Annotated in this window: 101 protein-coding genes and 2 riboswitches (1 of these 103 cut by a window edge); of the genes, 46 read left to right on the plus strand and 55 right to left on the minus strand. The window is 73.0% G+C overall.

From position 1 onward, the window contains the following. Positions 1–397: 397 nt before the first annotated feature. Positions 398–976, minus strand: a complete 579-nt coding sequence (locus O7599_RS16235; protein WP_281622863.1) for a MarR family transcriptional regulator — start codon at positions 974–976, stop codon at positions 398–400. A 136-nt stretch (positions 977–1112) separates the two neighbouring features. On the opposite strand from O7599_RS16235, the gene O7599_RS16240 reads away from it, so the two are divergent. After that, positions 1113–2423, plus strand: a complete 1311-nt coding sequence (locus O7599_RS16240; RefSeq protein ID WP_281622864.1) for an MFS transporter — start codon at positions 1113–1115, stop codon at positions 2421–2423. 78 nt (positions 2424–2501) lie between these two features. On the opposite strand, the gene O7599_RS16245 is transcribed toward O7599_RS16240, so the two are convergent. Continuing rightward, entirely contained in the window at positions 2502–4232 is a 1731-nt protein-coding gene (locus tag O7599_RS16245) for a SpoIIE family protein phosphatase (protein WP_281623405.1), read from the minus strand. An 82-nt stretch (positions 4233–4314) separates the two neighbouring features. Beyond that, positions 4315–5211, minus strand: coding sequence for an FAD-dependent oxidoreductase (locus O7599_RS16250; protein WP_281622865.1), 897 nt, complete (start codon positions 5209–5211; stop codon positions 4315–4317). A gap of 321 nt (positions 5212–5532) precedes the next feature. Here O7599_RS16250 and O7599_RS16255 point away from each other — a divergent pair, with 321 nt between their 5' ends. Both O7599_RS16255 and O7599_RS16260 read left to right on the plus strand, forming a co-directional pair. Then, positions 5533–6288 (plus strand): TetR/AcrR family transcriptional regulator, encoded by a 756-nt coding sequence (locus tag O7599_RS16255; RefSeq protein WP_281622866.1) that lies wholly within the window; start codon positions 5533–5535, stop codon positions 6286–6288. Between the two features lie 343 nt (positions 6289–6631). Then, the gene (locus tag O7599_RS16260; protein WP_281622867.1) at positions 6632–8524 is read left to right on the plus strand and encodes a sigma-70 family RNA polymerase sigma factor; all 1893 of its coding nucleotides are present in this window, start codon (positions 6632–6634) and stop codon (positions 8522–8524) included. A 48-nt stretch (positions 8525–8572) separates the two neighbouring features. On the opposite strand, the gene O7599_RS16265 is transcribed toward O7599_RS16260, so the two are convergent. Next, entirely contained in the window at positions 8573–10018 is a 1446-nt protein-coding gene (locus tag O7599_RS16265; protein ID WP_281622868.1) for an MFS transporter, read from the minus strand. Positions 10019–10759: 741 nt separating this feature from the next. Between O7599_RS16265 and O7599_RS16270 the strand changes: the two genes are divergently transcribed. The 6 genes from O7599_RS16270 (at position 10760) to O7599_RS16295 (ending at position 18963) form a co-directional block, all read left to right on the plus strand. Further along, positions 10760–12862 carry an asparagine synthase-related protein gene (locus tag O7599_RS16270; protein ID WP_281622869.1) on the plus strand — a complete coding sequence of 701 codons (2103 nt, stop codon included), beginning with the start codon at positions 10760–10762 and terminating at the stop codon, positions 12860–12862. 132 nt (positions 12863–12994) lie between these two features. Further along, positions 12995–14269: an L-2-hydroxyglutarate oxidase gene (gene lhgO, locus O7599_RS16275; RefSeq protein ID WP_281622870.1), complete on the plus strand. Its 1275-nt coding sequence runs from the start codon at positions 12995–12997 to the stop codon at positions 14267–14269. A 54-nt stretch (positions 14270–14323) separates the two neighbouring features. After that, the gene (gene trmB, locus O7599_RS16280; RefSeq protein ID WP_281622871.1) at positions 14324–15088 is read left to right on the plus strand and encodes a tRNA (guanosine(46)-N7)-methyltransferase TrmB; all 765 of its coding nucleotides are present in this window, start codon (positions 14324–14326) and stop codon (positions 15086–15088) included. Between the two features lie 40 nt (positions 15089–15128). Continuing rightward, positions 15129–16505, plus strand: coding sequence for a PrsW family intramembrane metalloprotease (locus O7599_RS16285; RefSeq protein ID WP_281622872.1), 1377 nt, complete (start codon positions 15129–15131; stop codon positions 16503–16505). Positions 16506–16967: 462 nt separating this feature from the next. Beyond that, positions 16968–17897: a YDG/SRA domain-containing protein gene (locus tag O7599_RS16290; protein ID WP_281622873.1), complete on the plus strand. Its 930-nt coding sequence runs from the start codon at positions 16968–16970 to the stop codon at positions 17895–17897. 1 nt (position 17898) lies between these two features. Beyond that, the gene (locus O7599_RS16295; RefSeq protein ID WP_281622874.1) at positions 17899–18963 is read left to right on the plus strand and encodes a DUF262 domain-containing protein; all 1065 of its coding nucleotides are present in this window, start codon (positions 17899–17901) and stop codon (positions 18961–18963) included. A gap of 659 nt (positions 18964–19622) precedes the next feature. On the opposite strand, the gene O7599_RS16300 is transcribed toward O7599_RS16295, so the two are convergent. Continuing rightward, positions 19623–20291: an ATP-binding protein gene (locus O7599_RS16300; protein ID WP_281622875.1), complete on the minus strand. Its 669-nt coding sequence runs from the start codon at positions 20289–20291 to the stop codon at positions 19623–19625. 114 nt (positions 20292–20405) lie between these two features. Here O7599_RS16300 and O7599_RS16305 point away from each other — a divergent pair, with 114 nt between their 5' ends. The 4 genes from O7599_RS16305 to O7599_RS16320 all read left to right on the plus strand — a co-directional run bounded on the left by O7599_RS16305 (position 20406) and on the right by O7599_RS16320 (position 22929). Next, positions 20406–21233 (plus strand): helix-turn-helix transcriptional regulator, encoded by an 828-nt coding sequence (locus O7599_RS16305; protein ID WP_281622876.1) that lies wholly within the window; start codon positions 20406–20408, stop codon positions 21231–21233. Next, positions 21233–21442: a DUF397 domain-containing protein gene (locus tag O7599_RS16310; protein ID WP_281622877.1), complete on the plus strand. Its 210-nt coding sequence runs from the start codon at positions 21233–21235 to the stop codon at positions 21440–21442. Before O7599_RS16305 ends, O7599_RS16310 begins: the two co-directional genes overlap by 1 nt. 258 nt (positions 21443–21700) lie before the next feature. Further along, positions 21701–22498, plus strand: a complete 798-nt coding sequence (locus O7599_RS16315) for a hypothetical protein (RefSeq protein WP_281622878.1) — start codon at positions 21701–21703, stop codon at positions 22496–22498. A 65-nt stretch (positions 22499–22563) separates the two neighbouring features. Then, positions 22564–22929, plus strand: coding sequence for a VOC family protein (locus tag O7599_RS16320; RefSeq protein WP_281622879.1), 366 nt, complete (start codon positions 22564–22566; stop codon positions 22927–22929). Positions 22930–23134: 205 nt separating this feature from the next. Here O7599_RS16320 and O7599_RS16325 read toward each other — a convergent pair whose 3' ends face one another. From O7599_RS16325 to O7599_RS16375, 11 genes are all read right to left on the minus strand, one after another. After that, positions 23135–24307 carry a M23 family metallopeptidase gene (locus O7599_RS16325; protein ID WP_281622880.1) on the minus strand — a complete coding sequence of 391 codons (1173 nt, stop codon included), beginning with the start codon at positions 24305–24307 and terminating at the stop codon, positions 23135–23137. An 11-nt stretch (positions 24308–24318) separates the two neighbouring features. Beyond that, a riboswitch (cyclic di-AMP (ydaO/yuaA leader) is annotated at positions 24319–24494 on the minus strand. Between the two features lie 223 nt (positions 24495–24717). After that, positions 24718–26070, minus strand: coding sequence for a PP2C family protein-serine/threonine phosphatase (locus O7599_RS16330; RefSeq protein WP_281622881.1), 1353 nt, complete (start codon positions 26068–26070; stop codon positions 24718–24720). 243 nt (positions 26071–26313) lie between these two features. After that, a complete protein-coding gene (locus tag O7599_RS16335; RefSeq protein WP_281622882.1) occupies positions 26314–27585 on the minus strand; it encodes a cytochrome P450 in 1272 nt (423 codons plus the stop codon). Further along, positions 27582–28772, minus strand: a complete 1191-nt coding sequence (locus O7599_RS16340) for a cytochrome P450 (RefSeq protein ID WP_281623406.1) — start codon at positions 28770–28772, stop codon at positions 27582–27584. The genes O7599_RS16335 and O7599_RS16340 overlap by 4 nt, the downstream gene beginning before the upstream one ends. A gap of 281 nt (positions 28773–29053) precedes the next feature. Then, entirely contained in the window at positions 29054–29716 is a 663-nt protein-coding gene (locus O7599_RS16345; protein WP_281622883.1) for an ATP/GTP-binding protein, read from the minus strand. Next, on the minus strand, positions 29697–30065 hold the full coding sequence (locus tag O7599_RS16350) for a DUF742 domain-containing protein (RefSeq protein ID WP_281622884.1): 369 nt from the start codon (positions 30063–30065) through the stop codon (positions 29697–29699). Before O7599_RS16350 ends, O7599_RS16345 begins: the two co-directional genes overlap by 20 nt. Next, positions 30062–30499, minus strand: a complete 438-nt coding sequence (locus O7599_RS16355) for a roadblock/LC7 domain-containing protein (RefSeq protein WP_281622885.1) — start codon at positions 30497–30499, stop codon at positions 30062–30064. The genes O7599_RS16350 and O7599_RS16355 overlap by 4 nt, the downstream gene beginning before the upstream one ends. Then, positions 30496–32214, minus strand: a complete 1719-nt coding sequence (locus tag O7599_RS16360) for an ATP-binding protein (protein WP_281622886.1) — start codon at positions 32212–32214, stop codon at positions 30496–30498. The genes O7599_RS16355 and O7599_RS16360 overlap by 4 nt, the downstream gene beginning before the upstream one ends. A gap of 233 nt (positions 32215–32447) precedes the next feature. Continuing rightward, on the minus strand, positions 32448–34598 hold the full coding sequence (locus O7599_RS16365) for a SpoIIE family protein phosphatase (protein ID WP_281622887.1): 2151 nt from the start codon (positions 34596–34598) through the stop codon (positions 32448–32450). Positions 34599–35543: 945 nt separating this feature from the next. Next, positions 35544–35747, minus strand: coding sequence for a hypothetical protein (locus O7599_RS16370; protein WP_281622888.1), 204 nt, complete (start codon positions 35745–35747; stop codon positions 35544–35546). A 93-nt stretch (positions 35748–35840) separates the two neighbouring features. After that, the gene (locus tag O7599_RS16375) at positions 35841–36359 is read right to left on the minus strand and encodes an ATP-binding protein (RefSeq protein WP_281622889.1); all 519 of its coding nucleotides are present in this window, start codon (positions 36357–36359) and stop codon (positions 35841–35843) included. Positions 36360–36512: 153 nt separating this feature from the next. Between O7599_RS16375 and O7599_RS16380 the strand changes: the two genes are divergently transcribed. The 4 genes from O7599_RS16380 to O7599_RS16395 all read left to right on the plus strand — a co-directional run bounded on the left by O7599_RS16380 (position 36513) and on the right by O7599_RS16395 (position 40019). Continuing rightward, on the plus strand, positions 36513–37364 hold the full coding sequence (locus O7599_RS16380; RefSeq protein WP_281622890.1) for a helix-turn-helix transcriptional regulator: 852 nt from the start codon (positions 36513–36515) through the stop codon (positions 37362–37364). Beyond that, positions 37345–37536 carry a DUF397 domain-containing protein gene (locus O7599_RS16385; protein ID WP_281622891.1) on the plus strand — a complete coding sequence of 64 codons (192 nt, stop codon included), beginning with the start codon at positions 37345–37347 and terminating at the stop codon, positions 37534–37536. The genes O7599_RS16380 and O7599_RS16385 overlap by 20 nt, the downstream gene beginning before the upstream one ends. A gap of 36 nt (positions 37537–37572) precedes the next feature. Then, entirely contained in the window at positions 37573–38157 is a 585-nt protein-coding gene (locus O7599_RS16390; protein WP_281622892.1) for a GNAT family N-acetyltransferase, read from the plus strand. Between the two features lie 65 nt (positions 38158–38222). Continuing rightward, complete coding sequence (locus O7599_RS16395) at positions 38223–40019, plus strand: serine/threonine-protein kinase (protein ID WP_281622893.1); 1797 nt, start codon at positions 38223–38225, stop codon at positions 40017–40019. 13 nt (positions 40020–40032) lie between these two features. Here O7599_RS16395 and O7599_RS16400 read toward each other — a convergent pair whose 3' ends face one another. After that, complete coding sequence (locus O7599_RS16400; protein WP_281623680.1) at positions 40033–40203, minus strand: hypothetical protein; 171 nt, start codon at positions 40201–40203, stop codon at positions 40033–40035. 239 nt (positions 40204–40442) lie between these two features. Next, complete coding sequence (locus O7599_RS16405; protein ID WP_281622894.1) at positions 40443–41057, minus strand: TetR/AcrR family transcriptional regulator; 615 nt, start codon at positions 41055–41057, stop codon at positions 40443–40445. Positions 41058–41162: 105 nt separating this feature from the next. On the opposite strand from O7599_RS16405, the gene O7599_RS16410 reads away from it, so the two are divergent. From O7599_RS16410 to O7599_RS16420, 3 genes are all read left to right on the plus strand, one after another. Next, entirely contained in the window at positions 41163–41585 is a 423-nt protein-coding gene (locus tag O7599_RS16410; RefSeq protein ID WP_281622895.1) for an ester cyclase, read from the plus strand. 555 nt (positions 41586–42140) lie between these two features. Next, positions 42141–42809 (plus strand): cinnamyl alcohol dehydrogenase, encoded by a 669-nt coding sequence (locus O7599_RS16415; RefSeq protein WP_281622896.1) that lies wholly within the window; start codon positions 42141–42143, stop codon positions 42807–42809. Between the two features lie 71 nt (positions 42810–42880). After that, on the plus strand, positions 42881–43390 hold the full coding sequence (locus tag O7599_RS16420) for a GNAT family N-acetyltransferase (RefSeq protein WP_281622897.1): 510 nt from the start codon (positions 42881–42883) through the stop codon (positions 43388–43390). Positions 43391–43417: 27 nt separating this feature from the next. Here the strand turns inward: O7599_RS16420 and O7599_RS16425 are convergent, their stop codons facing one another. Together O7599_RS16425 and O7599_RS16430 are read right to left on the minus strand one after the other, a co-directional pair. After that, positions 43418–43987: a dihydrofolate reductase family protein gene (locus tag O7599_RS16425; RefSeq protein WP_281622898.1), complete on the minus strand. Its 570-nt coding sequence runs from the start codon at positions 43985–43987 to the stop codon at positions 43418–43420. 271 nt (positions 43988–44258) lie between these two features. Then, complete coding sequence (locus O7599_RS16430; RefSeq protein WP_281622899.1) at positions 44259–44627, minus strand: hypothetical protein; 369 nt, start codon at positions 44625–44627, stop codon at positions 44259–44261. A gap of 273 nt (positions 44628–44900) precedes the next feature. On the opposite strand from O7599_RS16430, the gene O7599_RS16435 reads away from it, so the two are divergent. Further along, positions 44901–47015: an AAA family ATPase gene (locus O7599_RS16435; RefSeq protein ID WP_281622900.1), complete on the plus strand. Its 2115-nt coding sequence runs from the start codon at positions 44901–44903 to the stop codon at positions 47013–47015. Positions 47016–47132: 117 nt separating this feature from the next. Here the strand turns inward: O7599_RS16435 and O7599_RS16440 are convergent, their stop codons facing one another. After that, positions 47133–48218: a methyltransferase domain-containing protein gene (locus O7599_RS16440; protein ID WP_281622901.1), complete on the minus strand. Its 1086-nt coding sequence runs from the start codon at positions 48216–48218 to the stop codon at positions 47133–47135. 274 nt (positions 48219–48492) lie between these two features. Here O7599_RS16440 and O7599_RS16445 point away from each other — a divergent pair, with 274 nt between their 5' ends. Further along, positions 48493–50358: a serine/threonine-protein kinase gene (locus O7599_RS16445; RefSeq protein ID WP_281622902.1), complete on the plus strand. Its 1866-nt coding sequence runs from the start codon at positions 48493–48495 to the stop codon at positions 50356–50358. A 72-nt stretch (positions 50359–50430) separates the two neighbouring features. Here O7599_RS16445 and O7599_RS16450 read toward each other — a convergent pair whose 3' ends face one another. The 10 genes from O7599_RS16450 to O7599_RS16495 form a co-directional block, all read right to left on the minus strand. Further along, positions 50431–51855, minus strand: coding sequence for a DUF6351 family protein (locus tag O7599_RS16450; protein ID WP_281622903.1), 1425 nt, complete (start codon positions 51853–51855; stop codon positions 50431–50433). Between the two features lie 164 nt (positions 51856–52019). After that, on the minus strand, positions 52020–53009 hold the full coding sequence (locus O7599_RS16455) for a hypothetical protein (RefSeq protein WP_281622904.1): 990 nt from the start codon (positions 53007–53009) through the stop codon (positions 52020–52022). Continuing rightward, the gene (locus O7599_RS16460; protein WP_281622905.1) at positions 52991–53635 is read right to left on the minus strand and encodes a hypothetical protein; all 645 of its coding nucleotides are present in this window, start codon (positions 53633–53635) and stop codon (positions 52991–52993) included. Before O7599_RS16460 ends, O7599_RS16455 begins: the two co-directional genes overlap by 19 nt. A gap of 149 nt (positions 53636–53784) precedes the next feature. Then, positions 53785–55278, minus strand: a complete 1494-nt coding sequence (locus O7599_RS16465) for an FGGY-family carbohydrate kinase (RefSeq protein WP_281622906.1) — start codon at positions 55276–55278, stop codon at positions 53785–53787. A 5-nt stretch (positions 55279–55283) separates the two neighbouring features. Continuing rightward, a complete protein-coding gene (locus tag O7599_RS16470) occupies positions 55284–56303 on the minus strand; it encodes a substrate-binding domain-containing protein (RefSeq protein WP_281622907.1) in 1020 nt (339 codons plus the stop codon). Then, on the minus strand, positions 56300–57508 hold the full coding sequence (locus tag O7599_RS16475; RefSeq protein WP_281622908.1) for an ABC transporter permease: 1209 nt from the start codon (positions 57506–57508) through the stop codon (positions 56300–56302). The genes O7599_RS16470 and O7599_RS16475 overlap by 4 nt, the downstream gene beginning before the upstream one ends. Then, positions 57505–59091, minus strand: coding sequence for a sugar ABC transporter ATP-binding protein (locus tag O7599_RS16480; RefSeq protein WP_281622909.1), 1587 nt, complete (start codon positions 59089–59091; stop codon positions 57505–57507). The genes O7599_RS16475 and O7599_RS16480 overlap by 4 nt, the downstream gene beginning before the upstream one ends. Positions 59092–59386: 295 nt before the next feature. Then, a complete protein-coding gene (locus O7599_RS16485) occupies positions 59387–60805 on the minus strand; it encodes an L-fucose/L-arabinose isomerase family protein (protein ID WP_281622910.1) in 1419 nt (472 codons plus the stop codon). A gap of 81 nt (positions 60806–60886) precedes the next feature. Further along, positions 60887–61759 carry a carbohydrate ABC transporter permease gene (locus O7599_RS16490; RefSeq protein ID WP_281622911.1) on the minus strand — a complete coding sequence of 291 codons (873 nt, stop codon included), beginning with the start codon at positions 61757–61759 and terminating at the stop codon, positions 60887–60889. Next, positions 61749–62714, minus strand: coding sequence for a sugar ABC transporter permease (locus O7599_RS16495; protein ID WP_281622912.1), 966 nt, complete (start codon positions 62712–62714; stop codon positions 61749–61751). The genes O7599_RS16490 and O7599_RS16495 overlap by 11 nt, the downstream gene beginning before the upstream one ends. A gap of 131 nt (positions 62715–62845) precedes the next feature. Here O7599_RS16495 and O7599_RS16500 point away from each other — a divergent pair, with 131 nt between their 5' ends. Continuing rightward, complete coding sequence (locus tag O7599_RS16500; RefSeq protein WP_281622913.1) at positions 62846–64039, plus strand: transposase; 1194 nt, start codon at positions 62846–62848, stop codon at positions 64037–64039. A gap of 73 nt (positions 64040–64112) precedes the next feature. Here O7599_RS16500 and O7599_RS16505 read toward each other — a convergent pair whose 3' ends face one another. Both O7599_RS16505 and O7599_RS16510 read right to left on the minus strand, forming a co-directional pair. Then, positions 64113–65489: a sugar ABC transporter substrate-binding protein gene (locus O7599_RS16505; RefSeq protein WP_281622914.1), complete on the minus strand. Its 1377-nt coding sequence runs from the start codon at positions 65487–65489 to the stop codon at positions 64113–64115. A gap of 58 nt (positions 65490–65547) precedes the next feature. Continuing rightward, positions 65548–66651, minus strand: a complete 1104-nt coding sequence (locus O7599_RS16510; protein ID WP_281622915.1) for a glycoside hydrolase family 172 protein — start codon at positions 66649–66651, stop codon at positions 65548–65550. A gap of 382 nt (positions 66652–67033) precedes the next feature. On the opposite strand from O7599_RS16510, the gene O7599_RS16515 reads away from it, so the two are divergent. The 3 genes from O7599_RS16515 to O7599_RS16525 all read left to right on the plus strand — a co-directional run bounded on the left by O7599_RS16515 (position 67034) and on the right by O7599_RS16525 (position 68833). Then, the gene (locus tag O7599_RS16515) at positions 67034–68047 is read left to right on the plus strand and encodes a LacI family DNA-binding transcriptional regulator (RefSeq protein WP_281622916.1); all 1014 of its coding nucleotides are present in this window, start codon (positions 67034–67036) and stop codon (positions 68045–68047) included. Between the two features lie 130 nt (positions 68048–68177). Continuing rightward, a complete protein-coding gene (locus tag O7599_RS16520; RefSeq protein WP_281622917.1) occupies positions 68178–68411 on the plus strand; it encodes an Arc family DNA-binding protein in 234 nt (77 codons plus the stop codon). Further along, the gene (locus O7599_RS16525; protein WP_281622918.1) at positions 68408–68833 is read left to right on the plus strand and encodes a type II toxin-antitoxin system VapC family toxin; all 426 of its coding nucleotides are present in this window, start codon (positions 68408–68410) and stop codon (positions 68831–68833) included. The genes O7599_RS16520 and O7599_RS16525 overlap by 4 nt, the downstream gene beginning before the upstream one ends. Positions 68834–68872: 39 nt before the next feature. Here O7599_RS16525 and O7599_RS16530 read toward each other — a convergent pair whose 3' ends face one another. From O7599_RS16530 to O7599_RS16540, 3 genes are all read right to left on the minus strand, one after another. Then, positions 68873–69187: a type II toxin-antitoxin system PemK/MazF family toxin gene (locus O7599_RS16530; protein ID WP_281622919.1), complete on the minus strand. Its 315-nt coding sequence runs from the start codon at positions 69185–69187 to the stop codon at positions 68873–68875. Next, positions 69177–69416: a ribbon-helix-helix protein, CopG family gene (locus O7599_RS16535; protein WP_281622920.1), complete on the minus strand. Its 240-nt coding sequence runs from the start codon at positions 69414–69416 to the stop codon at positions 69177–69179. The genes O7599_RS16530 and O7599_RS16535 overlap by 11 nt, the downstream gene beginning before the upstream one ends. Before the next feature lie 110 nt (positions 69417–69526). Continuing rightward, the gene (locus O7599_RS16540) at positions 69527–70225 is read right to left on the minus strand and encodes a copper homeostasis protein CutC (RefSeq protein ID WP_281622921.1); all 699 of its coding nucleotides are present in this window, start codon (positions 70223–70225) and stop codon (positions 69527–69529) included. Positions 70226–70252: 27 nt separating this feature from the next. On the opposite strand from O7599_RS16540, the gene O7599_RS16545 reads away from it, so the two are divergent. Then, complete coding sequence (locus O7599_RS16545; protein WP_281622922.1) at positions 70253–70948, plus strand: hypothetical protein; 696 nt, start codon at positions 70253–70255, stop codon at positions 70946–70948. Between the two features lie 15 nt (positions 70949–70963). On the opposite strand, the gene O7599_RS16550 is transcribed toward O7599_RS16545, so the two are convergent. The 4 genes from O7599_RS16550 to O7599_RS16565 all read right to left on the minus strand — a co-directional run bounded on the left by O7599_RS16550 (position 70964) and on the right by O7599_RS16565 (position 76143). Beyond that, positions 70964–74059: an NACHT domain-containing protein gene (locus O7599_RS16550; protein WP_281622923.1), complete on the minus strand. Its 3096-nt coding sequence runs from the start codon at positions 74057–74059 to the stop codon at positions 70964–70966. 56 nt (positions 74060–74115) lie between these two features. After that, positions 74116–75360 (minus strand): Cmx/CmrA family chloramphenicol efflux MFS transporter, encoded by a 1245-nt coding sequence (locus O7599_RS16555; protein WP_281622924.1) that lies wholly within the window; start codon positions 75358–75360, stop codon positions 74116–74118. A 109-nt stretch (positions 75361–75469) separates the two neighbouring features. Then, positions 75470–75769, minus strand: coding sequence for a DUF4031 domain-containing protein (locus O7599_RS16560; RefSeq protein WP_281622925.1), 300 nt, complete (start codon positions 75767–75769; stop codon positions 75470–75472). Continuing rightward, complete coding sequence (locus tag O7599_RS16565) at positions 75766–76143, minus strand: hypothetical protein (protein ID WP_281622926.1); 378 nt, start codon at positions 76141–76143, stop codon at positions 75766–75768. Before O7599_RS16565 ends, O7599_RS16560 begins: the two co-directional genes overlap by 4 nt. A gap of 136 nt (positions 76144–76279) precedes the next feature. On the opposite strand from O7599_RS16565, the gene O7599_RS16570 reads away from it, so the two are divergent. Beyond that, positions 76280–77218: a MurR/RpiR family transcriptional regulator gene (locus tag O7599_RS16570; protein ID WP_281622927.1), complete on the plus strand. Its 939-nt coding sequence runs from the start codon at positions 76280–76282 to the stop codon at positions 77216–77218. Positions 77219–77617: 399 nt separating this feature from the next. Then, positions 77618–78553 (plus strand): N-acetylmuramic acid 6-phosphate etherase, encoded by a 936-nt coding sequence (gene murQ / locus O7599_RS16575; protein WP_281622928.1) that lies wholly within the window; start codon positions 77618–77620, stop codon positions 78551–78553. A 301-nt stretch (positions 78554–78854) separates the two neighbouring features. Here the strand turns inward: murQ and groL are convergent, their stop codons facing one another. The 4 genes from groL to thrC form a co-directional block, all read right to left on the minus strand. Continuing rightward, positions 78855–80477 (minus strand): chaperonin GroEL, encoded by a 1623-nt coding sequence (gene groL, locus O7599_RS16580; RefSeq protein WP_281622929.1) that lies wholly within the window; start codon positions 80475–80477, stop codon positions 78855–78857. 326 nt (positions 80478–80803) lie between these two features. Then, entirely contained in the window at positions 80804–81007 is a 204-nt protein-coding gene (locus O7599_RS16585; RefSeq protein ID WP_018839739.1) for a cold-shock protein, read from the minus strand. Positions 81008–81403: 396 nt separating this feature from the next. Continuing rightward, on the minus strand, positions 81404–81682 hold the full coding sequence (locus O7599_RS16590; RefSeq protein ID WP_281622930.1) for a MoaD/ThiS family protein: 279 nt from the start codon (positions 81680–81682) through the stop codon (positions 81404–81406). Next, a complete protein-coding gene (gene thrC, locus O7599_RS16595; RefSeq protein WP_281622931.1) occupies positions 81679–82983 on the minus strand; it encodes a threonine synthase in 1305 nt (434 codons plus the stop codon). The genes O7599_RS16590 and thrC overlap by 4 nt, the downstream gene beginning before the upstream one ends. Before the next feature lie 17 nt (positions 82984–83000). Beyond that, positions 83001–83140, minus strand: a riboswitch (SAM riboswitch). 181 nt (positions 83141–83321) lie between these two features. Between thrC and O7599_RS16600 the strand changes: the two genes are divergently transcribed. Both O7599_RS16600 and O7599_RS16605 read left to right on the plus strand, forming a co-directional pair. Then, the gene (locus tag O7599_RS16600) at positions 83322–84296 is read left to right on the plus strand and encodes a glucosyl-3-phosphoglycerate synthase (protein ID WP_281622932.1); all 975 of its coding nucleotides are present in this window, start codon (positions 83322–83324) and stop codon (positions 84294–84296) included. Between the two features lie 562 nt (positions 84297–84858). Beyond that, positions 84859–86286 (plus strand): trehalose-6-phosphate synthase, encoded by a 1428-nt coding sequence (locus tag O7599_RS16605; protein ID WP_281622933.1) that lies wholly within the window; start codon positions 84859–84861, stop codon positions 86284–86286. Between the two features lie 48 nt (positions 86287–86334). Here O7599_RS16605 and O7599_RS16610 read toward each other — a convergent pair whose 3' ends face one another. Continuing rightward, a complete protein-coding gene (locus tag O7599_RS16610) occupies positions 86335–86868 on the minus strand; it encodes a CGNR zinc finger domain-containing protein (RefSeq protein WP_281622934.1) in 534 nt (177 codons plus the stop codon). 102 nt (positions 86869–86970) lie between these two features. On the opposite strand from O7599_RS16610, the gene O7599_RS16615 reads away from it, so the two are divergent. Next, the gene (locus O7599_RS16615) at positions 86971–87831 is read left to right on the plus strand and encodes an alpha/beta hydrolase (RefSeq protein WP_281623407.1); all 861 of its coding nucleotides are present in this window, start codon (positions 86971–86973) and stop codon (positions 87829–87831) included. 105 nt (positions 87832–87936) lie between these two features. Here O7599_RS16615 and otsB read toward each other — a convergent pair whose 3' ends face one another. Next, a complete protein-coding gene (otsB, locus tag O7599_RS16620) occupies positions 87937–88797 on the minus strand; it encodes a trehalose-phosphatase (protein WP_281622935.1) in 861 nt (286 codons plus the stop codon). Between the two features lie 37 nt (positions 88798–88834). Between otsB and O7599_RS16625 the strand changes: the two genes are divergently transcribed. Then, entirely contained in the window at positions 88835–89074 is a 240-nt protein-coding gene (locus tag O7599_RS16625; RefSeq protein ID WP_281622936.1) for a DUF3263 domain-containing protein, read from the plus strand. A gap of 59 nt (positions 89075–89133) precedes the next feature. Here O7599_RS16625 and O7599_RS16630 read toward each other — a convergent pair whose 3' ends face one another. Beyond that, positions 89134–90414 (minus strand): extracellular solute-binding protein, encoded by a 1281-nt coding sequence (locus O7599_RS16630; RefSeq protein WP_281622937.1) that lies wholly within the window; start codon positions 90412–90414, stop codon positions 89134–89136. Between the two features lie 277 nt (positions 90415–90691). On the opposite strand from O7599_RS16630, the gene O7599_RS16635 reads away from it, so the two are divergent. The 5 genes from O7599_RS16635 to O7599_RS16655 all read left to right on the plus strand — a co-directional run bounded on the left by O7599_RS16635 (position 90692) and on the right by O7599_RS16655 (position 96273). Then, positions 90692–91630, plus strand: coding sequence for an SIS domain-containing protein (locus O7599_RS16635; RefSeq protein ID WP_281622938.1), 939 nt, complete (start codon positions 90692–90694; stop codon positions 91628–91630). A 503-nt stretch (positions 91631–92133) separates the two neighbouring features. Further along, entirely contained in the window at positions 92134–93063 is a 930-nt protein-coding gene (locus O7599_RS16640) for an ROK family protein (protein WP_281622939.1), read from the plus strand. 11 nt (positions 93064–93074) lie between these two features. After that, complete coding sequence (gene nagA, locus O7599_RS16645) at positions 93075–94295, plus strand: N-acetylglucosamine-6-phosphate deacetylase (protein ID WP_281623408.1); 1221 nt, start codon at positions 93075–93077, stop codon at positions 94293–94295. A 64-nt stretch (positions 94296–94359) separates the two neighbouring features. Continuing rightward, positions 94360–95418 (plus strand): 1-phosphofructokinase family hexose kinase, encoded by a 1059-nt coding sequence (locus O7599_RS16650; protein WP_281623409.1) that lies wholly within the window; start codon positions 94360–94362, stop codon positions 95416–95418. A 3-nt stretch (positions 95419–95421) separates the two neighbouring features. Beyond that, entirely contained in the window at positions 95422–96273 is an 852-nt protein-coding gene (locus O7599_RS16655) for a class II fructose-bisphosphate aldolase (protein WP_281622940.1), read from the plus strand. 82 nt (positions 96274–96355) lie between these two features. On the opposite strand, the gene O7599_RS16660 is transcribed toward O7599_RS16655, so the two are convergent. Together O7599_RS16660 and cdgB are read right to left on the minus strand one after the other, a co-directional pair. Next, complete coding sequence (locus O7599_RS16660) at positions 96356–97330, minus strand: hypothetical protein (RefSeq protein ID WP_281622941.1); 975 nt, start codon at positions 97328–97330, stop codon at positions 96356–96358. Between the two features lie 184 nt (positions 97331–97514). After that, on the minus strand, positions 97515–99215 hold the full coding sequence (cdgB, locus tag O7599_RS16665) for a diguanylate cyclase CdgB (protein WP_281622942.1): 1701 nt from the start codon (positions 99213–99215) through the stop codon (positions 97515–97517). Between the two features lie 392 nt (positions 99216–99607). Here cdgB and O7599_RS16670 point away from each other — a divergent pair, with 392 nt between their 5' ends. Then, on the plus strand, positions 99608–100081 hold the full coding sequence (locus O7599_RS16670) for a flavin reductase family protein (RefSeq protein WP_348652628.1): 474 nt from the start codon (positions 99608–99610) through the stop codon (positions 100079–100081). A gap of 54 nt (positions 100082–100135) precedes the next feature. On the opposite strand, the gene arfB is transcribed toward O7599_RS16670, so the two are convergent. Next, positions 100136–100567 (minus strand): alternative ribosome rescue aminoacyl-tRNA hydrolase ArfB, encoded by a 432-nt coding sequence (arfB, locus tag O7599_RS16675; RefSeq protein WP_281622944.1) that lies wholly within the window; start codon positions 100565–100567, stop codon positions 100136–100138. A gap of 167 nt (positions 100568–100734) precedes the next feature. On the opposite strand from arfB, the gene O7599_RS16680 reads away from it, so the two are divergent. Then, entirely contained in the window at positions 100735–101310 is a 576-nt protein-coding gene (locus O7599_RS16680; RefSeq protein ID WP_281622945.1) for a TerD family protein, read from the plus strand. A gap of 66 nt (positions 101311–101376) precedes the next feature. On the opposite strand, the gene O7599_RS16685 is transcribed toward O7599_RS16680, so the two are convergent. Continuing rightward, positions 101377–102105, minus strand: a complete 729-nt coding sequence (locus O7599_RS16685; RefSeq protein ID WP_348652612.1) for a pentapeptide repeat-containing protein — start codon at positions 102103–102105, stop codon at positions 101377–101379. A gap of 106 nt (positions 102106–102211) precedes the next feature. On the opposite strand from O7599_RS16685, the gene O7599_RS16690 reads away from it, so the two are divergent. The 5 genes from O7599_RS16690 (at position 102212) to O7599_RS16710 (ending at position 107959) form a co-directional block, all read left to right on the plus strand. Further along, positions 102212–103390, plus strand: coding sequence for an NAD(P)-binding protein (locus O7599_RS16690; RefSeq protein WP_281622946.1), 1179 nt, complete (start codon positions 102212–102214; stop codon positions 103388–103390). A 233-nt stretch (positions 103391–103623) separates the two neighbouring features. Beyond that, entirely contained in the window at positions 103624–104613 is a 990-nt protein-coding gene (locus tag O7599_RS16695; protein ID WP_281622947.1) for a zinc-binding dehydrogenase, read from the plus strand. A 127-nt stretch (positions 104614–104740) separates the two neighbouring features. Then, positions 104741–105265, plus strand: coding sequence for a PH domain-containing protein (locus O7599_RS16700; protein ID WP_281622948.1), 525 nt, complete (start codon positions 104741–104743; stop codon positions 105263–105265). Next, positions 105262–107052: a PH domain-containing protein gene (locus tag O7599_RS16705; RefSeq protein WP_281622949.1), complete on the plus strand. Its 1791-nt coding sequence runs from the start codon at positions 105262–105264 to the stop codon at positions 107050–107052. The genes O7599_RS16700 and O7599_RS16705 overlap by 4 nt, the downstream gene beginning before the upstream one ends. 208 nt (positions 107053–107260) lie before the next feature. Next, positions 107261–107959, plus strand: coding sequence for a lytic polysaccharide monooxygenase (locus O7599_RS16710; RefSeq protein ID WP_281622950.1), 699 nt, complete (start codon positions 107261–107263; stop codon positions 107957–107959). Positions 107960–108082: 123 nt separating this feature from the next. On the opposite strand, the gene O7599_RS16715 is transcribed toward O7599_RS16710, so the two are convergent. Together O7599_RS16715 and O7599_RS16720 are read right to left on the minus strand one after the other, a co-directional pair. Further along, positions 108083–108580 (minus strand): GNAT family N-acetyltransferase, encoded by a 498-nt coding sequence (locus tag O7599_RS16715; protein WP_281622951.1) that lies wholly within the window; start codon positions 108578–108580, stop codon positions 108083–108085. 10 nt (positions 108581–108590) lie between these two features. Continuing rightward, positions 108591–109343, minus strand: a complete 753-nt coding sequence (locus O7599_RS16720) for a class I SAM-dependent methyltransferase (RefSeq protein ID WP_281623411.1) — start codon at positions 109341–109343, stop codon at positions 108591–108593. Between the two features lie 389 nt (positions 109344–109732). Here O7599_RS16720 and O7599_RS16725 point away from each other — a divergent pair, with 389 nt between their 5' ends. After that, positions 109733–110272: an N-acetyltransferase gene (locus tag O7599_RS16725; protein ID WP_281622952.1), complete on the plus strand. Its 540-nt coding sequence runs from the start codon at positions 109733–109735 to the stop codon at positions 110270–110272. A 53-nt stretch (positions 110273–110325) separates the two neighbouring features. On the opposite strand, the gene O7599_RS16730 is transcribed toward O7599_RS16725, so the two are convergent. Next, positions 110326–111093 (minus strand): class I SAM-dependent methyltransferase, encoded by a 768-nt coding sequence (locus tag O7599_RS16730; protein ID WP_281622953.1) that lies wholly within the window; start codon positions 111091–111093, stop codon positions 110326–110328. Between the two features lie 84 nt (positions 111094–111177). Beyond that, a protein-coding gene (locus O7599_RS16735) for a glycoside hydrolase family 2 TIM barrel-domain containing protein (protein ID WP_281622954.1) crosses the window boundary here: on the minus strand, positions 111178–112361 show its 3' portion. The gene runs 1501 nt beyond the window's last position; only the last 1184 of its 2685 coding nucleotides appear in the window; its start codon lies beyond the right edge, outside the window — the gene reads right to left on this strand; its stop codon occupies positions 111178–111180.

Consider the following 112361-nt stretch of genomic DNA (forward strand, 5'->3'; position numbering starts at 1 on the left):
TACAAAACCAAACAGATTTTGCGGCACCACAGAACGAGTCTGCCTCGCTACTGCTGTGTCACTACATCAAACACTTGGCATCGACTACTTGGCACACTGTTGAGTTCTCAAAGAACGGACACTTCCATCAAAACCCTCACCGGGCTTCTCCGGGCGTTTCCCTTCGGTGTTCCATAACCGTAGCGGATTGTCCCGGCGGCGCAAAATCCAACCGCCCGCCGAAAAGAACCGGGCACACCGATTCCACCCCGACGAAAGGGAGACGATCACACAACGAGTAGATGGCACGAGTCGCCCCTCAGGGACGGCCACCGTCGCACTCCAGAACCTCATCGGTCCCGTGGCAACCCGACGAACCTTACGGAGCGGCCTGTCCCGTGTCAAGCGAGATCAAGGGCTAGTCCAGATCGGACAGTCGGCCGCTCGCGTCGGGCTGGGCGTCCTCGACGCGGCGGAGGAGGCGGGTCAGCAGTTCGCCGAGCAGGGTGCGCTCTGTCGGGGTGAGGTCCTGGAGCAGGTCCGCCTCCCAGTCCGTGCCCATGCGCATGGCCGCGAACCACTTGTCCCGGCCGAGTTCGGTGATGCCGACGATGACGCGGACGCGGTTGGCCTCGTCGCGTTCCCGTGTGACAAGCCCCTCGGCGACCATGCGGTCGATGCGGTGGGTCATCGCGGCGGGAGTGAGGCCGAGGCGCTTGGCGAGTTCGCCGGGGCCGAGCTGGTAGGGGGCGCCGGCGAGGACGAGGGCCTTGAGCACCTCCCACTCGGCGCTGTTGATGCCGATGTCGGAGAGGTGGCGGCCGTACGCGACGGTCATGCGGCGGTTCAGGCGGCTGAGGGCCGAGACGATCTGCTCGACCTGGGGGTCGAGGTCGTGGAACTCCCGCTGGTACAGGGCGATCTGCTCGTCGAGCGAGCGCAGCTCCTGGGTGGGCGTCCGTTCGGCATCGGTGGCCGGGGCGTCGCTGTCGGACATGGCGCGCAGTATTCCACCTCTCTCGTTCGCGTCGAGCTTCTCAGTCGTGTAGTCTTTAGGTCTGAACTTTAGCATCGAAGTCTTTGACCTGGTAGCTCACCGGCGCCGGGTCACACGTGTGTGGGGGTGGTGAGGAGTGACACGCGAGACCGGCACCGCCGCTCTGCGGCGCATCCAGGTGGGGAACGCGCTGAGTGCCTTCGGCAGCGGCTTCACGGTGCCGTACACGTTCTTGTACGTGGCGCGGGTGCGCGATCTGGGTTCGACCACGGCGGGCGTCGCGCTCGCCGGGTTCGCCATGGCCGCGCTGCTCGTGCTGCCCTTCACCGGGCGGTTCATCGACCGGCGCGGGCCGCTGCCCGTGGCGCTCGCCGGCACGGTCGCCGCCGCGGCCGGGGCGCTGTCGCTGGGGCTGGCCTCGACGGCGCCGATGGTGCTCGCGTCGACGCTGCTCATGGGCGCGGGGATGGCGGTCATCCAGCCCGCGCTGGCGACGATGATCGTGTGGTGTTCGACGGCGGCGACGCGGTCGCGGGCGTTCGCGACGCAGTTCTTCCTGAACAACCTCGGGCTCGGCGTCGGCGGCCTCCTCGGCGGGCTGCTCGTGGACGAGGAGCACCCGGGTTCGTTCGTGCGGCTCTTCGCCATCGAGTCGGTGATGTTCCTGGTGCTCGGCGCCGTGGTCGCCACGGTGCGGCTGCCGCGCGGGGTGCGGGCGGCGGGTGCCGTACCGGCGGGCGAGGGGGCCCGGGGGCGCTGGCGGGTGCTGCTCGCGGACCGGGCGATGGTGTGGCTGTGTGTGCTGGGCTTCGTGATGTTCTTCGCCTGCTACGGGCAGTTCGAGTCGGGGCTCTCGGCGTTCGCGGTCGAGGTGTCGGGGATATCCCCGTCCACGCTCGGGGTGGCGCTGGCCGCGAACACCGCGGTGATCGTCGTGGCGCAGTTCGCCGTGCTGCGGCTCGTGGAGCGGCGGCGGCGCAGCAGGGTCATCGCCGCGGTCGGGCTCATATGGACGCTCGCCTGGCTGGTGGCCGGGGCCTCGGGGTGGGTCGCCGGCGGGCAGGCGATGGCGACGGCGGCGATTATCTCGACGTACGCGCTCTTCGGGCTCGGTGAGGCCATGCTGTCGCCGACCGTGGCGCCGCTGGTGGCCGATCTGGCGCCGAGTGCGCACATCGGGCAGTACAACTCGGTGTTCGCGCTGGTCAAGCAGTTGGCGCTGGCGATCGGTCCGGCGGTCGGCGGGCTGCTCGCCGGGGCCGGGGCGTACGGGGCGTACCTCTCGATGCTCGTCGTGTGCTCGCTCGGCATCACCGTGATGGGGCTGCGGCTGGGCCGGCGGCTGACGCCCGTGCAGGACTGCCCGCGGCTCGCCGGCAGCGTGCAGGTGGCGTCCCACAAGCCGGCGGCGGCCGGGGCCGAGACGGCACCCGTGCGGGCGGCCTGACACGGACACCCGCGCGGGCACGCCTCTGGGCCGCCCGCGCGGGCGTGCCCGTGCGGACGGCCCCGGCGCGTCGGGCCCTCAGGTGCCGTGCTCGCCCGGCAGGGCGAACTCGCACCACACCGCCTTGCCGCCGCCCAGCGTGCGGCGTGAGCCCCAGCTTGAGGCGATCGTGGCGACGATGGAGATGCCGCGGCCGTTCTCGTCGCCCGGCTCCGCCCGGCGGCGGCGGGGCAGGCGGTCGTCGCCGTCGGTGACCTCGACGATCAGCCGCCGGTCCGTACGCCGCAGGCGCAGCCGCATGGGCGGGGAGCCGTGCTGCAGCGAGTTGGCGACCAGCTCACTGGCCGCCAGCACGCCCAGCTCGCGCAGCTCCGCCGGGAAGCGCCAGCTCGCCAGGACGCCGTCGGCGAAGGCGCGGGCGCGCGGGGCCGCCTCGACGCCGCCGAGGAGGTCCAGCGCCGCGCTGCGGAACAGCTCGGCTTCGCCGTTGTCGCGCAGCGGGTGCTCCAGCACCAGCACCGCCACGTCGTCGTCGTGCTCCGCGGTGACGCCGAGGGAGCGGATGAGGCGGTCGCAGACGACGCCTGGTGCGCCGGCGGCGCCGGCGAAGGCGCTCACGAGTGCGTTCACGCCCTCCTCGATGTCCTGCCCGCGGCGTTCGATGAGGCCGTCGGTGTAGAGGACGGCGGTCGAGCCGGGCGGGAAGGGCAGTTCGGCGGAGCTGTGCACCCAGCCGCCGGTGCCGAGCGGCGGCCCTGTGGGCTCGTCGACGCGGCGTACCGTGCCGTCCGCGTCGCGGATGAGGATCGGCACGTGGCCGGCGGAGGCGTGCACCAGCCGGCCCTCGTGCGGGTCGTGGACGGCGTACGCGCACGTGGCGATCTGGTTGGGGTCGATCTCCGCGGCGAGGCCGTCGAGGAGCTGGAGCACCTCGTGCGGCGGCAGGTCCAGGCGCGCGTACGCGCGCACCGCGGTGCGCAACTGGCCCATGACGGCGGCGGCGCGGACGCCGCGGCCCATGACGTCGCCGATGACCATCGCCGTACGGCCCGCGCCGAGGGTGATGACGTCGTACCAGTCGCCGCCGACGGCGGCGTCCGTGCCGCCGGGCTGGTACTTGGCCGCGACCCGCAGGTCGTCCGGCTGCTCCAGCTCCTCCGGCAGCAGGCTGCGCTGCAGCGCCACCGCGGCCTCGCGCTGCATGCGCTCGCCGGCGCGCAGCCGCTCCGCGGCCTCCACCTGGTCGGTGACGTCGGCGGCGGAGACGAGCACGCCGCCGCTCTCGCCGACGTCGATGGGGCTGCAGGTGAACGTGTACGAGCGGGCGTCGGGGGCGCGGCGGGCCTTGACGGTGCGCGAGGTACCGCTGCGCAGCACCTGGTCCATCAGCGGCAGCAGCCCCAGCTCGGTGAGCTCGGGCAGCGCGTCGCGGGCCGGCCGGCCCGGGGCGCGGGCGCCGAAGACGGCGGCGTAGGCGTCGTTGACGTACGCGATGCGGTGATCGGGGCCGTGGACGACCGCGACGGGTGCCGGCAGCCGGCCGAGGGTGGCGCTGACGGGCAGCTCGATGCCGGGTTCGGCGTCGCGCGCGGTGCCGGGTTCGGTGCCGGGGTCGGGGTCCGTGGTGCCGCCGCCGCTCGCCGTGCCGCCGGGGTCGGCGTCCGGCTCGATGCCGGGGGGCGGTTCCGCCGCGGCGCGGCGGCCCTGCCGCCCGGCGCGGGCGGAGGGGACCGCACCGCGGAAGCCCCGCGCGGCGGCGGTGCGGCGCGGGGATCCGGGGAGCCGGGGGCTCCAGCGCGTGAAGTTCAAGCGTGCCAGTCCCAGGTCCACTCGTCGGTCGTTCTTCTCGCTCCGTGCCGTTTCGTGCCTGTCCATGGTCACATGCCCCGCCTCAGTCGCCGTCAGGGCCGCGACCCGACCGGGTGGCGAGTTCGAATTCCGCCCGGGGGTGTTCCAGCGAGCCGAGGGCGACGACCTCCCGCTTGAACAGACCGGCGCCGGTCCACTCGGCGAGCACATGCGCCTTGCGGCCCACGGTGGGGAGCTTGCCCAGGTGGTACGCACGGTGCATGAGCCAGGCAGGGTAGCCCTTCAGCCGGTGGCCGTACACAGAGGCGATGCCCTTGTGGAGGCCCGGGGAGGCGACGGAGCCGGCGTAGCGGTGCCGGTAGGCGCGCAGGGGGGCGCCGCGCAGGGCGGCGGCCGGGTTGCCGGCGAGGACGCGGGCCTGGCGTACGTCGACGCCGCGTTCGCGCAGCCGCCGTACGGCGTACCCGCCGAGCCGCGCGCCGACCTCGGGCAGGATGCGGTCGCCGGCCTCGACGAGGATCCGGCGCATGTCCTCCGGGCGTACGCCGGTGTCATAGCGAGTGGCATATCGCGCCATGTCTTCGAGCTCGGCGAGTGCTTCCACGCGGGCGTAGCCGCCCCCCACGAAAACGAACGTCAGCGCGGCCTCGCGGACGGCGGCGTCGCGGGTGGAGGAGGCGATGTCCGGTTGTGCGAGCACGTGGTTGCGCAGGCCGATGGCCTCCTCGATCGAGGTGAAGCCGATGCCGTGCTCGGCGAGCCCGGGCACCGGCGGCACCACGACGTGGCGCGGCTGGACGGAGCCGGCGGCGGACTCGGCGAGGAAGGGCTGGTAGGTCATGTACGGGTCGGGGGCGACCTCGGTGACCTGCACCGCGTCTCTTCTGAGCTGCTTGCCGAGGTGCTTCTGCAGCCGCATCGCCACGGCCGTCCCGACGTTGCCGCCACCGACCACGAGCACGCGCGTCGGATGCGTCATGGGCAACCTCCCGCCTGGGGTCCCGCCTGGGGCCCGGCCTCGCCGCGCGCCGCCGGGGGCGGTGCGGGCCCGTTCCGACGCCGCCGACGGCGACCTCGGAACACCCATGACGCACCGCGTTCGGACTTTTGTCCACAGGCGGGGGAAGGATTTCCGGCGCCCGAGGTGTCCGACCCGCGGCCGATCCTTATCCACAGCCCCTTCTCTCTTGACTTCTGCTGAACTATGTTCGTACGAGCCGGAGTGGCCCGACCAGATGCACTCCGGTATGCAGGGTGGGGAGTCTCCGGGGGGAGACTGTCATAACCGGGGGAAACAGAGATGCAGGTTCAGAGCAGTCGTCTGTCAGCAAATACGACGGGATCGGACACTTCGGGCGAACTGACGAATGGCCGATCGGCGCTGCGGGTCGACGCGCAGCGCAATCTGGAGCACGTCCTGCGCGCCGCGCGCGAGGTCTTCGGGGAGCTGGGTTACGGCGCCCCGATGGAGGACGTCGCCCGCCGCGCCAGGGTCGGCGTGGGCACGGTGTACCGCCGATTCCCGAGCAAGGAAGTGCTGGTCAAGCGCATCGCCGAGGCGGAGACCGCGCGGCTGACCGAGCAGGCGCGGGCGGCGCTGCAGCAGGAGGACGAGCCGTGGGCCGCGCTGGCCCGCTTCCTGCGCGCCTCCGTCGACTCCGGCGCCGGGCGGCTGCTGCCGCCGCAGGTGCTGGGCGTGACGGCGCAGGCGCCGGAGGACGAGCCGCGGGTGCCGCAGCAGCGGCCGTCGCCGGACGGCACGGCGCCGCAGGTCAGCGGTTCCGCCGCGGCGGTCATGGGCGCGGGCGGGGACGCCGGCGCGCAGGCCGCGAGCGTCGGCGGTACGGACGCGGCGGCGCTGCTCGACGTGGTCGGGCAGTTGGTCGCGCGCGCCCGGGACGCGGGCTCGCTGCGCGCGGACGTGTCGGTGTCGGACGTCCTGCTGGTGATAGCCACCGCGGCGCCCGCCCTGCCGGACCCGGAGCAGCAGGCGGTCGCGTCGGCGCGGCTGCTGAACATCCTGCTGGACGGGCTGCGGCCACACGCGGAGGGGTGAGCCGGCCGGCCGCCTGACGGGTGCGCCGGGGGTGTGCCCCGGTGTGCCCTCACGGCGCCCCGGCGGGGGTTCCCCTTGACGAGTGGCCTCGTCGGCGGTTGCTCGCGTTGACGAGGTCCCTCGTCCGAGTGACTCTCTCCGGAACTCGGCACCCCTGTCCGGCGTACCGGCCCCTTCGTCAAGCGGTGCGGACGCGTACCCCGAAAGCATGACCGTCAGTGCGTCGCGGCCGGGAAAACCCCCCAACGGGTGGTTGGCCGTGCAACGCGGACGGCGGACACGGTCCGTTGTGGCACGCTCACCCGAATGACGGGCGGGACGAGCCTCTACGGGAGCTTGCGGCATGGCAGTTGACGATCGGGACGATCGCGGGCGTGCCATGGACGGCGGGGCCGACGGCGGCTCGCCCGGCGGCGCCGACGACGCCCTGGCGGCCATTCCGAAGCAGCGCGAGCGGCGGGACGAAGGGGTCACCGGCGCCCTGCCCGCCGACACCGAGCTGGTCGCCCGGATGCGTACGGGCGACGACAGCGCGTACGAGGAGCTGTACCAGCGGCACGCCCCGGCGGTCCGCCGGTACGCCCGCACCTGCTGCCGCGACTCGCACACCGCCGACGACCTCACCGCCGAGGTGTTCGCCCGCACGCTGCAGGCGGTCCGCGGCGGCGCCGGGCCGGAGACCGCGGTACGCGCGTATCTGCTGACCACCGTCCGGCGGGTCGCCGCCGCCTGGACGAAGACCGCCAAGCGCGAGCAACTCGTCGACGACTTCGCCGACTTCGCGACCCGGGCCGCCCGCCCGGCCTCCGACCACGACACCCTCGACCTCGGCGCCGACGTGCGGGCCATGCACGAGGCCGAGCAGTCGATGGCGGTGCAGGCGTTCCGCAGCCTGCCCGAGCGCTGGCAGACGGTGCTGTGGCACACGACGGTGGAGGACGAGTCGCCGAGTCAGGTCGCGCCGCTGCTCGGGCTCACCGCCAACGCCACCGCCGTGCTCGCGCACCGCGCCCGCGAGGGGCTCAAGCAGGCGTACCTCCAGGCGCACGTCTCCACGGCGCTCACCGCCGGCGGCGACTGCGCCCGCTACGCGGACCGGCTCGGCGCGTACGCCCGCGGCGGGCTGCGGATGCGCGCGGAACGGGGGTTGCGCAAGCACCTGGACGACTGCGCGCGGTGCCGCACGGCGGCGCTGGAGGTCGCGGACGTCAACTCCCGGCTCAGCACGCTGCTTCCGGTGGCGGTGGTCGGCTGGTTCGCGTCGGCCGCGGCGGCGAAGGCCGCCGGGTTCGCGGGCGTCGGCGCGGGTGCCGGGGCCGCGGGCGCCACCGGCGCGGGGGCCGCGGCGGCGGGCGGCGTCGGGACCGGGGCAGGCTCGGGCGCGGGCGCGGCGGGCGGCGGTGCCGGTGCGGCGGCGGGCGAGGGGGCCGGTGCGCCGGTCAAGGTCGCGGCGGCGGCGGGCATCGTCGTCGCGGCGGCGGCAGCGGCGCTGGCGCTCGTGCTGTCCGGAGGCGACGGCGAGAAGGAACCGGTCGCCAACCCGCCCGCCGCCTCGGCACCGGCCGCGCCCCCGGCGCCCCCGCCCGACCGGAAGCCGGAGCCCGCTCCCCCGCCACCCGCCGCGGAGCCGGCGGAGCCCACGCCGACACCGACCCCCAGCCCGGCCCCGGAGACCCCCTCCCCCAGCCCCACTCCGACACCCACGCCGACGCCCGCGCCGACACCGCCCCCCACGCCGACGCCCAGCCCCACCCCACCGCCGCGTACGCCGCCCCCGGCGCCCTCGCCGCCGCGCCCCGCCGAGCCGTACCGCGTCGCCGGCCTCGACGCCGACGTCGTCGGCGACGGCACGGAACCGGAGATCGTCGCGAGCCGCAGCGGCTGGTGGTGGCAGCGCGAGGAGTTGGGCGTCGGCGGCCGGACGTACGCCCACGGCGTGACGGTCTTCGCGAAGTCGTCGATGGTCATCGAGCTGAACCGCGCCTGCACGCGCTACCGGGCGGCGGCCGGCATCGACGACTCGATGCACCGCCTGGGCGCGGCCAGGTTCAGCGTCTACGGCGACGGCACCCGGCTGTGGCGCTCGGAGTGGGTCCGCGCGGGCGAAAGGGCGGCCGTCGTCGACGTGGGCCTGCCCACCGGCACCGAGACGGTCCGCCTGGAAGCGGAACCGCACCACCCGATCCACACCGCGCTGCTGGCGAACTGGGCGGACTCGGTGATCGACTGCCGCTGAGCGCACCGTCCGGCGCCCGCGTCGCCCCCGTCGGCCCGGGCGCCGCGGCTACGCCGGCGCGACCAGCAACGGGCGGGCGCGCTCCCGGAGTTCCGCGACCATCGGCTCGTCGCCGTAGGGCTCCAGCCGTGCCAGCAGGTCCTTCACGTACTCCGTCGTCCGCGCCGAGGAGATCCGGCCCGCGACCTCCACCGCCCGTGTCCCCTGCGCGCACGCCGCGTCCAGGTTGCCGGACTCCAGCTCCGCGACCGCCGCCACGATCAGCCGCAGCCCGTGCGAGCGGACGAACTCCTCCGTCGGCCGCGCCAGCGCCTGTTCCGTGAACCGCCGCACCTGCAACGGCACCCGCAGGTCGCGGTAGCACTCGGCGGCGTCCGCGGCCAGCCGGTCGTAGGCGTAGAAGTCGAGCCAGGCCGGGTCCGGGTCGCCCTCGCGGGCCCGCTCCAGCCAGCTCTCCGCCGCCGCCAGGGCCGTGCCGCAGGACGCCTCGTCCTGTGCGCGGGCGTGCGCCCGCGCCTCGACGAGGTGGAAGAAGCTCATCGCACGCGCCGTCGCCAACCCCCTGTTGCGCTCGATCGCCGCCTGGGCGAGGTCCACGCCCTCGTCGGCGAAGCCGCGGTACGTCGCCTGCAGCGACATCGACGCCAGGACGTACCCCCCGAGCGGCACGTCCGCCGCCGCCCGCGCGAGCCGCAGCGCCTGGATGTAGTACCGCTGGGCGGCCTCCTGCTGACCCGTGTCGAAGGCCATCCACCCGGCGAGCCGCGTCAGTTCCGCCGTCGCGCCGAAGAGCGAGCGCCCGACCTCGTCCGTGTACGCGCCGAGCAGCAGCGGCGTCGCGTCCACGCGCAGGCACTCGGGCACCATCGACGCCCGCCAGTCGCCGCCCCCGTACTTGGAGTCCCAGCGCCGCGCCTCGTCCGCCGCGTCCCGCAGCTTGGCGACGTCGCTGTGCCCCACGCGCCGCGGCCCGGTGCCGTCGGCGGCGCGCGCGTGCTGCGGGTCGACGCCGTCGAGGCCGCGGGCGACCGAGCCGTCGGCCGGCGTGATCAGCCAGCGGGAGGCGGGCGTCGCGTACGCGCTGACGGCGAAGGAGCCGGCGAGGCTCTGCCAGATGCCGCCGCTGCCGGCGCGCCGCCCGGCGAGGTCGAGCCGGTACAGCTCGGTGGCCGAGCGCACCGCCTCGCCGACGTCGCGCGGGAAGGCGAGGCCGACTTCGGGCGCGGGGTCGGTGTCGGCGAGCCCTATCTCGTGCAGCGGCACGGGGCGGCCGAGCTTGCCCGCGATGGCGGTGGCGATCAGGTGGGGCGCGGCGCCCTGCGGCACCATCCCCTTCGTCACCCAGCGGGCGACGGACGTCTTGTCGTACCGAAGCGTCATGCCGCGCTGCGCGCCGAGGTCGTTGACCCGGCGGGCGAGTCCGGCGTTGCTGATCCCGGCGAGCGCGAGCATGTGGCCCAGCTTCTCGTTCGGTCCGCGTGGCGTCCTGGACATGCACACCCCTCGACCACCGACGGCTCCCGTCCGGCAGGTGGGGATCCGGCCGGGTCGCATATGCACCCAGCGTAGTTCGCCGGATCCCGACCGTTAAGAGGAATGTTTCCGGATGGCGGGATTGCAGCGCGCGTGCTCCGGGGTCGTGTGGCGGTGCGCCGTACGTGCGCTCTGCCCGCAAACGGCCCCGCACGCTTGGCTGGTTGCCCGTGGGTCGGCTCGCCGTGCCTGGGAAACCGGCGGGCCTGGGGAACTCCGCCGTCATACATCCCCGCGGGCGGCGGCTCACGGTCCGGGGAGCGCGGGACGCTTCCCGGACCGCACAAGCCCGTGCGGCGGGCTTGGTCGGCCGGGATTGCGCCGTGTACAGAATGGCTGAATCACGCCCCTCGCGACGGGTGTAGAACGGGCGTACGGGACGGGTGTTCCGGAGTCCGGGCACCGTCCGCGTACGCGCACCGCCTTCCGGACAGCCGTAGCCTGATTCCCGCAGGGCACGCCGGCCTCCTCTCCGGCCGGGCCGTGGAATCGCCGGCGCGGCGCCCCGCGGGGCGCTTCCGGCCGTAACGGACAGACTCCCGCACGACCGCATCCACTCACATGCGCCCCTCTCGTGGCAGCATTGGTCCTGACGAAACGGCAGTACGCCCTGTGCGTGGCGGAGTTGATGCCGATCGCCCGGCTCGCCCAACTCGCTTGGCATATGCCGATACGTCCCCAGTTGCCCACGAGGAGGCGCGCATGCGGTGGTTGGTGGGGTGGAGCAGTTCCGCCGCCGCGCCCTCGTTCCTCGACGGCGCACAGTCCGCCGACGACTACGACCTCCACCCCGTCGGCGCCCAACTCGTCTGGGGCGGCCCGGATCCGCTGTGGGCGGTCGGCGACTGGCGGCCGGACGAGATCCGGGTCGTCGACGTCGCGCCGCTGATCCGGCTGGCGGTCTTCGGCACCTGCGGCGCGAGCGACGACCAGTTGCGCGTGGGCCTGCTCTCCGCCCGCGGCGGCGCCGTACGGCACCTGACCGCCTGGTCCGGCGGCTACACCGCCGTCGCCCAGGTCGGCCGCCGCACCACCGTCCTCGGCGACCTCGCCGGCGCGCGCCCCGTCTTCCACGCCGCCTGGGACGGCGGCACCGCCTACGCGACCGCCGCGCTGCCGCTCGCCGACCTGATCGAGGCCGAGCTGGACGTCTCCCACCTCGCCGCCCAACTCGCCTGCCCCGACGTGCCCGAGGCCCTCGGCGACGGCACGCCCTACGCCGGCGTGCACCGCGTGCCTCCCGGCCACGCGCTCATCCTCCGCGAGGGCGCGAAGGAGATCACCGGCTACGAGCCGCGCGCCTCCCTCGCCGTCGCCGCGCCGTCGCTGGACACCGAACCGGCGGTCGAGGGCGTACGCGACGCGCTGGTCGAGGCCGTACGCGCCCGGCTGGCCGCCCCGCGCCACGCGCCGGAACCCGGCTACGGCGGCCTCGACCCCGGCCCCGTACCCGGCATGGGCCCGGCCGACCGGCGCGCCGCCCGCGGCCCCGCCCCCGGCATCGGCGCCGACCTGTCCGGCGGCATCGCCTCCGGCACCCTCGCGCTGCTGGCCGCCGGGCTGCCGGGCGCGCCGGGCACGCCCGCGGGGCTGGGACCCGGGCAGGGCGAGCGGCTGATAGCCGTGACGTTCAACGACCTGACCGCCCGGGCCGACGAAGCAGAGCTGGAGCGGGCTCGCGCCATCGCCGCCAACCCCCGGCTGCACCACGTGGTGGTCGCCGCGGGCGAGGCCGCGCTGCCGTACGCGGACCTGGAGAGCATGACGCTGACGGACGAGCCGGGGCCCTCGCTGATCGCCGCCGCCCGGCACCGGCGCCGGCTGACCGCGGGCAGCGCCGACCACCTCGTGGGCGTCGGCGCCCGCGAGGTCCTCGACGCGCACCCAGCCCGGCTCGCGGACCTGCTGCTGGACCGCCGGCGGCGCTCCCTCTTCCGGCCGGTCACGGCGCTGGCGCGCGCGGAGGGGTCGGTGTGGGCGCCGCTGACCGTCTACCGCGCGGCCCGCCGGCTGGCCCGTACGACGTACTGGGAGGGCATCTCCGACGGCGCCGAGGCGCTCCTCGACGACCCGGCGGGCGTGCCGGGCGCGGGGCCGGGTCGCAGCGGGGGCGCGCTGGACGCGTCGCTCGCCGCGCTGAGCTGGTGCCGGCCGGGGCCGGCGGCGCGGTGGCTGACGGGCGAGGCGCTGGCCGAGGTGTCCGTACGCCTCCGTGGCTCCGCGGGCACGGCCAACGGCGACGGCACCGGCCGCCCCGGCGAGCGCCGCGCCGCCGCCGCGCTGGCGCAACTGGGCGCCGACTACCGCGTCTTCGAGCAGGCCGCGGAGGTCCGGTTCCAGCGGTTGCACGCGCCTTTCCTCGACAACCAGGTCGTACGGGCCTGCCGCGCCCTGCCCGAGGCGCTGCGCGTCCAGCCGGGCGCGCGGGCGGCGGTGCTCGGCGCCGTGCTCGACGGCGCGGGCATCCGCGGCCTGCCGCCGGGCTGGGGCGCGACCACAGGCCCCGCGGCCGCCGCGGCGTCGGCGGAGCGCATCGGCCTGCGCCGCGCCTCGACGACGCTGGCCGACCTCTTCCACCGGCCGCTGCTGGCGGACGCGGGGCTGGTGGAGGGCCGGGTAGTGCGCAAGGCGCTGCGCGCGGCGGCGGACGGCGAGCCGCTGCCGCTGGGCGGGCTGGCGGAGCTGGTGTCGACGGAGCTGTGGCTGCAGCGGCTGCTGATGCGGCGCGGGTCGTGCTGGACGGGCGACGCGGCGCCGAGGCAGCGCGCGGTGGCGGGCGGGGTGCCGCCGCGGCTGCCGCTGTAGGGGCGGCGCTCTCGGGTCCCGCGGCCCCGGGTCCGGGTGTGGGTCCTGGTTTGGCTCCGGGTTTGGCCGCAAAGGGTTTGGCGGCGACCCGCCCGGCCGGGGGATGATGGGCCCGACCCTGCCGGAGGTGCCATGGCCGACGACTGCGACGTACTCGTGATCGGAGCCGGCATCGTCGGCCTCTCCACGGCATACGCGCTCACCCGTGCCGCCCCCGGCATCCGCGTCCTCGTCCTGGAGAAGGAGCCCGGCCCGGCCCAGCACCAGACCGGGCGCAACAGCGGCGTGATCCACAGCGGGCTGTACTACCGGCCGGACTCGCTCAAGGCGCGCTACGCGGTGCGGGGCGCCGCCGAGATCGTCGAGTTCTGCGCCGAGCACGGCCTGCCGCACGCGGTCACCGGGAAGATCGTCGTCGCCACGGACCGGGACGAGCTGCCGCGCCTGCACGCCCTCGCGCAGCGCGGGCGCGAGAACGGCATCCCGGTGCGCGAGCTGGGGCCGGCGCAGATCACGGAGTACGAGCCGCACGTGCGCGGGCTGGCGGCGCTGCACGTGGCGACGACGGGGGTGTGCGACTTCCGGGCGGTGGCGCGGACTCTGGCGGAGCTGGCGCGGGACGCGGGCGCGGAGGTGCGGTACGGCGCGGAGGTACGGGTGATCGCCCGGCGGCCGGGCCCGGCCCGTAGCGCCAACGGCACACCCCCCGGCACCCTCTCCGCCGCGCGCGGCATCTCCCCCGCGCGCCCGGGTGTCGCCGTCCGTACCGCCGCCGGCGACGTCGTTCGCGCCCGCGCCCTCGTCAACTGCGCCGGCCTGTACTCCGACCAGATCGCCCGCCTCGCCGGCGACCCCCCCGGGCTGCGCATCGTCCCGTTCCGCGGCGAGTACTACGAGCTGGCCCCGCACGCCGCCGACCTCGTCAGCGGCCTCGTCTACCCCGTCCCCGACCCCGCGTTCCCCTTCCTCGGCGTCCACCTCACCCGCGGCATCGACGGCGCCGTCCACCTCGGCCCCAACGCCGTCCCCGCGCTGGCCCGGGAGGGCTACAGCCGCACGAGCCTCAGCCCGCGCGACGCCGCGGCCACGTTCGCGTACCCCGGAAGCTGGCGCATAGCCCGCCGCCACTGGCGCTACGGCGCCGGCGAACTCCGCCGCTCCCTCTCCCGCAGGGCCTTCACCGAGGCGGTACGGCGGCTGCTGCCCGCGGTCGACGAGCAGGACCTGCGCCCGGCGCAGGCGGGGGTGCGGGCGCAGGCGGTGCTGCCGGACGGGACGCTGGTGGACGACTTCCGCTTCGCGGCCGGCCCGCGGACCATCCACGTACTGAACGCGCCGTCCCCCGCGGCGACGGCGTCCCTGCCGATCGGCAGGGAGATCGCCCGCAGGACACTCGCCCTCCTGTGACCGGCGGGAGGCCCCCCTCCGCCGGCGCGGCGGCCTCCGTAAAATGGAGTCACTGTGTCCGACCACCATCCCGATCAGCGCGATCGTCCCCAGCCCAGGTTCCCCGACGGCCCCGCCCCCGCGCCCGCCGGGCCGCACAACGAGCGCCGCATCCGCTCCTTCGTCCCGCGCCGCAGTCGCGTGACGCTCGCGCAGGGCGAGGCCCTCAGGCGGCTCTGGCCGAAGTGGGGCTTCGACATCGACGGGACGTACGTCCTCGATCTCGACGACCTCTTCGACGGCCTCCCGGTGGTCCTCGAAATCGGCTTCGGCATGGGCGAGGCGACCGCCGAGATGGCCGCCGCCGACCCCGCCACCGGCGTCCTCGCCGTCGACGTCCACACCCCCGGCCAGGGCAACCTGCTGCGGCTCATGGAGCAGCGCGGGCTGACGAACGTACGCATCGGCAACGGCGACGCCGTCATCCTCCTCCGCGAGATGCTGCCCCCGGCCGCGCTCGCGGGCATGCGGATCTACTTCCCGGACCCGTGGCCCAAGAAGCGGCACCACAAGCGCCGGCTCATCCAGCCGGAGTTCCTGGCGCTGGCGGCCTCCCGGATGGCGCCGGGTGCGGTACTGCACTGCGCGACGGACTGGGAGCCGTACGCGGAGTGGATGCTGGAGACGCTGGAGGAGTCGCCGCACTTCGAGAACGCCCACCCCGGCGGCGGCTACGCGCCGCGTCCGGACTTCCGCCCGCGCACGCGCTTCGAGGGACAAGGGCTCGGAAAGGGGCACATCGTGAACGATCTGCTCTTCCGCCGCATCGGAGATAAATAGCCCGTCGCGCGCGACGGCGGTGACTGGCTAGGGTCGAGGGGTGCAGGACGAAGGCGCTCAGCTCATGTCCCGGCCGCGGGAGCCCGAGGAATTCGGCCCGCGCCCGGTGTACGAGGACGCGCGCCCGAAGCCGGCAGCGCCCGTCCCTCCCACCCCCCGGAGGTTCTGGCGCAGAAGGGGCGTACGCATAGGCGCGGTGGCGACCGTGCTGACGCTGGCGGGGCTGGCGATCCTGGCGCTGGTGTGGCTGGAGACGGGCACGCACGGCATGCTCGTGGGCAGCGGGCTGGCGCTGCTGCCGGTGCCGCTGCTGATCGCGGGCTTCCTGTGGCTGGACCGGGTGGCACCCGGCCCGTGGCGCTACCGCATCTTCGCGTTCGCCTGGGGCGCCTTCGCGGCGACGCTCGTCGCGATGCTGGCGAACACCTTCGCGGCCCGCTGGATAGCCACCGGCCTGCCCACGGCGTCGTCGCGCGAGGCGGACCTGTGGGGGATGGCGGTCGTGGCCCCGGTGGTGGAGGAGACGGCGAAGGCGGCGGCGATCCTGCTGCTGTTCCTCTTCCGCAGGCACTACTTCGCCGGCCTGGTCGACGGCCTGGTGCTGGCGGGGATCATCGGCACGGGCTTCGCCTTCACCGAGAACATCCTGTACCTGGGCCGGGCGTACGAGGAGAACCAGACCTTCGGCGACTCCGGCCCGCTGGCCACGGTGACCGTGACGTTCATCGCCCGCGTCGTCTTCTCCCCGTTCGCGCACCCGCTGTTCACGGCGATGGGCGGCATCGGCTTCGGCCTGGCGGCGATGACGCTCGCGAGCCAGCGCGTACGCCGCGTCCTCCTGCCGACAGCCGGCCTGCTGCTGGCCATCGCGCTGCACTCCCTGTGGAACGGCTCGGCGGTGATGAACGGCTTCGCCTTCCTCGGCGCGTACGCCTTCGTCATGGCGCCGGTCTTCGGCCTGGTGGTCTGGCTGTCGGTCTGGTCCCGCGGCGGCAAGCTCCGCACGATACGGGCCCAACTCCCCGCCTACACCCACGCCGGCTGGCTGGTCCCGGCAGAACCGGTGGCCCTCTCCTCCTTCCGCACCCGCAAACTGGCCCGCACGTTCGCCCGCCAGGCCCACGGCGAGGAGGCCCGCAGGGCGGTCGCGGACTACACGCGATCGGCGACGACCCTGGCCCTGCTCCGCGCCCAGGCAACCCGAGGTCATCCGCCAAAGGACTACGCAGAACGCGAACAAGCCCTACTGGCACGCATGTGGTCAACCAAGGCCGTAGCCCAACCAGCCCTCACCAGAGCCGCCTACACCACAACCCCACCCCACCCACCCCACTGGCCCATGCCGGGAGCCACTCGCGTCCCCGGCCACCCCCCACACGGCGGCAAACCAGTCCCCCCACCCCCCACACGCGGCTGACCACCCCGCATCCGACAGGGCTCGCGGCCCGACCCTTGCACAGGCCCTCGCCCCTCGGCACAGGCGTCCTCACCCCTTCTTCGGCACGGCACACACAGGCGCCACCACGGAAGGCCAGATCGCCCACCTCGGCATCCGCCGCCACCTGGTAGCCCGCTGGCACGGATCCGACAGAAAGCCCCACGTCACATCTCCCACGCAGGCAAGATCACGTTCACCAAGTTCCGCCCAGACACTTGGCCCGTATCCACAACGACCCGAAGACCCCACCCACCCAGGCGTACGGCTCTACACACCACCACTGGCCAGATGGCTTCGGCATCTGGCCAGCCCTCCCCGTCACGGGAACACTCGCAGTCCTCCGGCGCACTCCTAATCTTGACCTCTGCTCCTCGAACAAGACTCGGCCACGATCAGCGCCTCTCCCTGCACCAATTGCTGCTCAGCAGATAGTCTTTGCTCATGTCCAGGGAGTCAAAGGGTCCATACTTCGGTGCCCCGTCAGGAGTTGAAGTTGGCGACTGGTTCAAAGGCCATCGCGAACTCTATGAGGCGGGGGTACATCGTGGGCTCGGACAGGGGATCTCGGGCGGTGCGACTCATGGCGTGGATTCCATCGTCCTCTCGGGCGGATACACCGATGATCGATTGACTGACGAGGAGATCATCTACACCGGCAAGGGAGGGCGCGATGAAGCCACAAGACGCCAAGTCGCGGATCAGTCGATGGCCACCCCAGGGAACGCCGGCTTGTTCCTGTCCTACGTGATGGACTATCCAATCCGCGTCATCCAAGGACTAGACATCAGGCACGGAAAAGCAACTGGCGGGTACCTCTACCGAGGGTTGTGGCACGTCATTGACGCGTGGTCGACAACTGGGGTCGACGGGTTTCGGATCTACCAATTCCAGCTCAAGGAGATAAGGGCAGCCGCAGAAAGGAGTTCGGCAGGCCCCCAAGAGGCACCTGGCTACCTCGAAATCACCAGGCGTGTCCGCAAACTTCTAGAGCAGCGGAGAATCGTCCACGACTCGCAAACTGCCGACATGGTAAAGAAGCAGAATGACCATACATGTCAGGTATGCCGAACACGACTGACGGTTTCCCCAGACGGCACACCGTACAGCGAAGCCGTGCACATCCATGAGGTCGGTGAACCCCATCGCGGCCCGGACAAGCCAGAGAACATGCTATGCCTTTGCCCAAACTGTCGCGTTAAGTTCGAACGCGGAGCCCTGCATCTGACAGATTCCTTCCAAGTCGTCAACAGCTTGACCGGAAGCATTATCAGCAATCTACGGCAAACCGAGGGCCACCGGATCGGCATCGAGTACGTCCGACACCATCGAGCGCGGTGGGTGCCCGAACAGACAACGAGTACCGGAGCATAGGATGGATCAGTCAAGCCCCGAACACTACCCGATCGCCGATTTCATCAAATGGCATGCGCAAAAGGAACTTGAGCTCAATCCCAGCTTCCAGCGGGGCCCGGTCTGGACCGATCCCGCCAAGAGCTATCTCATCGACACCATTCTGCAGGGGTATCCCATCCCCAAAGTCTTGATGCGCACACATATCGAGCGTAGCTCACACCGAATCTTCCGTGAGGTCGTTGACGGCCAACAGCGCCTCCGAACGATAATCGATTTCGCCGCCGACAAGTTCAAACTGGGCGCCAGGTCAAAGGAATTTCGAGGGCTCAACTACAGCAGCCTCTCCCATGAGATGCAGGACAGATTTCTCGCCTATAAGATCACGGCAGAGCAACTCATCAACGCGACCGACACGGACGTCCTTGAGGTTTTCGCTCGAATCAATAGCTACACGGTGCCAGTCAATGCTGCCGAGCTACGCAACGCAACGTACGACAATGAGTTCAGTTGGTCGGTGCAAGAGCTATCCAGAAAATGGACAGACCTTTGGGACCTAGGAGTCCTGACCAAGCGCGACCAAGTGCGCATGCTCGGCCACTCGCTGGTGGCGGAGATGTATTGGATCCTCCTCAACGGCGTCAGCGACGGTGGTGAGCCCAAGATCGATCGAATGTACGACCGCAAGCGTAAGGAATTTATAGAGAAGGAAGAGATCGAGCATCAGACAAATTGGGTTCTCGACCTCATGCAGGGCCAAGTGTTTCCTGCCGTTAAAGGGGAGCCCATTGTCAAGCGCCCTCAAGCACTTATGATCTTCGCAGCACTAGCCCATTCAAGATTCGGACTAGAGCCCGGGGACGTAGGGGACGCAGACATGCCAGCTCGCACAGAGAACACCCTGGAACGCCTGCCGCTCTTTGTCTCCAACTTGACCTACCTCAACGAAGTGCTGCGTAGCGAGGAGCCCCCGCGGGAGTTGACGAGCTTCTACGGACATTCGAAGTCTTCCACGCAGCGGATCGCCAGCAGGAAGGACCGCTTTCGGGTCTTCTGCATGGCGCTCGAATCTTCGCTGGAGTCATAGTGTTGAGTCTGCATGAGCCATACCGAGATTTCGTGGTTGAGTGCAGAGAAATATCAAACTGCTTTTCGTCGCTGCACATGGAAAATAGAAACAACATCGGATCCGACTCTCATAGGGTTGCGCGGGAAGGTGCAGTCATCGCCCTGCACGACGCATGGAATCGTTTCAACCGTGCGCTGGTCCTTCGTAGCAGCTATCACAAATTCCGTACGCGATCGGGCGCAATCCACCGACCGAATATTGGGCGCAACCAATCCGATGCATTGCGCCACTTAAAGTCGAACGAAAAAGCGATATGCTCCAGGTCTCACGGGGAACCGAATTGGTTCGTCCCGGCGGCGACGATAGACGCTGCTCGCATACTCGATGTTCCGAACAGGGCAAATATAAGCGCAGCGGTGGGGGCCAACCTACGGAGCACAATATCTGCTTCGATAGGCGCTAAAGGTGCCAGCTCACCGCCCGCCGAAATTCAGTCGGTACGAAACTACATCGCGCACCGAGGCCGCAACGCTGCCTGTCGAGTCGCTCCCCTCATGAAGTCTCACGGCGCTACGAACGTAGTGCAGCTTCTGAACTCGCCTGTCGCTGGGGGCATCTCCCTGTTCGAGTCGTGGGTCACGGACCTCCAGTACATGGCTGACGCGGCTACTCAATAGTTAGGCATGCTTGAGCACCCGTTCTTCAGCGCGGCACAACACTTCGTCGTGGTCGTAGCCATGGGCTGCCAGCCAGCAGAGGACATCGGCGATCAGGTGGGTTGCGGCGTCTTCGAGGAGCGCCGCACTCAGCGGAGAGTCGGCGTAGCAGGTGCGGTGGTGTTGCTGGCGGTAGAGGATGAGGAGGGCTTCGGCGGCGGTGACGCGGTCGCCGCCGGCGTGGGCGGTTGGTGAGTCGAGGCCCGTTGCCAGTTCCACCCAGGTGGTTTTGCCGTCGTCACGAAGATCCACGCCCCAGTCGGCGGCTGTGGCAGCGACAAGGAGTAGGCCACGGCCGGTTTCGTCGTCGGGGGCGGGCTTGGCCGGGATCGGGACCGAGTTCGTACCGGGGTCGTGGAGTTCGAGGCGGAGGCGGGTGTCGCGCATCGAGGTCGTGAGCGTGACCGGGACACCGGCGCCTACGTGCGAGACGACGTTGGTGACGAGTTCGGTCGCGCAGAGCTGGGCAGCGTGAACCACGTGCGGCAAGCCCCAGAGCCGCAAGTGGCGTTGGAGGACGCGGCGTAGCCCGGCGACCTCCTCGGGGCAGGCGGGGAAGTCCAGTTCCCAGCGCTTGCGCACCACGCACTTGCCCCACACAGTCTGATCGGGGCGGTCGGTCTTGTGCATCTCCGGTCACGATCCTTCGATTGTTCCTCTCGGTGTCTACACAGTCACTCAACGTGCGTAGGGTGGGAAGGGGATGGGTGTCCCAAGACCACCGTTGAGAGACGAGGACCTCCCATGGCACAACGACCACGCGAACTGACCCCTGACCGATCGGCACGCCACCTCTTCGGCTTCGAAATGCGCCGCTGTCGTGAACAGGCAGGCATGAGCCTCGAAGGGCTCGCCGAAGTGGTGAAGTACAGCCGCAGCCACTTAGCACGGATCGAGGTAGCCGCGTACATGCCACCGCCTGACCTGGCTGGGGCACTAGATGCTGCCTTAGGGACGGATGGAACCTTCCAGCGGCTTTACGCGCTCGCCAGACACGAGGTGCACCCGGACCAGTTCCGCCGACGGATGGAGTTGGAGGCGCGGGCGCGCATCATTGCGGAGTTCGCGGGGCTGATCGTGCCCGGGTTGATCCAGACGGAGGAGTACGCCCGCGCCATCTTCGAGGCGCGCAAGCCGCGGGCTTCAAACGACGAGGTCGAGCAATTGGTGTCCGCCCGCATGGCGCGGCAGGCACTGCTGCGCGCTGACCCGCCTCCGGAGTTCTCGGCCATCCTGGATGAGGCAGTGCTGCGTCGACCAGTGGGCGGGTCTGTCGTGATGGGCCGACAACTGGAGCGGCTGGTCGAGTTGTCGCATACCGACGCCACGGTGGTGCAGGTGCTGCCCTTCGCCCACGGAGAGCACACGCTGCTGGGTGGCGCATTGGCTCTGTTCACTCTCGACGGCGGCAGGGGCGTCGCGTATGAGGAGGGTATTGGGACAGGCAACCTGCTCGAAGATCCAGAGGTGTTCGATGACCGCCGACGCGCCTACGATCTGCTTCGGGCGTACGCCCTGTCCCCGACCGACTCCGCGGATCTCATCCGCTCTGTAAGGGAGGCGCTTCCCTGATGATCACCACTCCCCAGTGGGTCAAGTCCAGCTACAGCAACGGCGAGGGCGGCGGCTGCATCGAGTGGGCGCCGACCGTCGCGTCGTCCGGTGTCGTTCCCGTGCGGGACAGCAAGGACCCGGGCGGGCCTACCCTCGCTTTCTCTGCCGCGGGGTGGCGGGCCTTCGTTGCAAGCGTTCGAGCCGGCGAGTTCGCCGAGGGCCTCTGACCTGCGTGGAGACCTCTGCAGCGGAGTTATCCACAGGGGGAAGCGGAGGGTGGAGATCCGCGAGAGGATGGGGGCATGACGGGGGAAGCGAGGCCGCTGGGTGAGTTGGCGGCGGTGAACGGTGGCGTGTTGGTGTGTGCCGAGGCCCGGGCGGCCGGGTGGTCGGCCGGGGTGTTGGTGCGGAGGTTGCGGAGCGACGGGTGGCGGAAGGTTCGGGGCGGGGTGTGGGTGGAGCCCGGGCGGGTCGATGATCTGCGGATGCGGTTGCGGGTGGCGCAGGCCGGGCGGCCGGGGTTGGTCGTGAGTCACAGCGCGGCGGCCCATCTGCACGGCATCGAAGTGCTGGACGTCCGGCCCGAGTTCACCCACGTGCGGGGGCGGGGCCGGATGCCCGGGGGGTGTGTGGTGCACCGGACCGCGGTGAGTGGCGAGGAGATCGTCACCGTCGCCGGGTTGCGGGTGACCAGCGCCGTGCGGACTCTGGTCGACCTGCTGCGTACGGCGGAGCGGGACGCGGCGCTGGTTGCCGTGGAGTCGGCGTTGACGCGGCGGCCGTGGGGTCCCGGTGGTGAGCTGCCGCGGCGGTGGCGGGAGCAGGTGACCGATCTGCATGCGGTGTCCGAAGCCGTTGCCGGGGCCGGGCAGCGGCGGGGTGTGGTCGCGGCGCGGCGGCGGCTGGCGCTCGTCGACCCTCGGTCCGGGTCGCCCGCGGAGACGGTGGCGCGGCTGCGGATGTACGACGCCGGGTTGCGGCCGCTCAGCCAGGTGCCCTTCACCGCGCCCAACGGCCGGCGGATACGGGTGGACTTCTTCTTCCCGGTGGCGGGGCTCGTCGTGGAGATCGAGGGGTACGGCTTCCACGGCAGCCGGTCCGCTCATCTGGCCGACGTCGAGCGCTTCAACGACCTGGGGCGCTGTCCCGACGTCCGGCGGATGCTGCGGTTCGCCGCGAGCGACGTCTTCGAGCGGCCCCAGCGGATGCTCCACACGATCCGCGCCGCCCTGGGCGAGATCGCCGCCGGGGGCAGTACGTCCACCGGCGCTGCTGCCGCGTGAGCCGCTGAGCCGGGCGCGGCACGGCGTCTCACGGGGTTTTCAGGGCCGCGTGGCAGGGTGGCGCCATGGACGCCTACGTCAGGAACATCGTGCTCGACTGCGCCGACGCCCGCGAGCTTGCCGACTTCTACACGCGGTTGCTCGGCATGCGGGTCATTCGCGACGACTGGATGGTGATCGCCAAGGACGAGGACAGCTTTCCACGGCTGGCATTCGAGGAGGTGCCGGGCTACCGGCCGCCGCTCTGGCCCGACTTCGAGCGCGCGTATCCCCAGCAGATGCACATCTGCTTCGGCGTCGACGACTCGGCCGCGGCGGGCGAGCTGGCGCTGCGGCTCGGGGCCACGCGGCTCTCCGAAGAAGGCGGGAGCTGCCCGGTGTTCGCCGACCCGGCCGGGCATCCGTTCTGTCTCTGCGGTCCCGGGGAGTAGGTCCCGGGAAAAGGCCGACGGCCCTGGTGTCGGGGGGTCGGCCACCAGGGCCGCCGGCGGTCTCGGTGCGCGCCCGGACGCCACGGGGGAAGGTGCGTACGGGCACGCCGGAGACGTGGGGAAGGGGTTTATGGGGGCTTGCGGTCCGTCGGGCGGGCGGGGTGATCCCGGCCCGCAAGGCCGGGCTGCCGGGCCCGCCGCCCGGTCAGACCGGGGCGCCGTTGTTGCGCAGCCAGGCGAGCGGGTCCACTGCGTCCCCGCCGCCGGGTCGGACCTCCAGGTGCAGGTGCGGGCCGGTGACGTTGCCCGTGGCGCCCACGCGCCCGATGACGTCGGCGGTCGTGACCTCGCCGGAGGACTGGATGATGGAGGACAGGTGGCAGTACCAGATCTCGGTGCCGTCCTCGAGCGTGAGGACGATGCGGTAGCCGTACGAGCCGGCCCAGCCGGCCTCGGTGATGGTGCCGCCGTGCACGGCCTTGACCGGGGTGCCGGTGGAGGCGGCGAAGTCCTGGCCCGTGTGGCCCGCGGCCCACATGTCGCCGGACTCGCCGAACGTCGAGGTGAGGGTGTAGTTGGCGAGGGGGGCGACGTAGCTCGCGGCGAGCTTGGCGAGGCGCTCGGCCTCCGCCTTGCGGCGGGCCTCCTCTTCCGCCTTGCGGCGGCGCTCCTCCTCGATACGGCGCTGGCGCTCCTCTTCCGCCGCCTTCGCCTCGGCGGCCTCCTCGGCCGCCTGCTTGGCGGCCTCGGCCTCGGCGGCGGCGCGGGCCGCAGCGTCGGCCTCCGCCTGCTGCTGGTCGGCCTGCTGAAGGATGCGCGCCCGCAGGGCCTCGCCGGAGTCGGCGGCCGGGGTCGCGGTGCCGGAGCCGGTGTCGCTGGCGTAGCTGACCTGGGTGAGCGGTGCGGTGGTGACGACGGTGTCGTCGGAGACGGGCTCTTCCTTGCTCGGTATCAGCTCGCCGACGCCCGGCAGGCTCTCCGCGTCCGGGAGTTGGGCGCTGATCTCGCTCGTGACGGCGTCGACCTGGTCGGGCATGGATATCGCGACCGGCGGCTTCTCCTGCGCCGTGGCCATGCTGCCCGCGCCGACGGCGGCGAAGACGCCTACGCCGAGTACGGCGCCGCTGCGCGCCATGCTGCCGCCGCGCTGCCGGGGGAGGCGCCGGCGGCCGCGGGAGGGAAGGCCGTCCTCGGGGAAGACTTCGTCGACCGGCTCTTCGGCGGCGTAGACCGGTTCTCCGGCGGCGTAGACCGGCTCTTCGGCGGCGTAGCCGACCGGCGCGTATCCCTCGGGGGCGCTGCCGGCGGGCGCATAGCCGTCGTAGCCGTAATCGTCATAGCCATGGCCGTAGCCAGGCCCAGGCCTGTAGGACGCCACGAAGGCGTACTCCTTTCCTTCCTTCTCGCCTACCGGGTTAGCTGACGGGTTCGGAGCAGGAAGGTCTCCTACGGGCCGCCTCCTCGCGGAGGTTGGCCCGATTCACCCCAAGGTGGTGGTTCCCCGGTTCCCTAGGTGTTGCCGTTGCTGCAGTTGTTTCGCGTGCGGGATTCGGCGACGGCGCACGGTGCCGCCTCTTGCGGCGGCAGTGACGACCGCGCTGCGTTACCGCACGCTAGCGGACGACGGCGTTCGATTCCAAGTCGTTCCCGTTATTCAGTTGTGCTTTGCCGCGGACGATCCGGGCATGTACCAGCGGAAACGGACAACTTGACGCGCCGGCTACACGGAGTGAGGTCCGGTCGTTAGCTGATCGTGCATCAGTTGTTATGCGGAGGGGCGCTGTTCCACTACGGAGCGTGTGCATGCGAGGGCGGGGCCGGCGGCGTGCCGGACGGGGTACGGGAGCGGGCGAGGGAGAACAGCGCCATGTCGTCCGCGACCCGTCCGCCGGTGTAGCGGGTCACGTCGTCCAGGAGAGTGTCCAGCACCTCATGCGGGCCGTCGAAGACCTGACCGCCCAGCCGGGTCAGCGGGTCGTAGAAGACGCCCGCCTTGTTCCGCGCCTCCGTCACGCCGTCGGTGAACAGGACGAGGGCGGAGCCCGGCGGGAACGGCACCTCCAGCAGCTCGTCCGGCCACGTGCCCAGTTCGCCCATGCCCAGCGGCAGCGCGTGCTCGCGCGGGTGCAGCATGCGCGCCGCGCCGTCGGCACCCAGCAGCATGGGTGCCGGATGGCCGCGGTTGAGCAGCCGCAGCCTGCCGCAGTCGCGGTCGACCTGCGCCAGCACCGCCGTCGTGAACCCCTCCACCCGGTCGAGACCGCTGCGCCCCGTCTCCTGGCGCTGCAGCGCGCGCTCCAGCCGCCGCGCCACCCCGGCGAGCCCCGGCTCCTCCTCGGCCGCCTCCCGGAAGGCGCCGATGACGACGGCCACGGACTCCACCGCCTCCAGCCCCTTGCCGCGTACGTCGCCGACGATGCAGCGCACGCCGTACGGGCTCTCCTGCACGGCGTAGAGGTCCCCGCCGATCCGGGCGTCGGCGTCGGCGGCCCGGTAGCGGGCGGCGACCAGAAGGGGGCCGAAGCCGGCCGGCGGGTTCGGCAGCACGGCGCGCTGGGCGGCGACGGCGACGTGGCGGGCGGAGGTCAGCCGCCGGTAGTTGCGCATGATCAGGACGTTCATGCCGATGGCCAGGCCGCCGATCACGCACTGCGAGATCATCTCGATGATGGACTCGCTGTAGTCCGCCGTGCCGTTGCCGATCTCCAGCACGACGTTGACGATGATCGCGATCACGGCGGTGAGCACGGTCGCGCGCAGCGACAGCAGCCCCGCGGCGACCAGCGGCGCGGACTCGAAGAACGGGGACGAGGTCAGGCCCTCCGGCGTGACCCAGTAGAACACCGCACCGATGAGGATCAGCATCGCCGGCAGCCAGCGCAGCGCCCATCCCACGCGCCGCTCGCCGGTGCTGGCCACGTCGGCCCGCGAGGGCGGCCGGGCCGGCAGCTCCAGCGCCGGGCTGTCGTCGCGGTCGGCGGGGCCTTCGGCGTACGGGCCGGCCTTCTTCCGGAACAGGCGGCGCCCGCCCCCGTCCGTACCGCCGCTGCCCCGCCGGTCGCCGCGCCGCCGGCCGCCGCCACGCCGGTCGCCGCCCAGCCGGTCGCCGCCCTGCCCGCCGTCCTCCCGCACCGGCTGCACCTGCCCTCTCCTGCGCTTGCCTTCCTGCGCTGCCCTTCCTGTGCGGCCGACACGCGGGCCCTTGCCGTCGTCCCCTCAGGTTTCCGCGTCCCGGGCAGGACGGCGACCGGGCGGGGCCAGGCGGGTTACGGACCGGGTGACGGGCGGGAGCCCAGGCTGGGGACGGAGGGGAGACGGAAGGAGGACGGCGGGCAGGGCAGAGGCACGACCGGCGGACACCGGCCCTGCCCCCGGCCCCCGGCGTCAGACGAGCCGTACGGGGAAGGACTCCAGGTCGTTCTGCGTCAGCACCGGCAGGTTACGGATCTCCGCCAACGGCACCGCCGGCCGCAGCTCCGGGAACCGGGCGAAGAGCGCCGGCAGCGCCACCGCCGCCTCCAGCCGCGACAGCGCCGCGCCGGGACAGATGTGCGGCCCGTGCCCGAAGGTCATGTGCCGGATCGGCGTCGCCCGGGTCACGTCGAAGGCGTCCACGTCCGCCCCGTGGTGCCCGGCGTCGCGCCCGATCGCGCGGTACGAGATGACGACGCCCTCGCCCTTCTCGATCACCGTGCCGGCGATCTCGATGTCCTCCGTCGCGAACCGCATCAGCAGGTGGGTCACGGGCGGGTCGTAGCGCAGCGCCTCCTCGATCGCCGTCTCCCACGTCACCTTCCCCTCCCGGACCATGCCGAGCTGCTCGGGGTGGGTCAGCAGCCCGCGCACGGTGGTGAGCAGGAGCGTGATCGTGGTCTCGTGCCCGGCCGCGATCATCGACTTCAGGTTGCCGACGACCTCTTCCTCGGTCAGCGGCTCACCGCCCTCGTCGGCGAGGATCAGCGCGCTGGTGAGGTCGTCGGCGGGGTTCGCGGTCTTCTGCCGCACCATGTCCGTGAACACGCGGTCCAGCTCCGCCATCACCGCGAGCCGCTCGTCCTGCGGCGTGAGCATGGAGAAGAAGGCCCTCCACAGCCGCATCTGACGCGGTATCTCCGATTCCGGGACGCCCATCAGCGCGCACACCACGCGCATCGGCAGCGGCTGCGCGAAGACCTCCTTGAGGTCGACCACCCCGTCGCCTTCCGCCGCCGCGGCCTGAAGGGAGTCCAGCAGCTCGGCGGTCACCCGCTCGACCACCGGCCGCAGCGCGTCGAGCCGCCGCGGCGTGATGGCCTGCGCCGTCTTGGTGCGCAGCCGCCGGTGCTCGGCGCCGTCGACCGTGAACATCGACCGGCCCGGGTCGACCATCCCGATCAGCGGCCACTCCGCCGTGACCGCGCCGGTCTGCCACAGCCGCCAGGCGCCGATGTCCTTGACCAGCCGGGTGTCGGTGAGCAGTTGCCGCGCCTCCGCGTGCCGCGTGACGGTCCACGCCGGCGCGCCGAGCAGCTCGATGCGGGTGAGCGGGGGTGCGGCGCAGAGCCGGGCGGTCTCGCCCGCGAGGTCGCGGACGAGCGGGTCGACGGCCAGCGGCTCGGGCAGGGCCCCGGAGCCGGTCGGGGCGGCGGCGGGTCCTGCGGCGTGCGGGCAGTTCACGGATGACCTCCAGCAGCGCGTACGGGGGTGAAGGTGACCGGCAGAGCGGTCATGCCGCGCAGGAACGCGGACGGCCGCCGCACCAGCGTCGCGGCCGGTACGGACAGGTCCAGGTCGGGCAGCCGGTCGAGGAGCACCTCAAGGCCCGTCCTGGCGATGATCTCGGCGATCTCCTGGGCCGGGAAGGGGCAGCGGAAGTCGCCGTAGCTGAAGGCGAAGTGGGCGCTGTTGCCCGACTGCGCCGGTACGCCCCCGTACCCGCCGCCCACGCCGCCGGCGCCGCCCAGCGCCTGCTGGATCTCCGGGTCGTCGTTGGCGGCGGCGAGGCCGAGGAGCAGCAGGTCGCCGGCGCCGACGTGCTGACCGCCGAGCCGGGTGTCGCGGGCGGCCCAGCGGCCGACGAGGATCTGCGTGGGGGTGTCCTCCCACAGCACCTCGTTCATGGCCTGGCCGACGCTGTGCCGCCCGCCGCCGAGGGCGGCGGCGAAGCGGTCGTCGGTGAGCATGAGCCGGATGGAGTTGCCGATCCAGTCGGCGGTGGGCAGGAACCCCGCGGCGGTGGTGTCCTTGAGGTCGAGCATGACCTCTTCGTCGGTGAAGTGCATGGGGTCGGCGAGCATCCGCGAGGCGACGTCCTGGCCCGGCACGAGCCGCTTGTCGGCGACCAGCCGCGTCATGTGCTCGATGAACGTCTCGTACGCCTTGAGCGCACCGGGCCCGCCGTCCGCCAGCTCGTTGAGCACCTGCGCGAGCTGCCGCCCCTCGGCGTCGGGGAAGCCGATGAGCCGGGCGAGGACGAGCACGGGCAGGGGGGCGGCGTAGTCACCGACGAGTTCGGCGCTGCCGCGGGAGCAGAAGGAGTCGATGAGCCGGTCGGCGAGCTGCTCGCAGTGCCGGCGCAGGTCGAAGGGGTCGACGCTCTCCAGCGCGGCGCCGACCATGACGGCGTGCCGGCGGTGGTCGGCGGCGGAGGCGGTGAAGTGGATCGACGGCATGACCTGGCCGACCATCGGCAGCAGCGGCCAGTCGGGCGGGATCTTCTCCCACTGGTTCCACAGCCCGCGATCCCGCGGGAACAGGTCGGGGTCGGAGGTGACCTGGTGCAGCTCGCGGTAGCCGATGACGAGCCAGGCGGGGATGTCGCCGGGCAGTTCGACGGGGACGACGGGGCCGTGGTCGCGGCGCATCTCGCGGTAGAGGTCGCGCGGGTCGGTGTGGAAGCGGGGGCCGCTCAGGGGTACGGAGCCGGCGGCGCCGGCGTGCGGGCACGCTGCCGCGGGAGCCCCGGAGGGCTCGGGGGCGCCGGCGGACTCGGGAGCCCCGGCGGGCTCGGGCAGCCGGGCCGACTCGGCAGCCGCACCCTCCTCGGCCGCTGCGGCATCCTTGCCGGCCGGCACGGCACCCGGCTCGCCCGGTGCGTGTGCCGCTCCGCTCCCCTCAGGTGCGGCCTGGTCCTCGGGAGTCGGGGTCATGTCGCGGTCTCCGGTGCGGTGGGGGCGGCGGTGGCGGCGGCGGTGCTGGCGAGGCGTTGCAGGTGCTCGACCAGGGCGATCAGCACGCCCTTGCTGGACTCGCGGGACCGCGCGTCACAGTCGACCAGCGGGACGTGCGGGTCGAGGTCGAGCGCGTCGCGCACCTCGGCGGCGGTGTACGGGGGCCCGCCGAAGTCGTTGCGGGCGACGATGAACGGCGTGCCGTGGTGCTCCAGCCGGTCGATGGCGTACCAGGAGTCGGCGAGCCTGCGATGGTCGACGAGCACGATCGCGCCGAGCGTCCCGGAGAACAGCCGGTCCCACAGGAACCAGAACCGCTCCTGGCCCGGCGCGCCGAAGAGGTACAGCACGGTGCGCTCGTCGAGGCTGATCCGGCCGAAGTCGAAGGCTACCGTCGTGGCGGTCTTGCCGGGCACGGCGCTGCGGTCGTCGATGCCGCGGCCGGCGAGGGTCATCGTCTCCTCGGTGTTCAGCGGCCGGATGTCGCTGACGGAGCGGACCATGGTCGTCTTGCCGACGCCGAAGCCGCCGACGATGACGATCTTCAGCCCGTTGTCCGTCGTACGGGCCAGCGGGGCGCGCTCGGCCGCGCCGCCCGGCGCGGGCGTCGCGCGCGTGTCAGAGGTGGCGGAGTCCAACGAGCACCTTCTCCAGAGTCTCGGGATCGGCGAACCGGACGCCGCCCGGCGTGCGCGGGGGCGCGTACCGCGGGTGGCGCGCGGTGATCCGGCCGGCGGCGAGCAGGTCGGACAGCAGGATCTTGGTGATGCCGACGGGCAGGCCGAGGTCGGCGGACAGCTCCACCACGGCGGTCGGCGTCCGGCAGATGCGCAGGATGGCGGCGTGCTCGGACTGCATGCCCGGCGTCGGCTCGCACTCGGCGACCACCAGGGTGACGAGGTCGAACTCGTCGCTGGCGGGCCGGCTGCGCCCCCCTGTCAGGGTGTACAGCCGGTCCGGATCGTCGTCCCGGCCGGGGCGGCTCATTCCGCCGCAACCCCTTCGGCCCTGGGCACCGGCCCGCGGGCCGGCGCGCTGAGGTGGTCGCCGAGCTGCTCGACCAGTTCGAGCATGTTGTGCCCGACGAGCCCGGGGTCCGCCGACTCCGCGGCGATCACGGCGACATGGCTGCCGGAGCCGGCCTCGGCGATGAACAGGATGCCGCCGTAGAACTCGGTCATCGACTGCCGTACGCCGCCGCTGCCGTCCCCGAACTCGACGGAGGCGCCGTGCGACAGGCTCTGGATGCCGGCCGAGATGGCGGCGAGCTGGTCGGCGCGGTCCTCGGAGAGCTCGGGCGTGTGGCAGAGCTTGAGCCCGTCGCGGGAGAGGACGAGGGCGTGCCTGGCGCCGGGCGTGCGCTCCAGCAACCCCTCCAGCAGCCAGGTCAGCCCGGTGGCCTCGGCGGGGGATTGGGTCATCGGTCGTCCTCCGAAGGTGAAGCGGCGTTGCGTGCGGGGGGTGCGGCGGAGGAGTCGGGGCCGTCGTCGGGCGCCGCGGGTTCCTCGCGTACGCGGTCTTCGTCGGGGTGCTCTGGTCGTACGGCCGCGGCGGGCTCGTCGCGTACGCGGTCGTCGTCCCGTACGCCGTCGTCCCGTACGCCGTCGGCCGTCGCGGCGTCGCGCTCGCGGCCGTTGACGGCGGCGGCGGTGCTCGCGGCGCCGGGGCCGTCCGCGCTCCGCTCCTGGCCGGTCACCGCGCGCCGGAAGGCGCCGAACCGGGCGGCGGAGCCGGCGGGTTCGAGCCGGCGGTGCGATCCGGTGTCCTCGTCGGCGGCACCCGGGTCGCCCGTGTCCGTGGCGACGGACTCACCGGACGCGCCGTCCTCCGGCACCCCGCCCGGGTGGGCCCCCGCCAGGGTGCGCCCGCGGCGCCGCCGCGGCAGCGCGGCCAGCGCGAACGGGTCGTGCCCGCCGTCGCCCGCCCGCTCGTCCGCGTCCTCCCCGGCCGCCACGTCCCGCTGCCGCGGCAGCGGGAGGGGCGTGCTGCCGGTGTCCTCCGTGGGCATCGGCAGGGCCGGCCGCCGCACGGGCTCGCTGGGCCGGGCGCGGGAGATCAGGTCCTGCGGGATCATCAGCACCACGCCCGTACCGCCGATGGCGGAGGGCCGGAACGAGACGGTCAGGCCGTGCTTCTGCGCCAGATGCCCGACGACGGGCAGGCCGAGCCGGGTGCCGGTGAGCGTGGACAGGTCGGTGGCGGTGCCCGAGACCGCGCGCTCCGCGCGCCGCTGCGCGGCCTCGCTCATCATCAGGCCGCTGTCCTCGATGGTGACGACGGCGCCGGCCGGCACCTCCGAGACGTAGACGTGCACCTCGGTGGTGGGCGGCGAGAAGTTGCAGGCGTTGTCGAGGAGTTCGGCGAGCGCGTGCATGACACCCTCGGCGGCGTGTCCGGCGACCGCGACCTCGGAGACGGCGCGCAGCCGCACCCGCTGGTAGCCGGCGATCCGGCCCATGGCGCCGCGCAGGATCGACTCCATCGCGATCGGCTTCGCCCACCGCCTGCCCGAACGGGCGCCGCTCAGCACCGCGATGCTGTCGGCGACGCGGCCGGCCTGCGCGGTGCGGTGGTCGAGGTGGAGGAGGTCGCCGAGGACGTCGGCGTCGCCGTGCCGGTGCTCCATCTCGCGCAGGTCGGCGAGCATGCTCGTGGTGATCGCCTGCATCCGCCCGGCGGCGTTGGCGCAGGAGGCCATGGCGGCGGCCCGGCGGTTCTCGCTGCGCCGCGCCTCCTCGGCGACCTGCTGGACGACGCGCCGGTACGCCTGGTTGTCCAACTGCGGGGCGGCGGCGAGCGCTTCGTCGACGGGCGCCCCGGCGGCGATCTTGCGCAGCACCTCGGGTACGACGCGGTCGGCGAAGACGGCCGCGGCGCCGGCCGCGGCGGCGGCGCGCTCGTCGGCGCGGGCGGCCTTGGCGCGGTAGCCGGCGGCGGCGGCGACGGCTATGCACAGCAGGACGGCGGCGGCGCCCCCGCCGTAGACGATGTGCTTGGTGTGGTCTTCGGGCCCGGCCACCGCCGCGGCCAGGACCGCGACGGCGGTCGCGGGCACGCTGACGAACAGGGCCGACAGGGGTGCGGGCAGTCGGGAACGCGAGGCCCGGGGCGGGGCTGCATCCTGGTGCGCGGTCATCGACGGGCTCCTCCGGGCAGGTGGCCTGTCCCAGGTCGGGTGTGTGCGCCGGGTCGAGCAACGTGCTCCCGAATCGGGCGGCGTGCTCAAGTCGCCGACACTATAGGGAGTTTCCTCACCACACCAGCACGACCAGAAGACCGTTTGAAGCACATCTGTGACAAGAGATGGCCGCCCTGATCAGAGGGCTTCCGGGGCCCGCGCCGCCCGTACCCGCGCGGCCCCGACCGGGCCTACCGCGCGGCCCGGATCAGCATCAGGGCGATGTCGTCGTGCCGCTTGCTCGCCCCCTCCATCAGCAGGTCCGCCAGGTCGTCCACGGAGGCCCTCTCCCCGGCCCCGGCGAGCTTCTCCGCGAGCTGTGTCGTCGCGGCGCCGAGATCCTCGCCCGGGGTCTCGACGAGCCCGTCGGTGTACAGCGCGAGCACGGCGCCGGGCGGGAGCGGCACCTCGGCGGTGGGGTAGTCGGCGGCGGGGTCGATGCCCAGCAGCAGGCCCGGGGAGAGCGGGAGCACTTCGGTGCGCCCGTCGGGGTGGCGCAGCAGCGGCGGCGGGTGGCCGGCGGTGGCGAGGTGCGCGCAGTGGAGGCGCAGGTCGAGGTGGGCGTAGAGGCAGCTCGCGAAGAGGCCGGTGTCGAGGTCGGCCAGCAGCCGGTTGGTGCGGGTGAGGAGGTCGCCGGGCAGGGTGCCGGCGGCGGCGTGGGCGTGGACGGCGGTACGGACCTGGCCCATGAGCGCGGCGGCGTTCACGTTGTGGCCCTGGACGTCGCCGATCGCGGCGGCGGCCGTCGTCTCGTCGTAGCGGATGAGGTCGTAGAAGTCGCCGCCGATGTCCATGCCCCGGCCGGCGGGCAGGTAGCGGGCGGCGACCTCCAGGCCCTCGATGGGCGGCAGGCTGCGCGGCAGCAGACCGGCCTGGAGGCTGCGGGCCAGCTCCAGCTTCGTGTCGTACAGGCGCGCCCGGTCCAGCGCCTGCGCGATGAGCCCGGCGAGAGAGGTCAGCAGCGCGCGCTCGCCGGGCGGGAAGGCGTGCGGGCTGCGGTACGACAGCACGAGGGTGCCGACCATCCGGCTGGAGGCGAGCAGCGGCAGAAAGGCGAAGGCGGCCATGTCGTCCGGGGAGGCGACGGCGGGATAGGCGCGGTGCAGCTCGGTGAGGCTGGCGAAGAAACTGGGCACGCCGTTGGCCAGGGCGTGCGCGGCGGGATCTGCGTCGGCCAGATGGCGGGTGCCGGCGCGGTCGAGGAAGCCGCCGCTGTGACCGCGGTGGCCGATGGTCCGCAGCCGGCCCTCCTCCGCGGCCATCAGCAGCATCCCCTGCGGGCCGAACGCGGGCACGACGAGGTCGGTGACCAGGTCGACGACCTCCCGCAGGCCGACCGCCTCGGTCAGCGCCGCGGCCACGTCCATCAGGTGGTAGAGCGCGGTCACGCCGATGGGCTCCGGGGCCGACTCCGACGGCCGGCCGCCCGCGGCCGTGGTGGTCGTGCCGGTGGGGACGGGCGTGATGTGCACGCTGATGCCGCTGGCGTCGGGGAACAGCTCGAAGTACAACCGCCGGTCCGGCGGCCGTACGGCGGTGAAGGACGTGGCCCGCCGGGAGATCACCGCCGCCCGGTAACGCTCCTCGCAGACCGGGTCGCGCAGCCACCTCGCGGCCTCCCAGGGGCGGGCGCCGAGCAGGTTCTCGAGGGCGATGCCCATCAGCTCGGACCCGGCCGAGTTGCAGTACGTGATCCGCCCTTCCAGGTCCAGCTCGCAGCAGCCCAGCGGCAGCCGCTCCAGGAACGACACCGCCGCCACCGCCTCGAAACGCTGCGGGGACCGCACGCGTCCGGGCGGCAGCACCCGCGGTTCCTCCGGCGGCCGCACCCGCTCGCCACGCTCGGCGGCCCGCTGCAGCCACAGCGAGCAGCGGCGGCCGAACGTACCGAGCGCGGCGTGCTCGGTCGGGCTCAGCCGCGCGGGGTGCCAGATCGGCCACAACATGGCGAATCCGCCCCACACGGTGTCGCCGGAGGCGATCGGGCGGGCGGCACACGCGAAGTCGTACGGCAGCACGAACCCCACGCGTGGGAAGCGGCGTGCCATCTCCTCCTGGCCGACGAGCCACACCGGCTGCCGCTCCCGTACGGCGTGCGCGACGGGGATCGGGGCGTCGAGGGGAACGCGGGTCCAGGGCGCGAGGAGCGTCCGCGAAGCGCCCGAGGCGACCGTGAGCCGCAGCACCCGCTCGTCCGGCTCCAGCAGGTACACCACCCCCAGGGAGGCGCCGGTGGAGCGCATGAACTGCCCGAGGGCGGCCTCCAGCCAGTCGAGACCGCCCGCGTCGTCGGGAGCGGCGCGGGACTGCGCACCGCCGGCGGCAGGCGGGGGGTGGCCCATATACGGACAATACGCCGGGAAGGGGAGGGCGGCAGCCGGACGGAGGCCCAGGCCCGGCGCCTGCCCGGATCGCCGGGCGGCCGGGTGCGCACGGATCGGCGAAAGTCGGCTCGCGCGGGCGGTTTGCCCCGGTTCACACGAGGGGTTACCGCGAGTTTGTCCCGTGCGCGTTCACTGGGCGGGTGTGCGCGTGGTCAGGTGCGTACAGGTGGGCGAAAGTCGGCGTTCCGGGCCTGATTCGGGCCGGATCCGGGGGTGTTACCGAGAGTTACGGCCAGATTTCTCCGCCAGGTGTGGGCCGGGTCCGCCCCCGAATGCCGGGGCCGTCCGGCGATCGGGGCGGGCCCGGCGCCGAAGTCCGGCCCCCGCCCGCCGGGCACCTCCGCGATCGGGGGCACCGGGTGCCGGTCTTCGGCCCCCGTGGTCGGGGTTTCCCTGCGTAGCCTGCGTTCGAGGGTGCCCGCTCCCCCCGGGCCACCTCGTAGCTGCCGGTCTTTTACGGGCCGGAGTCCGGTGTCAAGGGTGGGGCGCAGCCCCATCGCGAAGCGACGTTCCCGCAGCGAAGCGGAGGGGCGCCCTTGACGCCGGACGGAGGCCCGCATCATCACGTGCGGGGTGGCCCGGGGGGAGGCCCAGCGACACGGGCCCACCCCGGCACGGAGCCCCCGTCCGCCGGTCCACCCACGAACGAGGGCACGCCCGGAGCCGTATCCCCGGAACCGCGTACGGGCACAACGGGCCAGCTCACGGGGCGGGTTACCGGTCGCTGTCAGAGGGGGCGCATACCCTTGGGCGGGTGTGAGGGGAGATGGGGCCCGGAGCGGAGAGCCCGGGGCGCGGGAAGACCCGGGGCGCGGGAAGACCCGGGGCGCGGAAAGAACCGAGGCGCGGAAAGAACCCCGGAGCGGGGTACCCAGCGGGGCGATCCCGTCCACCACCCAACCCTCAGCGGTCCGCGTACTCCCCCAGGACCACCACGGAGACCGCCGCCCCGCCGAAGGCGGTGACCGCTCGCCACGCCGTGTGGAGGTGGTGTCGGGTCGCACGCGCGGCCACCGTCGCGATGCGCGGACTGTCGGGCTGCGGGACGTCGGCGGCCCGCCGGGTGTCTGCTGCCCCGTGCGGCGGGGCGATGGAAGCGCTGCTCATGCTTCCAGCGTGCCGCGGATCACCTGCGAAAACCTCGACCCGCGGACGGAACCCCGAGGCCCCGGATCTACGACCCAAGGGCCAGCCGCACCCCTACGGAAGTCTCAGGGTTCCCCCGAGTTCCTCGTCCCCCGCCCGCCCGGGTCCGGGCGCCGGCGCCGCGGTGGAGCCCGGCGTGGGCGTCGGCTCCAGCCTCGCCCGTACGGTCTTGCCGACGAACTCGCGCGGGAACCACGACAGCTCCGCTCCGAGCCCCCGCGCCAGGAAGAGCCCCCTCCCCCGCTCGTCCTCCGGCCCCGGCGGCGACGGGTCGAGCACGCGCGGCGGCAGCGTCGCCTGCGGGTCGGACACGTCGATCACCAGCGACCCGTCCTCCCGCACGGCCAACCGCACCCACACCCGCCGCCCGATCCGCCGCCCGTACTGGATCGCGTTCGTCACCAGCTCCGACACGACGACCGCCGCGTCCTGCGCGTCCCCACCCCACCCCCACAGCGCCAACTGCCGCCGCACGTGCACCCGGACCAGCGGCACGGACCGGTGCGCCATCACGTACCCCATCGACCACTCGCGCGCCATCCCCTCCGAACCGCACGCTCCATGCTCGGCCATCCACATCAACTCCAGAATTACAGTGACACTTTGGTATTTACCGCTGTATCGTCGTAGCGCTCGGTTACGCTGCGTGGTGAAAGGCTTTCGGAGCGAAGCGGCCGAGGGCAAGGCCAGGCACGTGACAGATGTGACCAGAACCGGGAGGCAGACATGACCCCACGCAACGCCACCCACCGCGCGACCGGCACGACGGCCGAGATGTTCGGCGATGTACTGAGGCACTTGCGCGAGGCAGCGGGCATGACGCAGGCGGAGCTGGCGAAGCAGATCCCTTGCGACCGGTCGTACGTCGCGAGGATCGAGACCGGGACGAGCGTGCCACCGGACACGTTCGCGGCGAAGTGCGACGAAGTCCTCGGCGGTAACGGACTGTTAGCGCGACTGTGGCTGAAGGTCGACTGGTACCCGGATGTCGCGCATCCGGACTGGTTCGAACGACGAGCGCAGATGGACGCGGAGTGCACGGCGTTGCGGGCGTACCAGGAACGGATGATGCCCGGGCTGCTCCAGACCGAGGCTTACACGCACGCACAGTTCGCCCAAGTCATCTACGACGAGGAGACCTTGGACGAGCGAGTGCGGGCGAGGCTCAGCCGTCAGCAGCGGTTCTTCTCGTCGGAAGGCCCGCTGTACGTCGTCGTGCTGGACGAGAGTTGCCTGCGCAACGTGGTTGGCGGGTCGGAGATCATGCGCGAGCAGTGCGAACACCTGCTGTCCGCAGGTCAGCGGACCAACATCCAGATCCAAGTCACCCCGGCCGAACGGCCGGAAATCATCCGGCCCAACACCTCGATGTCGCTGATCACCCTGCCCGACGGCCACGAGTGGGTCTACTCGGAGTCTCTGGACCACGGACATTTCGTCGACAATCCGACGGTCTATCAGCAACACCTGCGGACCTATGATGTGCTCAGGGCTGACGCTCTGTCGGCTCGTGATTCCGCCGCCCTGATCGGCAAGTTCATGGAGGGATACGGGCAGCATGGCCATGACGTGGCGTAAGAGCAGCTACAGCGGCAACAACGGCGGCGACTGCATCGAGGTGGCCACCGCCCCCACCACCGTCCCCGTGCGCGACTCCAAGGACCCCAACGGCCCCCACCTGGCCTTCACCCCCACCGCCTGGGCCGCCTTCGTCGCCGCCGTCAAGCGCGAAGAGTTCCCCACCACCTGACGACGCAGACCGGACAGTCACGGAAGAGCCGCGCTCATGACCCGTGCCCTTTCGACGCCGCCCGCCGTTCTCTCCGGTGCCCTCGCCGCCTCTCCTCAGCCCGTGCTTCCCGCTGCCCCAGCCCTGCTGCTGCGCCCCTGGGAACAGCCCGACGCACCGGCTTTCCTCTCCGCCTACCAGGACGATGACACCCGGCGCTGGCACACCCGCCGCCCCTCGTCCGAGGCCGAGGTGAGGGAGTGGTTCGACGCCTACCGCCGGGACTGGGCACAGGAAAGGGGCGGTCACTGGGCGATCGCGGAGGACGGGGGTGCGGTGCTCGGCCGGATCGCGTTGCGCGACATGGATTTCGACGACGGCGTTGCCACCGTCGCGTACTGGGTCCTGCCCGCCGCCCGCGGCTGCGGCGTGGCCACCCACGCGCTTGCTGCACTCACTGTCTGGGCCCTCGGCGAGGTCGGATTCCACCGCCTGGAACTGGATCACTCGACCCGGAATGTGGCCTCGTGCAGGGTCGCCGTGAAGGCCGGCTATCTCCTGGAGGGCACGAAGCGCAGCGCAGCCCTGCACGACGACGGCCGACACGACATGCACCTGCATGCGCGGGTGCGAGGCGGTTGAGCACCGTTCGGCGGTCCCGGGTGATCGTGCGACGTCGTGACCGCTGCTCTGGCAAGGTGGTGGGCGTGGAGCCGTTGAGTAGCCGGGATCCCAAGCGCCTGGGTGAGTTCACGTTGCAGGCCAGGCTGGGTAGTGGCGGCATGGGACGGGTGTATCTGGGGCGGTCGCCGGGCGGGATGCAGGTGGCGATCAAGGTGATTCGCGAGGACTTGGCGGGGGATGCCGACGTCCTGGCCCGGTTCCGCCGTGAGGTGGCGACGGTACGGGCCGTGCGCAGCCCGTACACCGCGCGCCTGGTGGATGCTTGTCTGGATGCGCCGCCGTTTTGGCTCGCTACGGAGTTCGTACCGGGTCCGACGCTGCTCGTGGCCTCACGCGGGGCGCCCATGGAACCCGCTCTGTGCAGGGGGGTGTTCGCGGCGCTGGCGGAGGCGCTGGCCGCGGTGCACCGGCACGGGGTGGTGCATCGGGACGTGAAGCCGCACAACGTCATCCTGGCCCCGGGCGGGCCTCAGTTGATCGACTTCGGGATCGCGCGGGCGGCGGAGCACACGCAGCTCACCCGCACGGGGCAGCTGCCCGGCACCCCCGGATACACCGCGCCTGAGGTGCTGATGGGCAACGAGGCCGGCCCGGCTGCGGATGTGTTCTCGCTTGGCGCGACGATGGCCGCCGCCGCTACCGGCCGGCCGCCGTACGGCGGTGGGGAGTGGGCGGCCGTGAGCTACCGCGTGGTGCACGGCGAGATCGACGTCGACGGGGTGGAATCCGGGCTGGCCGAGCTGATACGGCAGTGCGTGGCCCGGGAACCGGCGGGGCGGCCCGACCCGCTGGAAATCGTCCGGCGGTGCGGCGTCACCGGCGCGCTGGCGGAGTTCCCGCATTACCAGCGGCTGGCCGGGGAGGCTCCGACGCTCGTGCCACCGCGCCGGCGCCGGGTCCCGTGGCCGGCCACGGCCGCCTTGGCGGTCGGAGGGCTCGGCTTGGCGACGCTGGGATGGCTGCTGTTACCGCAGGGTGGTGACAACGCCGGAGCGCGCGATTCGCCCACCAAGTCCGCGACGGCCTGCGCGGCCAAGTCCACGCCCCGCTCCCCGGCCGGGTCCGGCTCTGGTGGCCAGGGCGGCCGGAAGAGCCTGACCGTCGGCATCATGCCCCATCAGCCGGGTCTGTCTGTGTGCGCCCCGGACGGGGACTACGTGGGCTTCGAAGTCGACATCGCCTGGAGCATCGCGCGCGAACTCGGCGTCGACGTGAAGGACATCACGTGGCGGGAGGTCTCCGCCGCCGAACGCACGAGCGTCCTGGCCGACGGCAAGGTCGACTTCCTCGTCGCGAGCTATGAGATCACCGACGAGCGGGAAGCACAGGTCGACTTCGCCGGCCCCTACCTCTCCACCCGCCAGGACCTTCTGATCCGCGCGGATGACCGGGTCCCCGACAGAGCCGACCTCGACGACATGACGCTGTGCTCGGTCACCGGCACCACCTCCGCGCAGGCCATACGCAAGAACGTGGCACCGGGCGTGAAGCTGAAGGAGTACACGTCCTACCCGCGTTGCCTCACCGCCCTGGACAAGGGTCACGTCGACGCCGTCACCGCCGAGGACGCCCACCTCGCCGGACAGGCCGCCTGGCGCGGGTTTCCCCACCGCTACCGGATGGTCGGACTGAAACTCGGCGCCGAGCACCTCTACGCCGTCGGTCTGCCCCAGGGCGAGACGGAACTCCGCAACGAGATCAACGCGGTGATCGAGCAGATGTACACGAACGGCGCCTGGCAGGCGAGCGTCGAACGCTTCCTGGCCGGCGTGGACAACTACGAGCCCACGCCGCCCGGGCTCAGCGCGACTTCCGGCTGACCTGGGCGCAACATCAGGGGCGGGGCAGCGGCTGGTCGGGCATCCGCGGATGCCGCAGGTGCTGCCCGCCGTCGGCCACGTGCAGCCTGAGCGTCTCCGGCCCCGGAGCCCCGGCCGAGTCGTAGGCGTCGGACCTGGCCGTCCTGCGCAACCAGAACGCGATGTTCGGTGCGGTGGCCTCCACGCCCACAGCCTGGCGTCTGCTCGCCGACACGGACGAGGCCGCTCTCGCGGCACCGTGCGGCCAGAGCCCAGGACGGGGATAGCGGCCGGGTTTCGGCCAAAAGTGACCTACGCGCGACTCGCGAGACTTGTTAGTACTCCAGCCGTAGATCGTGATCTTCATGCCGGAGTGGCTCGCAGGAGCGGTCCTGGGCGTGTGTTTCGAGGACGCAGTGGAAGTCGGCGTCGTGCTTGGCGTTTTCAGCGGATGCTGTCGTCCGGTGTCGAGGGAGTGTCCGTGCCCTGTCTGACCAGGAGGACGAGTCGCTCTGCTTGGGTGGCGTCTGTGGTGGTCAGGGCGATCCCGTTGGCCAGGGCGAGGAGTTCCGATGCGTTGAGGTCGGCACGGACGGTACCGGCGCTTTGTGCCCGGGTCAGCAGTGCGGACGCGGCTGTGTGCATCGAGTGGTGCCAGCGGTCGAGTAGTGCCGATCGCTGACCGGCGTGGTCATCGGTGATCGACAGCGCCAGGTCCCGCTTGGCTGCGACGTGTGCAATGAAGTCCTGAAGCCAGTTGAAGAGGGCGTCGCCGGGAGGATCCTGGGCCAGGAGGGACTGGCTCCGGGCGCAGAGTTCGGCTACTTCCTCGGAGTAGACGGCGATGATCAGTTCGCGACGGGTCGGGAAGTGCCGATACATCGTGGCGTTGCCGACACCGGCCCGGCGGGCGATGTCGTCAAGCGGGGTGTCGACGCCGTGGTCGTGGAAGACGTCCCTGGCTGCGGCCACGAGCAGGTCGTAGTTGCGCTGAGCGTCCGCGCGACGACGACGCTGGGTTTGCGAACGCGGCGCAGGTCCAGCGCTCTGCGACGGCATGACCCTCCTGTCAATCGGGGACTTCCCCGGTTACGGTAGCCGAACATTCGCAAGTGGGGAGTTCCCCATTTGCTCCTCACGTGTCCCCACCAGAGGAGATGCCGCATGCCGCAGGGAGCAGCAGACACCGCGCACCCAGGTCCGGGAGAGATTCACCGGCGCTGCGCCGAGAGCTACGCGCAGGTCCTGGAAGGCCGGCTCGAGGACGCCCTTAAACTGATCGACCCCGAGGTCGTTGACCACCGGGGCGGCACCCAGGGCGATCACCGTGGACGCGACGCCTGGCGACAGAGGTGGGAACAGGTGAGCGCGGACAGCGCGTTCCGCGACATCTCGCTGACGATCGAGCAGAACATCGTCTCCGGCGACACCTCCGCCAACCGGTACACCCTCCGGGGCACCCACACAGACTCCGGCCGACGCTACGCGGTCCTCGTCATGGACATGGTCCGCGTCCGCAACGGCCGAATCGTCGAGCACTGGTCCCTGCTCGACACCGACGCGATGCGCAACCAGTTGGGCCTGTGAAAAAACTCCCGCCTCCGGCGGCCGACTGGTGACCGCCGCGCCCAACGAGAATCTCCTCCGCTGGCAGGAGACGTTCGACAACCTCATCGGCCGGGTCGCGGGTCGGTTCGCCCGCACCGCATCCGGCCCGCTTTCGTTCGGGATGAGCCGCGGCAACCGCGATGTGAATGCGGCACCCGCGACACCGCCCGTCGACGAGAGGCCCCGCGGGGCGTCGGCAACGACCGCAGGTCGCCGCCGCGGCGCCGAGTCCACCCGCCTGACTGCACCGCAGGCACCGGCCTCGTCGCAAGACGGTGAACCAGCAGCCGCAGAGAAGGCACGACCGCGGAGTCGGATCCGGCTGCGTTGGAGCGCGTGGGGGTCGAATACGGCGCTGGGTAGGGCGGGCGAGGGCAAGTCGGAGCATCTCGACCAGCTCGTCGTGGCCGTCCAACGGGCGTTGCAGAATGCGGCGGCAGACCTGCACTCCAACGGTGACCGATTCCGACCCGCCCCGAGCGGATTCCGTGGTTCTGTTCCTTAGGTCTGGACCAATTCGGTATGCTACTTGACATGACCCCCACAAGGCGAACGATGCTCGCGGCGCTCGGACTGACGGCCGGCGGCGCCACCTGGCTGGTGCAGCAGCCCACCGCCCACGCCGCCGACCCCACGACCGGCTGGACGCAGACGCCGTACGACTTCAACGTGCAGAAGCCCTGGGACCTGCCCGTCAGCCAGCGCTACTCGTCCAGCGGCGGCGAACACAGGCTGTGGGTGTACGACACCGACAAGCCGCACACGCAGTCCTCGAACACCGATCCCAGGACCGAGATGCGGTGGCAGCAGGAGTACTCGTCCGGGCAGCACATGTGGGACGCCGACGTGTACGTACCCTCCGGCACGAACGGCGCCACGGTCATGCAGATCCTCCGCGTGCGGGGCGGCGCCCCCGGCACCCCGGCCACGGACATCATGTTCAACGTCTACAACTCGTCCGGCGGCTCGCTGAAGTACTTCGACCGGCAGACGCTCAAGAGCGGCATCTACAACCGGTGGTTCAACATGAAGGTCGCCCACAACGCGAGCACCCGGGACATCACGGTGTGGTTCGACAACGTCGAGGCGCTGCGCGCCACCGACCGGGGCTCGGCCACCCGCCACTTCAAGAACGGCGTTTACCACCACGGCTCAGGGCGCGCCGAGTCCCGCTTCAGCAACGTCAAGTACTGGCGGCGGTAGGCGCCGCCTCGTCGCTACGCCGGCGGCGCCGGGGAAACAGGGGCGTAACGCGGGCTTATTACGATCGCCGCATGGGCACGGACACGCGGATACGGCCCGGCGCCGAGGGCGACCTGGAAGAGCTGACCCGCATCTACAACCACTACGTCGTCGAGACGCCGATCACCTTCGACATCGAGCCGCTCACCGTCGAGCAGCGCCGCTCGTGGCTCACGGCCCACCCGGACCGGGGTCCGCACCGGCTGCTCGTGGCGGAGGAGGGCGGCAAGATCCTCGGCTACGCGACCAGCAGTCCGTTCCGCCCGAAGCAGGCGTACGCGACGTCCGTCGAGACCAGCGTCTACCTGGCGCCCGAGCACGTGGGGCGGGGTGTCGGGGGGCTGTTGTACACGGCGCTCTTCGAGGTACTGGAGCGCGAGGACGTGCATCTGGCCCTCGCCGGTGTGGCCCTGCCCAACGAGGCGTCGGAGCGGCTCCATCTGCGCTTCGGGTTCCGGCCCGTGGGCGTGTACGAGGAGGTCGGGCGGAAGTTCGGCAGGTTCTGGGACGTCGCCTGGTTCCAGAAGCGGCTCACCCGCTGACCTGCCCGGCGCCCACGGGGCCGTGCGTCACCGTTCGGCGGGCCGATAGCTCAGGAGTACGGACCGGGAGTCGAAGGTCCGGGACTCGACCAGTTGGAGGTCGAGCCGCTCCGCGGGCTCCGGGAAGAGAGCCTTGCCGCCGCCGAGCACGACCGGGTGCACGACCACCTGGTACTCGTCGATCAGCCCGTGGCTCCTGAGGGCGGCGGCCAGCGAGGCGCCGCCCATCAGCAGCAGGTCCTTGCCCGCCTCGGCCTTGAGTGCGGTCACCTCGTCGGCCAGGTTCGCGCCGCCGATGACGCGCGCGCCGTGGCCCGGGTCCGTGAGGGTGCGGGAGAACACGATCTTGGGGCTGCTCCGCCAGATCGGGGCGAACTTGAGGTCGTGCGGGTCGTCGGAGATCGACTCGACGTCGGGCCAGTAGCCGGCCATCATCTCCCACACCGGCCGGCCGTACAGGAAGGTGTCGGCCCGCTCCATCAGGCTGAAGGAGTACGCGGACAGCTCCGGGCCCATCGCCGGCCAGTCGAACTCTCCTGCGGGGCCTTCGATGTTGCCGTCCAGCGAGGTGTGGACGAAGTGGATGATCTTCCGCATGTCCCGTGCTGCCTTTCTGACTGCCGCTCTGGCCGGGTGGTCCCGGGGTAACGCCTGAAACGACCACCCTGCGCGCTCGGAGTCATCGCCGCAACCGCTGTGACCTGCGTCATGTCGCTGCACGGCCCCGGCCGCGTGCGGCACGGGACGCCGCTGCCGGCGTCAGTCCGCCGGACCGGCCGCGCCCCGCGCGTCGACCCCGGCCCCGTCCGGTGTGCCACGGGGCCGGGGCCGTGCGGGGGCCGGGTCGGCGCGTGGGGGCGCGGGGTCGTCAGCCGCCCGTCAGGCAGGCGCCCGAGCCCGACGGCGTGACCCGGCGCAGGGTGTACGCGGTCGTCGGCTCGAAGACCCCGCCGGGGGCGACGCCCGTGTTGTAGCTGCCGGCCAGGCAGTACGGGATGCTCGTGCTGTTGGCCACCGACACCAGGCGCACCGGCGGGTCGAAGTCGTGGGGGCGGCCCTCCGGTACGAGGGTGACGACGCCTCCGCTCTGCTCGACGCAGATGTACCCCTTGGCGCACGGGGGCGCCGCGGGTGCGTCGCCAGCGGCGGTCGGGGCGGCGGCCGCCGTGGCCGTGGTGGCGAGGGCGGCGGTCAGGGTGAGGGTGGCCAGAGCGGCGGTCAGCCGGCTTCTTCGCATGGTGCGGGCTCCTTCGGATCCGTAGCGGAGTGAAACGCGCTTGTCGGCGTACAGACAACTGCCCCACCGCGGCCGGAGGCCAGCGCAGTACCGGCCATTCGCCGCCCGCCGGGAAATTCGTTGGACCGGTCCGCACCCCGCGCGTAGGCTCGCGCGTCTGCCCCCGCCTCACCGGCCGTTCTGCCGCGCCGGGAGTGCCGCCCGCCGGTCGGAAACCGGCGGCCTACGCCACGCCCGTGACCGTACCGCCAGCCGCCGGAGGCTCGTACCACCATGTCCGACTCCACCCCTCCCCCTCCCCCAGCCACGCCCTCCGCACCGCCCGCAGCCCCCGCACCCCCCGCAGCCCCCTCGCCCCTCGTCCACGAGCGCGCCCACCTCGCCGCCTCCCGTACCGCCCTGCGCGCCATGCGCGCCGACGCCGAGGCGCTGGACCTCACGGACGTCACCGCGAACTGGGTCAACGCCGAGGTGCTGCAGTCCGAGATCGGCCTGCGCATCAAGGCCCTCGCCGACCTCGCCGACACCCCGCTGTTCTTCGGGCGGCTCGACTACTCCCACGCCCCCAGCGCCGAGCAAGCCGAGGGCGACCCCGGGGAGAGCTTCTACATCGGGCGGCGGCACGTGCACGACGCCGACGGGGATCCCATGGTGATCGACTGGCGGGCGCCCGTCTCGCAGCCGTTCTACCGGGCGTCGAAGAAGGAGCCCCTGGACGTGGCCCTGCGGCGGCGGTTCGGGTACGACCGCGGGGAGATCACGGCGTACGAGGACGAGCACCTGACCGACCCCGCCGAGGCGGCGAAGTCCAGCGCGCTGCTGCAGCGGGAGATCGAGCGCCCGCGCGTGGGCCCCATGCGCGACATCGTGGCGACGATCCAGCCGGAGCAGGACGAGATCGTCCGCGCGGAGATCGGCGGCACGGTGTGCGTGCAGGGCGCGCCCGGGACGGGGAAGACGGCGGTGGGGCTGCACCGGGTGGCGTACCTGCTGTACGCGCACCGGGAGCGGCTGGCGCGTACGGGGACGCTGGTGATCGGGCCGAACGACTCCTTCCTCCGCTACATCGAGCAGGTGCTGCCGACGCTGGGCGAGCTGGAGGTGAAGCAGGCCACGGTGGCGGAGCTGGTGGCGCACGTGGAGGTGCGGGGGGCGGACCCGGCGCCGGTGGCGCGGCTCAAGGGCGACGCGCGGATGGCGGCGGTGCTGCGGCGGGCGGTGCGGGCCGGGGTGACGATGCCGGCGGAGCCGGTCGTGGTGGTGCGCGGGTCGCGGCGGTGGCGGGTGCCGGCGTACGAGGTGGAGGAGCTGGTGCGGGAGCTGCTGGAGCGGGACATCCGGTACGGGGCGGCGCGGGAGGCGCTGCCGCAGCGGATCGCGCACGCGGTGCTCGTACGGATGGAGCGTGCCGGAGAGGCGCCGGACGACCGGGTGCAGGACGCGGTGGCGCGGAACGCGGCGGTCAAGGCGGCGGTGAAGGCGCTCTGGCCCGCGGTGGACCCGGTGAAGGTGGTGCTGCGGCTGCTGTCGGACGCCGGCTTCCTGGCCGCGCAGGCGGACGGGATCCTCGACGAGGCGGAGCAGCGGCTGCTGCTGTGGGAGAAGCCCCCGCGGGGGGTGCGGTCGGCGCGCTGGTCGGCGGCGGACGCGGTGCTGATCGACGAGGCGCGGGACGTGGTGGAGCGGACGCCGTCGCTGGGGCACGTGGTGCTGGACGAGGCGCAGGACTTGTCGCCGATGCAGTACAGGGCTGTGGGCCGGCGGTGTTCCACGGGCTCCGCCACCGTGCTCGGGGACATCGCGCAGGGGACGACGCCGTGGGCGACGGAGAGCTGGGCGGTGGCGCTGGGGCACCTGGGGAAGCCGGGGGCGGTGGTGGAGGAGCTGACGCAGGGCTTCCGGGTGCCGCGGGAGGTGATCGCGTACGCGTCGCGGTTGCTGCCGTCGATCGCGCCGGGGCTGGCGGAGGCGACGTCGATCAGGGAGTCGGCGGGGGACCTGGCGGTACGGGGGGTGCCGGGGGCGGCGCTGGACACGGCGGTGGCGGAGGCGTGCGGGTCGGTGCTGCGGGGCCGGGAGGGCTCGGTGGGGCTGATCGCGGCGGACGGGCGGGTGGCCGCGCTCGGGGCGGCGCTGGGCGCGGCGGGGTTGCCGTTCCTGTCGCCGGGTGAGGAGACGACGTCCGAGGCGCGGCTGACGCTGGTGCCGGCGTCGCTGGCGAAGGGCCTGGAGTACGACTACGTCGTACTGGACGACCCGGCGACGATCGTCGCCGCGGAACCGGACACCCGCACGGGGCTGAGGCGGCTCTACGTCTGCCTGACGCGGGCGGTGTCGGGCCTGACCGTGCTGCACGCCGAGCCGCTGCCGGCGGAACTGGCCGCCTGACGTCGCCGCACCCGTGCAGCGGCGTCGTGGACGTGGACGGGGACCCGGCAACCCCGGCCGCGCCCGTCCCGCGTCAGCGAGCCGACTCCGCCTGCGCGCTCGGTTGGACGAGACCTGTCACCCCGGCGGCAGCGGCCAGGAGGCACCCTCCGGTGTTCCGTACCAGAACCGCTGGGTGTGCGGCGTGACGGTGATGCCGTAGTCCTCCCGCGCCGGTTCGCCGCCCGGGAACAGGGACGCGATTTCTTCCACGGTGTCCCACAGCCTCCGGGGGCCGGCCTGCCGGACCCGGCCCGCCAACTCGGCCACGGCGGTCGAACCGTCCTCGGTCCACAGGACCATGCCCGACACGGCACCGTCGGCGGCCCGCCAGGCGACCGCGTTGTAGCCGGGCAGGGCGAGGGACAGGGGGAACGCCCAGCGGCCGGCCAGCACGGCGGTCACCGCCAGGGAGGTGGGTTCCGGGGGCCGGTTGCGGGCGCCGGAGACGTCGGGGCCCGCGCCCGGCGGCAGGCGGCGGGGCATGAAGAGGGCGGGCGTCGGGAGGAAGCGGCCTTCCGCGTGGCCGGGGCCGGTGACCTCCGCCCTGATCACGCCGAAGCCGATCGGGGCGACGATCACGGCGCCGTCCACGGCCTGCTCCATCAGCGCACGGGGTACGGAACGAAGCGCCGCCGTGGCGATGAAGCGGGAGTAGGGGGCGCGTGGCGGATAGCCCAGGGCGCCGTCCGCGGTGGCCACGAACGGCCTCGTCCCGGACTCGGCGAGCCGGCGGGCGGCGAGCGCCACCAGGTCCGGGTCCACGTCGACGCTGGTCACGTTCTCCGCGCCCAGCCTGTGGGCCAGGAGGGCGGCGTTGTAGCCCGTGCCGGTGCCCAGTTCGAAGACGGTGGCGCCCGGTCGTGCGTCCAGGGCGTCGAGCATCGTCAGCATGAGGCCCGGTTCGCTGGAGGACGACGTGGGGACGCCGTGGGCGTCGAGCTGGGTCATCAGGGCGGTGTCCGAGTAGACGGTCTCCAGGTATCCCCTGTCCGACCGCGTGACGCGCCGCCACCCGCCGCCGCCCTCGTCCTGCCGGTAGAACTCCGGCACGAAGACGTGACGGGGCACCGCGGCGAACGCCGCACGCCACGGGCTCGAACCCCCGTCGCCGAGGGCGGCGGCGAACTCGTGGCGCAGAGCTTCCGTCGAATCCGGGCTCATGTCGCTCCTCGTACGTCGTCGGCGTGCGGCCGGGGTGATCGTGCGTCCCGGCCGGCTCTCCCGGTGAACGTCCGCCCCGCGGCGGGGGTCACTGCCGCGAGCCCGGTCCCGGCTTCCCATGTCCCCCTGCCCACCGGGCAGTCGCCCACGTCCGGCGCACGACGGCGGTCGGCGGTCGCGGCAGGCTAGGCTCATGGCTCGCCGTGAGACCGGCGGCCGGTGGGCCGCCCGGGCCGCGAGGTCGCGACGCAGCCGAAACGGGGGAGGCACAGCCGTGCGAGACCAGCTCCTCGGGGGCCGTTACCGGCTCGTGCGGGAACTCGGCCACGGGGGCATGGGGCAGGTGTGGGAGGCGCGGGACGAGACGCTGGGCCGGCCGGTCGCGGTCAAGGTGATCTCGCTGCTCGCCGGCGGCGGCAGCCGGGGCGACCAGGCCCGCGCGCGGTTCCTGCGCGAGGCGCGGATCACCGCCCGGCTCCAGCACCCCCACATCGTCACCATGCACGACCTCGGCGAGGCCGGCACCGGCGGCGACAAGGTGCCGTTCCTGGTGATGGAGCTGGTACGGGGCGAGGGCCTGGACGCGAAGCTGGCGCGGGGTCCCGTCACCCTGCCGGACGCCGCCCGGTGGGGAACGCAGGTGTGCGACGCGCTCGCCGACGCCCACGCCAACGGGATCCTGCACCGGGACGTCAAGCCCTCCAACATCTTCGTCACGCCCCAGGGCGGCGTGAAGGTCCTCGACTTCGGCATCGCGCGAGCGGCCGACGGCAACGTCACCGCGGAGCGCCTCACCCGGACCGGTCTCATCGTCGGCACCCCGCAGTACCTGGCCCCCGAACAGGCCCGTGGCCTGCCGGAACCGCGCAGCGACCTCTACGCCCTCGGCTGCCTCCTCTTCGAACTGATCACGGGCCGCCTGCCCTTCGAGGCCCCCGACACCCTGGGCTACCTCACCGCGCACCTCACCCAGGAGCCGCCGGCCCCCAGTTCCGTACGGGCCGGCATCCCCGCCGCCTGGGACGACCTCGTCCTCACGCTGCTGCACAAGGAGCCCGCGGGGCGGTACGCGGACGCCGCCGGCCTGGCCCGCGCACTGCGGCGCCTGGACGGACCGGAGGACCCGTCCGAGCGCGCGGGGCGGGCGCACGCCGGCGTCTTCCCGCCGCCCACCGAGCCGGACGTCCCGGCCACCCCCGCGCCCGGCGAGTACCTCTTCGCCACCAGCCTCGGCGGCGCAGGCACGGTGCGGCTGTGGGACCCGGCCACCGGCCGGCCCGTCAGCCCGCCGCTGGCCGGCCACACCGGCACCGTGTTCCGGATGGCGTTCTCCCCCGACGGCCGGCTGCTCGCCACCGGCAGCAGGGACGAGACGGCGCGGCTGTGGGACACGGCCACGGGGCGGCTCGTCGGCGATCTCCTCACCGGCCACACCGGCACGGTGGAAGACGTGGCGTTCTCCCCCGACGGCCGGCTGCTGGCCACCGGCAGCCTGGACGGGACGGTACGGCTCTGGGACACGGCCACCGGCCGGACCGTCTGCGAACCCCTGACCGCCCACGCCAACGGCGTCGTCGGGGTCGCCTTCTCTCCCGACGGCCGCCTCCTCGCCTCCAGCGGCCTGGACAGAACGGTACGGCTCTGGGACCCCACCGCGGGCCGCCCGGCCGGCGAACCCCTGACCGGCCACACCGGCGACGCGCTGCGGGTGATGTTCTCCCCCGACGGCCGCCTCCTCGCCGCCTCCGGCAGGGACTGGACGGTGCGGCTGTGGGACCCGGCCACGGGCCAGGCCGTCGGCGAACCCCTGACCGGCCACACCAACAGCGTCTGGGAGCTGGCGTTCTCCCCGGACAGCTCCGTGCTGGCGGCCCACAGCCAGGACGACGACACGCTACTGCGGTGGGACACCGCCACCGGCAGGCTCGTCGACCCGCCCCTGACCGCCCGCGGCGACGGCCGCCTGGTCGTGGTGCCGTCCTCCGGCGGCCCTCTGCTGGCGGCCGACATCGGCGAGGACGGGACCGTGCGCCTGCGGGACGCCGCCACCGGGCAGTCCTTCGGCCGGCCCATGACCACGCGCACCGGCAAGTACGTCTACGTCGAGCTGTCCTCCCGCCTCGGACACCGTGCGCGATAGCGCGGGCCGGGGCAGCGGCGCACACCCCCGTTGAGTGCGCCGCTGCCCCGTCTTCTGCCGCTCGCCCCGCTCCTACCGCGTCGGGCGCAGGAACTCCGGCGGCGTGAAGTCCGTGTACGCCGGATCCACCGGCTTCAGGTCGCCCGTGCCGAAGTCGAACGCCTTCTGGTACTCCGGCCCGAACGACCCCACCGCCCCGTCCAGGTGCGACGGCGTCAGGTTCCCCCACCGGCCCGTGGCGACCTTGCGGTCCAGCGCGACCAGCGCGACGATCTCCTCCGCCGACGTGTACGAGCAGTGCCCGCCCCGGTCCACGTACAACTGCCGGAACGGCGCGTCCCGGTGGGCCTCGACCTGCTCCGCCCACCTGCCCACCTGGTCCGCGACCGCGCCGCCGTCGCCCGTGGTGTGCAGCGTCAGCGTCGGGGTGCGCGTCGTGCCCCGCACCAGGCCGTGGCGCTTCGTGTACGCGACCGCCCGCCGGTCGGCGGCGATGCGGTCGGTGCCGGCGAGCGCGGCCAGGTCCTCTTCCAGGTCGACGCCGGCGCCGGCGGCCGCGGCGGCCCCGTACGCCTCCTCGACCAGCGCGCGCAGCTCCGGGTGGGCGCGGGCGAGCTGGTCGCCGTAGTCGATGCCGGTGTTCCAGGACGGGTTGCCGCCGGCGCGGGATTCGAGGTCGAGGCGGCCCGTGGGGCCCAGGCCCTGGGCGTACGCGGTCTCGATCCACACCGACTGGGCGGCGATGCGCTCGGCGAGGCCCGTCGGCCGCGGCTCGAACGGCGAGTAGGCGGTGGGGATGTTCGCGATCGCGCCGGCCAGCGCGAGCCGGGCGCGGCCCGCCTCGGTGCCGCGCGCGGCGGCCACCGCCCCGGCCAGGGCGGCGGCGTCGGCGGCGGCCGTGTCCGGGTCGGCGGGGCGTACGAGGTCGATGCCGGCCTCCGGCGCCAGCAGCGTCCTGACGACGAACTGGATGTCCAGCGCCGTGTTCCACGACCCCGGCGTGTCCACCTCGGCGCACATCGCCGCCGTGCCCGCGAACTTCCCCGGGTGGCGCTCCGCGAGCTGCCCCGCGACGGCCGCGCCCTGCGACATCCCGGCGCTCAGCGTGCGCCGCGGCTTGCCGATCTTCTTCTCGACGTGCCGGAGCAGCGCCATCTGGTCGACGAGGGCGTCCTCGACGGCGTAGCCGGGGCCCCGCCCCTTGTACTCGGACGCCGCCAGCGCGTACCCGTGCGCCAGCAGCCAGCGCTCCGTCGACTCGTACGCCGCGAGCTGCACCCCCGTGGGGAAGTGGCCCTTGAGGTAGTACCCGTGGCTGTAGAGCACGAGGGTGCCGTTCCAGTCCTCGGGCATCGCGATCCGGTACGGAGCGCCGTCGATGCTCCCCTCGTACGAACGCCCCCCGGCGGGGCCGCCGTCCGCGTGTGCCTGGCCCCACGGGACCGCGGCGACGCAGACGGCCGCCGCCGCTGCCAGTGCCCTGCCGACGAACCGCATGCGCCCCACTCCGTTCAGTCGTCCTGCCTCTGAACGGTTGGACCGGGGCCGCGCGCGTTTCTCATCGGTCGTAGGTGAGGAACGGCGGCCACGGCCGAGCCGCAGCGGGCCGAGGCGCCCCCGGCCGCTGCGGCCGGGGGCGCCTCGACGAGCGTGAAGGCGGGTCAGCGGACGACCGTCTGGATCTCCTTCACGGTCACGTCCTGCTCGGAGACCGACAGCCCGTCGGGCAGGTCGCCGTTCTGCGGCTCACCGTCCGGGCCCGACGTCGGGTTCCACGTGACGTCCCAGACGATCTGCGCCTCCATCGGGTACGTGCCGTCACCCGAGGACTTGCGGTACGTGATGTTGCAGCCGGCACCCTCGCTGTCAACCTGGTAGCCGCCGCCCGCCTCGACCAGGTCGTACGTGCACGCGGACGGCTCCGCGTACTCCGTGCCCGCTTCGATGCGCAGCGAGACCGGCTCGGCGACGGTGGTGGCCGCGATGTCGATGCCGGCCTGCGCGTTGACGAGGCTGGCCGTCGTCCAGACGCGGTCCAGCGGCTCGCTGAACTCGATCTTCGTGGGCAGGTTCACCACGTTGCGGTCCTCGTTCGGCTTCAGGTCGACCGGCGGCGCCGGGAGCTTGGTCCTGTCGTACGCCAGCCCCGCGAGGATCTCCGGGTCGACGGCGTCGGCCGGCGGGTCGGGGTCGCCGCGGTCCACCCAGATCCACAGCTCGCCGATCTCGCAGGAGCGCGGCGACATCATCGGGGTGCGCTCCCACCACATGCCGTCCCTGTCCTTGTGGGCGTCGGTCTCCTCCTCCCGGTTGTCCGCGGTGTCGTGGTCGATGCCCTCCAGCGGACCCTTCTCCTCCAGCTCCTCGTTGTGCTCGTACAGCTCCTGGTTGGTGTACCGGGGCTCGAACCAGCACACCGGCGGCGACCAGTCGCCCGAGGAACTGGACATCGGCTGGGTGCCGCCGGGGCTGTGGTAGATGTACTCCACGCTTGAGCCGATGTCGCCGTCACCGGTGTCCCCGCCCGGCGTGGTGGTGCCGGTGGGACGCTCCGCGGCGGCCCCGCCGGCGGAGGCGAGCAGCAGCCCGCAGGCCAGCGCGGTGACCGTGGCGGCGGTGCGCGATCGGTGTGTCAGGCTTCGTCGCGACATTCCTTGCTCCCCCTGGTTGCCTGGTAGTCCACGACCTTCCAGCCGTCCGCGCCCTTCTCCATCGTGGCGCGCGCGTCGATGTAGGAGTCGAGCGTGGCCGGGGTCTTGTCGACCTTTCCGGTCTCGGTGTCCTTCACGTACGCCCTGCTCTGGTCCTCGCAGTACGCGACGACGGCGCGGCCGTCCTTCAGCGAGGTGACCTCGCGGAAGTAGAAGGTGTCGAGTCCGGTGATGGTGATGCCGTCCTTGCGGTACGTCGCGAAGTCGGCCTCGAACGTGGCGGCGGCCTCGCCGTCCCAGTACTTCGCGAAGTTCGCCGTCGCCTCGGTGGCGGCGTACGCCTCCTGCTGGGCCATCAGCGCGTAGCCGTGGTCCCGCAGGATCGCGTCCTTCCGCTCGTCCCCCGTGGCGTCCTCGGCGATCTCGACCTCCACGTCGTCCGGGAGGTCGAACCGCGGGGCACCGGGCTCGCCGGCCGACGGGTCGGCGGACGGCTCCTTGTTGCCCGTCTTCGCGCCCTCGATCTCGTCGCCGGACGAGCCTCCGTCGTCGCCGCAGCCGGTCAGCAGCAACGCTGCCGCGGCCACCGCGGCCGCGGCCGCCGTACCTGCCCTGCGCGCTTTCATCGTGCGGTCATCCCTCCGTCGCGTGTGGGAGGGGAGCCACCTGCCCCCGTTGTGCCCGACCGAGGTTAGCGAAACGCGGCGGCGTCTTCGATGGCGGGAAAGCAACCATGCCGTCACAGACCGGTGAGGGTGACCTTGGCGTGTCCCGGTCAGGCATCGGCGTGCTGGCGGGCGGCGAGCGCGTGGGCGACGTCCTTCGTCGCCGGGTAGAGGTCCAGGTAGTGGGCGTAGAGCTGCGCGTAGACGCCGGCCGCGGCGGGGTTCGGGGTGACCGTCGACTCGACCGGGTTCCAGGCGGCGATGTCCACCGGGGACGCCGTGCCGGCGCCGACTGCGGCAAGGAATGCGTCACCGTACGCGGCGCCGATGAGATGGCGCGGGACCTGCTGCTCCTTGCCGGTGACGTCGGAGACGATCTGCGTCCACAGCTCGCGGGCGCCGCCGCCGACCGCGACGAGGCGGGCCGGCGCGCCGCCGGCCTCGGTCATGGCGGCGAGGTTGTGGCGGACGCCGTACGCGGTGGCCTCCAGCGCGGCGCGGTAGAGGTGGCCGCGGCCGTGCCGGAGGGTGAGGCCGTGGATCAGGCCGCGGGCGTCGGGGTCGAAGAGGGGCGTGCGTTCGCCCGCGAAGTACGGGAGCATCAGCAGCCCTTCCGCGCCCGGCGGGACGGCGGCGGCCTCGGCGACGAGGGTGGCGTAGTCGGAGCCGGTGAGGTCGCGCAGCCAGCCGGTGACGGCGCCGGAGGTGGCCATGCCGGCGGCCAGGCAGTACGTGCCGGGGAAGGCGCCCGCCGTGCCCCACAGCCGCGGGCTGGAGACCGGCTGCTCGACGACGTTGACCAGGAACATCGTCGTGCCGTACATGAGCATCAGGTCCCCCGGGCCGGTGGCGCCGACCGCCGTGGACTCCGCCCAGGCGTCGACCGTGCCGGCGACGACGGGGACGCCGGCGGGCAGGCCCGTGGCGGCGGCGGCAGCCGGGGTGACCTCGCCGACGACGTCCGCGGGCCAGACCAGCTCCGGCCACTCCAGCCCCGGCGCGATCTCCTCGCACCGCTCCGCGATCCAGCGCCGCCCGCGCAGGTCGTACAGGGGCGTGCACTGGCTCGCGGAGTGGTGGTCCAGGACGTACGCGCCGGTGAGCCGGTGCGCGAGCAGCGAACTGGCCATGTACCAGCGGCGGGTACGTGCGTACACCTCCGGCTCGTGGCGGCGCAGCCACTCCAGCTTCGGCCCCACCGCCTGGCTGGTCAGCGGCGAGCCGCACCGCGCGATGACCGCCTCCGCGCCGTACCGGGCGGTCTGCGCCTCGATCTCGGCGCCGGCGCGCGTGTCGACGCCGTAGAGGATCGCCGGCCGCAGCGGGGTGCCGGCGGCGTCGACGGGCAGGAGGCAGGGGCCGATCCCGCTGACGCCCACGGCCCCGATCGCCTCCCCCGCCTGGCCCGCCGCGGCCGTCAGCTCGGTGGCGAGCGCGGTGAAGTCGGCCCACCACACCTCCTCGGCATCGTGCTCGACCCAGCCGGGCCGCGGGGTGGCGGTGGCGTGCGCGCGCACCGCCTGGGCGACGAGGGTGCCGTCGCCGCGGACGAGCACGCCCTTGGACGACGAGGTGCCGATGTCGATGCCGAGGAGGAGCCCCATGGTTGTCAGTCGACCTTCCCGCTCATGTCGTACTTGGCGTAGACGTCCTCGGCGTTCTCCTTGGTGATCTCCACCGTGCCGAGCGTCTGCTTCTTCTCCACCTTCTCGCCCGCGGCGATGTCGGCGGCGGTCTTCGCGGCCTCCTGCGCGCCGGTCGGGTAGAGGTAGGTGTACGCCATCCGCTCCTGCTGGACGGCGCGGATGCCGCCGTCGGGGATGGCGAGGCCGTCGATGCCGATGAACTTGATCTCGTCCTTGCCCGCGGCCTTCGCCGCCTGCTGGGCGCCGATGGCCATCGGGTCGTTGTGGGCGTAGACCAGGTCGATGTCGGTGCCGCGGGCGAGCCACTGCTGCATGATCTTCGTGCCCTCGGGCTGGAGCCACTTGCCCTCGCGTTCCTCGACGACCTTGATGTCGGGGTTCTCGCCGATCGCCGCCATGAAGCCGTCGTGGCGCTGCTTCTGCGGCTCGGTGGAGAGCAGGCCGCGCAGCTCCGCCACGTTGCCGCCGTCCGGCAGCTCCCTGACGACGGCTTCGCCGGCCTTCCTGCCGATCTCGTGGTTGTCGCCGCCGATGAAGGAGGTGTAGCACTCGGTGTCGACGGTGCGGTCCAGGATGATGACGGGGATGTCGGCCGCGCACGCCTGCTCGACGGCGGGGGTGACGGGGGCGGGTTCGTTCGGCGAGACGATGAGGATGTCGACCTTCTGCTGGATGAACTGCTGGATCTGGCTGACCTGCTGCGCGTTGTCCTGCTGGGCGTCGGCGATCGGCAGCAGCTTCAGGTTCGGGTAGTCCTTGACGTAGTACTCCAGTTGCTTGTTGAGCTGGGCGCGGTACGGCTCGGCGTTGTTGGCCTGCGAGTAGCCGATGACGAACTCGTCGCCGGCGCCCTTCTCGCCGCCGTCGCCCTCCTCGGTCTTGGAGGCGCAGCCGGCGGCCAGGGCGGTCGCGGCGAGCACGGCGGTGGCGGCGGTCAGCGCGCGGCGCGGGGTGCGGGTGCGGGGGCGGGGGCTGCTGCTCATCGTGGGTTCTCCTCGGAGGCGGGTGCGGGGGTGGGGCCGGGGACCGGGGCCTTGGCTGGGGTGCGGCCCGGTCCCGTGCGGGATCGGCCGCCGCGTAGCCTGTCGATGCCGTTCTTGATGCTCTGCAGCAGGTCGGGGCGTTGCAGCACGACCGCCAGGACGACGATCGAGCCCTTGATGACCAACTGCCAGTTGTCGTCGACGGCGTTGAGGCCGAGGACGTTGTCGAGCAGGGTGAGGATCAGCGCGCCGACGAAGGTGCCGATGATCGTGCCCTTGCCGCCGGCGAGCGAGGCGCCGCCGATGACGGCGGCGGCGATGGCGTCGAGTTCGTACGTGTAGCCGGCCTGCGGGTCGGCGGAGACGCTGTACGCCGCGTCGATGGGGCCGGCGAAGCCGGCGAGCATCCCGGAGAGGGTGAAGACGGCGATGATGACGAAGGTGACGTTGATGCCGGAGAGCCGGGCGGCGGTCGGGTTGCCGCCGACGGCGTAGATGTGCCGGCCGAAGGTGGTGCGGGACAGCAGCAGGTGGAAGACGACGCAGACCATGAGGAAGGCGAGGACGGGGAAGTAGATGCCGTCCGGGCCGAGGATGCCTTCGAGGACGTTGTTGTCGGGGGTGCCGAGCTTCTGGAACGCCTCGGAGTTCTCGGTGAGTTCGCCGTCCTCGCCGGCGACGAGGGTGCCGACGGACTCGTTGTCGCTCATCTTCCGGTCGAGCCCTCTGGCGATCGACATCATCGCCAGAGTCATGACAAACGATTGAATCTTCAGCCACGCGGTCCCGATGCCGTTGGCGAGGCCGAAGCCGGCGCCGATGAGCATGCACGCGGGCACGATCAGCCAGACGGGCATGTCGTGGTGGGCCACCATGATGGCCGCGGACATCGACGCGAAGCCCATCAGCGAGCCGACCGACAGGTCGATGCCCGCCGCCAGGATGACGAGCGTGACGCCGACCGCGAGGATGCCGCGGGTGGCGAACGCGCCGACCGCGTTGGTCAGGTTGGTCTGGTTGAGGAAGACGTCGCCCTTGGTGATCACGCCGATGGCGACGATGAGGATGAGGCCGATGTACGCCTGCAGTGAGCCGAGCACCGGCAGGATCCGCCGGGCTCGCGACACGGCGCCGTCCGGGCCGCCGTCGCCGGCGGGGGCCTCTGCGTCCGGCTGTTCCGGCTGTTCCGGCTGGGTACTGGTCATCTCCGGGTCCCTCGAAGGTGGTGGGTGGTGACGGTCTCGCGCGCCATCGCCGCGGTGAGGATGGCCTCCTGGCCGGCCTGCGGCCCGCGCGCCGGATCGCGGTGGAACTCGCCGGTCAGCCGGCCCTCGCAGAGCACCAGCACCCGGTCGCACATGCCGATCAGCTCGGGCAGCTCGGAGGAGACCGCGAGGATCGCGGTGCCCTGCGCGGCCAGTTCCTCCATGAGCCGGTGGATCTCGGCCTTGGCGCCGACGTCGATGCCGCGCGTCGGCTCGTCCATGAGCAGCACGCTGGGCTTGGTCAGCAGGCACTTGGCGAGGACGACCTTCTGCTGGTTGCCGCCGGACAGGTGCTGTACGGCGGTCTCCAGGCCGGGTGTCTTCACCTTCAGCGCCTCGATCTGCCCGGCGACCGCGGCCCGTTCGCGGCGCTTGTGCACCGTGCGCCACGGGGTGCGGTAGCGGGCCAGGGCGGCGAGGGAGCCGTTGAACCGCACGGTGTTCGCGGTCACCAGGCTCTGCCCCTTGCGGTCCTCCGCGACGAGCGCGAGGCCGCGGCGGATGGCGTGGCCGGGGCTGCGCGGGCGGTACGGGCGGCCGTCCACGGTGATCCGGCCGTGCGCCCTGGCGCCGTAGTGGCCGAAGAGCGCCTGGAGCACCTCGCTGCGCCCGGCGCCCATCAGCCCGGCGAGCCCGACGATCTCCCCGGCCCGTACGGTGACGTCCACGCCGTACAGCGACGGGCCGCCGTCCTGCGAGACGTACGTCAGCCCCTCGGCGGCCAGCCGGGCCTCGCCGCCGCGGTGCTGCTCCGCGCGGCGCGGGAACAGCTCGCCGAGCGGGCGGCCGACCATGAGCTGGATCAGCTCGGCCCGGGTGGTCTCCGCCATCCGGCGGGTGCCGACGTACGCGCCGTCGCGCAGCACGGTGACGGCATCGGCGATCTCCTCCAGCTCCTCCAGCCGGTGGGAGATGTACACGACGCCGACGCCGCGGGCGGTCAGGTCGCGGATGACGGCGAAGAGGCGCCGTACCTCGGCGTCCGCGAGCGCCGAGGTCGGCTCGTCCATGACGAGCAGCCGGACGTCGAGGTTGAGGGCCTTCGCCACCTCGATGAGCTGCTGCTCCGCCAGCCGGCAGTGCTTCACGAGCCGCCGCGGCGGCACGGCCAGGCCGAGGCCCGCGAGCAGGTCGCGGGCGCGAGCCTCCTGGGCCTTCTTGTCGACGGTGCCGCGGGCGGTGCGCAGCTCGCGGCCGAGGAAGACGTTCTCGGCGACGGACAGCTCCGGGACGAGGTTGAGCTCCTGGTGGATCATCCCGATGCCGTGCCGCTGCGCGTCCTTGGGCGAGTGGATGGCGGCGGGCGCGCCGTCGCGCTCGATGACGCCCTCGTAGTCGGGGTGCACCCCGGCGAGGACGTTCATGAGCGTTGACTTGCCGGCGCCGTTCTCGCCGAGGAGCGCGACCACCTCCCCGGCGTGCACGGTCAGCTCGACCCCCTTCAGGGCCCGTACGCCGGGGAACGACTTGGCGATACCGCGCATCGCCAGCAGGGGCGTTGCGCTGTGCGCTTCGCTGGACATGCGGTTGGCTGCTCACCTTCCGTTGCTGGTCGGGTGGTTGGCTCTGCGGCGGCCGGGCCGCTGCCGGATCCGGGGGCCACGCCCCGGGCCCCGCCGCGCGCTCCGTAATGCCGGCAGGGGACCGGGGCGTGCGTTTCCGCCGCCCGCAGGGGCTCGGCGGCTCGCCGCCGCGCGGGACCGGCCCGGCGGCTTCGACGCGGGCCTGGGACCGCCGCGTAGCGGCCGGTCCGGCCGAGCGCCGGTGATGCCCCCGCCGCGCGGGGGCGACGAGGAACCCCGCCGCCGGAGCCCGCGGCTACACCGCGTCGCCGAAGCCGTCGTACGCGATGCCGAGCTGGTCGCAGACCGCGCGGAGGTCGGCGACGTAGTCGCCGGGGACCGCGTGGATGTGGTTGCTGCCGAAGCGGGTCAGGAACTCCTCCGCCGGGGCGTTCAGCCGCGCGAAGGCGTGCGGCCACTCCCAGGTCGTGGCCCGCATCATGCGCTCGTTGGTCTCCGCGTCGTACTGCACGAACTCGCCGCGCATCACGTGCATCCGGTACTCGCCGCGCAGCCGCGTGAGGCGGGCGAAGGTCATCGCGCCGGGAGCGGCGAGGTGCTGGACGGAGGCGCCGCCGGCCGGGAAGTAGAAGACCTCGGGCAGGAAGCTGACGTGCCGCATGTTCTCCGCGGGGTCGGCGGAGCGGGCCGCGTACCAGGTGGCGTGCTGGCCGGAGTTGCACAGGTCCCAGACCTGCTTGCCGGTGTCGTAGTGCCGGACGTCGGCGAAGAGCACGGGGTCGCCGGAGAGCAGCTTGAGCACCTGCATCGTCAGCGCCGCGTCCATGTCCGCCTCGGTGGAGGTGACGTGCGTCTCCTTCGGGCCCTCCCAGTCGTACGGGTCGTTGAGGAACGCCTCGGCGACGTCCATGGTGCAGAAGTTCGCGGTCAGCTCCGGCTGGCCCTTGATGCCGGAGAAGTCGAGGTTCCACTCCTCGATCAGCTCGCGCATCGCGTAGTACGAGCGGATCTGCCGCTCCAGCAGCTCGGGGGTGAGCCGGTCGCCGTCGTACTCCACGCCGGCCGCGTGCCGCTCGATCCAGGTGCGGGCGTTCTTCACCCGCGCCGCGTCGGCGTTCTCGCTGCGCCGCACGATCTCCCACTGGTCGATCTCCTCGACGTCGACGCCGAAGACCTTCATCCACTGGTCGGTGTTGGCGGTGGCGGTGTACATGCCCATGGGCCGGCCGCCGATCCGGCCGAAGGTGGAGCCGCGCAGCCCCTGCACGGCGGCGCCCGCGCGGACGTGGGTGAGGATCCGGTCGCGTACCTCCGGATCCGCCAGGTCGCCCCAGGCGCGGGCGTGGGTGCGGCCGATCTGGTCGAGGCCGCCGGCGCCGGCCAGGAGGCCGACCATGCCGGGGAACTGCGGGTCGAGGTTGGCGACCATCAGGATCGGTCCCGGGGTGGCCTCGGCGGCGAGCATGGTGAAGTGCGGGAACGTCCACACGGAGTGGTGGAAGATCGTCACGTCCACGTGCCGCTCGGCGAGCCAGCGGGCCTGGGAGGTGGCGAGGACGTTGGACTCCACGTGCTCGGGCGCGACGATCACCTCGTGCCCGGCCTCGCCGAGCATGGCCGCCAGCTCGCGCGCGGCGCGGGAGACGTGGTCGCGTACGTCCCGCTGGACGTAGTCCCGGCCGTCGGAGATGGACAGCAGACCGATACGTGCCATGTGGCTGGCCTCCAATTGCGTGCGGTTGTCGTGCCGTGGTGGCGGGGCTGCGGTCGCGCGCGTACGGCGCGTGGGGGCGCGTTACTTGAGGCCGGAGGTCTTGATGGACTCGACCATCTGGCGCTGGAAGAAGAGGAAGAGCATCAGCATCGGGATCACCGCGACCACGGCGGCGGCGAGGATGTAGTTCCAGTTGGCGCCGTACTGGGTGGTGAAGGACGCGATGCCGACCTGGGTGACGGTCAGGTTCTCGCTGCTGGTGGCGACCAGCGGCCAGGCGAAGGCGTTCCAGTTGGCGAGGAAGAAGAACACCGACAGCGCGGCGAGGATGGGCCGGGACAGCGGCAGGATGATGCTCCAGTAGATCCGCCAGTAGCCGGCGCCGTCGGCGATCGCCGCCTCCTCCAGCTCCCGCGGGATGCCGAGGTAGAACTGCCGGAGCAGGAAGATGCCGAAGGCGTTGAAGAGCGGCGGGATGATCAGGGCCGCGTAGCTGTCGAGCATGCCCATCTCGCGGACGACGATGAACAGCGGGATGAGGATCACCGGCGGGGTGATCAGCAGCGTGGAGAAGATGACGACGAAGATGCCGTCGCGGCCGGGGAAGCGCAGGCGGGCGAGGGCGTAGGCGGCCATCGAGTGGAAGAACAGGGCGACGATCGTGATGATCGCGGCGGTGAGGAAGCTGTTCCACAGCCAGCGGTCGAAGGCCACTTCGGTGAGGACGTAGCGGAAGTTGCCCCAGGTGACCTCCTCGGGGATCAGCTTGCCGTCGGTGACGGCCTCGCGCGGCTTGAACGCCGAGGTGATCAGCCACAGGATCGGGAAGACGCTCAGCACCGACAGCACGATGGCCAGCACCGTGAGCCCGGCGCGGGCGCGGCGGCGGCCGGGGCCGCGCGGCGGGGCGGGGCGGGCGGCGGCGGTGCCGCCGGCCAGGGTGTCACTGCTCATCGTCGAACCTCCCGCCCTTGGTCGCCTTGAAGATCAGCCAGGACAGGGCGACCATCACGAGCACCAGGAAGGAGCCCAGGGCCGCGGCGTAGCCGTACTCGCCGAAGACGAACGCCTGTTGGTAGATGTAGAACATCGCCACGGCCGTGCCGTTGGCGGGACCGCCGTCGGTCAGCACGAAGATGAGGTCGAAGGTGCCGGTGATCGCGGCGACCGTGCTGACGATGAGGACGAAGAAGCTGGTGGGCTTGAGCAGCGGCCAGGTGATCTGCTTGAACGAGGTCCAGGGCCCGGCGCCGTCGATCTTCGCGGCCTCGTACAGCTCCCGGGGGATCTCGTTGAGACCCGCCAGGAAAATGATCATGTAGTAGCCCATGTAGTACCAGACGGTGACCGCGATCACCGCGTACAGCGCGAGGCCGGGGTCGCCGAGCCAGGAGCGGGCGCCCATGCCCAGCTCGCCGGTGGCCTTGTTCACCACGCCGGTCTGGTCGTCGAGCATGAACTTCCACAGCAGGCCGACGACGACCAGGCTCAGCATGTGGGGCAGGAAGAGCGCGGTGCGGTAGACGGACATGCCGGGCAGCATCTGCTTCATCAGCACGCCGAGGCTGAGGCTGACCACGAAGAGCGTCGGCACGAGGAGGACGACGTACTTCGCGGTGACCCACATCGAGGACCAGAAGTACGGGTCGTTGAACATGCGCTCGTAGTTGCCGACGCCGATCCACTCGTACGAGCCGAAGCCCGAGACCTGGAAGAAGCTCAGCACGAACGACAGCAGCATCGGCAGGACCACGAAGAGCCCCAGCCCGAGGCTGTCGGGGAGCAGGAACAGCGCGGCGGCCAGCCGCTCGCGGCCCTTGCGGCCGAGCCGCCGGCGGCCCGCGGGGGCGACGGCACGCTTCGCGGCGGCGCCCGGGGCACGCTGCCGGTGTGTGGCGATGCTGGTCATATGAGTTCCCTTGCGAATCCGCCCGGCTTCAGCCGAGAGAGGGAGCGGAGATCTTGTCGAGCGGCGCAGGAAGTTCCGTTTCGCCACCGGAGCGGAGGGGTGTTGTCAGTGGGGGCCGGTAGGTTCTGTGCATGTCCCGTTACCGTCTGTGCCCTACGCCCGACCAGGTGGAGGACCTGCGTCGGCACTGTGCGCATGCGCGTTTCGTGTGGAATCTGGCGGTAGAGCAGCACTCCTGGTGGACTCCCCGGCGCGGCCCGGCACCTGGCTACGTTGCCCAGGCTCGGCAGTTGACCGAGGCCCGTGCCGCGAACCCGTGGCTGGCCGCAGGGTCGCAGACCGTGCAGCAGCAGGCGCTGCGGAACTTCGCCCAGGCCATGGCGAACTTCTTTCGCGGCACGCACCGGCGACCGACGTGGCGCCGGGCCGCGCGGCACGAGGGATTCCGCATCGTCGCGGTGAGGATCGGCGATGTGCGGAGGCTTTCGCGCAGGTGCCGTGAGGTGCGGGTACCGAAGGTCGGCTGGGTGCGATTCCGCTGGTCCCGTACCGTGCCCGAGGGGGTGAAGTCGTACCGCGTCACGTGTGATCGGGCGGGTCGGTGGCATCTGGCGTTCGCGACCGTGCCTGATCCGGGTCCGGCGCCTGGGAACGGCGCAGTGGTGGGTGTCGACCGAGGTGTGGCCGTCTCCGCGGCCCTGTCCACCGGGGAGTTGCTGAACGCGCCGCGGCTGCGGGAGAGCGAGGCGCGCCGCCTGGTGTTGTTGCAGCGGCGTCTGGCCCGGTGCAGGCGGGGTTCGAACCGGCGGCGGAAAGTGAGTTCCGCGTTTGCCCGACTGAAGGCCCGTGATGCGGACCGGCGCCGGGACTGGGTGGAGAAGACCACTACCCGCCTTGCTGCCGGTTTCGACGTGATCGGCATCGAGGACCTCGATGTGCGAGGCATGACGGCCTCGGCCAAGGGCACGGTCGAGGCTCCGGGCTCCCAGGTGCGGCAGAAGGCCGGCTTGAACCGCGGCATCCTCCGGTCCGCGTGGGGTGCCTTCGCGGCCCGGCTGGAGGACAAGGCCCCCGGCCGGGTGGTCCGGGTCGATCCGGCGTACACGTCCCAGTGTTGTTCGGCCTGCGGGATGGTGGACCGGGAGGCGCGCGAGAGCCAAGCCGTCTTCCGGTGTCGCGCCTGCGGGCACACGGACAACGCCGACGTCAACGCCGCACGCAATATTCGTACGGCCGCCGGACGGGCGGTTGCTGCACGGGAAGGGCCCTGCATGAACGGGCCGGTGCACCGTGAACCTCAATCCGACCTCCTCCTCTCCGCGTAGAGCCGGTGCCTCGGGTTGGAATCCCCCTCGTCCACGAGGGGGAGGACGTCAAGAAGGCGTCGATGGTCTGACGTCAAATCAGGCTCGCCCCTCGGTAGCTCTTCAAGAACGCGTCGATGGTCTGGGCGGCCCGGTCGGCCTCGCCCTCCACGCCCTTGCCGGCGAGCATCGTGGCCTGGATGGCGTCGGAGATCGCCTTGTAGACGATCGGCGGGTAGCGGGGCTCGGCGCGGCCGCCGGGGAAGACGTCCTCCTTGAACTTCTTCATCGCCCAGGAGTCGTAGCCGCCCCGCGCGGTGGCGCGCTTCAGGGCGGAGGTGCGCGGGGAGATGTCGGACTTCACGCCCGTGCACCACTCGACGCTGCGGTTGATCGACTCGTCGGACATCCCGCCGAGCGCCCAGCCGCAGAACTCGGCGGCGGCCTCGGGGTTGGCGCCCTGGGTGCTGGCGCAGAACGACCAGCCACCGAGGGTGGTGGTGTACTCGCCGCCGGGCGGTACGGGCAGCTTGAAGACCCCGTACTCGTGGTCGGGGGCGCCCGCCTTGAACGCCTGGACCTCCCAGATGCCGATCTGCCACATGCCGGCGAGGTTCGAGGTGAAGGCGGTGATGCGGTCGTCGGCGGCGGGGAGCGTACGGGGCGCGATGCCGGCCTCGACGGCGTCCTGCCAGAGGGCGAGGGCCTGGCGGGCGCCCTTGGAGTCGAAGACGACGTTGCCCGCCTTGTCGACGACCTCGCCGCCGCCCTGCCACATCCAGCAGTACCAGGTGAAGTTCTGGTAGTAGCCGGGGTCGGTGTGGAAGACGAGGCCGGCGGCGCCCGTCTTGCTGCGGATCTTGTCGCCGGTGTCGAGGAGCTGGTCCCAGGTGGTGGGGATGTCGGCCTCGGAGAGGCCGGCCTTCTCCCAGACGGGGACGTTGTAGAACATGGCGAGCGGCTCGACCTCCATGGGGAGGGCGTAGACCTTGCCGTCGACGGTGCGGCTGGCCAGGCTGGTGCCGTAGTCCTCGACGACGCCGTCGTCGAGGTGGGGGGTGAGGTCGGCGAGGATGCCGCCGTTGTAGTAGCGGGTGAAGTCGCCGGGGCTGAGCAGGAAGATGTCGGGTCCGGCGCCGGAGGCGAAGGCGGTGACCATCTTCGAGCCCTGGTAGCTGACGCCGGGGACGAAGTACGGCTCGATCTTGACGTCGTGGGTGTCGTTCCAGTCCTTGATGAGCTGGTCGAACCACTTCGACTGGGCGACCATCGCGGGGTCGGACGCCTTCGGGTCGTAGAAGTGCCAGAACTTCAGCGTGCCGCCGTCGGCGTTCGCGGAGCCGCCGCAGCCGCCGAGCAGCGGGGTGGCGGCGGCCGTGGCCGCCGCGGCGACGCCCGCGGTGCCGCCGAGGAAGCGGCGGCGCGAGGGGGCGCCCCGGGCGGGTACGGCGCCGTTGCCGTGCTGGAGCATGTCGTGCCCTGTCTGTCGGGTGGGTGCTTGCGGGGAGGGCCGGGGGCTCGGACCTGTCCTAGTCGGGGGCGTCGACTTCCAGGTCGAGCAGGCCGGGGGTCGCCGGGAGGGCTGCGCTCGACGGCGCGTCGAGGTAGAACAGGGAAGTCGAGGCGATGTCGTCGCGGTTCCTGCGGTAGCGGTGCTTCAGCCCGTTGCCCTGGCCGGCGCCGATACCGAGGCACTGCACGGTCACGCGGAGGTCCTCTTGGAAGCGGACGGGGTCCAGGACGTGCCAGCGGTACATCCCGAACCGCTGCTGGCTGGCGTAGAGCCCGTCGGGCCGCAGGATCTGGTTCAGGCCCAGATAGGGCGTGGTGTACGCGGTGTAGCCGTGCGGCTTGACGTCGAAGTTCCAGGCGCCGCCGAAGTAGTCCTCGGTGCCGGTGCCGCAGATGGTGGGCCAGTCCTCGTCGCCGTCGAGGAAGAACTTGACCTCGCCCTCGCCCCACCAGCCGGGGCTGTTGGTGCCCCAGGCGAGGTACGTGCCGACGTACTGGCCGGCGCCGGTGACGCCGTCGAGGAGCGTGTGGACCGAGGACTCGTCGACGGGGTTGCTGCGGCGCCACTGGGCGTGGAAGTAGGAGGCGTCGGCGGGGACGTCGGCCAGCTCGTAGTCGATCTGGTAGTAGAGCGTCATCTGCTCGGGGGCGAGGTTCTCCAGTGTGACGCGGGCGCGGCTGCGGAAGGGCATGGGCCAGTAGGCGTTGAAGCCGCCGTTGGGGGCCACGGTGACGGGGACCGAGGAGACCTGGCTGAAGACGCTCCAGCCGTTGCAGAAGAAGTCGCCGAGCGGCACCTCGACGGCGGGCGTCTCCGCGCCGTCCCAGTAGACGCGCAGCAGGGTCTGCCGCCAGGCGGCGTGCGGGGCGGTGGTGCACCAGAGGTGGCGTATGGTGCCCGGCCCGTCGATCTCGGCGAGCACGGCGGTCTCGCCCGCGGCGATGTCGATGCTCGGGGAGATCTTCCAGCCCCGGCCGAGCCGCGCGGCGGCCCGCGCGCCGGTGCCCTCGGTGGCGGCGCCGCCGGCGCCCTTGGCGCCGGTGGGGTTCTCGGCACTGATCGAGCGGGTGCGGGCGGGGGTCGTACGGGCGAGGTCATCCAGGCCGAACGTGGTGCTCATGGACGCTCCGTTGTGAAATCGTTTTCGTGCGTAGTCAGCGAAGGGTCATCCCAAGTGCGCGCAGCAACTGAGCGAGATCCCGGTGACGTGAGGCAGGTGTGTCAGGGATCTCTTGAAATCCATTTCACGCGAACGTAGAGTTCACGCAAGACGGTGTCAAGAGGTCCGTACGAGACCGCGGAAAACACCGTCCGCGCCGACCCGTCCACGCACCCGACCGGATATGCCGGAGCCACGCCGCGGGCCGCACCGCGGGTCGCCGGATGCGCGTATCCGACCCCGCTGCGGCGGGCAGGGCCCCGGACTGGCGGAGAATGGGCGGCAGTGCACCGGACGCGCGGTCGACTCCCGCGCCTGCGTGAGAGGTTCAGGTAGCGGAGACGTGACGACCATCAACGATGTGGCCCGCGCCGCGGGGGTCTCGCCGGCCACGGTGTCCCGGGTCTTCAACGGCGGCCGGGTCACCGCCGAGCGCGCCGAGCGCGTTCGCAAGACCGCGGCGGAGCTGGGCTTCTCGCCGAACCGCGTGGCGCGGTCGCTGCGGATGCAGCGGGCGAGCGTCATAGGGCTGATCATCCCGGACATCGAGAACCCGTTCTTCACGTCGCTCGCGCGCGGGGTGGAGGACGCGGCGCAGCAGACGAACCTCTCGGTGGTGCTCTGCAACACCGACGAGGACGTGGACAAGGAGCGGCGCTACCTGGAGATCGCGGCGGCGGAGCAGATGGCGGGCGTGATCCTGGCCGCGGCGTCGCGGAACCGGACGGACCTGTCGGTGCTGGAGGGCCGCGGGATGCCGGTGGTCGCGGTGGACCGGCGCCCGCGGGGCGCGTCCGTGGACGCCGTGATGGTCGACAACCAGCACGGCGGCGAGGAGGCCACCGCGCACCTGCTGCGCAGCGGCTACCGGCGGATCGCGTGCATCGCGGGCCCGGAGGGCGCGTCCACGTCCGACGACCGCCTTGCGGGCTACCGCGCGGTGATGCGCGACCACCTGCGGGAGACGGACGGCGGCCCGCTGCCGCCGGAGTACGTGCGGCACGCCGACTTCCGGGTCGAGGGCGGCCGGGCGGCGATGCGGGACCTGCTGGCGCTGCCGTCGCCGCCGGACGCGGTGTTCGTGGCGAACAACCTGATGACGGTGGGCGCCCTGCAGGCCCTGCGGGACGCGGGCACGGAGCCGCCGCGGACCGGGGTCCTGTCGTTCGGCGACGTCCCGTGGGCGTCGCTGGTGCGCCCGCCGCTGTCGACGGTGCAGTTGCCGTCGTACGACCTGGGGTGGACGGCGGCGGGGCTGCTGCAGGAGCGGATCGCGGGGACGGACCGGCCGCTGCAGACGGTGGTGCTGCGCACGGCGCTGCAGGTGCGGGAGTCGACGTCGGGCCCGGGGGCCTAGGGGGCGGGGGCGGAATCGGGTTCGGGACCGCAGGATGGCGGACCCGACGGGGGAGCCGCCCGAAGGGCCGCCACGCGCGGCTGCGGAGTGCTATCGTTGCTGATAGCACAGTTTGGGGAGGTGGTCTTCGATGGCGTCCATCATCGTCCGCGGGCTCGACGAGTCCGTCAAGCAGCAGCTCGCCACACAGGCGAAAGAGCACGGACGCTCCATGGAGGCGGAGGTCCGGGACATCCTGACGAAGGCCGCGCGCAGGCCTCACATCGGCTTGGCGCTCATGCAGGCGGCTCAGGATGCGGGCGGAGTCGACGGCCTCCCGATCCCCGAGCGAAGCGACGTCGCGCGAGCGGTGGACTTCGAGTGATCGTTCTCGACACCAACGTGATCTCGGAGATCTTCCGACCGCAGCCCGACGCGAGCGTCGTCGCGTGGCTCGAGTCACTCACCGGCGACGTCGCCATCACCGCGGTGACGCTCGCGGAGCTACTGGCCGGCGTGCGTCGCCTCCCCGACGGCCGACGCAAAAGGGTGTTGTCCACGCGCATCGCGACCGCTGTCGAGCCCTACCGGGACGACCATTCAGTGCTGTCTTTCGACGCCGGTGCCGCCGAGCGCTACGCGGACATCCTCGTCGCACGAGAGGTGGCAGGGCTGCCGATCAGCACGGCCGATGCACAGATCGCGTCGATCTGCCTGGCGCATGACGCCACGTGTGCGACGCGAAACCTCAAGGACTTCGCGCACACCGGTGTCGAACTACTCGACCCGTGGCAACAGCAGCCATGACCAGGCCGACGATCGAGGTCGCCTCGCCGCGCACGCCCGCTACAACAGCCCCAGTACCAGCCGGACCGCGTGCTCGATGTCCTCCCACTCCGCCGGCTCCACCCGACCCGCGAAGTCCCCCAGCCGCTCGGGGTCCACCGCCGCCATCTGCTCGACCAGTACCACCGTGTCCGTACCCGCCATCTCGACCCGCGGATGGATCAGTCCGGGCCGCGCGCTCGCCGACGTGGGCGCCACGACGAGCGTCGATATCGCCAGCGCCTCGGTCTGCAACACGACCCCGTAGCGCATGCCCCGCTGCTCGTGCCCCACCCGCTGCTTCGGCGTACGCAGGCGGTAGATGTCACCACGCACGCAGGTCGTCCATCTGCTCCCGCACCGCGGCCAGCTCCGCCGCGTATGCCGGGTCCAGGCGCCACTCCCGCACCTCCGCCGCCGCCTGGCGGTACTGCTCACGGACGTACGCCTCGTGCACCGCCTGCCTTATGGCGTCGGACACCGTCACGTCGCGCATGCTCGCCAGCGCGTCGAGCTCGCGGCGCGTGGTGGCGTCCGGGCGGAAACTGATGGTCTGTACGGTCATGAGACCAGCGTAATACGCAACGTATTACGTCACCAGTGGGCCGGGCGCCCCGGGCCGGCGGCCCGCGCGCATGCGCGCCCCCCGCGCCCCCTGCCGCCGCGCCCCGCGCGCTACCCGTCCAGCAGCCGGCGCCACTCCGCCACCGACTCCGGCGACACCGGGCCCGACCAGCCCGCCGGGCGGACCGCGCCGCCGACGTGGAAGGCGTCCAGGCCCGCCGCGCGCAGGCGCGGGACGTGGGCGGTGGTGAGGCCGCCGCCGGCCATGATGCGGGCCTCGTAGCCGGGTTGGCGGGCCATGGCGCGGGCGGCCTCGGCGACCAGCACCGGCAGGCCGTCCGCGACGCCCTTCGCCGAGCCCGCCGTCAGGTACGTGTCCAGCCCCGGCAGCCCCGCGAGCTGCTTGCGCAGCGTGTCCCGGTCAGCAGCCCGGTCGATCGCCCGGTGGAACGTCCACCGGCACCCGGCCCCCACCGCGTCCAGCAGCCGCCCGACCGCCGCCAGATCCGGGCCGCCCGCCTCGTCGAGGAACCCGAGGACGAACTCCTCCGCCCCCTCCGCCCGCAGCGCCCGCGCCCGCGCCGCCAGCGCCTCCACGTCCCCCGCCGCGAACCCGTCCTCGGCGCGCAGCATGACGCGTACGGGGATCTCCACCGCGGCCCGCACGGCGGCGACGGTCTCGCGCGACGGGGTGAGCCCGTCGGCGGCCATGTCCGTGACCAACTCCAGACGGTCGGCGCCGCCCGCCTGTGCGGCGGCGGCGTCGGCGGCGTTCAGGGCGATGACCTCAAGCAGCATTGGTCTAGACATGAAGCACAGCCTGCCATATCGCGCAGAATGGTGACCATGCCAGCCCCCTCCGAAAACGAGCCCGCCGGCTCCGGCGCCGCGCACCCCGACCCCGCCCTCCTCGACCGCTGGACGGCCCTCCTCACCCGCTGCCGGTCCGCCGCCGCGCCCCCCGACCCCGCACCGTACGGGAAGAACCTGCTGGAACGGTGGGGTGAGCCGCAGCGGCGGTACCACACCACGGCGCACCTGGCGGCCGTCCTCGACCGCGTCGACGAACTGGCCGACCACGCGGAGGACCCCGACGCGGTGCGGCTGGCGGCCTGGTTCCACGACGCCGTCTACCGGCCGGAGCGCAGCGAGAACGAGGAGCGCAGTGCGCGACTCGCGCAAGTCGCCTTGGCGGAGGCGGGAGTTGGGGACGAGCGGGTCGCGGAGGTGGCACGGCTCGTGCGGCTCACGACGAGCCACGACCCGCGCACGGGGGACCGCAACGGCGAGGTGCTGTGCGACGCGGACCTCGCGGTGCTGGCGGGCCCGCCGACGGCGTACGCGGCGTACGCGGCGGCGGTCCGGGAGGAGTACGGGTTCGTGCCGGACGCGGCGTTCCGGGAGGGGCGGGCGGCGGTGCTACGGCACCTGCTGGGGCTGCCGCGGCTGTTCCGTACGGAGACGGGGTTCGCGCGGTGGGAGATGGCGGCGCGGCACAACGTGGGGACGGAGCTGGAGTTGCTGGGCGGGTAGGAGGTGCGGTGACGGTCAGTCGGTGAGAACGCGCACACCCGGGATGTCCGAGGCGGTGACGGGCATGCCGTCGGGGGTGCGGCAGTGGTCGAGAACCACGTCAAGACGGCTGAAGCGCGCGAAGGTCTCACGGTCGGGCGACACGACGGAACTCACCAGAGCCAGGTCCGTCAGCGACGGTGGGAGGCTCTTGACTCCCCTGAGCCAGGCGTCACCGTCGACGGCGCTGAGCCGCAGGTCCGTAAGACCGGTGAGTCCCCTCAACTCGTCGAAACCACGAATCGTGGACCGACCGTTTCCGATCAGAAGGATGTAGTCCAAACCGCTGAGCGCGGTCACCGAACCGAGGTCCTTGTCAGCCACCTCGCGAAGGGCGAGGTTCCTGAGGTCGGGGCAGCGCCGTAGCGCGCTCAGGTCCAGGTCGCCGGAGAAGGGCAACACCAGGTGTTGCAGCCGGGTCAGCTCCGGGAGAACCGACCCTCCGCGCACCGATCTGGAACCGTGCAGCGACAGCAGCTCCAGATCGGGATGATCTCGCAGGACTGACAGATCGGCTCCGTCGCCCAGCGACAACGCCTGCAGTATCCGAAGCGGCGGGAGGTCGGCCACGAAATCGAGTCCGCGCACAGGCTGCCGCACGTTGATGCCCGTCAGCCCCCTCAGCCGGCTCGCCGCACGCAGTTGGCCGGAATGGCTGATGTCCACCATGCGTCCCGCCAGCGGCAAGCGGCACAGGACCCGGTCGGCGTAGGTGTCCGCGCCGAAGTAGTCCCACGCGCGGACGAGTTCCCTGACGACTCCCCTGCGGTCATCCCCCACGAAGCCTTCCAGCATGTCCAGGGCCTTCTCGCCCCCGATCAGCGCCACCGTCCGTACCGTCTGCGCCGCCGCCTTCTCCGTCAGCTCCTCAAGCGACGTCGGCAGCCAGCGCAGCAGCGTCGGCCCCACCGCGGCCAGCGCCGGCGGGTCGGTCTTCCGCCTCGCCGGAAGCAGCGTGGTCACCGCCTCGTCCAAGCGGCCCGCCAGGCCGTCCGGCACCGACGGCAGCGTCTCCTGGCACGCCACCGCCAGCAGCCGCAGCGTGCGCGCATACCGCGGCTCCTCCTCCGCGCGGTCCAGGATGCCGTCCAGCAACTCCTCCCTCTGCTTCGCGTTCGCGTGGCCGGCGGTCATGATGATCGTCTCTCGCCACAGATCCAGATGCGCCCGCTCGACCAGGTTGCCGATCCGGTCCTCCTCCGCCGCCTCCTCGGCCGCCAGGTACTCCTGGAAGGTGCGGTGCACGAAGTCGATGCGGTCCTCGGCAGGGGTCCGCAGGATGCCGGAGCGCTGCCGAAGGTGGCCCAGGACCTGCGCGCCGTCCACCACGTCCAGGTGCCGCATCCCCTTCAGCTTCGCGGTCACGTACCCGGCCGCCCGCTCGACGTCGATCTCGCTTCTGTTGTTGTCCGACAGCCGCCACGCCAGATCCCGCAGGATGACGAGCTTGTCGCCGAGACTCAGCTTGCTCTCCGCCGCACTCGGCACGTTCCGGTCCGCGTCCCGGTCGTGGACGAGGGTGTGCAGGGCGTTGCGGTACAGCTCCATCCGGTCGCGCGGCAGTTGGCGGCCCCGGTTCAGGTGCATCGCGCAGAGCATCGCCGCCAGCAGCGGCGTGCTCGCAAGCGACTGCAGGTGCGCCCGGTCCTTGAGGCTGGTCAGGAGGGACTGTTCGTACTGCGGGAGGTCGTCCACCGCGCAGGGCAGTTCGCCGCCCAGCTCGCGTACGGCCTGGTGCCACTGGCGTACGAAGGCCGCCAGGTCGGGCGGCGTCATGCGGTCCAGGTGGAGCGCGGTGAAGTCCTCGCGCCGGAGCCAGTCCGCGCCCGCCGCGGCGGGGCGGGACGTGACGACGACCCGTACGTCCTCGTACTGGCCGAGGAGCCGGCGCAGCCAGTCACGGACCGCCTGGCGCTCGCGGTGCAGCAGTTCGTCGACACCGTCGATGAGGAGCAGCGCCTTGCCCGCGTCGAGCTGACGTTCCACCCACCCCTTCGGCATGACCCCCGTGATGGGGCCCGCCACCCCGTCGAGCATCGCCTCCGGGTTCGGGGGCTTGCGGCCGCTGTAGTCGCGGAGCTTGACGAAGAAGGGCGTGAGGCCGTTCCACGCCGCCAGCTCGTCCGTGAAGCCCCCGCGCGCCGCGGTGATGGCCAGCCAGCGCAGGAGCGTCGTCTTGCCGGAGCCGGCCTCGCCGCGCAGCAGCACGCGGGACGCGCCTCTCAGCGCGGCCTCCACCCGCATGCCGGACGTCTCGGGTCCGCCTTCCTCCCAGTTGCTCATGTCGGGCCGGAGCTGGAGCAGGCCGTGCCGGGCGGCGCGGCGGATCTCGGCGTCGTCCCCGGTCGTGCGCAGGCTGACGTACGCGACGGAGAGCCGGATGCGGTGCGGCGTCGCCTGGTCGGACGTGCCGCGGAACAGCTCCACCTCGTCGAGCTCCCGGCTGACCAGCTCCAGGTACGTACGCCGGAAGTCGGTGTCGAGGTCGGAGCCGTCCGGCGCGAACAGCGAGCGGTCCGGCAGGCGTTCGAGGATCCGCGCCACCTCTGCGCCCAGCGTGGACGTACGGGCCAGCAGCTCGGCGGCGGCGCGCTCCTCGAAGACGGGCAGGCTGCGCACGATGCGTACGTAGTACGCGACGCACTCGGCGAACAGCGTCTCGTACAGCCGCGACTCCGTCTCGCCGAGGCCGACGGGCGGGGGTACGGACGCGGTGATGCGGCGGACCAGCTCGGCTGGCCGGGCGTCGGCGACGAGGAGGGCGTCGTCGGAGAGGTCCGCGCGGGCGAACGTGTCGGCGACGGCGTCGATGACGGCCTGCCGGCCGCCGGGCTCCAGGCGCTCGAAGGCGTGGGTCAGATAGGGGTCCAGGCGGTCGTAGACCGCGTTGGTGATCTGCTCGAACTGCTGCCGGACCTCGCGCTGGAGGCGCACGCCCGGGACCCGTACCCGGATCAGCTCCGCCATCGGCAACTGCCGTTCCTGCGCGCGCTGCCTGCCGCCCAGCCACAGCTTCGCCGCGGCGTTCGCGACGATCGTCCCGAGCCGTAATGCCGCCGTCTCCGCGAGCATGCGCACCCCTCCCTGCCCCTGCACAGCAGACAACCACACGGGGGTGACAGCCGTGCCTATCCCGTCGCCTTCACGGCGCTTTCCGCCACGGGCTCGCCGCACGCCACCAGCCTGGTGCGGCGCGCCGCCGAGCGGCCGGCGACCGCCGTCATCGCCACCGCGCCCACCGCCAGCACGGCGCCGGTCCACGCCGTGGCGGCGTAGCCGAGGCCCGCGCTGATGGCGAGGCCGTCCAGCCACGGGCCCACGGTGTTGCCGATGTTGAACGAGGACGTGGCGGTCGCGCCGGCGAGGCCCTGTGCGGCGCCGGCGACGTCGAAGATGCGGGCGTTGAGGGCGGGCGCGGTGGTGAAGGCCGTGGCGCCGAGGAGGACGGACAGGGTGACGATCGCCACCGGGTACGCGGCGAGCAGCGCGCACGCCACCAGCACGGCGGCGGTCGCGGACAGGCCGACGTACATGGTGCCGAACCGGTGGCGGTCGGCCATCCGCCCGCCGACGAGCGTGCCGAGGAACGCCCCGGCGCCGAAGAGCGCGAGCACGGTCGGCACCCAGCCGTCGCCGAGGCCGGCCACGTCGGTGAGGAGGGGCGCGAGGTAGGAGAAGAAGGAGAACGTTGCGCCCGCGAAGAGCGCGATCGTGGCCATGGCGAGCCACACCTGACCGTCGCGGTAGATGCGCAACTCCTCGCGCAGCCGCGGCGGCTCGGCGTCCGCCGCAGGGCCGCCGCCCGGTACGAGCGCCACCACCCCGACGAGGGCGACGGCGGTCATCAGCGTCACGGCCCAGAACGCGGACCGCCAGCCGAAGTGCTGCCCGAGCAGCGCGCCGCCGGGCACCCCGGCGACGTTCGCGACGCTCAGCCCGCCGACCATGACCGCCATCGCCCGCGCGCGGGCGCCGGTCGGAACGGTTGCGATGGCGACGGCGGCGCCGACGGCCCAGAACCCGGCGCAGGCGAGGGCGCTGACGACGCGGGTGGCGAAGAGGACGCCGTAGGAGGTGGCGACGGCCCCCACGATGTGGCCGGCGCCGAAGACGACGAGCAGCCCGACGAGGGTGGTGCGGCGGGGGAGGCGGAGGGTGGCGGCGGCGAGGGTCGGCGCGCCGACGACCATGCCGACGGCGAACGCGGAGATGAGGAGCCCCGCGCGGGGGATGGAGACGTCGAGGTCGTCGGCTATCTCGGGGAGGAGGCCGGAGAGCATGAACTCCGAGGTCCCGAGGGCGAAGACGGCGACGCCGAGGACGTACACGGCGACGGGGAGGCGGGCTCCGGCCCGGGGAGCGGTCGGGGACATGACGAGGGAAACACCAAGGCGAGAGGGGAACATTCCTGCGACCGCCCACGGTACGGGGAGAAGCCGCAGGTCGAAAGGGCTCCCCGTGACAGCGGGGGCGCCTCGCCGCTCAGCTCGGACCCGTCTGCCTCGGCTGCCTCGTTTGCCGCGCCTGCCTCCCCCGCCGGCGCAGACCCCCGTCCACCAGCCGGCGCACCAGTTCCTTGGACCCCACCTCCACCGCCCCCCGCCGCACCGCGTCGGCGTAGCGCGTCGACGGAAGGTCGTAGTGGTCGCCGTCGAACGCCCTCCGCGGCACCCCCATCGACGCCGCGAAGGCGTGCAGCTCCTCGTACGACTCGTCGCTCACGAGGTGCGACCACATCCGCCCGTGCCCCGGCCAGGTCGGCGGGTCCACGTAGATCGTCACCCGGCGCCCCCCGGACCCAGGCCGCCCACCCGGGCCACCACCGCGCCCGTCGTGCCGCACACCCACCGCGGGTCCGGGCCCAACTCCGGCTCGACGTCCAGCGCGTGCGGGCCCGCGGAGTCGACGTCCCGACAGACGGGGCACAGCGGCCACCTGCCGTACTTCTCCAGGAGGGCGTCCTGGACGTCCTGGGCCACCAGGCCGTCGAGGTACGCCACACCCTCCGGCCACTGCTCCACCCACCAGCGGCGGTGTGCCACGGCGTCCTCGACGAAGGTGACGACGTCCGGTTCCGCCACGTCGCCGGCGGTGAGGTCGGCGAGGATCAGCGCCCGGGCGCGGTGCAGCGCCACCTCCAGGTCCTGGTGCTCCATACACCCATTCTCCCGCAGTCGGCCCGGTCGGCCCTGACGCACGGGCCGGCCGCCGCTGTGACCACCGCGCCGGGGTTTTCCACAGGGCTGCCGCGGGGGGTTGACTCGCCCTCCGCCGCGAAAATATCTTTCGTGTGTGAGCTACAGCGTGAAGGAAACTTTCACTCCGGACACCCCGACCGGACCCGCGCCGCCCGCGCCGGCCGCCCTTGCGGCCAAGGTGCGCACGGTCGCGCCGTCCATGACGCGCTCCATGCAGCGCGTCGCCGAGGCCGTCGCCGGTGACCCGGCGGGCTGCGCCGCGCTCACGGTCACCGGCCTCGCGGAGCGCACCGGCACGTCGGAGGCCACCGTCGTGCGGACGGCGCGGCTGCTCGGCTATCCCGGGTATCGCGACCTCCGGCTGGCCCTCGCCGCCGCCGCGGCCCAGCAGGAGGCCGGGCGGGCGCCGTCGGTCACCGCGGACATAGCGGTGGACGATTCGATGGCCGACGTCATCGCCAAGCTGGCGCGGGACGAGCAGCAGGCGCTGGCGGACACCGCGGCCGGGCTCGACCCCGTGCAGTTGGAGGCGGCGATCGCCGCCATGGCCACCGCCCGGCGCATCGATGTCTACGGCATCGGGGCCTCCAACCTCGTGGGCCAGGACCTGGTCCAGAAGCTGCTGCGGATCGGCGTCGTGGCGCACGCCTCGCCCGACCCGCACCTGGCCGTGACCAACGCCGTCCAACTGCGCGCGGGCGACGTGGCCATCGCGATCACGCACTCGGGCCGCACGGTCGACGTCATAGAGCCCCTGCGCGTCGCGTTCGACCACGGGGCGACGACGGTGGCGATCACCGGCCGCCCGGACGGCCCCGTCGCGTCCTACGCGGATCACATACTCACCACGTCCACGGGGCGCGAGAGCGAGCTGCGGCCGGCGGCCATGTCCAGCAGGACGGGCCAACTGCTGGTCGTGGACTGCCTGTTCATAGGCGTGGCCCAGCGGACGTACGAGCGTGCCGCCCCGGCGCTCGCCGCCTCGTACGAGGCGCTGGCGCACCGGCACAGCCCGCTCCGCCCGCGGCCCTGACCCCGCCCGGCGACGCCTGACGACGACCGATGCACCGGCGACCCGCCCTTCGCCCGGGCGCGGCTCCCGCCCACGGCACCGGACGCCCTCCGGGGCCCGGGCGGGACGGATGTATCAGATATGTCGGGTGCGGCCCGGTGACGTCCCCGCGGGCGTCCGGGGGCCGGCACCCGACCGCACCGCCCGCACCCCCCGCACTCTCCGCACCGCCCGCACCCCCCGCACCGCCGTACGACGCCGGCGCCGCCCGGCGGCCGGGCGCGTTCCGCGCGCCGGACGCCCGCGACGGCACTCCGACCGCCGGCGACCGCACCACGCAAGCCGCCGTGACCGACCCACCTCCGCGGGCGCGCACCGCCCACCGCGCGCCTCGCACCGCATGGAAAGAGCCGCCCCGACATGCCCTCTCCCCCAGCCGAAATCCGCCGGGAGCTGGAAAACCTGACCACCGAGGCGTTCCGTCCTGAGCTGGCCGAGATCGACCGTCTCTCCAGCCTGGAGATCGCCAGAATCATGAACGAGGAGGACAGCGGGGTACCGGGCGCGGTCGCCACGCAACTGCCGCAGATCGCCGCCGCCATCGACGCCACCGCCGAGCGCATGGCCCGCGGCGGCCGGCTGTTCTACCTGGGCGCCGGCACCGCGGGCCGGCTGGGGGTGCTGGACGCCAGCGAGTGCCCCCCGACGTTCAACACCGACCCGTCGCAGGTCGTCGGCATGATCGCCGGCGGGGACGTGGCGCTCCGCACCTCCACGGAGGGCGCCGAGGACAGCAAGGAGCTGGCCGCGGCGGACCTGGAGGCGGCGGGCCTGGGGCCCGACGACACCGTCGTCGGCATCTCCGCCTCCGGCCGCACGCCGTACGCCGTCGGCGGCGTGACGTTCGCGCGCTCCCGGGGGGCGCTGACCATCGGGCTGTCCTGCAACGCCGGTTCGCCGCTGGGCGCGGCGGCGCAGCACGGCATCGAGGTCGTCGTGGGCCCCGAGCTGATCGCGGGCTCGACGCGGCTGAAGGCGGGCACGGCGCAGAAGCTCGTGCTCAACATGCTGTCGACGATCACGATGATCCGGCTGGGCAAGACGTACGGGAACCTGATGGTCGACGTGCGCGCCTCCAACGAGAAGCTGCAGGCCCGTTCGCGGCGCATCGTCGCGCTGGCGACGGGCGCGGGCGACGAGGAGGTGGAGGCGGCCCTCGCCGAGACCCGCGGCGAGGTGAAGAACGCGATCCTCACCATCCTCGGCGGCGTGGACGGCGGCACGGCGGCACGCCTCCTCGACGCCTCCCACGGCCACCTGCGCGTCGCCCTGAAGGCCGCGACCGACGTGAGCTGACCGCGGAGCGCCGGAAGGCGCCCGTGGGCGCCGGGGGCCGAGCGCGGGACGCCCGCCGCCCGTTCCCGGGTACGGCTCCCGGGCGCGGTTCCCGCGCCGCGGGTCCCGGGTGCGGCTCCCGGCCGGGGCTTCCGGTGCGGCCGTCGGTCCGTGCCCCGGCATCCGCCCCCTCCCCCGCCCGCCGCACCGCGGCGCAACGCGCCCGAGGGCGGCACCCCCTGCGGGGTACCGCCCTCGGTTCGTCAGTCGGTCCGGCGCCCGTCCGCAGCCGCGGCGGACGTCCGGAACCGGCGATCCCGGATCAGAAGTCCATGTCGCCGCCGGGCATACCGCCCCCGGCCGCGGCCTTCTCCTTCTCCGGCTTGTCGGCGACGACGGCCTCGGTGGTGAGGAACAGGCCCGCGATCGACGCCGCGTTCTGCAGCGCGGAGCGGGTCACCTTGGCCGGGTCGAGGATGCCCTCGGCGATCATGTCCACGTACTCGCCGCTGGCGGCGTTGAGCCCGTGACCGGCGGTCAGGTTGCGCACCTTCTCCACCACGACGCCGCCTTCCAGGCCGGCGTTGACCGCGATCTGCTTCAGCGGGGCCTCCAGGGCCAGCTTCACCGCGGCGGCGCCGGTGGCCTCGTCGCCCTGCAGCTCCAGCTTCTCGAAGACGTGACCGGCCTGCAGCAGGGCCACGCCACCGCCGGCGACGATGCCCTCCTCGACGGCCGCCTTCGCGTTGCGCACGGCGTCCTCGATGCGGTGCTTGCGCTCCTTCAGCTCGACCTCGGTCGCGGCGCCGGCCTTGATGACGGCCACGCCGCCGGCCAGCTTCGCGAGCCGCTCCTGCAGCTTCTCGCGGTCGTAGTCGGAGTCGCTGTTGTCGATCTCGGCGCGGATCTGGTTGACCCGGCCCTGGACCTGCTCGCTGTCGCCGGCACCGTCGACGATGGTGGTCTCGTCCTTGGTGATGACGACCTTGCGGGCGCGGCCCAGCAGGTCGAGGCTGGCGCTCTCCAGCTTGAGGCCGACCTCCTCGGAGATGACCTGGCCGCCGGTGAGGATGGCGATGTCGCCGAGCATGGCCTTGCGGCGGTCACCGAAGCCCGGGGCCTTGACGGCGACGGACTTGAAGGTGCCGCGGATCTTGTTCACCACGAGGGTGGACAGGGCCTCGCCCTCGACGTCCTCGGCGATGATCAGCAGCGGCTTGCCGGACTGCATGACCTTCTCCAGGAGCGGCAGCAGGTCCTTGACCGCGCTGATCTTGGAGTTGGCGATGAGGATGTACGGGTCCTCGAGCTCCGCCTCCATGCGCTCCATGTCGGTGGCGAAGTAGGCGGAGATGTAGCCCTTGTCGAAGCGCATGCCCTCGGTGAGCTCCAGCTCGAGACCGAAGGTCTGCGACTCCTCGACGGTGATGACGCCTTCCTTGCCGACCTTGTCCATGGCCTCGGCGATCAGCTCGCCGATCTGGACGTCGCCGGCGGAGATGGAGGCGGTGGAGGCGATCTGCTCCTTGGTCTCCACGTCCTTGGCCTGCTCCAGCAGGGCGGCGGAGACGGCCTCGGTGGCCTTCTCGATGCCGCGCTTCAGCGCCATCGGGTTGGCGCCGGCGGCCACGTTGCGCAGGCCCTCCTTGACCAGGGCCTGGGCCAGGACGGTCGCGGTCGTCGTGCCGTCACCGGCGACGTCGTCCGTCTTCTTCGCGACCTCCTTGACCAGCTCGGCGCCGATCTTCTCGTACGGGTCCTCGAGCTCGATCTCCTTGGCGATGGAGACACCGTCGTTCGTGATCGTGGGGGCGCCCCACTTCTTCTCGAGGACGACGTTCCGGCCCTTGGGGCCGAGGGTGACGCGGACGGCGTCGGCGAGCTGGTTCATGCCGCGCTCAAGGCCGCGCCGCGCCTCCTCGTCGAACGCGATGGTCTTGGCCATTGTGTTGAGTCCTCCCGGACAGGGGGGTCGTCTGTGTCCGGACCGCGCTGGCGCCCGCGACGGACGGTCCGCGACCCGCGTGGTTCCCTCCCACCCGGCGTACGGACCTCACCGAACCGGTCCCGTGCTGTCACTCTCACTGGGAGAGTGCTAACGCCAATGATTAGCACTCGCCCCCTGCGAGTGCAAGCGGGTGGGGGCTTCTCATGCGCAGAGCGGAACCGGATCGGGGCACCCCGCCCGCCGGGGAGCAGGCGGACAGCAGAGGGCCCGCACCCCGGGGGGTGCGGGCCCGTCGCGAGTCGTCCGTGGTCGATGCCCGGCGCTCAGCCGCTGACGCGGACCATGTCTGCCTGCGGCCCCTTCTGGCCCTGCGAGATCTCGAACTCGACCCGCTGGCCTTCCTCGAGGGTGCGGTATCCGTCCATCTGAATCGCGCTGTAGTGGACGAAGACATCCGCACCACCGTCGACCGCGATGAAGCCGTACCCCTTCTCCGCGTTGAACCACTTGACGGTGCCCTGAGCCATTCCAAACTCCCCTATTGCTGGCCCTTACACAGGACCGCACTCCGCGGACCCGGGTCAGACCTCACCCCCGGATACACGCCGGGGCGTGCGCCGGAACGCGTCGACCGCGGCTGAATGTATCCGCACAGATGCCCAGTGCAACAGGTCAATCGGACGAGAATTCTGCGGACACTCGATCGGTATTTTTCCGATCAACCTCCGCCATTCCCTGACAACTCGGGCAGGGCATAACTCACCATCACGACAATTAACTCTCCGCATTTACCCGGAACTTGTCGCGTTCTCATATGCGTGGACCATGGGCCACGAGGGGGGAACGCCCCAACCCTATCGCGTGCACGGACATGCGAACGGCCCCACTCCGGATCAGTGGGGCCGGGCACACGGCGGCGGGGTTCAGCAGCCCCCGGCGACCGCCGGAATGATCGAGACTCCCGCCCCCTCCGGAGTGGGAGTCTGCAGGCCATCGGCGAAGCGGACATCGTCGTCGTTCACGTAGACGTTCACGAAGCGGCGCAGCTTGCCTTGATCGTCCAGGACCCGGCCGGCGATTCCGCGGTGGTTCTTCTCCAGGTCTTCGATCACCTCGGCGAGGGTCGCGCCCTCGGCGCTCACCTCGGCTTCACCGTCGGTGTACGTACGCAGGATGGTCGGAATTCGGACGTTCACGCTCATGATGCGAGGCCGGCCTCTCGGAAGGAGTCGAGTGTGGGACGAATGATCGCGCTCGGCCCCGAGGTGGGGGCGACCGCGTCGAGGGTCTTCAGACCGTCGCCGGTGTTGATCGCGACGGTGGTCTCGGCCGGGTCGATCCGGCCGTCCGCGACGAGCTTCGCCAGCACGCCGAAGGTCACGCCGCCCGCCGTCTCCGCGAAGACGCCCTCGGTGCGGGCCAGCAGCTTGATCGCGTCGACGACCTCGGCGTCCGTGACGTCCTCCACCGCCCCGCCGGTGCGGCGCGCGATGTCCAGCACGTACGGCCCGTCGGCGGGGTTGCCGATCGCGAGGGACTTGGCGATGGTGTCCGGCCGGACCGGGCGCACCACGTCGTGGCCGTCCTTGAAGGCCCGCGAGACCGGGGAGCAGCCGGCCGCCTGGGCGCCGAAGATCTTGTACGGGCGCTCCTCGACGAGCCCCGTCGCGATCAGCTCCTTCAGCGCCTTGTCGATCTTCGTGAGCTGGGAGCCGGACGCCACCGGGATGACGATGTTGTCCGGCAGCCGCCAGCCGAGCTGCTCGCAGATCTCGTAGGCGAGGGTCTTGGAGCCCTCCGCGTAGTACGGGCGCAGGTTGACGTTCGTGAAGCCCCAGCCCTCGCCGGCCGGGTCGCCGATCAGCTCGGAGCAGAAGCGGTTCACGTCGTCGTACGTGCCCTCGATGCCGACGACGTCGCCGCCGTAGACCGCGGCCATGACGACCTTCGCGTGCTCCAGGTCGTACGGGATGAACACGCACGAGCGCAGCCCCGCCCGCGCGGCGGCGGCGCCGACCGCGCCGGCCAGGTTGCCGGTCGAGGAGCAGGACAGCGTGGTGAAGCCGAAGGCGCGGGCGGCCTCCACGGCGATGGCGACGACGCGGTCCTTGAAGGAGTGCGTGGGGTTGCCGGAGTCGTCCTTGACGTGCAGCGCGCCGGTCACGCCCAGCTCGGCGGCCAGCCGGTCGGCGCGGTGCAGCCGGGTGAAGCCGGGGTTCAGGTTGGGCTTCGACGCCACGTCCGCGGGGACCGGCAGCAGCGGTGCGTAGCGCCAGATGCTCCGCGGCCCCGCCTCGATGCGGGTACGCAGCCGGGCGGCGGCCTCGGCGTCGCCGCCGGGAAGGTCGTACGCCGCCTCCAGCGGCCCGAAACAGGACAGGCACGCGAACACCGGACCCAGCGGCACCCGCTCCCCGCACTCCCGGCAGGACAGCGCGACGGCGGGACCCAGGTCGGGAGCGCCGTCGACGGCGCCGGGGGTGGGAGCTGTCTCTACAGCCATACTGGCGAGGCCCTCTCTCCTCATCTTCCCCGCGACGCGTCTCGCCGCAGGACGGAATTGGCACCATCACCGTCCGGGGCCTCGCAGCGTCGCGAGTGCCGGACGGAGGGTTGCCGGGGCTTCAACGGGCCGTTCCCTCTGCCCCTCTGGATGAGCTCTGTATGGCGCAGGACCGGCGGGGCCGTCCGGCGCGTTTGTCCGACGCGCGGACCCCGACATACGGACGTCACGCACGTTGTTCAAGACTGTAACCGACGACCAGGACAGTGGTGAGTGCCGTCCGATACGCGAGACGGCTCTCACACCTCACAGGACCACCGGCAAGGGGAGGCCCGCAGGTGCTCGAAGACGTGGAGCAGTGGCTGAGAACGCGGTCCTGGTCCGCGGCGGACCGGCCGCTCGGGCGGCTGCTGGCGGCCAAGCGCGCGCTGGGGGCGCGGGGGACGGTGAGCGTGGTCCTGCCCGCGCTCGACGAGGAGGCCACGGTCGGGGCGATCGTCGCGGCGATCCGGGCGGAGCTGATGGCGGGTGCCGCCGACGGCGGGGCACTGGTCGACGAGCTGGTGGTGATGGACTCCGGCTCCACGGACCGTACGGCGGAGGTCGCCGCCGCGGCCGGCGCGCGGGTGGTGCACCGCGACGAGGTGCTGCCGCGGGTGCCCGCGGCACCCGGCAAGGGCGAGGTGCTGTGGCGGTCGCTGCTGGCGACCCGCGGCGAGATCGTGTGCTTCGTGGACGCGGATCTCCGGGACTTCGACACGGCGTTCGTCAGCGGGATCGTCGGTCCGCTGCTGACGGAGCCGGACGTGGACTTCGTGAAGGCCGTGTACGACAGGCCGCTCGGCGGCGCGCCGGCCGCCGCCGCCCAGGGCGGGCGGGTGACGGAGCTGGTGGCCCGGCCGCTGCTGAACCTCCACTGGCCGCTGCTGGCCGGTTTCGTCCAGCCGCTGGGCGGGGAGTACGCGGCGCGGCGCTCGCTGCTGGAACGGCTGCCGTTCCCGGTCGGGTACGGGGTGGAGCTGGGCCTGCTCGTCGACGCGCTGCACACGGTGGGGCTGGGCGGTCTCGCCCAGGTCGACGTCGGCGTCCGCCGCCACCGCCACCAGGACGACCGGGCGCTGGGCCGGATGGCGGCGGCGATCTACCGCACGGCGCAGGTGCGGCTGGCGCGCGGGCACCTGGTGCGGCCGCGGCTGACGCAGTTCGAGCGGGGGGCGGACGGGGCGTTCGAGGGGCGGACGTACGGGGTGGACACGGTGGAGCGGCCGCCGATGGGGGAGATCCGGGAGTACGTGGAACGCCCCGCGGCGTAGCCCTCGCCGGGCGGGCCATACCGGGGTGGGGGGTGCGGGGGCGGGGGGTCCGCGCGGCGCCGGGGTGGTGGCGTCTCCCCGTACCCGCCCCTCCCCGAACCTCAGGGCTCCGCCCCGAGCCCCCGCGGGGGCTCCGCCCCCAGACCCCCGGGGGCTGCGCCCGAACCCCGGGGCCGCGCCCCCGGTCCCGCTCGGAACTCCCCCGACCTTTCGGGGCTGCGCCCCGAACCCGCGGGGGCTTCGCCCCCACACCCCCGAGGGCTTCGCCCCGGACACTCGGGGCTGCGCCCCGTCCCCCGCTCGGTTCCGACGCGAACCCGCTCAGGCTCCTCCCCGAACCCTCACGGGCTCCGCCCCCAACCCCGTCGGCGCGCCTCCCCCAGGCCCTACAGGGCTCTGCCCCCTCCCCCTCCGGTTCCGGCCACGAACCCCCGCGGGCCTTCGTCCCGAACTCCCGCTCAGGGCCCCGGCCCACCGTCCGCCTCCGCAAGCCCCCGTACCGGTCTCGGCCACACCGGCGTACCTGCGTTTCGGGAGCCTCTGCCGTGGCTAGGCTCGGCGCATGGTCGAGTCCCCCGGTGCCCCCCTGCTCGTCGCGTCCAACCGCGGGCCCGTCTCGTACGCCGTCGGCGACGGCGGTGACCTCACCGCCAAGCGCGGCGGCGGCGGGCTCGTGTCCGGGCTCAGTGCCGTCGGGTCCGACGCCGGGGCGCTGTGGGTGTGTGCCGCGCTGGGCGACGGGGACCGGGAGGCCGTGCGGCGCGGGGTGGGCGAGCCCGGGGTGCGGATGCTCGGCATCGACCCCGACGTCTTCCACGACGCGTACAACGGCGTCGCGAACTCCGTCCTGTGGTTCGTGCACCACATGCTCTACGACATCCCCGTCGCCCCGGTCTTCGACGCCGCGTTCCGCCGGCAGTGGGACGCGTACGCGACGTACAACCGCGCCTTCGCCGACGCCCTCGCCGACGGCGCCGCCGACGGCGCCGCGGTGTTCGTGCAGGACTACCACCTCTGCCTCGTGCCCGGCATGCTCCGCGAGCGCCGCCCCGACCTGCGGATCTCGCACTTCACGCACACACCCTGGGCACCACCGGAGTACTTCCGGCTCCTGCCCGACGACATCGCCGCCGCGCTGCTGCGCGGGCTGCTCGGCGCCGACCGGATCGGCTTCCACACCGACCGCTGGGCCGAGGCGTTCGTCTCCTGCTGCCGCGACGTGCTCGGCGACGAGGCGGAGGTCGCCCGGGCCGGGGAGGACGCGGGCGGGAAGGGGACCACCCGGGTCGACGTGCACGCCCTCGGCGCCGACGCCGAGTTCCTGCGCGAGCGGTCCCGGCGGCCGGACGTGGAGGAGCGGATGGCGGCCCTGCGCGAGCAGATCGGCGGCGTGGACCGCAAGGTCCTCGTGCGCGTGGACCGCACCGAGTTGTCGAAGAACATCGTCCGCGGGCTGCTCGCGTACCGGCGGCTGCTTGAGGCGCGGCCGGAGTGGCGCGGGCGGGTGGTGAAGCTGGCGTTCGCGTACCCGTCGCGGCAGGACCTGCCGGTGTACCGGGACTACACCGCCGAGGTGCGCCGCCTCGCCGCGGAGATCAACGAGGAGTACGGGACGGCCGGGTGGCAGCCCGTCGTGCTGCACGTCGAGGACGACTTCGCCCGCTCGCTCGCCGCGTACCGGCTGGCGGACGTGGCGCTGGTCAACCCGCTGCGGGACGGGATGAACCTGGTCGCGAAGGAGATCCCGGTGGTCTCGGACGACGGCTGCGCGCTGGTGCTGTCGCGGGAGGCGGGCGCGTACGCGGAACTCGGCGGGGACGCGCTCGTGGTGCACCCGTACGACGTGGAGGCCACGGCGGAGGCGCTGCTCGCGGCGCTGTCGATGCCGCGCGACGAACGCGCCCGCCGGACGGAGCGGCTGGCGGCGGCGGCCACGGCGCTGCCGCCGCAGGCGTGGTTCCTGGCGCAGGTGGACGCCCTGCGGGGGTAGCCCGCGGTACGCGGCGGTAGCCCGCGCCCGCGGTACGGGGCGCGCGTCTCAGCGCGGGCGGTGGCGCTCCTGGAAGCGGGCCGCCTTGGCACGGTTGCCGCAGCCCTCCATCGAGCACCAGCGGCGGCGGCCGTTCTTGCTGACGTCGTAGAACCACAGCACGCACTCGGGGTTCGCGCAGCGGCGGACGCGGTCCGGCTGCTCCTCGTACAGCCGGACCAGATCGGCTGCGGCACACCACGCGGGCAGCCACGCGGGGTCGTCCACGACGACTTCCGACGTGGCCCGGCCGGCGCGCAGGAGCGGGCGGCGGGCGCCGTGGGCCAGGATCTCGTCGAGCGGCTGCTCGTCCCCGTCGAGGGCGGCGCGCAGGGCGGCGCGGGCGGCGGTCAGCGGCTCGCGCAGGGCTGCGTGATCGGGAGCGTCGGGGGCGCCGGCCGCGGCGTCGGACAGGCCGTGCTCGCCGAGCCAGTGGCCTAGGGCGCCGGGCTCGTAGAGGAAGTCGACGGGGCCGCCCTGGTCGATCCACCAGGTGTTCACCAGGTCCAGGGCCAGCGGTTCGCCAGTCAGCGGTCGTGCCATACGCACCAGTGTAACCGTTCAAGTCGGTTTGACAGGTTCCCGGGGGCGGGTTAGGGTTTTTTTCGTAACCGTTCAAGTGCCTTTTGATGGTTGGAGTTCGCCGTGCCCGTACGCCACCGCACCGCCCGCATCGACGGCCTCGACGTCTTCTACCGGGAGGCCGGCGACCCGGCCGCGCCGACGCTCGTGCTGCTGCACGGCTTCCCGACCTCGTCCGTGGGCTTCGCGCCACTGATGGCGGAGCTGGCCGGCGAGTTCCACCTGGTCGCCCCCGACTACCCCGGCTTCGGACGCAGCTCCGCGCCGCCGGCGGACGAGTGGGCGTACACCTTCGACCACCTCGCCGACGTCGTCGACAAGCTGCTGGACCAGCTCGGCCTCTCGCGTTACGCGATCTACGTCCACGACTACGGCTCCCCCGTCGGCTTCCGCCTCGCCCTGCGCCACCCCGAGCGCATCACCGGCATCGTCAGTCAGAACGGCAACGCCTACGAGGAGGGGTTCACCCCCTTCTGGAACCCGCTGCGTGCGTACTGGGACGAGCCCACGCCGGCCCACCGCGAGGCGCTCCGCTCCGCCCTCACCCCGGACGCCACGCACTGGCAGTACACCCACGGCGTCCCGGACACCTCGCTGGTCGACCCGGCGCTGGAGGTGCACGACCAGGCCCTGCTGGACCGGCCGGGCAACCAGGAGATCCAGCTCGACCTCTTCCTCGACTACGGCACGAACCCCGGCCGTTACCCCGACTGGCAGGAGTACCTGCGCGAACACCAGCCGCCGGTGCTCGCCGCCTGGGGGCGGCACGACGAGATCTTCGGGGTGGAGGGGGCGCGGGCCTTCGCCCGGGACGCCAAGGACGCGCAGGTGCAGTTGCTGGACGCCGGGCACTTCCCGCTGACCACACGGTTCGCGCAGAGCGCGGGGCTGATACGGGACTTCCTGCGCCGGCTCTCCGACTGAGGCACCTCCGACCGGGGCAATCGGACTGGGGCAGTCCGGCTGGGGCTCCGCGTGGGGGGCGGCCGGGTCGGTGGCCCGACGGTCCCGCGGCGCCCGCGGCCGGGGCTACGCGCCGAGGGCCTCCGCCAGGGCCGTCAGGAGGTCCACCACGCCCTGCGGCCCGTCGACCGTCAGGTCCGCGCGGTCCGCCAGCGCGTCCGCGCCCTCGCCCGACATCGCCGCGCTGCACACCAGCAGGCCCGTGACGCCCTCGGGGCGCAGCGCTTCCACCGCGTCGTAGGCCGCGAGGTCGCCGAGGTCGTCGCCGGCGTAGAGGACGGTGCGGGCACCCGTCTCGCGGGTCAGGGTCGTGAGGGCGCGGCCCTTGTCCATGCCCGGCGGGCGGAGTTCGAGGACGAAGCGGCCCGGCTCGACCACGAGGCCGTGCGCCGCCGCCAGGTCGTCCAGCGGCTTGCGCAGCGCGTCGGCGGCCTTTGCGGGGTCGGCGGCGCGGCGGGTGTGGACGGCGACGGCGCGGCCCTTGTCCTCTATCCACGTGCCGCGCCAGGCGTCCGCCGTCTCCAGCACCCCGGGCAGCTCGGCCTGCACCGCGGCCACGCCCGGGTGCGGGGCGGGCGTGCGCAGGGTGCCCGTGGCGGCGTCCCACTGCTCGTCGCCGTAGTGGCCGAGGACGCGCAGATGGGCCAGCCCGGCCACGCCGGCGAAGCCGCCGTACCGTACGGCCACCGCGGCGGGCCGGCCGGTGATGACGGCGACGGTCCCCACGCGCGGCGCGAGCCGGGCCAGCGCGGGTACGGCGCCGGGGTGGGCGCGCGCGGCGTCGGGGTCGGGGACGATCGGGGCGAGGGTGCCGTCGAAGTCGAAGGCGACGAGGGCCTGTTCCGGGTCGGCGAGGAGCGCGGCGAGACCGGCGCGGCCCGCCTCGGTAGCCGGAACGGGGAGCCGTGCTGCGGAGGTGCTGCCCATGCCCAGGACCTTACCGGCCCGCGGTAACGTGCAGGCTATGTCGGAGGGTGCGCTGACCGAGCGGGACTTGGCCGTCCTCGCGCTGGAGAAGCGCGCGTGGCCGGCCCCGGGGGCGAAGGAACGGGCGATCCGGGAGCGGCTGGGGCTCTCCCCGACGCGGTACTACCAGCTTCTCAACGCGCTCCTCGACGACCCCCGGGCCCAGGCGCACGACCCGGTGACCGTCAACCGGCTGCGGCGGGTCCGGCAGGCCCGCCGCGACGCCCGGGAGGGCTGAGAGCCCTACGGGCCGCGGTCACGCCTCCGTCGAGGGTCGGGGTCACCCCTCCGTCGAGGTCACTCCTCCGTCGAGGAGGCCGACTCCGCGATGCTCTGCAGGTTCGTCAGCACCCGCTCCGGCGGGTCGCCGCCCGACTCGGCCGCCTTGCCTATCTGCTTCTTCAGCTCCGCGTTCACCCGCGCCCACGACGTCTTGTTGTCCGGGTAGAAGACGGCGGTCTGGAGCTGGTCCAGGAACGGCTGGAGGTCCCTGCGGCCCTGGCTCAGCTTCTCGACCCCGGAGACCGTCGTCGGCAGCAGGTCGTAGCGCTGCGCGAACTTCAGCACGTTGGTGTCGTCGAAGAGGACGTCGAGGAACTTGCCGATCTCCGAGCGGCGGCCGTTGGCCTTGAACGCCATGACCCAGTCGGCGACGCCCATCGTCGACTCCGAGGGCCCGTCCCGGCCCGGCAGCTTCAGGGCGATGCCGAAGTCGACCTTCTCCCGCCGCAGGTCCTGCATGAGCGTCGGGTGGCCGAAGATCATGCCGACGTCGCCCTTGACGAAGTCGGCGAAGGCGGTGCGCCTGTTGGTCTCGGACGGCGCGGCGTAGGTGAGGCCGGCGCCGACGAGGTTGTCGCGTATCCAGTTGAAGGTGTGGATGTTCTGCTCGGAGTCGATCGTGTAACTGCCGACGTCGTCCGTGTACGCGCCGCCGCCGCTGATCATCCACATCAGCGTCTCGCCCTGGGCCTCCTCGGGTCCGAGCGGGAGCGCGTACGGGATCTTCACGCCGGTGTCCTTGAGCGCCTGCGCGATGTCGAGCAGCTCGTCCCAGTCCTGGGGGGCGTCCTCCGGGTCCGTGCCCAGGCCCGCCTCCTCGAAGAGCGACTTGTTGTAGAACAGCAGCCGCGAGCTGGAGACGAACGGCATGCCGTACTGGACGCGGTTGACCTCGCCGGCGGCGGCGAGGCTGGGCACGAAGTTGGCCTGCGTCGGGATGGAGAGCAGTTGGTCGGTGCTGTAGAGCATGTCGCGGGCGCTGTACTCGGCGTACGGGCCCATCTGCGCGATGTCCGGCGGATTGCCGTCCTTGACCATCTTGTCGACCTTGGCGTCGATGTCCTCCCACGGGATGATCTCGATGTCGACCGAGATGCCCGGGGTGTCGTTGGAGAACTTCGCCGCCAACTGCTCCCAGTAGCGCCGGGAGGTGTCCGACTCGCCCGTGCCGTACTCGGCGGCCACCACCTTCAGCGTGACGTCACCGCCGCCGCTGCCGTCCCCGCACGCGCTCAGCGGTAGGGCCGCCGCACCCGCGGCACCGGCTGCCGCCTTCAGAAATCCACGCCGCTGCACAGCTTTAGCCCACCTCGTACAGAATCATCTGAGGGGGCGAGTCTGACCGGAACGCCCCTCCCAGGTCTACACCAGACCGATATCACTTCCGTAACCACCTCCCCTTCCCGCCATTGCCGCACGGGCTACCGGGCTGATAGGGAGGCGGCGAGCTGAACCGCACACCAACGATCGCGGAACGGCACGAAGGCGCGCACGATCGCCACGACGTGCGTGGAACGTAAGCAGACCGGCACGACATCCGCACGAGACCCGCACATCCAGGGAGCCGCACCTCATGGCAGCCGCCGAACCGTCCCGCACCGCCGCCGAGATCGCCACCCAGCCGGGCTGCTGGCGCCGAGCCCGGCAGGAGGCGGAGGCCGTGCCCGGGCTGCCGCGGCCCGGGGAGAGGGTCGCGGTGGTCGGCTGCGGCACGTCGTGGTTCATGGCGCAGGCGTACGCCGGGCTGCGGGAGGCGGCCGGGCAGGGGCACACGGACGCCTACGCAGCCTCGGAGTTCCCGGCCGGTCGGCGGTACGACCGGATGGTGGCGATCACCCGGTCCGGGACGACGACCGAGGTGCTGGACCTGCTGGCGGCGGTACGGGACGGGGCCGCCGGCACCGCGACCACCGCCCTCACCGCGGACGCCGCGACGCCGGTCGCCACGGCCGCGGACGAGCTGGTCACGCTGGCGTACGCGGACGAGGAGTCGGTGGTGCAGACCCGGTTCGCGACGACGGCGCTGGCGCTCCTGCGCGCCGGCCTCGAACTGCACGGGCCGCCGGCGGCGGGGGTGAAGTCCGTCGCGGGCGCGGCGGTCGACGCGGAGTTGGCGGTGACGCAGCCGCTGCCGCAGGAGCTCGCGGCGGCGGTGCAGTGGACGTTCCTGGGCCGGGGCTGGACCTGCGGCCTCGCGGCGGAGGCGGCGCTGAAGATGCGCGAGGCGGCGGGGGCCTGGACCGAGAGCTACCCGGCGATGGAGTACCGGCACGGGCCGATGGCGATCACCGGCCCCGGACGCGCGGTGTGGCACTTCGGCGAGCTGCCGGAGGGGCTGGCGGCGGACGTGGGCCGGGTGGGCGGCCACCTGAGCGCGGAGTCGACGGCGCGCGGGCTCGACCCGATGGCGGACCTGGTACGGGCACAGCGGCTGGCGGTGACCGTGGCGGAGGCGAAGGGCTACGACCCGGACCGGCCCCGGAACCTGACCCGCAGCGTGGTCCTCCGGTAGGCCGGGGCGGCCCGCGGACCGCCCTGCGGCGGGGCTCGGCGAGCGCCCGCGGCTGCGCTCCGGCCGACCAGGACGCAGAAGGGCACGCCCCGAGGCGCACCGCGGAAACCCGCGGCTCGCCGCTCCCCCGCGGCGCACCACGGGCTTCGCAGAACCGACGCCCGGCGGCGTACAGCCCCGGCCGGCGAGACGTCCCGCGGTCGGCGCCCCACGCGGCGGGGCCCGCGGACCGCCCTGCGGCGGAGCTCGGCGAGCACCCGCGGCTGCGCTCCGCCGGAAGGGCACACCCCGAGGCACACCGCGGAAACCCACGACCCGCCCTCCCCGGCGGCGCACCACACGCTTCGCAGAACCGACACCCCGCGGCATACAGCCCCGGCCGCCGAGACGTCCCGCGGTCGGCGCCCGGGGCGGCTCGCAGTTGACCGGATACCGGCGAAAACCGGACCCGTCATCGCGACTGGACTAGACCTCTCGCCTCTTTACGGGCGAGACTGTCCCCCGTGAGACACGTCATCGCCCTCGATGTGGGCGGCACCGGCATGAAAGCCGCCCTCGTCGGGGCGGACGGCGCGCTGCTCCACGAGACGCGCCGGGCGACCCCGCGCGAGGCGGGGCCCGAGGCCGTCGTCGCCGCCATCCTGGACTTCGCCGCCGACCTGCGGGCCGCCGGGGCGGAGAAGTTCGGCGAACCGGCCGCCGCCGCCGGCGTCGCGGTGCCCGGGATCGTGGACGACGCCGCGGGCGTCGCGGTGTTCTCGGCGAACCTCGGCTGGCGTGACGTACCGTTTCGCCGCCTCCTCGGGGAGCGCCTGGCCTGCCCCGTCGCCGTCGGCCACGACCTGCGCACCGGCGGCCTCGCCGAGGGCCGGCTCGGCGCCGCGCGCGACGTGGACCGGTTCCTGTTCATCGCGCTGGGCACCGGCATCGCCGCCGCCATCGGCATCGACGGCCGCATCGAGCCCGGTGCGCACGGCGGCGCCGGCGAGATCGGCCACATCGTCGTACGCCCCGACGGGCCGCCCTGCGGGTGCGGGCAGCGCGGCTGCCTGGAGCGGCTCGCGTCCGCCTCCGCCGTCGGCAAGGCGTGGGCGACGGCCTGCGGCGACCCCGAGGCGACCGCCGCCGACTGCGCCAAGGCCGTCGAGTCCGGCGACCCGCTGGCCGAAGCCGTCTGGCAGGACGCCGTCGACGCCCTCGCCGGCGGCCTGATCACCGGCATCACCCTGCTCGACCCCCGCCGGATCGTCGTCGGCGGCGGCCTCGCCGAGGCCGGCGACACGCTGTTCGTACCGCTCAAGCGCGCCGTCCGGACGCGCATCACGTTCCAGACATCCCCCCAGATCGTCCCCGCGGAGCTGGGAGACGCCGCCGCCTGCCTGGGCGCGGGGCAGCTCGCCTGGGACCTACTCGCCACGGAGGTAACCGCCTGATGCGGGATTCGATGCGGGATTCGCCGCGGAAGGGCAGCACGGTGCTCACCGGCGCCCGTGTGGTCCAGCCGGCCGGCACCGTGGAGGACGCCAGGCTCACGGTCGCGGACGGCCGGATCGTCTCGGTGGCACCGGGGTCCGACGCGGCAGAGCGGTCCGGCGCGGCGCCGGAGGTCGGCGCCGCGCCGCGGGACGGCGGCGGGCCCGCGGCCACCGACCTGTCCGGGCACTGGATCGTCCCCGGCTTCGTCGACGTCCACGTGCACGGCGGCGGCGGCGCCTCCTTCTCCGGCGGCACCCACGAGCAGGCCCGCACCGTCCTCGACACCCACCGCGGGCACGGCACCACGACCATGCTCGCCTCCACCGTCACCGGCGACCTGGACGACCTCGCCCGGCAGGCCGGCGTCCTCGCGGAGCTGGCCGAGGACGGCGAGCTGGCCGGCATCCACTTCGAGGGCCCGTTCATCTCCCCGCACCGCTGCGGCGCGCACCAGCCCGGGCTGCTGCGCGACCCCGCGCCCGCCGACGTGCGCAAGCTCGTCGAGGCCGGCCGGGGGCAGACGCGGATGCTCACGCTGGCGCCGGAGCTGCCGGGCGGGCTCGACTCCGTACGCCTCCTGGCCGACAGCGGCGTCATCGCCGCCGTCGGCCACACCGACTCCTCCTACGACGCCGTGCGGGAGGCCGTCGAGGCCGGCGCCACCGTCGCCACCCACCTGTTCAACGCCATGCCCGCGCTCGGCCACCGCTCCCCGGGGCCGATCGCCGCGCTGCTGGAGGACGAGCGGGTCACCGTCGAACTGATCAACGACGGCGTGCATCTGCACCCGGCGGTGCTGCAGTTGGCGTTCCGGAGCGCCGGGGCGGGCCGGGTCGCGTTCATCACCGACGCGATGGGCGCCGCCGGCATGGGCGACGGCCGCTACCCGCTCGGCCCGATGGAGGTCGACGTGCGGGACGGCGTGGCCCGGCTGGTCGACGGCGGGTCGATCGCGGGCTCCACGCTGACGCTGGACACCGCGTTCCGCCGGGCGGTCACCGGCGACGGCATGCCGGTCGCGGACGCCGTGGAGGCGCTGTCGGCGACGCCGGCGAAGCTGCTCGGCGCGTACGACCGGATCGGTTCGCTGGAGCCGGGGAAGGACGCGGACCTCGTCGTGCTGGACGCGCGGTTCGCGCTCGTCGGGGTCATGCGCAAGGGTGCGTGGATCGTCACACCCGGGGGCTGAGGCGCGGCCGCCGGCGGCGCGCTGTCGACGGCGCTCAAGCACCATGGCAGGATCTTTCGCGCTTATGTTCCTCACCGTCACACTCAACCTCGCACTCGACCTCACGTACCGGGTGCCGCGGCTGCGTGCCCACGAGTCGCACCGGATCACCGACGTCACGGAGCGGCCCGGCGGCAAGGGCCTGAACGTGGCCCGCGTGCTCGCCGCGCTCGGCCACCCCGTGACGGTCACCGGCTTCGCCGGCGGCCCCACGGGCGCGCACGTGCGCGCGCTGCTGGCCGCCGAGTCGGGGGCGCGGACCGACGCACCGCGGGCCGAGGCGGCGCGGACCGCCGTGCCGGTGACCGACGCACTCGTGGAGGTCGCGGGCACCACGCGGCGCACGATCGCCGTCGTCGACGGCAGTACGGGCGACACCACCCAGCTCAACGAGGCGGGACCCGAGATCGCCGCCGCCGAGTGGGCGGCGTTCCGCGACGTGTACGCGGCGCTGCTCACGGACGCCGGTGCAGCCGCCGGTGCAGCCGCCGGTGAAATCCCCGGCGAAGCAGCCCGCGCGGGGGCCTCGCCCGTCCGGGCCGTGGCGCTGTGCGGCAGCCTGCCGCCCGGGGTGCCCGTGGGCGCGTACGCCGAGCTGGTACGGGCCGCGCACGCCGCCGGCGTGCCCGTACTCCTCGACACCAGCGGCGAACCGCTGCGCCGCGGCGTCGCCGCCCGCCCCGACCTCGTCAAGCCCAACGCCGCGGAGCTCGCCCAGCTCACCGGCGCCACCGAGCCGCTGCGCGCCGCCGACGACGCGCGCCGCCGCGGCGCCCGCGCCGTCGTCGCCTCGCTCGGCGCCGCCGGGCTGCTCGCCGTCACCGCCGACGGCACCTGGCGCGCCGCACCGCCGCGGCACGTGCCGGGCAACCCCACCGGCGCCGGCGACTCCGCCGTCGCCGGGCTGCTGTCCGGGCTCGCCGAGGGCCTGGGCTGGCCCGACCGGCTCGCCCGCGCGGTGGCGCTGTCCGCCGCGACCGTCGCCGCACCGGTGGCGGGCGAGTTCGACACCGACGTCTACGCGGAGACGCTGCCGCGCATCGAGATCACGTCGGGCCGCGGTGCGGCCCGGGATGGGGCCTGAAAGATGTCACTCACGACCACCGGAGAACTCGTCGCCGCCGCCCGCGCGGCGGGCCACGGCGTGGCCGCCTTCAACGTCATCACGCTGGAGCACGCCGAGGCCGTCGCCGCCGGCGCGGAGGCCGCGGGCGCGCCCGCCGTGCTGCAGATCTCGGAGAACGCCGTGCGGTTCCACGGCGGCCGGCTCACGCCCCTGGCCACCGCGACGGCGGCCGTGGCGCGGGCCTCGTCCGCGCAGTTGTCGCTGCACCTGGACCACGTCGTCTCCGCCGACCTGCTGCGCTCCGCGTACGGGCTGGGCTTCAGCTCCGTGATGTTCGACGCCTCGAAGCTGTCCTACGCGGACAACGTGAAGGCCACGGCGGAGGCGGTGCGCTGGGCGCACGAGCACGCGATCTGGATCGAGGCGGAGCTGGGGAAGGTCGGCGGCAAGGAGGCCGACGCGCCGCTCGACGCGCACGCGCCCGGAGTGCGTACGGACCCGGACGAGGCGGTGGCGTACGTCACGGACACCGGCGTCGACGCGCTGGCCGTCGCGGTGGGCAGTTCGCACGCGATGACCGAGCGCACGGCGGCGCTGGACCACGAGCTGATCGGCCGGCTGCGGGCGGCGGTCGCGGTGCCGCTGGTGCTGCACGGTTCGTCCGGGGTGCCGGACGCGGAGCTGCGGCAGGCGGTGGCGGCGGGGATGGTGAAGATCAACGTCGGTACGGCGCTGAACACCGCGTTCACCGGCGCCGTCCGCGCTCATCTGGAGGCGAACCCGGCCGTGGTGGACCCGCGCAAGTACCTGGCGCCGGGGCGGGACGCGATGGCGGCGACGGTGCGCCGGTTCCTGGAGGTCGTCGGCGGCTGACGGCCGCGGAGATGGTCGGGGCCCGGCGCGCGCTTCGTGCGTCCGCGTCGGGCCCGTCCGGGCGGTACGGTCCGTACCCGCCCTACGGCTGCGTGACCTGGCCCTCCGCGAGCGACACCTTGCTGATCGCGGTCTGGCAGTCCTTGTTGCCCGACTCGCAGGACAGCTTGATCTCGTTGGCGCCCTCGTTCAGGGAGATCCACGAGTAGGTCCGGGTCCAGCCGGCCAGCCAGTCGTCCTTGCCGGCCTTCGCGAAGTTCTCCATGTTCAGCGGCCGGCCCGCGGCCTCGCCGTTGATCGTGAGGGTGAGGTCGGCGTCCTTGCCGGGCACGCTGTAGTCGACGAAGAGCGTGTACTCCCCGTCGGCGGAGACCTCGGGCTCCCAGGTCGCGGAGGCGCCCTGGGTCTCCATCCCGTGGACGTACGAGCCGTCCTCGGAGACGTTCGTGTCGTTGCCCACGACCGCGCCGCCGGCCAGCGACAGCTTCGTGCCGTCCTCGGTGGGCGGGTCGGTCGGGTCCTTCTCCGGCTTGTCGTCGCCGTTCTTGGGGCCGTCACCCGCCTGGTCGCTCGGGGCGACCGACTCGGAGTCGCCGCCGCCGACGTCCGACTCCTCGCCGTCGCCGCTGAAGAGGACCGCGGCGACGATGGCGATCACGACCGTGGCGACCACGGCGACCGCGCCGAGCATCAGCCCGTTGCGCCCGCCGCCGCGCCCGCGGCGCGGGCCCTCGCCGGGGTCGCCCGGCGGGAAGGACGGGGGCTGCGGCGGGGGGCCGCCGTAGGTCTCGGGCGCGGCGTAGTGCGGGCTGGGGCTGGACTGCCCGTACGGATACGCCTGCTGCTGCGGCACGTACTGCGGGGCCTGCTGGCCGCCGTACGTCCGCTCACCGACGGCTCTGACCTGGGTGTACGACGTGCGCGGCACGCCCGGGGCGGGGGCCGCGCCCTCGCCGGGGCCGGGGACCGGCGCGGCACCGCCTTCGGGGCGGTACAGGTGGGCGAAGGGGTCGTCGTCCTCGGGCGGCGTGCCCGCACCGTGGTTGCCGGCCGTCATCTCCCTCTCACTCCCTGGTGGGCGTTGCGTCCCGGCCGGCGAACCGCCGGCCAGGGGGCGAGCCTACCCCGTCCGGAGCAGTGCCCGAGCGTTCCTTGGGTCGACTGTGGACGAAGCCACGACGGCCGCCTGTGGACAACCGGCGGCCACGGGGCGGCGGCGCGCCCGGCCCGTACGCGCGTCACTAGCCCGCCCGGCGGTGCGAGCGCCCCTGCGAGCGGGCCCGCTTCTCCCGGTACATGAGCTGGTCCGCCGAGCTGAGGATCTCCTCGGTCGACATCCCGCACATCGCCCACCCGGTGCCGATGCTCGCGCCGACGCTCACCGCCCGGCCGTCGACCTGGATCGGCGGGATGATCGCGTTCCGCAGCCGCACCGCCAGGTCCTCGGCGCCGCCGGGCGTCAGGCCGTCGGCCAGCACCACGAACTCGTCGCCGCCGAGCCGCGCGACGGTGTCGCCGTCGCGGACCGCGTGGGTCAGCCGCTGCGCGACGGCGATGAGCACGGCGTCGCCGGTGTTGTGCCCGAAGCGGTCGTTGATGGACTTGAAGCCGTCGAGGTCGCAGAAGAGCACGGCGAGCCCCTTGCCGGCGGACTCCCCGCCGCCCTCGGGGGCCATCGCGTGCACATGGTGCTCGTACGGTCCCGGGCCGGCCCAGTGCGCCTCCTCGGCGCCGTCGGTCCCGAAGCCGTGCCCGTTGCTGTCCACCTCGCCGGGGACCGGCCCCGCGCCGGCGCCGACGATGGCGCGCCCGCGCGGGCCGGGCAGCCCGGCGGCGGAGTGGCTGACGGCCCCGGTGTACAGCTCCGGCGGCCGGTCGCAGAGCCGGGCGGTGAGGCGGGCGCGCAGCTCGGCGGCGTTGGGCAGGCCGGTGAGCGAGTCGTGGCTGGCGCGGTGCGCGAGCTGGGCCTCGTGGCGCTTGCGCTCCTCGATGTCCTCGACGTGGGTGAGGAGGTAGCGCGGGCCGTCGGCGGCGTCGGCCACGACCGAGTTGCGCAGGCTCACCCACACGTACGTGCCGTCGCGGCGGGCGAGGCGCAGCTCGGCCTTGCCGCCCTCGGCGAAGGTGCGCATCAGGGTGCCGACGTCCTCGCGGTGGACGAGGTCGGAGAACGCCAGCCGGCGCAGGCTGGACTGCTGGCGGCCCAGCAGCCGGCACAGCGCGTCGTTCGTACGGATCAGCCGCCCGTGGTCGTCGCCGCCCATCTCGGCGACGGCCATGCCGCTGGGCGCGTACTCGAAGGCCTGGCGGAAGCTCTCCTCGCTGGCGCGCAGCGCCTGCTGCTCGCGCTCCAGGCGCACCAGCGCGCGCTGCATGTTGGCCCGCAGCCGGGCGTTGGTGATCGCTATGGCGGCCTGCGAGGCGTACATCTGCAGGGCCTCGCGCCCCCAGGGGGTCGGCACCCGGCCGTTGGCCGGCTTGTCGACGGACAGCACGCCGAGCAGCTCGCGGCCGGCGTCGTAGATCGGCGAGAAGAGCCGGTCGCCGGTGACCCAGTCACCGGGGGCGGAGGGGGGCGGGACGACGGGGTGGATCTGCGGCACCTCGTCGTCGTCGAGGACCCAGCCCTCGCTGTGGGGTATGTAGCGCAGCTCTCCCCACGCGACGCCCATGTGGAGCCGGCGCTCCCACGCCTCGCGCGGGCCGACCCGGCCGGCCATGATCGCCTCGGCGGTGGGATCGCCGCCGACGGCGGCGACGACGAGGTCGCCGTCGGGCCGGACGAGGTTCACCGCGGAGACCTCGTACCCGAGGGCGACGAGCCCGTCCGCGACGCTCTGGAGCGTGTCGGCAAGGCTGCGCGTCTGGTTCAGGTCCGCGAGGACCTGATGCAGCCGACGCAGGCTTGCCAGCCTTACGTAAGGCTCTGCCTCCGTCTCCATACCTGCCCTCCCGTCTCGCCCCGACTTCGGCGGGAGACCCCCGCGTGGAATTTCACCAACGACACGGCCACTGAATCACAGCCAGCTCTACGGCGGGTACACAGGGTCAACATTGGATGCTCTCTGTGACTCAAGTCACAGGGCGGGGAGGTGTTAACCGGCGTGCGGCCAAGAGTCGCACGCCGCTCGGTGAGGGCTTCGCGCCGGGTGGGGCGGCAGGGGCCCCGCGGGGGGTCCGCGGCAGGTGGGAGGGGACGGGGACCTAGGACCCCGCTCGGTCCCCGGCCCGATGCCCGGGGCCCGTCCGTCCACGTACGGTTCGAGGCGTGCTGCATGAGACGCGAACGGTGGACCATCCTGGTGGGGTGAGCGACGAGGTGTTCCGGGCGGCCATGAGCCGGCTCGCCGCGGGCGTGGTGCTGGTCACGGCGTACGACCCGGACCCCGGCCTGGACGGCGAGGACGTGGGGATGACGGCGACCGCGTTCCTGTCGGTGTCCCTGGAGCCCCCGCTGGTGATGGTCAGCGTCCGCAACGGCTCGCGCATGGACGAACTGCTGACGGAGCGCGAGGAGTGGGCGGCGTCGGTGCTCTCCGAGAGCCAGCGGCACATCGCCGGGCGGTTCGCGATGAAGGGGCGGGTCAGCGACCGGCTGCTGTTCGACGACATCCCGTACACGCGCGGTGAGGTGACGGGGTGCGCGCTGGTGGGCGGGGCGCTGGCGACGGTGGAGTGCCGGACCGAGCAGCGGGTGGTCGCGGGGGACCACACGCTGGTGATCGGGCGCGTGCTGAGCGCGGGGCAGCCGAGTTCCGACGGGAGTCCGCTGACGTACTTCCGGGGGCGGTACCGGACGCTGAGCTGAGCGTTCGCGTGTTTGCGGGGGCGACGGTGCGCCTCCTCCGGGGTCGGCGCCCGGTCACTGGCCCCAGCCGCGGCCCGTGCGGCCGCGCTTGACGTCGGACCGCTGCTTCTTCTCCCGCAGCCGCCGCTCGTTGACCCCCCGCGGGACCTTCCGCTTCCGCCGCGGCGAGGGCGGCGGCGCCGTGGCCTCCGCGAGCAGCGCGGCCAGCCGCACGGCCGCCGCCTCGCGGTTTCGCCACTGCGAACGGTGCTCACTCGCCCGCACCACGACGTGCCCGTCGACGAGCCGGTCCGCGAGCCGCGCGAGGGCCCGCTCCTGCCACACCGGCGGCAGCGACCGCGTCCGCGCGAGGTCGAAGCGGACCTCGGCCTGGGTGTCGCTCGTGTTCACGTGCTGACCGCCGGGCCCCGAGGACCGGGAGAAACGCCACTGCAGCTCGGCCTCCGGCAGGGCGACCGAGCCGCGGATGCGGTAGGGACCGGACATGTCTCCATGATCCCGCGCGGATGTTCGACCTGTCACGTCGTTTGTGCCGCCGGAAGTCGCCCGGAAGTGGTGGGCGTACGGTGCGTGGAACCGGGTAGGGCACACCCGCGTTGTGGTCCGTAGACGAGGCTCCGGCACGTGGAGCCAGAACCAGGAGGGGACTCCCCATGCCCGTAAGCCTGTCCAAGGGCGGCAACGTATCGCTCACCAAGGAAGCCCCCGGGCTGACCGCCGTCACGGTCGGACTCGGCTGGGACGTCCGCACCACGACGGGGGTGGACTTCGACCTCGACGCGAGCGCCATCGCGGTGAACGCCGAGGGCAGGGTCTTCTCCGACCAGCACTTCATCTTCTTCAACAACCGGCAGTCGCCGGACCAGACGATCGTGCACACCGGTGACAACGTCACCGGTGAGGGCGCCGGCGACGACGAGCAGATCAACGTCAACCTCGCCGGCCTGCCGCCGGAGATCGACAAGATCGTCTTCCCGGTCTCGATCTACGACGCCGAGACCCGCAGCCAGAACTTCGGCCAGGTGCGGAACGCCTTCATCCGCGTCGTGAACCAGGCCGGGGGCACGGAGATCGCCCGCTACGACCTCACCGAGGACGCGGCGACGGAGACCGCGATGGTCTTCGGCGAGCTGTACCGCAACGGCGCGGAGTGGAAGTTCCGCGCGGTCGGCCAGGGCTACGCCTCGGGCCTGTCGGGCATCGCCCAGGACTTCGGCGTCAGCGTCTGACGCGGGGGCGTCCACGGGACGCCGACCGGTGGAGCGACGAGCCCCGGTGCCCTCGGGCGCCGGGGCTCACGCCTGCCTGACCTCCACGCCCACCTGGGCGGCGAAGGCCGGGGCCAGGGCGAGGAGTTGGTCCGGGCTGATGACGGCGCCCGACAGGCGGTCGATGCCGCGTTCCAGGGAGAGCTCCGTCGCGCGGCGGAGGTCCACGTCCTTCAGGTGGGCGCCGGAGAGGTCCGCGCGCTGGATCGCGCAGCCCGGGAAGGCCACCCGCTCCAGGCGGGCGTCGGCGAAGTCCGGCTCCGCCAGGACGCAGTCCTCGAACACGACGTCCGTCAGCCGGGCCCCGCGCAGGTTCAGGAAGTCCGCCTTGCCGCCCCGCAGCACCACCCGCTCCAGCGTCGCCCCGTGCAACTGGACGCCGCCCAGCCTCGTGTCCGTCAGCTCCACGTCCCGCAGCGTCGCCCCCGCCAGGTCCGTGCCCGCGCCGCGCACCTCCTCCAGCACCGAGTCGATCAGCCGCGCGCTGGGCAGCCGGGCCGCGTCCAGCACGCAGCGGCGCAGGGCGCAGTCCATGAAGCGCGCGCCCGCGCCGTCGGCACCGGTCAGGTCGAGGCCGGAGAACTCCAGCGCGTCGTAGTCCCCGTCGGGCTCCAGGTCCGCCACCCGGTACGCCCCCGCGTCGACCGCGTCGCCCTCCCCGGCGGCGGTCTCCTCCACCGCCCCGTACCGCTCCAGGTCCGCCGGCAGCCGCACCGCCGGGCGGCGCGGCGCCTTGATCGTCTTCCGCCTCGTCATGCGCCCCATCGTGACGTACGACACTGACAACCGCCCGGGTGTCACATCCGGGCCCCCGCCGTCGTCCTGTCGCAGATACGGCACTACCGCAGGTGAGGAGCGGATCATGGAACGGATCTCCGTCATCGGCGGCGGGCTGGCCGGGCTCACCGCCGCCATCACCGCCGCCGAGGCCGGCGCTCGGGTGACGCTGTACGAGGCGCACGGCACCCTCGGGGGGCGGGCCCGTACCGCCGACGCGCCCTACCGCACCAACGAGGGCCCGCACGCGCTCTACTACCGCGGCCCGCACTGGGCCTGGCTCAACCGGCGCGACCTGCTCGGCCCGCTCGCCCCGATCCCGCCGCTGGACGGCTCCCGGTTCCGCTTCCGCCACGACGGCCGGCTGCGGAAGGTGCCGCCGGCCGCGATGCTGCGCCTCGTCCGCCGCCGCGAGGCACCCGTCGACCGCGACTTCCACAGTTGGGCGGCGGAGATCGCCGGCGAGGCCGGCGCCCAGGCCGCCGCCCGCTACAGCGCCGTCGCGATCTTCCACCACGACCCGGGCGCCCTGTCCGCCGCCTTCGTCCAGGAACGGCTGCGCCGCACCACCGCGCTGCCGCCCGAGGCGCACTACCCGGTGGGCGGCTGGGGTTCCGTGGTCGACCGGATGGCGGGCATGGCGTGGAACATGGGCGTACGGATCGAGGTCGGGAGCCGCGTCGACGAGCTGCCGCAGGACGGCCCCGTCGTCGTCGCCACCTCGCTCCCGGCCGCCCGCACGCTCCTCGGCGACCCGTCGCTGACCTGGCCCTCGGGCCGTACGGTCCTGATCGACCTCGCCCTCCGCCGGCGCCGCGGCGACGCCTTCGTCGTCTCCGACCTCGACGCCCCCGGCTGGCTGGAGCGCTTCTCCGCCGGCGACCCGACGCTGGCACCGGCCGGCGAGCAGCTCGTCCAGGGCCAGGTGCCCGTGGCCCCCGGGGAGAGCCGGGCGGCGGGTGTCGCGCGGGCCGAGGAGCTGCTCGACCTGGGCTTCCCGGGCTGGCGGGACCGTACGGTGTGGCGCCGCCACGCGCTGGCCGCGGGCCGCACGGGTGCGGTGGACCCGCCGGGCAGCAGTTGGCGCGACCGGCCCGCGGTGGACCGGGGGGACGGGGTGTACCTGGCGGGGGACCAGGTGGCGGCGCCGGGCGTGCTGAGCGAGGTGGCGTTCGCGAGTGCGATCGAGGCGGTGCGCCTGGCGCTGCCGGGGCGGCGGCTCGACGCGGCGGCGTGGGGGGCGGCGGCGGAGGGGGCGGCGTAGGGGCGCCTCAAGGGACGGGACACCGGGGCAGTGGCGTAAAGTACACCGCCCACCGAGGGCGACCAGGGGGGCCTGGGACCGGGGGAACACGGGGGATCCCGAGGGGGATCGGGGATCGGGGGCGGTGCGCCCGGTCGGCGGGCACGGGCTCCGGCCCGGCTCGCCGGCCGGGCGGCCGACGCGCGGGGGCCTCCGCTTGACCTGAAGTTCTGTTCAAGTTGTCTGCTGGTCCCATGCACGCCATTCGACTTCACGCCTTCGGCCCGGCCGAGAACCTCGTCTACGAGCAGACCGACGACCCCGTACCCGGCCCCGGCCAGGTCCGTATCGCCGTCGCCGCCGCGGGGGTGCACCTCCTCGACACCTTCCTGCGGGCCGGCGAGACCCGCGGGCCCATGCCACCCGCCGACCTGCCCACGATCCCCGGCCGCGAGGTCGCCGGCACCGTCGAGTCCGTGGGCGACGGCGTCGACCCGGACTGGCTGGGCAAGCGCGTCGTCGCCCACATCGGGCTCGTCCCCGGCGGCTACGCGGAGCTGACCGTCACCGAGGCGGAGCGGCTGCACGCGCTGCCCGACTCCCTCGACGCCGCGGAGGCCGTCGCGATGATCGGCACCGGGCGGACGACGATGGGGTTCCTGCACTTCGCCGCGGTGACGCCGGACGACGTCGTGGTCGTCACCGCGGCGGCGGGCGGCGTCGGCTCGCTGCTCGTCCAGTACGCCCGCAACCTCGGCGCGTACGTCGTGGGCCTGGCCGGCGGTCCGGAGAAGGTCGCGCAGGTACGGGACCTCGGTGCCGACGCCGCCGCCGACTACACCGACCCGGCCTGGCCCGGCGCCGTACGCGCCGCCCTCGGCGACCGCCGGCCCACGGTGCTCCTCGACACCGTCGGCGGCGACGCCGCCCGCGCGGCGGCCGACCTCCTCGCGCCCGGGGGGCGGCACCTGGTGCTGGGCTGGTCGTCGGGGACGCCGCTGGAGTTCACGGAGGCGGAGCTGGCGGAGCGGGGCATCACGTCGGTCAACGTCCTCGGCCCCGACTGGCTCAGCCGCGTCGGCGGCGAGAACCCCCTGCGGCGCATGGAGGAGGCGGCGCTGACGGAGGCGGCGACGGGCCGCTGGCAGGCGCTGGTGCAGCGCTACCCGCTGGCGCGGGCGGCGGAGGCGCACCGGGCGCTGGAGACGCGGGGCACGGTGGGGAAGGTCGTCCTGGAGCCGTAAGGGCGCCGTAGGGCGTGCCGCCCGCCGGGCGGCACGCCCCTCCCGGAGCGCCGCGAGCCGGTCGCCGCGGCCGGAACGCCGCGGACCCGGCCGTGGCCTCCGCGCGGCAGGACGTACGGTTCAGATTGTGGGCGTAGATCGAGAGGGCCGGGACCCGGGCCCGGCGGGGCCGCGGCTGCGACCGCCGCACCACCGGGTGGACCGCCGGGCCGTCGCCTGGTGGCGGACGCAACTGCTCCTGGCGGCGGCCGTGCCGGTCGCGGTGCTGGGGGTGCTGGGCGCGCTGATCGGGCCGGCCCGGTTCTGGCTGCTGGTGGCGGGCGCGGGGGTGGCCGCGGCGGGGCTGGGGGCGGGGCTCGGGCTGCCGCGGTGGTACTACCGCGTGCACCGGTGGGAGGTGACGGACGACGCGGTGTACGTCCGTACCGGCTACTTCTGGGTCGACTCCCGGATCGCGCCCATGTCGCGGATCCAGACGGTGGACACCGAACGGGGGCCGTTGCAGCGGGCGTTCGGGCTGGCGGCGGTGACGGTGACGACCGCGTCGGCGAAGGGGGCGCTGCGGATAGAGGCGCTGGACCACGAGGAGGCGGCGGAGCTGGCGGAGCAGTTGGCGCTGGCGACGCAGCAGACCCCGGGGGACGCGACGTGACGGACTCGGGTACGGGTACGGGTACGGGCGCCGGCACCGGCGCAGGGGCAGACACGGGCACCGGCACAGAGGCAGACACGGGCACGGGCACGGGTGGGGACAGAGGCGCCGGTACGGGCGGGGACAGAGGCGTCCGTACGGGTGGGAACAGAGGCGCCGGTACGGGCGCGGGCACCCGCGCCGCTACGGGCGCCGACACCGGCACGGACACCGGCGCCGGCCCGGCCGTCCCCGACTGGCGGCGGCTCGACCGGCGCTCCCTCCTCGTCACCGCCGAACTCCTCCTCGGCGCCGCCTTCGGCGCCGGCGTCCCCGTCGGCGCCGGGCTCGCCGCCCACCTCGACGTCCGCGCCGCCGTGGCCTGGGTGCTGGCCGGCTGCGCGCTGCTCGTCAGCGGCGGGCTCGCCGTGGACGCGCTGCGGCTGCGCCACACCCGCTACCGCGTCGGCGCCGAGCGGGTCGAGCTGCGTACCGGCGTGCTGTTCACCACCCGGCGCTCCCTTCCCCGCGACCGGATCCGCACCGTCGACCTCACCGCGCATCCCCTCCTGCGCCTCCTCGGGCTGGTCAAGGTCCGCATCGGCACCGGCGACCAGACCGCCGCGCGCGAGTCCGCGCTGCAACTGTCCCCGGTGCGGCGCGCGGAGGGCGAGTCGCTGCGCCGCGCGCTCCTGCGCCGGGCCACACCCGCCGCAGGAGCCGCGGCCGACGACCCCCGGCTCGCCGCCCTCTCCCCCGGCTGGATCCGCTACGCGCCCCTCTCCTTCCTCACCCCCCTCCTCGCGCTCACCGGCTGGGGCGCGGTGATGCAGGTCAGCCAGTGGTTCGGCGCGGAGGAGACGGTCGTCGACTGGGTGCGGGACACCTTCAGCCCGCTGCCCGCGCTGTGGACGGTGCTGGCCCTGGGGTCGATCGCGCTGGTCACCGGGTTCGTGGGGGCGCTCGGGCTGTGGACCGAGATGTGGTGGAGCTACCGGCTGGAGCGCGAGCCGGACGGCACGCTCCGCGTCCGCCGCGGGCTGCTGACCACCCGGTCGATATCGCTGGAGGAGGCGCGGCTGCGCGGCGTCGACGTGGTCGAGCCGCTGGGCGTGCGGCTGTCGGGCGCGGCCCGGGTGGAGGCGATAGCGACCGGCCTGTCCCGCAAGGACAGCGAGGAGAACGACCTCAACACCCTGCTGCCCGCCGCGCCGCGCGCCGTCGTGGACGGCGTGACGTCCCGCGTGCTCCGCGCCCGCGTCGCGCTGACCCGGCCGGCGCTGGCCCCGCATCCGCGGGCCGCGCTGGCGCGGCGGCTGCGGTGGTCGCTGGGCGCGGCGCTGGTGCCGGTGGCGGTGCTGGTGGCGCTGGGGGCGGCGCTGCCGGCGCGGGGGCCGGCGTACGCGGGGGCGGTGGCGGCGGCGGTGCTGCTGCCGGCGGCGGCGCTGCTGGCCCGGGACGCGTACCGGAGCCTGGGGCACGGGCTCGCGGGGCCGTATCTCGTCGTACGGAGCGGCACCCTGCGGCGCTCCACGGTGGCGCTGCGGCGGGACGGGGTGGTCGGCTGGACGGTGCGGCAGTCGCCGTTCCAGCGGCGGGCGGGTCTGGTGACGCTGCGGGCGACGACGGCGGCGGGGGCGCAGGCGTACGCGGCGTACGACGTGGGCGAGGCGCAGGGGCTGCGGTTCGCCGAGGAGGCGGTGCCGGAGCTGCTGACGCCGTTCCTGGTCCCGGCCGACGATCCCGTACGCGCCCGGGGCCCGGTGAAGCCCTCAACTCCCCTGCCCGCCGGGGGAGACGCGCGGTGAGCGGTCTTGTCCAGACCAGTGGAGTCACGTGCGGACTTGGTGGGTCGTGCCCTCTTGACCGGTCCCCGACAGCCGATAAGGTCTAGACCAACACCCGGTCGCCACTCCGCAGTCGACGGCGCGCGAAGGCAGCGCGCGGAGGGCGATCCGCTGGACCACCCGTGGCCACATGCACGTCCTCCCACGTCACGCGAGCCCAGGAGTTGACATGCACACGAAACGAAGACTGGCGGCAGTGGTCGGTGCGGCAGTGGCCCCCGTCCTGGCCGTGAGCCTCCCCGCCCCCTCCGCCAGCGCCCACGGCTGGGTCACGTCCCCGTCCAGCCGCCAGGACCAGTGCGCGCAGGGCGTCGTGAGCTGCGGGCAGATCAAGTACGAGCCGCAGAGCGTCGAGGGCCCGAAGGGGCTGACGAGCTGCAACGGCGGCAACGGGCAGTTCGCCGAGCTGAACGACGACAACAAGGGCTGGCGGGTCAACGCGGTCGGCAGCTCGACCCAGTTCAGTTGGCACCTCACCGCCCGCCACCGCACCAGCACCTGGCAGTACTTCATCGGCGGCACGAAGATCGCCGAGTTCAACGACGGGGGTGCCCAGCCTCCCGCCGACGTGTACCACAACGTGAACTTCGGCAACTTCAGCGGCAAGCAGAAGGTTCTCGCCGTCTGGAACGTCTACGACACGGGCAACGCCTTCTACTCCTGCATCGACGTCAACATCGGCGGCGGCGACCCGGGCCCCGGCGACCCCGACGAGTGCACCGCGGCGCCCTGGAGCGCGGGCTCCGTGTACAACGGCGGCAACACGGTCAGCCACAACGGCCACACCTGGCGCGCCAAGTGGTGGACCCAGGGCGAGACGCCCGGCGGCGGCAGCGGGGTCTGGGAGGACCTCGGCCCCTGCGCGTGAGCACCCGCCACACCTGTCCCGACGCTGCCTCGACACCGTCGTGACGCAGCCGTGAAGACCGCGCCCCGCCACCGTGAACGGCCCCCCGGTGGCGGGGCGCACACCACCGCGCCGCGGGCGGCGTCAGGCGGCGGACGGCCTGTTCCGCGCGTACACCGTCACCGGGTGCCCCAGGAACGTCCCGTCCCGCAGCGGCGCGAACCCCAGCCGTTCCGCCACCCGCACCGACGGCGTGTTCGCCGGGCGGATCAGGGAGATGAAGTACTCCTCCGCCAGCGTCGCGAAACCCCAGTCCAGACAGGCGCGGGCCGCCTCCGTCGCGTAGCCGTGGCCCCAGAACTCCGCCGCGAGGGTCCAGCCGAGTTCCACCTCGTCCAGTTCCGCCCAGTAGTTGAGCCCCACCCGGCCGATGAACTCCCCGCTCGGCTTCAACTCGACGGCGCACAGCCCGTGGCCGCGTTCCGCCCACTGACGTTCGATCGCGACCAGCCGCTCCCGCGCCTGCTCGCGCGTGTACGCGCCGACGAACCTGTTCACCCGCTCGTCGGCGTGCAGCGCCACGAACGCCTCGACGTCCGCCGCCGTCAACGGCCGCAGCAGGAGCCGTTCGGTCTCGATCACCCCGGCGGGCCTAGCCGCTGAGCCGCGCGGTGATCGCCAGTGCCGTGTACCCCATCGTGAAGCTCCCGCCCAGGCCGTCGACCGCCGCGGCCGTGGCGTCGAGAAGGGCCGTCCGCTGGGCGGGGCTCAGGACCGCCATGCCGCCGCCCGTGGGGAGTTGATCCAGCCATTCGTCGCGCGTGTACGCGCACTCCCACCCGTACCGCCACTCCTCCGGTTCGCCGAAGGCGCCCGCGGCCCGGATGCCGGCCGCCGTCTTGTCGACGATCGCCGAGTAGCCGTTCAGGGCCGTACGGCTCCAGGGGTTCAGGGGCGCGCCCGGCAGGGCGTCGCGGTAGGCGGACGCGAGGGCTTCGGCCACGTCGGGGGCGGGCTGGGAGACGTTCCAGAACACGGCGAGTGCGCCACCCGGGCGCAGCACCCCGGCCGCCTTGGCGGGGCCCGCGGCCGGGTCGATCCAGTGCCAGGTCTGGCCGGCGACGACCGTGTCGAAGCTCCGGCCCGCCGCGTCCCACTCCTCGAACGGGGCGACCTCGACGTCCAGCCCGTGCCCCCGCGCGTACGCGGCCATGCGGGCGTCGACGTCCAGGCCGAGCACACGGCAGCCGGCCGCCCGGAGTTGGCGCGCGACGATGCCGGTGCCCGTGCCCACGTCGAGGACGTCTCCCCCGGCCTCGCCCGCGATACGGGCGATCAGCCCGGCCGGGTAGCGGGGGCGCGTGCGGTCGTAGCGGGCCGGGTCCGTGCCGAACGACTCCGCCATGACGCGCGCCCGGTGCGGCTCCGGCCCCTCGGCGGGCTCGGTCTCCCCCGCCGGGGGCGAGCCGCGGTCCTCGCTGTCTGCCGATGGAGGGTGCATTCACCCACCATAAGGTCACCTCGCCGCCCTGCGGGCCGCCCCCGGCAGCCCTCCCGACCCCGCCGGGGGCTTCGCGTGTAGGGTGGCGCTCGCCGTGTTCGTACGGGCGGGATCCCGCCGGAGAGAAGACAAGGGAGGTGAGGTTGATGACCGCGCTCAAGGCCACCGTGCGCAGCGTCCGGGTCTCCCTCACGTCCCGGGCCGTGGCCTGACCTCTCCCCCGCCCCCGCCGGGAGCGTGAGCCCGCGGGGCGTCCACACGAACACGACCACCGAAACGGATCCGCATCCATCATGGGCAACACCTGGATCACGCGCGCCGAGACGCGCGCCGACATCCCCGTCATCCGCGAGATCACCCTCGCCGCCTTCGGCAGGGCGAACGAGGCCGACATCGTCGACAAGCTGCGCGCCGACACGACCGCGTGGATCGAGGGCCTGTCCCTCGTCGTCGCGGACCCCGACGCCGCCGATGCCGCCGACGGCACCGGTGCCGCCCTCCTCGGGCACATCCTGCTCACCCGCGGCCACGTCGGCGACACTCCCGCGCTCTGCCTCGGGCCCGTCTCCGTACGGCCGGAGCGGCAGCGGGACGGCGTGGGTTCCGTGGCCGTACGGGCCGCGCTCGCGGCGGCCGCGGCGCGGGGCGAGCGGTACGTCGTCCTCGTCGGGCACCCGGAGTACTACCCGCGGTTCGGCTTCACACGGGCGTCCGCGTACGGCATCCGGCTCAGCGTCGAGGCGCCGGACGAGGCGGTGATGGCCCTCGCGCTCGACGAGGACCACCCGCTGCCCGGCGGCCTGATCCGCTGGCCGGCGGCGTTCGGCATCTGATCCCCACCGGTACGGGGCGCACGCGGACCCCGCGGCGCCCCGTACCGCCCTCCCTACGAGGGCTTCCGCGCCTCGAAGAGCGTCCGCGAGCTGTGGGCGACGAACGGGCCCTCCGCCTCGATCCGTTCGTGCAGCTCGCGCAGCCGCGGCCGGTACGCCGCCACCGTGAAGCCCGGCACGATCCAGATCACCTTCAGCAGGAAGTACGCCACCGCGCCCACGTCGTGGAACTCCATCCGCAGCCGCTCCGTCCGCACCTCCACGGCCTCCAGCCCCGCCGCCTCCGCCGCCGCCCGCTCGCGCCGCGGGTCGCGGCTCCTGCGCGCCTCCTCCGGCTGCGGCCCGAGGAAGTACTCGGCCACTTCGAAGACGCTCGCGGGACCGACGTGCTGAGCGAAGTACGTGCCGCCGGGACGCAGGACGCGGGCGATCTCGGCGAAGTGGGGCCGCACCGGGTGCCGGCTGACCACGAGGTCGAACGCGCCGTCCGCGAACGGCAGCGGCGCGTCCTCCGGGGCCGCGACCACGACGGTGCCCAGGGGGTGCAGCAGGGCCGTGGCCCTGGCGACGTTCGGCGGCCACGCCTCGGTGGCCACGGACACCGCCGGCCGCACCGGCACCCCGGCGAGCACCTCGCCGCCGCCGGTCTGGACGTCCAGCGACGCGCTCGCGACGGCCATGCGCGCACCCATGGCCCGCTGGTACCCCCAGGAGGGCCGCGCCTCGGTGGCGCGGCCCTCGAACCAGGAGAAGTCCCAGCCGTCGGTGGGCTCGGCCTCGGCCTCGGCGACCAGCGCGTCGAACGTACGGTCAGGGGTCATCCCGTGATCGTCCCAAACCGCCCCGGGCCGTCGCGACCGGTAATTCCCCGCACGATCCGGCCCCCCGGCGGGTCAGCGGGCGGGTCAGCGGGCACGGCGCCCCGCCGCCGGCTCGGTCACCCGCAGACGGACCTCCGCCGGGCGCAGGCCGTCCGCCGTCGCCCTGAGCGTCGCCACCCCCGGTCGCTTCGCCGGGCGCAGGATCGCCAGCGCCCGGCCGTGCCACGTGTGCCGGCGCGGCCCGCGGAAGCTGTCGACGTTGTGCGGGTTGCCGTTGCCGACCGCCGCCAGTTCGCCTGCGCCGCCGGTGGCGAACTCCACCCGTACCGTCGCGTCCGGCACCACCCTGCCGCGGGCGTCGACCACCTCCGCCAGCACGTGCGCCAGGTCGTCCCGGCCCGTGGTCAGCCGCTCGACGTCCGGAGTGAGCCGCAGCGCCGCCGGCGGGCCCGTCGTCGTGAGCGTCGTCCGGCCGATCTCCCGGCCCTCCCGCCGGGCGACGGCGGTCAGCCGGCCCGGACGGTACGGGACGGTCAGCGCCACCGCGCACCGGTCCGCCGCCGTCACCGCGCGGGAGGCGACCTCCGCCCCGTTCAGCAGCAGCGTCACGGCGTCGCCGGGGGTGTAGACCCGTACCGTCATCGGCCGGTCCCGCGCCACGTCCCAGGTCCAGCTCGCCAGCTCGTCGTAGTAGCCCCACCACAGCGCCACCTGCTCGGTGCCCGCCGGCGTGGGCCGCTCGACCAGCAGCTCCACCGGGCTGCTCCCGGTGACCGCGGCGCGCCAGGAGTGCTGCGGCTTCGGCTGCCCGATGAGGTCGAAGTCGCCGCAGTTGGCCTGGAAGTACGGGTACGGATAGCCGAAGCCGCCCCAGTTGTGGTGCAGTTCGCGCGAGATCGACCAGCCGGGCATGACGCTCTGGTCGCCGATGGTCGCCCCCGTGCCCACCGGCGGTATCGCGGTCTTGCCGATGCCCGCCTCGCCGAGGTAGTCCCAGGCGGCCCAGATCCAGGTGCCGACGGCCCAGGTGTGCGCGGCGGCGAAGGTGACGTCCTGGTGGATGGTCGCGGGGAAGGTCTCGTTGTGCGTCAGGGCCTTGCCGGGGTGCGCGGCGTGCATCTGGGCGTAGCCCTTGCCGTTGGCGTTGTAGTGCACGTCATTGATGTCGAGGTACTGCCAGGACGGGTCGTCCGCCGAGTGCGTCGAGCCGCCGCCGAGGGTGAGCGGCCGGGTGGTGTCGAGGGCGCGCAGCGCCCGCGCCAGCTCGG

The sequence above is a fragment of the Streptomyces sp. WMMC500 genome, assembly GCF_027497195.1.
Classification (GTDB): domain Bacteria; phylum Actinomycetota; class Actinomycetes; order Streptomycetales; family Streptomycetaceae; genus Streptomyces.

What these genes read in the sequence shown, in the direction of transcription:
- O7599_RS16235 (WP_281622863.1), bottom strand. Translation starts at nt 976, where the DNA reads ATGTCCGACAGCGACGCCCCGGCCACCGATGCCGAACGGACGCCCACC.
- O7599_RS16250 (WP_281622865.1), bottom strand. Translation starts at nt 5,211, where the DNA reads ATGACGCATCCGACGCGCGTGCTCGTGGTCGGTGGCGGCAACGTCGGG.
- O7599_RS16255 (WP_281622866.1), top strand. Translation starts at nt 5,533, where the DNA reads ATGCAGGTTCAGAGCAGTCGTCTGTCAGCAAATACGACGGGATCGGAC.
- O7599_RS16260 (WP_281622867.1), top strand. Translation starts at nt 6,632, where the DNA reads ATGGCAGTTGACGATCGGGACGATCGCGGGCGTGCCATGGACGGCGGG.
- O7599_RS16265 (WP_281622868.1), bottom strand. Translation starts at nt 10,018, where the DNA reads ATGTCCAGGACGCCACGCGGACCGAACGAGAAGCTGGGCCACATGCTC.
- O7599_RS16270 (WP_281622869.1), top strand. Translation starts at nt 10,760, where the DNA reads ATGCGGTGGTTGGTGGGGTGGAGCAGTTCCGCCGCCGCGCCCTCGTTC.
- lhgO (WP_281622870.1), top strand. Translation starts at nt 12,995, where the DNA reads ATGGCCGACGACTGCGACGTACTCGTGATCGGAGCCGGCATCGTCGGC.
- O7599_RS16290 (WP_281622873.1), top strand. Translation starts at nt 16,968, where the DNA reads ATGTCCAGGGAGTCAAAGGGTCCATACTTCGGTGCCCCGTCAGGAGTT.
- O7599_RS16295 (WP_281622874.1), top strand. Translation starts at nt 17,899, where the DNA reads ATGGATCAGTCAAGCCCCGAACACTACCCGATCGCCGATTTCATCAAA.
- O7599_RS16300 (WP_281622875.1), bottom strand. Translation starts at nt 20,291, where the DNA reads ATGCACAAGACCGACCGCCCCGATCAGACTGTGTGGGGCAAGTGCGTG.
- O7599_RS16305 (WP_281622876.1), top strand. Translation starts at nt 20,406, where the DNA reads ATGGCACAACGACCACGCGAACTGACCCCTGACCGATCGGCACGCCAC.
- O7599_RS16310 (WP_281622877.1), top strand. Translation starts at nt 21,233, where the DNA reads ATGATCACCACTCCCCAGTGGGTCAAGTCCAGCTACAGCAACGGCGAG.
- O7599_RS16315 (WP_281622878.1), top strand. Translation starts at nt 21,701, where the DNA reads ATGCGGTTGCGGGTGGCGCAGGCCGGGCGGCCGGGGTTGGTCGTGAGT.
- O7599_RS16320 (WP_281622879.1), top strand. Translation starts at nt 22,564, where the DNA reads ATGGACGCCTACGTCAGGAACATCGTGCTCGACTGCGCCGACGCCCGC.
- O7599_RS16340 (WP_281623406.1), bottom strand. Translation starts at nt 28,772, where the DNA reads ATGCGCCGCGACCACGGCCCCGTCGTCCCCGTCGAACTGCCCGGCGAC.
- O7599_RS16350 (WP_281622884.1), bottom strand. Translation starts at nt 30,065, where the DNA reads ATGAGCCGCCCCGGCCGGGACGACGATCCGGACCGGCTGTACACCCTG.
- O7599_RS16355 (WP_281622885.1), bottom strand. Translation starts at nt 30,499, where the DNA reads ATGACCCAATCCCCCGCCGAGGCCACCGGGCTGACCTGGCTGCTGGAG.
- O7599_RS16360 (WP_281622886.1), bottom strand. Translation starts at nt 32,214, where the DNA reads ATGACCGCGCACCAGGATGCAGCCCCGCCCCGGGCCTCGCGTTCCCGA.
- O7599_RS16365 (WP_281622887.1), bottom strand. Translation starts at nt 34,598, where the DNA reads ATGGGCCACCCCCCGCCTGCCGCCGGCGGTGCGCAGTCCCGCGCCGCT.
- O7599_RS16370 (WP_281622888.1), bottom strand. Translation starts at nt 35,747, where the DNA reads ATGAGCAGCGCTTCCATCGCCCCGCCGCACGGGGCAGCAGACACCCGG.
- O7599_RS16375 (WP_281622889.1), bottom strand. Translation starts at nt 36,359, where the DNA reads ATGGCCGAGCATGGAGCGTGCGGTTCGGAGGGGATGGCGCGCGAGTGG.
- O7599_RS16380 (WP_281622890.1), top strand. Translation starts at nt 36,513, where the DNA reads ATGACCCCACGCAACGCCACCCACCGCGCGACCGGCACGACGGCCGAG.
- O7599_RS16385 (WP_281622891.1), top strand. Translation starts at nt 37,345, where the DNA reads ATGGCCATGACGTGGCGTAAGAGCAGCTACAGCGGCAACAACGGCGGC.
- O7599_RS16390 (WP_281622892.1), top strand. Translation starts at nt 37,573, where the DNA reads ATGACCCGTGCCCTTTCGACGCCGCCCGCCGTTCTCTCCGGTGCCCTC.
- O7599_RS16405 (WP_281622894.1), bottom strand. Translation starts at nt 41,057, where the DNA reads ATGCCGTCGCAGAGCGCTGGACCTGCGCCGCGTTCGCAAACCCAGCGT.
- O7599_RS16410 (WP_281622895.1), top strand. Translation starts at nt 41,163, where the DNA reads ATGCCGCAGGGAGCAGCAGACACCGCGCACCCAGGTCCGGGAGAGATT.
- O7599_RS16415 (WP_281622896.1), top strand. Translation starts at nt 42,141, where the DNA reads ATGACCCCCACAAGGCGAACGATGCTCGCGGCGCTCGGACTGACGGCC.
- O7599_RS16420 (WP_281622897.1), top strand. Translation starts at nt 42,881, where the DNA reads ATGGGCACGGACACGCGGATACGGCCCGGCGCCGAGGGCGACCTGGAA.
- O7599_RS16425 (WP_281622898.1), bottom strand. Translation starts at nt 43,987, where the DNA reads ATGCGGAAGATCATCCACTTCGTCCACACCTCGCTGGACGGCAACATC.
- O7599_RS16430 (WP_281622899.1), bottom strand. Translation starts at nt 44,627, where the DNA reads ATGCGAAGAAGCCGGCTGACCGCCGCTCTGGCCACCCTCACCCTGACC.
- O7599_RS16435 (WP_281622900.1), top strand. Translation starts at nt 44,901, where the DNA reads ATGTCCGACTCCACCCCTCCCCCTCCCCCAGCCACGCCCTCCGCACCG.
- O7599_RS16440 (WP_281622901.1), bottom strand. Translation starts at nt 48,218, where the DNA reads ATGAGCCCGGATTCGACGGAAGCTCTGCGCCACGAGTTCGCCGCCGCC.
- O7599_RS16450 (WP_281622903.1), bottom strand. Translation starts at nt 51,855, where the DNA reads ATGCGGTTCGTCGGCAGGGCACTGGCAGCGGCGGCGGCCGTCTGCGTC.
- O7599_RS16455 (WP_281622904.1), bottom strand. Translation starts at nt 53,009, where the DNA reads ATGTCGCGACGAAGCCTGACACACCGATCGCGCACCGCCGCCACGGTC.
- O7599_RS16460 (WP_281622905.1), bottom strand. Translation starts at nt 53,635, where the DNA reads ATGAAAGCGCGCAGGGCAGGTACGGCGGCCGCGGCCGCGGTGGCCGCG.
- O7599_RS16465 (WP_281622906.1), bottom strand. Translation starts at nt 55,278, where the DNA reads ATGGGGCTCCTCCTCGGCATCGACATCGGCACCTCGTCGTCCAAGGGC.
- O7599_RS16470 (WP_281622907.1), bottom strand. Translation starts at nt 56,303, where the DNA reads ATGAGCAGCAGCCCCCGCCCCCGCACCCGCACCCCGCGCCGCGCGCTG.
- O7599_RS16475 (WP_281622908.1), bottom strand. Translation starts at nt 57,508, where the DNA reads ATGACCAGTACCCAGCCGGAACAGCCGGAACAGCCGGACGCAGAGGCC.
- O7599_RS16480 (WP_281622909.1), bottom strand. Translation starts at nt 59,091, where the DNA reads ATGTCCAGCGAAGCGCACAGCGCAACGCCCCTGCTGGCGATGCGCGGT.
- O7599_RS16485 (WP_281622910.1), bottom strand. Translation starts at nt 60,805, where the DNA reads ATGGCACGTATCGGTCTGCTGTCCATCTCCGACGGCCGGGACTACGTC.
- O7599_RS16490 (WP_281622911.1), bottom strand. Translation starts at nt 61,759, where the DNA reads ATGAGCAGTGACACCCTGGCCGGCGGCACCGCCGCCGCCCGCCCCGCC.
- O7599_RS16495 (WP_281622912.1), bottom strand. Translation starts at nt 62,714, where the DNA reads ATGACCAGCATCGCCACACACCGGCAGCGTGCCCCGGGCGCCGCCGCG.
- O7599_RS16500 (WP_281622913.1), top strand. Translation starts at nt 62,846, where the DNA reads ATGTCCCGTTACCGTCTGTGCCCTACGCCCGACCAGGTGGAGGACCTG.
- O7599_RS16505 (WP_281622914.1), bottom strand. Translation starts at nt 65,489, where the DNA reads ATGCTCCAGCACGGCAACGGCGCCGTACCCGCCCGGGGCGCCCCCTCG.
- O7599_RS16510 (WP_281622915.1), bottom strand. Translation starts at nt 66,651, where the DNA reads ATGAGCACCACGTTCGGCCTGGATGACCTCGCCCGTACGACCCCCGCC.
- O7599_RS16520 (WP_281622917.1), top strand. Translation starts at nt 68,178, where the DNA reads ATGGCGTCCATCATCGTCCGCGGGCTCGACGAGTCCGTCAAGCAGCAG.
- O7599_RS16535 (WP_281622920.1), bottom strand. Translation starts at nt 69,416, where the DNA reads ATGACCGTACAGACCATCAGTTTCCGCCCGGACGCCACCACGCGCCGC.
- O7599_RS16540 (WP_281622921.1), bottom strand. Translation starts at nt 70,225, where the DNA reads ATGTCTAGACCAATGCTGCTTGAGGTCATCGCCCTGAACGCCGCCGAC.
- O7599_RS16545 (WP_281622922.1), top strand. Translation starts at nt 70,253, where the DNA reads ATGGTGACCATGCCAGCCCCCTCCGAAAACGAGCCCGCCGGCTCCGGC.
- O7599_RS16550 (WP_281622923.1), bottom strand. Translation starts at nt 74,059, where the DNA reads ATGCTCGCGGAGACGGCGGCATTACGGCTCGGGACGATCGTCGCGAAC.
- O7599_RS16555 (WP_281622924.1), bottom strand. Translation starts at nt 75,360, where the DNA reads ATGTCCCCGACCGCTCCCCGGGCCGGAGCCCGCCTCCCCGTCGCCGTG.
- O7599_RS16565 (WP_281622926.1), bottom strand. Translation starts at nt 76,143, where the DNA reads ATGGAGCACCAGGACCTGGAGGTGGCGCTGCACCGCGCCCGGGCGCTG.
- murQ (WP_281622928.1), top strand. Translation starts at nt 77,618, where the DNA reads ATGCCCTCTCCCCCAGCCGAAATCCGCCGGGAGCTGGAAAACCTGACC.
- groL (WP_281622929.1), bottom strand. Translation starts at nt 80,477, where the DNA reads ATGGCCAAGACCATCGCGTTCGACGAGGAGGCGCGGCGCGGCCTTGAG.
- O7599_RS16585 (WP_018839739.1), bottom strand. Translation starts at nt 81,007, where the DNA reads ATGGCTCAGGGCACCGTCAAGTGGTTCAACGCGGAGAAGGGGTACGGC.
- O7599_RS16590 (WP_281622930.1), bottom strand. Translation starts at nt 81,682, where the DNA reads ATGAGCGTGAACGTCCGAATTCCGACCATCCTGCGTACGTACACCGAC.
- thrC (WP_281622931.1), bottom strand. Translation starts at nt 82,983, where the DNA reads ATGGCTGTAGAGACAGCTCCCACCCCCGGCGCCGTCGACGGCGCTCCC.
- O7599_RS16605 (WP_281622933.1), top strand. Translation starts at nt 84,859, where the DNA reads ATGGTCGAGTCCCCCGGTGCCCCCCTGCTCGTCGCGTCCAACCGCGGG.
- O7599_RS16610 (WP_281622934.1), bottom strand. Translation starts at nt 86,868, where the DNA reads ATGGCACGACCGCTGACTGGCGAACCGCTGGCCCTGGACCTGGTGAAC.
- otsB (WP_281622935.1), bottom strand. Translation starts at nt 88,797, where the DNA reads ATGGGCAGCACCTCCGCAGCACGGCTCCCCGTTCCGGCTACCGAGGCG.
- O7599_RS16625 (WP_281622936.1), top strand. Translation starts at nt 88,835, where the DNA reads ATGTCGGAGGGTGCGCTGACCGAGCGGGACTTGGCCGTCCTCGCGCTG.
- O7599_RS16635 (WP_281622938.1), top strand. Translation starts at nt 90,692, where the DNA reads ATGGCAGCCGCCGAACCGTCCCGCACCGCCGCCGAGATCGCCACCCAG.
- nagA (WP_281623408.1), top strand. Translation starts at nt 93,075, where the DNA reads ATGCGGGATTCGCCGCGGAAGGGCAGCACGGTGCTCACCGGCGCCCGT.
- O7599_RS16650 (WP_281623409.1), top strand. Translation starts at nt 94,360, where the DNA reads ATGTTCCTCACCGTCACACTCAACCTCGCACTCGACCTCACGTACCGG.
- O7599_RS16655 (WP_281622940.1), top strand. Translation starts at nt 95,422, where the DNA reads ATGTCACTCACGACCACCGGAGAACTCGTCGCCGCCGCCCGCGCGGCG.
- O7599_RS16660 (WP_281622941.1), bottom strand. Translation starts at nt 97,330, where the DNA reads ATGACGGCCGGCAACCACGGTGCGGGCACGCCGCCCGAGGACGACGAC.
- cdgB (WP_281622942.1), bottom strand. Translation starts at nt 99,215, where the DNA reads ATGGAGACGGAGGCAGAGCCTTACGTAAGGCTGGCAAGCCTGCGTCGG.
- O7599_RS16670 (WP_348652628.1), top strand. Translation starts at nt 99,608, where the DNA reads ATGAGCCGGCTCGCCGCGGGCGTGGTGCTGGTCACGGCGTACGACCCG.
- arfB (WP_281622944.1), bottom strand. Translation starts at nt 100,567, where the DNA reads ATGTCCGGTCCCTACCGCATCCGCGGCTCGGTCGCCCTGCCGGAGGCC.
- O7599_RS16680 (WP_281622945.1), top strand. Translation starts at nt 100,735, where the DNA reads ATGCCCGTAAGCCTGTCCAAGGGCGGCAACGTATCGCTCACCAAGGAA.
- O7599_RS16685 (WP_348652612.1), bottom strand. Translation starts at nt 102,105, where the DNA reads ATGACGAGGCGGAAGACGATCAAGGCGCCGCGCCGCCCGGCGGTGCGG.
- O7599_RS16690 (WP_281622946.1), top strand. Translation starts at nt 102,212, where the DNA reads ATGGAACGGATCTCCGTCATCGGCGGCGGGCTGGCCGGGCTCACCGCC.
- O7599_RS16695 (WP_281622947.1), top strand. Translation starts at nt 103,624, where the DNA reads ATGCACGCCATTCGACTTCACGCCTTCGGCCCGGCCGAGAACCTCGTC.
- O7599_RS16710 (WP_281622950.1), top strand. Translation starts at nt 107,261, where the DNA reads ATGCACACGAAACGAAGACTGGCGGCAGTGGTCGGTGCGGCAGTGGCC.
- O7599_RS16720 (WP_281623411.1), bottom strand. Translation starts at nt 109,343, where the DNA reads ATGGCGGAGTCGTTCGGCACGGACCCGGCCCGCTACGACCGCACGCGC.
- O7599_RS16725 (WP_281622952.1), top strand. Translation starts at nt 109,733, where the DNA reads ATGGGCAACACCTGGATCACGCGCGCCGAGACGCGCGCCGACATCCCC.
- O7599_RS16730 (WP_281622953.1), bottom strand. Translation starts at nt 111,093, where the DNA reads ATGACCCCTGACCGTACGTTCGACGCGCTGGTCGCCGAGGCCGAGGCC.